Source organism: Luteococcus peritonei, assembly GCF_039526385.1.
GTDB classification, from domain to species: Bacteria; Actinomycetota; Actinomycetes; order Propionibacteriales; family Propionibacteriaceae; genus Luteococcus; species Luteococcus peritonei.
In genome coordinates this window covers 110,481-225,823 of the sequence record NZ_BAAAIX010000026.1, presented here as the reverse complement: position 1 = coordinate 225,823, position 115,343 = coordinate 110,481, and the positions used below count along the sequence as shown (strand labels likewise).

Here is a 115,343-nt window from a genome sequence, read left to right as displayed (position 1 = left end):
ACCGAGGTGGTGGGCACCACGGCGGGAAGGCTGGGCGCCGCAGCGGTGGCCGCCGGAGCAGCCGTGGTGGCCGCCGGGGCAGCGGTGGTCGCTGCCGGGGCCGACGACGGGGCCGCCTCGTCGGCGCTCTGGCTCGCGGTGGCGGTGGCGCTGGCCTGCGGAGCGCCGGGCTCGGTGGCGGGGCCGGCCGGCTGCTGGTCCGGGGCTGCCAGGGTGCGGTCCGCGCTGACGGTGGCCTGGCCCACGGGGCCGGCCGGGACGCCGCCGGAGCTGGCCGGGGCGGTGGCGGCAGGGTTGCCGGAGGGGGCCGAGGCGCGGCTGCTGGCGGTGCCGGTGCTGCCACCGACGGCGGGCCCGGTGACCACCGGGCTGTCGGCACGGTCGCTGGACGACTGGTGCACGGGCGCGACGACGTTCACGACAGTGGAGGTCGCGACGGCGGCGACGAACAGGAACGATCCTGTGCGGGCGAAGCTCATGGGTTCAACACCTCTCGGGCCCAGTGGGGGACGGCGGCAGTGGGGACCCGCCTCAGGCCTTTCGGAAATTCTATCGGAGCCTGAAGAGGGGCTGAAGGTGGGGTGAGTCCGTGGACCTCACCCGAGACCGCGTCGGCATCACCCGGTGCGGAGCTTTTCCTTGTGTACAAGGAGAAACGGACGCCAGCAGGCCGTATCTCAAGTTTGCAACTTTTCCGCCGGGAGCCCGGGGGAGGCCCTTGGCACGAGCAAATCGCTGCGGATGGCCCCCATCGGGTCGTCGCCGGGGACGGCACAGGGCCCCGGGGGATCCCCGGGGCCCTGCAGTCGTCACGCGATCAGGAGAGCGCGGCGATCGCCTCGTTGAAGGTGGTCGACGGACGCATCACCTGGCTGGTGAGCTCCTCGTCGGGGCGGTAGTAGCCGCCGATCTCCACCGGCTTGCCCTGCACGCCGAGCAGCTCCTCGCTGATCTTCTGCTCGTTCTCGGCCAGCTGCTGGGCGACACCCTGGAAGGCCTGCGCCAGCTCGGCGTCCTCGGTCTGCGCCGCCAGCTCCTGGGCCCAGTAGAGGGCCAGGTAGAAGTGCGAGCCGCGGTTGTCGATCTGGCCCACCTTGCGGGCCGGCGACTTGTTCTCGTTCAGCAGGGTCTCGGTGGCCTTGTCCAGTGCCTCGCCCAGCACGGCGGCGCGCCGGTTGTCGTCGAAGGCGGCCAGGTGGCGCAGGCTCTCGGCCAGCGCCATGAACTCGCCCAGCGAGTCCCAGCGCAGGTAGTTCTCCTCGACCAGCTGCTGCACGTGCTTGGGGGCGGAGCCGCCGGCGCCGGTCTCGAACAGGCCGCCACCGTTCATCAGCGGCACCACCGAGAGCATCTTGGCGCTGGTGCCCAGCTCCAGGATCGGGAACAGGTCGGTGTTGTAGTCACGCAGCACGTTGCCGGTGACGCTGATGGTGTCCTCGCCCTTGCGGATCCGCTCGATCGAGAAGGTGGTGGCCTCGATCGGGCTCATGATCCGGATGTCCAGGCCGTCGGTGGAGGAGACCACCTCCGGGTCGGCCAGGTAGCGCTTGACCAGCTCGATCAGGTTGCGGTCATGGGCGCGCTCCGGGTCCAGCCAGAAGACGGCCGGGGTGCTGGACAGGCGCGAGCGGTTCACGGCCAGCTTCACCCAGTCGCGGATCGGGGCGTCCTTGGTCTGGCAGGCGCGCCAGATGTCGCCGGGCTCGACGTCGTGCTCCATCAGCACCTCGCCGGCGGAGTTGACCACCTGGACCTTGCCGGCCTGGGAGATCTCGAAGGTCTTGTCGTGGGAGCCGTACTCCTCCGCCTTCTGGGCCATCAGGCCCACGTTCGGCACCGAGCCCATGGTGGTGGGGTCGTAGGCGCCGTTGGCGCGGCAGTCGTCGATCACGGCCTGGTAGACGCCGGCGTAGGAGGAGTCGGGGATCACCGCGAGGGTGTCCTGCTCCTGGCCCTCGGCATTCCACATGTGGCCAGCGGTGCGGATCATGGCCGGCATCGAGGCGTCGACGATCACGTCGCTGGGCACGTGCAGGTTGGTGATGCCCTTGTCGGAGTTGACCATGGCCAGCGCGGGGCCGGCGGCCAGCTCGTCGTCGAAGGACTTCTTGATCTCGGCGCCGTTGGGCAGCGCGTCGAGACCGGCGAAGATGCCACCCAGGCCGTTGTTGGCGCTCAGGCCGGCGGCCTCGAGGTCCTTGCCGTAGGTCTCGAAGGTCTTCGGGAAGAAGGCCTTGACCACGTGGCCGAAGATGATCGGGTCGCTGACCTTCATCATGGTGGCCTTGAGGTGGGTGGAGAAGAGCACGCCCTCGTCCTTGGCGCGCTGCACGGCCTGGGCCAGGAAGGCGTCCAGGGCCTTGGCGCGCATCACGGTGCCGTCGACGATCTCGCCGGCCAGCACGGGCAGCTTCTCCTTGAGCACGGTGGTGCTGCCGTCGGCGGCCACCAGCTGGATCGTGAGGGTGTCCTCGGCGGGGATCACCACGGACTGCTCGTTGTGGCGGAAGTCGTCGGCGTCCATGGTGGCGACATTGGTCTTGGAGTCGCTGCTCCAGGCGCCCATCGAGTGGGGGTGCTTGCGGGCATAGTTCTTGACGGCCTGGGGGGCGCGACGATCGGAGTTGCCCTCGCGCAGCACCGGGTTCACGGCGGAGCCCTTGACCGCGTCGTACTTGGCCTTGTCCTCGTCGGAGGCGGTGTCGTAGTCCGGGATGTCGACGCCCTGCGCCTGCAGCTCGGCGATGGCGGCCTTCAGCTGCGGCATCGAGGCCGAGATGTTGGGCAGCTTGATGATGTTGGCCTCGGGGGTCTTGGCCAGCTCGCCCAGCTCGGCCAGCGCGTCGTCCTGCTTGCCGAAGGCCGCGGCGATCCGGCCGGCCAGCGAGATGTCACGGGTCTCGACCTCGACGCCGGCGGTGCTCAGGTAGGCCTGGATGACCGGGAGCAGGGAGTAGGTGGCCAGCAGCGGGGCCTCGTCGGTGTGGGTGTAGATGATCTTCGCCATGGGCTCGGGCTTCCCCTCGAATCAGTGATTGGGCGGGAACTGGCAGCTTCGCCAGCCTTCGCTCGCCACCCTAGCGGACCGCCTCGCGCACCAGCAGGGGCCGTTCGGACGGAGCCAGCTCAGGGGCGACGACGGGACTTGCGGGCCTCGGGCATCGGCCGCACGGTCAGGGTGGGCTCGGGCACCAGGTTGGCCATGCCATTCCAGGCCAGGTTCACCAGGTGGGCGGCCACCACCTCCTTGGGCGGCTCCCGGGTGTCCAGCCAGCTCTGCCCGGCCAAGGCCACCAGGCCCACCAGCGCCTGGGCGTAGAGACCGGCATGGTCGGTGTTGAAGCCGTGGCGCTTCAAGGGGGCATCCAGCAGGTCCTCCACGCGGCTCACCACGTCGGACAGGATCGAGCCGAAGGAGCCCTGGGCGGCCACCACGGAGGAGTCGCGCGCCAGGATCCGGAAGCCGTCGGGATGCTCGTCGAGGTAGTCCATCAGGGCCAGCGCGCCGTACTCGATCAGCTCGCGGCTGGTTGCCCCCTGGGTGGTCAGCGCGGTGCGGATCATGCCGTGCAGCCGCATCACCTCGCGGTCCACGACGACGGCGTAGAGCCCCTCCTTGCCGCCGAAGTGCTCGTAGACCACCGGCTTGCTGACCTCGGCGCTGGCGGCGATCTCCTCCACGCTGGTGCCCTCGAAGCCCTTCTGGGCGAACAGGGTGCGCGCCACCGCGATGAGCTGCTCGCGGCGCTCCGCGCTGGTCATCCTGACGCGGCCCCGGCGGGCTCGGGGGGACTGGCGCTCCGACATGGGGTCATGCTTTCACACGTCCACCTCCGTTCGGGTGGAGCGGCGAGCAGCCCGGCCGCAGCCCGTCCCGACGCGGGCATCGAGGTGCGCCACCGGACGCGGGGTGCGTAAGATCGCAGTCGTCTGCCCCAGTGGCGGACTGTCGGTCCGGCCCGCCGGAAGACAATCCCCGGTTGGTCTGCCGGTAGGGCCCGCCTGACTTTGAATCAGGACAAGCGACGCAGGTTCGACTCCTGCCCGGGGAGCGGACAGTGCTGCGCGACCAGAAGGAGCCCCGTGAGCAGTCACGTGCAGGATTCGGACCAGACCCCGCAGGTTTCGGCCGTCGTCGTCCTCGCCGCAGGCGGTGGGACGCGGATGAAGTCGAACATCTCCAAGCTGCTGCACGAGGTGGCCGGCCACTCCATGCTGAGCTATGCGGTCAATGCCGCCGAGGAGGTGGAGCCCGAGCACCTCGTCGTGGTGGTGGGTCACAAGCGTGAGCAGGTGCTGCAGCACCTGTCCGAGATCGCCCCGAATGTCGTGACGGCGGTCCAGGAGGAGCAGAAGGGCACGGGCCACGCCGTCCAGTGCGGTCTGCAGGGCCTCGGCGAACTGCGCGGCGAGATCCTGGTCACCTACGGCGACGTGCCGATGCTGACCGGCCAGACCCTCGTCGAGCTGGTCCGGGAGCACCGCGCCCAGGACAACCACATCACCGTGCTGACGGCCAATGTCCCCGATCCCTTCGGCTATGGCCGCATCATCCGCGAGGGCGACCAGATCGCCCGGATCGTGGAGCAGAAGGATGCCACCGACCAGGAGGCCGCGGTCACCGAGATCAACTCGGGCATCTACATCTTCAACGCGGAGACCCTCTACGAGGGCCTCAAGCACCTCAAGACCGACAATGCGCAGGGCGAGCTGTACCTGACCGACGTCATCTCCACCGCCCGCGCCAACAGCGAGCGCGTCGGCGCCCACATGATCGACGACCTGTGGCAGACCGAGGGCGTCAACGACCGGGTGCAGCTGGCCCGGATGAATGCCGAGATGAACCGCCGCATCGTGGAGCAGTGGATGCGCAACGGCGTCACCGTGCAGGACCCGGCCAGCACCTGGATCCATGCCGGCGTGGACATCGCGCAGGACGTGACGATCCTGGCCAATACCCACCTGGAGGGCGCCACCAGCATCGCCACCGGCGCCGTGGTGGGCCCCGACACCACGCTCAGCGACGTCGAGGTGGGCGAGGGTGCCACCGTGATCCGCAGCCACGGCTCGCTCTCGGTGATCGGTGCCCATGCCACCGTCGGCCCGTTCAGCTTCCTGCGTCCCGGCACCGAGCTGGGCACCAAGGGCAAGATCGGCGCCTTCGTCGAGACCAAGAACGCCCAGATCGGCGACGGCTCCAAGGTGCCGCACCTCACCTACTGCGGCGATGCCCGCATCGGCGAGGGCGTCAACGTGGGCGCGGGCACGATCTTCGCCAACTACGACGGCACCAACAAGTCGGTCACCCACCTGGGCGACAACGTCTTCATCGGTTCCAACTCCGTCCTGGTGGCCCCGGTGGACATTGCCGCGGGCGCCTTCGTGGCCGCGGGTTCTGCCGTCACCGAGGACGTCCCCGCGGGCGGCCTGGCCGTCGCCCGCGGCCGTCAGCACGTCAGCCAGGGATGGGTCCCGAAGAAGCGCCCGTCCTCCGCCGCCGCAGCATCGGCCACCGCCGCCGATCCCGAGATCCACCCGGACGTGGCCGCGTCCCGGGCGAAGATGGCCGAACGCAAGCCGGAGGACTACAAGTGAGTGGTGTCAAGCGCCCCAACGACAAGCACCTGATGCTCTTCTCGGGGCGTGCCTACCCCGAGCTGGCGGAGGAGATCGCCGAGCTGACCGGTGTGGGGCTGGTGCCCACGCGCGCCCTGAACTACGCCAACTCCGAGACCTACGTCCGCTACGAGGAGTCGGTGCGCGGCGCCGACGCCTTCGTGATCCAGAGCCACTGCGCCCCGGTGAACGAGTGGATGATGGAGCAGCTGATCATGGTCGACGCGCTCAAGCGTGCCTCGGCCAAGCGGATCACCGTGGTGGCGCCCTTCTACCCCTACGCCCGCCAGGACAAGAAGCACCTGGGCCGCGAGCCCATCTCCGCGCGCCTGATGGCCGACCTGTACAAGGCCGCCGGCGCCGACCGGATCATGAGCGTGGACCTGCACGCCTCGCAGATCCAGGGCTTCTTCGACGGCCCGGTGGACCACCTGTGGGCCCTGCCCGTGCTGAGCGACTACGTGCTGGAGAAGTACGACACCTCCGAGATGGCCGTCGTCTCTCCCGACGCCGGCCGCGTGCGGCTGGCCGACATGTGGACTGACCGGCTGGGCTGCCCGCTGGCCATCATCCACAAGCGCCACGACACCAATGTCGCCAACCAGGTGAAGGTGCACGAGGTGGTCGGTGACGTGAAGGGCAAGGTCTGCCTGCTGGTGGACGACATGATCGACACCGCCGGCACCATCTGCCAGGCCGCCGACGCCCTGATGGAGCACGGCGCCAAGCAGGTCATCGCCGCCACCACCCACCCGGTGCTCTCCGGTCCGGCCAAGCAGCGCCTGGCCGACAGCGCCTTCGACGAGATCATCGTCACCAACACCCTGCCGCTGCCCGAGGGATGCCAGGACCTGGCCAAGCTGACCGTGCTCTCGATCGCCCCGCTGATCGCGAAGGCGATCCACGAGGTCTTCGAGGACGGCTCGGTGACCAGCCTGTTCGGCGGCAACGCCTGATCCAGCGCCACGCCTGATCCAGCGCCACGCCTGATCCAGCGCCGACGAGGCCCCGGTCCCCTCATGGGGGCCGGGGCCTCGTCGTGGATCGGCCGGTGCGCCGGTTCAGCCCTGGTGCGGGCCGTAGGTGGCCAGCAGGTTGCCCTTGCTGGTGCGCTGCACGTCCAGCAGCGCCAGGCGGGTGGGGGAGGCCTCGTCGAAGAGCCGACGCCCGGTGCCCGCGACGGCGGGGTGCACCACCAGGGTGAGCTCGTCCATCAGCCCGGCCATCACCAGCTGGCGCACCACGGAGAGCGATCCCTCGACGGCGATGTCGCCGCCCTCGGTCTGCTTCAGGGCGCTGATCGCCTCCACCAGGTCGCCCTCGATCAGCCGGGAGTTCTTCCAGGCCAGGTCCTCGGGGCGCAACGTGCGCGAGGCGACGTGCTTGGGGACGTGGTTGATGAAGTCGGCGAAGGAGACGTCCTCGCCCTCGGTGACGGTGGGCCAGTAGCCGGCCCACTCGGTGTAGCTGACGCGGCCCAGCACCGCGTCGTCGACCCGGTCGATGGCCTGGGTCATCCAGGCCCCCAGGTCGTCGTCGAAGGAGTCGTACTGGAACAGGTAGGGGTCGGCGGCCACGCCGTCGACGGAGGTGAACAGGCTGGCGACGAGCTTGCGGGTCATGGCATCTCCTGGGCACGGACGAAAGTGTGACGATTGTCACACGCGAGGCGTGCCGAGGACCATGACCCCCAGGTGTCACCGCGGTGACGATCAGGTGTGCCCCATGAGCCCACCTGCCGGGACGGCCGCCGGCTCAGGCCGGGCGCAGGCCGACCATCCGGCTCACCGGCAGGGTGAAGGGGCCCTCGGCCTTCTTCATCAGCCGCGCCGTCCCGCCCGACAGGGCCAGCACCCGCACCGTCACGCTCTGCGGGGCGCCGTCGCTGCCGACGAAGTCCAGCTGCCACCAGCCGGGCCTGCCGATCGACTCCTCCAGGCTCTTGAGCAGGCTGCCGGCGGCCAGGGCGTGGCGTCGTCCCTCGTCACGGGCCAACAGCTCCGCCACCACGCGTTCGGCGTCCACCCGCTGCGCGCGCGGCTCGAAGGGGGCCACGGTGGCGCGGGCCCGACGCGGTGCCGGGGTGGTGAAGCGGGCACCGGTGGCGTCCTGCGCCACGGGCGCCAGGCCCATGTCGCGCAGGAAGGAGACCAGCTCCACCGGCTCGGCGGCGGCCGCCAGCACCGTGGGGGCCAGGCGTCGCAGCCCCAGCACGGCGGCATCGGGGTGGCCCAGCACGGTGTCCACGATCACCGGGTCGTCCACGGTCACGACGCTGGCCACGGCGGAGACCTGCACCTGGCCGTGGCGGCGCGCCACGTCGTCCACCAGGTAGTCGAGGGCCTGCGGCACCGGGGTGATGGAGTGCCCGGCGATCCACTGCCGGATCTCGTCAGCGGTCCAGCCGGCGTCCAGCCCGCGACGGATGCTGTCCGCGCTGAACCGGTGCACGCCCGACGAGCCGCCGTGCTCCCGGTCGGCCAGCAGGGCCAGCGAGCGGCCCACCTCGGCCACCAGCGGGCCGGGGGTGATCGCGGTCAGGTCGGACTGGATCATGAACTCGGCCACCGGTTGCGGGAAGCCGGGGTCCTGCTCCGCCTCCACCAGGCGGGTGCGCCGCCCCAGCGCCACCAGCCCGAACCAGGTGCACTCGGCCAGCAGCTCGGTGCACAGCGGCACCAGGTCGAGCCGTGACCAGGCGGGACGCAACCAGCCGATCCGGGCAGCCAGCACCTCGGCCTCGACGGCGGCACCCGGGGCAGCGGCCTGCAGCTGGGCCACGGCGAGTCGACGCAGCGCACCGGCCCAGGCGACGTGGTTGCCGGGGGCCAGGGCCGGGCCGGCCGGATCGGGGATGGCGTCCAGCGCCAGCCAGGCGTCGCGCAGCAGCTGCCAACGGCTCCAGCCGTCGCCGGCCAGCCAGTGGTCGTAGCCGGCGGTGGGCAGCCAGGCGGTGGCACCGCCGGTGGCGACGAGCCCGGCCCGCTCGGCCACCATGAGCAGCAGCAGGGTGCGCGGCAGGCCGCCGCCCTCCTGGGCCAGGGTGGTGAGGTCGCGCTTGGCGAGCGCCCCGGTGGTCAGCGGGCGGGGCTGCATCCGGCCCAGCTGGTCCACCAGCACCTCCACCGAGGTCACCAGCTCCAGAGCCGAGCCCAGCCCGGCGCCCTCCACCATGGCGGAGTCCTCACCGGCCGGCCAGGCCGGCACCACTGGCGGCACGTCGTCGGCGAAGAGCCGGCCGCCGCGCAGCCGCAGCGCCACCTCGCGGGGCAGCACCACGGTCTCGGAGTCCAGCGGGCGCACCAGGCGGTGGAAGAGCAGCCGGTCGACGGGACGCTCGGAGTCGGCGGCGCCACGACGGTCGGCCTGCGCCACCCGCCCGGTGGGGTTCTCCCAGAGCAGTCGTTCCAGCACCGCCCGGGCGGGTTCGTCGATGCGGGAGAGCGCCTCGTCCACCTGCTGGTCGGTGAGCGGCATCGTCGACTCGCAGGCCAGCCCGGCCGGGTAGGCGCCGAAGGCCGTCCGCGCGGCCCGGGTCAGGTGCCAGCTGCGCTCGGTGCCCCAGACCAGCCGGCGACGCTGCAGCGCGGCCAGGGCGTGGCTGACGTGGCCCCGCTCGGCGCCCATCAGGGCGGCCAGGTGGCGAGTGGAGATGGCGTCGGGGCTGGCGGCCAGGGCCAGGGTGACGCGTCGCTGCCAGGCGTCGAGGCCCTCCAGCGCGATCTGGGTGGAGGCGGAACCGGTGGCGCGCTCGATCAGCTCGTCCAGGTCGGCCGGACGGGGGAGCGCCAGGTCGGGGCGCAGCCGGACCAGCTCGGTCAGTTCCTCGGCAGCCAGGCCGCGGATCACGTCCGCGATGGAGCGCGGTGCGCTCACTGCCGGGTCCCGCGGCTGTCCAGGTGGCTGGCGTAGAGATTGACGCCGATCATCACCGCGCACAGCGCCTGGCTGATCCCGTAGAAGCCGAAGTCGTAGCCACCGCTCATGCTGGCGATCCACAGGCCCACCACCACGAAGAAGACCAGGTTGTAGGCGGTGCGCAGCAGGCCGGCGCCCCGGCCGGTGCTGCGGCTCAGGAAGGAGGAGACGAAGATCATCAGGTAGGCCAGGCTCGGCACCAGCACCCCGAAGGCGAGCGCTCCCAGCGCGACGCCCTTGGTGCCGCCCAGATAGGCGGCCAGCCCCTGGGGCTGCGGGCGAACCGGCTCGGGCTGCCAGCCGGCTGCCGGCACCGGGCCGTGCGGCCTGGCGGGGGCGGCGGAGGGCTGCCCGGTGGGCGGCGGCAGCGGCACGGGCGCCCCGGTGGGCGGGGGCAGCTGCTGCAGTGCGGCCGGGGGCACGACCGGCCCGCTGGCTGCGACCGGCCCGCTGGCTGCGACCGGTCCGCTGGCTGCGACCGGTGCGCTGGCTGCGACCGGTGCGCTGGCTGCGAGCGGACCGGCGGCTGCCGTCGCACCAGGGGAGGGGACCACGGGAGGGCCCGCCGGCGGCGGGAAGGCCGGCGGCGGGAAGGTGCTGGTGGCCGACGGCGGGAAGGCCGTGGGAGCCGGCGCCGGGGCCTCGCCCAGCGGCATCGTCGGTTTCCAGGCGGCGTGCGCGGCTCCCCAGGCGCCCTCGGCGCTGCCGGCTGTCTGGAAGGGCTGCTGCGGATCGCGCTCGGGCCCGGCGGCCGGAACCAGGGCCTCGAGCTCGGGGGCCTGGTGCGGCTCCTGGTAGGCGGCCGGGGGCTGAACCGGACGACCCTCGGCCAGGTTGTCGTCGGGATCGGCGCTGGCGAGCGCGCTGGTGCGCGGCGCGGCGAAGCCCTCGGGGCGCTCCAGCGGCGCGTACTGCGAGCCATCGGTCCAGTCAGCCATGCCCTCCAGTCTAGGCGGGCGCCGGGAGCCTGGTCGGGAGGTCCGGGCCGGGCGAGCGACAGGGCGGCAGCAGCTGACCGGAGGCGTCGACGGGAAGGGATCGTCTGCTCGCTCACCCTTGCTGAGCGGATGAGCGGTCCAGCTGAGCGAATCGACCTCCGGGGGCGGTGAAATGCCTAGTCTCGTTGCCATGGAGGTCGTCATCGAGAACACGGCGGAAGATCTGGGGGAGCGCGCTGCCGAGCGGATCGCGCAACTGGTGGCAGGGCGGCCCCGGCCGGTGCTGGGCGTGGCCACCGGCTCCTCGCCGCTGAGCACCTATGCCGCGCTGGCACGTCGCGTCGACGCCGGCCTGGACCTGGGCGGGGCCTCCGTCTTCGCGCTCGACGAATACCTCGGCCTGCCGGCCGATGATCCGAACAGCTACCGCGCCACCATCCAGCGCACCGTCACCGGCCCGCTGCACCTGGACCCTGAGCGGGTCCAGGTGCTCGACGGCAGTGCGGCGGATCCGCAGGAGGCGTGCCGACGCTTCGAGGACGCGATCCGAGCAGCCGGCGGCGTCGACGTCCAGCTGCTGGGGATCGGCGGGAACGGTCACATCGGCTTCAACGAGCCGGGCAGCCCGCTGGACTCCCGCACCAGGGTGCAACCGCTCAGCGAGGCCACCCGCCAGGCGAACGCCCGCTTCTTCGACGATCCGGCGCAGGTGCCCACCCACTGCCTCACCCAGGGGCTGGGCACGATCATGGAGTCCCGCCACGTCGTACTGGTGGCCCAGGGCGAGCAGAAGGCAGCGGCCGTGGCCGCCGCCCTGACCGGGCCGGTGGGGCCCGACTGCCCGGCCTCGGTGCTGCAGCGCCACCCCTCGGTGCTCGTGGTGCTGGACCCCGCTGCCGCCGGGGGCCTGCGCCAGTCAGCTGCGATGCAGTGACGCCCTGCGCGGTGGAGGCGGGCTGACTCAGCGGGACGAGACCGCGTGCCACCACGCCCAGCCGGTGCGATCCCGGTGGTTTGTTCTTGCCGGGACGGATATCCTCGACTGGACCCGTACCCTCTGGTGCGGCCCCAACGAGCAAGCGAGGATGAAGTGCCCATCGGCAAGGTGCGTTTCTACGACGCAGAGAAGGGTTTTGGCTTCCTGAGCAAGGAGGACGGCGGCGACGTCTACGTGCGCGCCAACGTGCTGCCCGAGGGGGTCACCTCGTTGAAGCCCGGCCAGAAGGTCGAGTTCGGCATCATCGAGGGTCGTCGCGGTGAGCAGGCGCTGTCGGTGCGGCTGGTGGACGCCCCGCCGTCGCTGTCCAAGCAGCTGCGCAAGAAGCCCGACCAGATGGCCGTGATCACCGAGGACCTGATCAAGCTGCTGGACGGCATCGGCAATGGCTACCGCCACGGCCGTCACCCCGAGCCCGGCAAGGCCAAGCAGATCGCCCTGATGCTGCGCAAGGTCGCCGACGAGCTGGAGCTGTGATGGCGGCACGCACCACGCGCACCCCCAAGCCCGACGTTGTCACCGCCGCGGCGGTGGAGCGGGCCCGGGAGGCCGCCGTCGAGCACGCCAAGGACTTCGGCGTGGGCGAGCACCTCGGCGTGGTCGCCGAGGAGGAGCGCGTCGTCACGCACCTGTTCGAGTGCCCGCATCCCGGCTATGTCGGCTGGCGCTGGGCGGTCACCATGGTGCGCGCCTCGCGTGCCAAGGCGCCCACCATCAACGAGATCGTCCTGCTGCCCGGCGAGGACGCCCCGCTGGCCCCGCGCTGGGTGCCGTGGAGCGACCGGATCCAGGCCGGCGACGTGGCGCCCGGCACCCTGCTGCCCACGCCCGACAACGACCCGCGCCTGGAGCCCGGCTTCACCGGCGGCGAGCTGGCCGCCGACGCCGACCCGGCCGAGTGGACCCAGACCCGCGCCCTGGTGGGCGAGTTCGGCCTGGGCCGCGAGCGGGTGCTGAGCCAGTACGGCCGTGCCGTGGCCGCCGAGCGCTGGGTGGCCGGCGAGGCCGGCCCGGACAACCAGTCCACCCGGCTGGCCCCGGCCAACTGCATCACCTGCGGCTACTTCGTGCGGCTTCAGGGAGACCTGGGACGGCTCTTCGGCGCCTGTACCAACGAGTTCTCCCCCTTCGACGCGAACGTGGTCTCCGTCGACCACGGCTGCGGCGGCCACTCCGACGTCGTCGCCGAGGAGCGCGGCGTGGAGCTGGGCGAGCCCGTCTTCGACACCATCAGCGTCGACGACAACCTCTTCGACTGACCGCACCGCTGCCGCGACGGCCCCGGACGCCCCCAGGCTCCGGGGCCGTCGTGCGTCCGGCCAGCAGCCACCACGGCAGTGGCCTGGAGGGTGGGCCTCAGTCGGCCGGGGTGGCGGCCAGGAAAGTGGTGACGAGCAGCTTGACGCCCTCCGCATTGGGATGGTCGCCGTCATCGGCCAGCAGGCCTGACGGATCCTTGCTGCCGTCGCCGCCGCGGAAGGGGGTGAGCAGGTCCACCAGCACCATGCCGCGTCGGTCCACCACCGTGGCCATCGCGCGGTTGACCGCATCGGTGACCTCGTGGCTCCAGGCCAGCTCGGCAGCGTCCTCGACGACCCTGGCCTTGCGGCCGTCGGGCAGCACGTTCCAGTAGTCGCCCACCAGCACGGTGCCGGCGCGCCCGGGGCGCAGCTCGTCGAGCGTGGCGAGCACCTGGTCCAGCGACCTGGCCATCGTGTCCACCACCGGCTGGTAGCAGCTGGCAGGACAGCCTGTGGTGCTGCGTCGTCCGGCCAGATCCACCACGTCATTGGCTCCCACCACCAGCAGCACCACGTCGGCGGTGGCCAGTTGCTGGCGCAGCTCGGCGTCCTGGGCCAGGTTGACGGCGAGCTGCTGGGCGGACAGGCCCGCCACGGTCTCGTCCTCGGCCACCACCGGGCGACCGCTGCGCCGGGCCAGGGACTGCTGGTAGCCCAACAGCGGGGGATCGCAGTCGCAGTTGGTGCCGGCCATCACCGAGTCGCCCAGCCCCACCACGTGCAGCGGGCCGGTGGCGACGACGGGCCCGGGGCTGCTGGAGGCGTGCGGGAGGGCTGCCGGGGGTGCGGCGCAGCCACCGACCGTCGCCAGGGCGGCCAGGCACAGGGCTGCCAGGCAGCTGCGCGGTCCGCCGCGCGCCATGCTCATGCTCCGAAGCTAGCGCACCGCTGAGAGGCCGATGAGAGGAGCGCCAAGGGCCCTTCGGTCTGACCCGCCCCGGGGGCATGCTGTGCGCCTACGGAAGGGCAGTGGATGAACTTGTTGGGTGACGGCGTGCACTGGATCGCGGCCGCTCTGGTGGTGCTGGCGCTGGTGGTGGGGCCCTGGGTGAGCACGCGACGCATGGCACGCCGGTGGCTGCATGCGGCCCAGAACCTGGTGGTGATCGTGCTGTGCACCCTGTGCGCCGTGACCGCGCTCGCGCTGGAACTCAATCACGACAATGCCTGGTATCCCACCCTGGACGACCTCTACGCCGACGATGCCGAGGACGCCGCCACCAGCCAGCTGGGCGCCAAGGATCCCGCCCGCACCTTCCCCGACCAGCAGGTCACCCGGGTGGACCGACGCCAGCTGGCGGCGCTGCCGGGGACCGGCCGGGTCCGCACCGTGCAGGTGCCCACCTCCGTGGGGCATCGTTCCTGGCGAGCGACGGTGATCCTGCCCGAGGGCTACGACCTACCCCAGAATGCCCACCGCGCCTACCCGGTGCTGCTGGCTGCCCACGGGATCCCCGGCTCGCCCACGGTCTGGACCACCCGGATGTCGGTGGCGCGTCTCACCGACCAGCTGGTGGAGTCCCACCGGGTGCAGCCCTTCATCACCGTGGCGCCCGACGTGACCCCCGGCGGGATGGACACCGAGTGCGTCATGGGACCCGATGGCCCCGGCCAGATGGAGACCTGGCTCGGCCGCGACCTGCCCACCTGGGTCCGCTCCCACCTGCGGGTGGTGCCGCAGCGCACCGGCTGGGCCTGGGCGGGCTACTCGATGGGCGGCTGGTGCGCCTCCATGCTCACCCTGCGCCACCCCTCCGACTTCGCCGCCGGCATCTCGCTGGGAGGCTATGCGCGGCCTTCCTGGGCGCCCGCGCACCGGCCCCCGTGGGGCGCCGAGAGCCGTCAGGCCGCCGGGCTGGACCTTGTGCGGCTGGCCAGGAAGGCCCGTCCGCAGGTGGGGTTGTTCGTGCAGACCTCCCGCAAGGACCCGCAGTCCTGGCCCACCAGCCGCGACTTCCTGGCCGCGGTGAAGGCCCCGACGACGGTGCGCGCGCAGGTGCTGCCCCATGGCGGCCACACCTTCGACCTGTGGACCGGCGGGCTCACCGCCGGCGTGCGCTGGCTGGGCGCACCGTCCCGGGCTTCCGCCCCTGACCGGCGGCCTGCTGCGAGGTGGTGGGCAGTCGCCGTCCACGCACCCGGTGAAGATGCCGCCGTGACACTCCCCACCCGGGTCTGGCCGCCGATGCTCCGGTCTCGTCCGACGGTCCCGGCCCCGACCCTGTTTCCGTCGCCTCGACCCTGTTTCCGTCGCCTCGACCCTGTTTCCGTCGCCTCGGCCCTGTTTTCGTCGCCTCGACCCCTCAACAGCCGGGTCGGAGTGCAGGGAGCGGGGTCGGAGTGCAGGGAGCGGGGTCGGAGTCCAAGCAGGTGTCCTGGCGGGTCGGTGCCAGCGAAGAGCCCGGCCCAAGGGTTCGGCGGCCGGCAGCGTGGGCGCAGCAGGACTAGCTGGTGCGCCGTGAGCGGCGACGCAGGCACCACCACTGGCCCACCAGGCCCAGCACGGTGCCGGCCACGCCGGTCCACAGCCACCACTGCTCGCCGTCGGCGCGCAGCTCGTCGAGCCGTAGCCACATCACGAGCGTGATCACCGCGAAGAGCACGGTGCCCACGCGTGCCACCTGCACGCCGTCCTCGTCGAGGGGGCGGATCTTCGCCTGGACCAGGTGGCGGTGCTCGCTCATGGTCCGAGTCTAGGCGGGCTGGGCGGCTCCGGCACCGCGACGCCGGATCGGGACGCCCGCCGCGTCGACGCGCGGCTCGTCGTCCGGCTCGGCCTGGTGGGCGTGACCGTCGCCGCAGCCACCCTGCGAGCCGCAGCCGCCGCAGCCGGACTCCGCACCGCCCTGGCCGCAGCTGCGCACCGCCACCGACGGCGTTCCGTGCGGTCCGGCCAGCACCGTGGAGTCCACCCGGCCCTTGATCTCGAAGCCGGCGTCGCGGATCATCTCCAGGTCCGCGCCACCGGCCTGGCCCTCGCTGGTGAGGTAGTCGCCCAGGAAGATGGAATTGCACACCTCGAGGGCGAGCGGCTGCAGCGAGCGCAGGTGGTACTCGCGGCCGGCGGCGCTGCGCACCTCCACGTCGGGATGCACCAGGCGCACCATCGCCAGGATGCGCAGGCAGCGCAGCGGATTCAGCTCACGATGCGCTTCCAGCGGGGTGCCCTCGAAGGGCAGCAGGAAGTTCACCGGCACCGACTCCACGCCCAGCTCGCGCAGGCTGAAGACCACGTCCACCAACTGTTCGTCGCTCTCGCCCATGCCGGCGATCAGCCCCGAGCAGGCATCCATCCCGGCGGAACGGGCATGGGCCACGGTCTCGGCGCGGTCGGAATAGCTGTGGGTGGAGCAGATCTCGCCATAGCGGTCCTCGGCGGTGTTCAGGTTGTGGTTGTAGCGGTCCGAGCCGGCCTGCTTGAGCCGCTCGGCCTTCGGCTCGTCCAGGAAGCCCAGGCAGGTGCAGACCGTCACCTCCGGGTGCTCGGCCTTCAGCTCCTCGACGATCCCGGCCACCATCTCCACCTCGCGACGCGACGGGCCGCGCCCCGAGGCCACCAGGCAGACGGTGGAGGCACCCTGCGCCAGTCCGGCGCGCACCGCCTCCTCGATCTGTTCGCGGGGCAGCCAGCTGTAGCGCAGGATCCCGGCGGTGGAGTCCAGGGCCTGGGAGCAGTAGCTGCAGTCCTCCGGGCACATCCCGGACTTGATGTTGACCAGGTGGTTCACCAGCACCTGGTTGCCGAAGAAGTGGCGGCGCACGGTGCCGGCGGCCGCCACCACGCTCAGTGTCATCGCGTCGGGGGCCTGCAGCACCTGCAGCGCCTGCTCGCGGGTGATCGACTCGCCGCGCAGGGCGGTGTGGGTCATCAGGTCGAGGTCCATGGGTTCTCCTTGTCGGAAGCTTCTTGGGGATCAGGTTGGTCACGAGGGCCGTGGGGCCGCAGTGGCCGCAGCGGGCGGTTGGGGCAGCTGGAGCGCGGTGCGCGCCACCGCCTCAGGGTCTTCGCCGAGACCCTCGGGCAGCCAGCCCAGCACCGGGGCCAGGTGGGGCAGTTCCTCGGCATTGCAGCGTTCGGCCAGGCCGGGGCGTCGGGGCCAGGAACCCACCACCAGACCCACCGGGCCCAGGTCGCAGGAGGCCAGGGCGGACAGGCTCAGCCCGGTGTGGTTGAGGGTGCCGAGCCCGGCGCGGGTGACCAGCACGATGGAGGGTCGATGGCCCCGTCGGGTCAGCTCATGGGCGAGGTCCAGCACCGTGCGGCCCTCGTCGTCGAGGCCCACCAGCACGCCGCCCGCTCCTTCCACCAGCAGCGCCTCGCAGTCCCGCGAGAGCGCGACCAGCCGGTCGGCCAGCTCGCCGACGCCGGGCAGCGTGATGCCGGCGCGGCGAGCGGCGGTGGTGGGGGCCAACGGTTCCGGCAAGCGGGTGAACTCCACCAGGTGCTGCTCGTCAAGGCCGGTCAACCGGGCCACCTGGGCCAGGTCGCCGGGCTCGTCGGGAGAAAGGCCGGTCTGGGCGGGCTTGCAGACCGTGGTGGCGACGCCGCGGTCCATCAGCCATCGGGTCAGCACCGCGGTGGCCACCGTCTTGCCCACGTCGGTGTCGGTGCCGGTGACGATCGTGATGCCCTCGCGCAGGTCCTCCAGGCTCAACATGCTTCCTCCGTGAGGGCGTCGACGACGGCGCGCATGGCGCCGGTGATGGTGGCCAGGTCCTCGGCGGTGCAGACATAGGGCGGCATCGCGTAGACCAGGTTGCGGAAGGGACGCAGCCAGACCCCGTGCTCGATCGCCACCCGAGTGGCCAGCGGCAGGTCGACGGGCCGGGTCAGCTCGACGGCGGCGGTGCCGCCCAGCACGCGCACGTCGGTGACCCCGCGGTGGTCCTGCAGCCCCGCCAGACCGGATCGCAGCCCCTGCTCCAGGGCGGGCACCTGGTGCTGCCAGCCGTCGGCCAGCAGGTCCAGGCTGGCCGAGGAGACGGCGCAGGCCAGCGGGTTGGCCATGAAGGTGGGCCCGTGCATCAGGGCGCCACAGCCCTGGCTCACGGTGCGCGCCACCTGTTCGGTGGCCACCACCGCGGCCTGGGTGCAGTAGCCGCCGGTCATCGCCTTGCCCAGCACCAGGACGTCGGGCACCACCTCGGCCCAGTCGCAGGCCCAGAGCCGGCCGGTGCGGCCCAGGCCCGTGGCGATCTCGTCGGCCACCAGCAGCAGCTCGTAGGTGTCGGCGAGTGCGCGCAGCTCCCGCAGCGCCGCCGGTGCCCAGGGCCACATCCCGCCGGCTCCCTGCAGGACAGGCTCGACGACGATGGCCGCCAGCTCGTCGCGATGCGCGTGCACCAGCGCGCGCGCCTGCTCGGCCCACGACTGCAGCTGCGCCTCGTCTGCCGCGAAGCCGGGCGGGCGGGGCAGGAAGAGGTGCTGCTCCACGGCCCCCGCATACATCGCGTGCATCCCGCCCTCGGGATCGCACAGCGCCATCACGCCCCAGGTGTCGCCGTGGTAGGCACCGCGCAGCGCCGCGCAGCGCATCCGTCGGGTGGGCCGGCCACCGGCGCGGGCCACCTGGTACTGCCGGGCCAGCTTGAGGGCCACCTCCATGGCCACCGACCCGGAGTCGGCCAGGAAGACGCGCTGCAGCGGGTCGGGGGTCATGGCCACCAGCCGTTCGGCCAGGCCGACGGCGCCGGCATGGGTCAGGCCGCCGAACATGACATGGCTGAACCGGTCCACCTGCTCGTGCAGGGCACGGTCCAGCACCGGGTTGCGGTAGCCGTGCACCTGGCACCACCAGGAGGCCATGGCGTCCACCACCTCCACCGGGCCGGTTCCGTCGTCGAGCACCAGACGGGTGCCGTGGGCCTCGGTGACGCAGCGCAGCGGGCCGGGTTCGGCGGTGCTGGCGTAGGGGTGCCACAGGTGGCGACGGTCGGCCTCCAGCAGCGCTGCGGGGTGAGTCATGGGCGCGACGCTAGCAGCGCAATTGAACAGTGTTCAATTCGGGGGTGTGTGACATTTCTCAACCGCCCTCGACGCATCCGGCTGGGGCTGACCAGACCCCGAGACAGCGCGCGGCCGGTCGAGGGCTGCGGCAGGCTGCCCGTACGATGCCGCCATGGTCATGAACAGCCCCAAGGCGGCCCGCACCGCGCCGCCCGGCCGTCAGCACGACGACGGCTCCCTGTCCGCGATGGACCGATGGTTCGAGATCACCCGTCGTGGGTCGAGCGTCGGGCAGGAGGTGCGCGGCGGCCTGGTGACCTTCTTCACGATGGCCTACATCATCGCGCTGAACCCGATCATCATCGGCTCGGAGGCCGACCGGAACGGAAACCTGATCTCCGGCGCCCCCAAGTTCCTCGACGCCGCCCGCACCCAGGTGGACTGGGCCGCGGTGGGTGACGCCAAGATGATGGTGGCGGTGGGCACCGCCCTGGTCGCCGGCCTGGTCACCATCCTGATGGGCGTCTGGGGCCGCTACCCGCTGGGCCTGGCCACCGGCCTGGGCCTCAACGCCATGCTGGCCTATGCCATCGCCCCGCAGATGACCTGGCCGCAGGCGATGGGCCTGGTGGTCTGGGAGGGCATCCTGATCACCCTGCTGGTGCTCACTGGCGTGCGCACCGCGGTCTTCCGTGCCGTGCCGCCGGCCATGCGCACCGCGATCAGCGTCGGCATCGGCCTGTTCGTCACCTTCGTCGGCCTGATGGACGCCGGAGTGGTCCGCAAGCCGGCCGGCAGCCCGCCGGTGGAGCTGGGCGTCAACGGCTCCCTGATGGGCTGGCCGATCGCCGTCTGCATCACCGGCTTCCTGCTGCTGGTGCTGCTCTACACCCGCAAGGTGCGCGGCGCCATGCTGATCTCCATCCTCACCACTTCGGTGCTGGCCGTGGTCGTGGAGTCGATCTTCAAGATCGGCCCCACCTTCCAGGCCGACGGCAGCAAGAAGGCCACCGGGTGGGCGCTGAACGTGCCGAGCCTGCCCAGCGCCGGTGACTTCGCCAGCCCCGACTTCGGCACCCTGGGCCGGGTGGACATGCTGGGCGCCTTCACGCAGGACGGCCACTTCAGCTCCAAGCTCTTCCTGGGCCTGGTGCTGCTGGTCTTCAGCCTGCTGCTGGCCGACTTCTTCGACACCGTCGGCACCGTGGTGGCCGTCGGCCAGGAGGGCGGGCTGCTCAATGAGCAGGGCAACCCGGAGCACCTGCAGGAGATCCTGATGGTCGACTCGGTGGCCGCGATCGCCGGTGGCCTGGGCGGCGTCTCGTCCAACACCTCCTACATCGAGTCCGCGGCCGGTGTCGGCGAGGGCGCCCGCACCGGTCTGGCCTCGGTGGTCACCGGCATCGCCTTCCTGCTGAGCATCTTCCTGACGCCCATCGTCGACATGATCCCGTCCGAGGCCGCGGCCCCGGTGCTGGCCTTCGTCGGCTACCTGATGATGAGCCAGGTGGCGCACGTGGACTGGGACGACGTCGAGGACGGCATCCCCGCCTTCCTGACGATCGTGCTGATGCCCTTCGCGTACTCGATCACCACCGGCATCGGTGCGGGCTTCATCGTCTACTGCCTGATCAAGCTGATCAAGGGAAAGGCCAAGCAGGTGCACCCGCTGCTGTGGGCGGTCTCGGCGCTGTTCGTCGTGTACTTCGCCCAGGGCATCCTGATGAGCCTGGTGGACAAGATCTGAGGCCCGTCGCCGCCCCCGGTTGGAGGTACGGCCGGGCTGCGGCGTAACATTCCGGTTCGGACAGAAGTCTCCGGCCGGATGGGCCGGTACCCAAGGGCCGACACCTTCCACGGTGTCGGCCCTTTCTGCTGCTCGACAGGCTCGGGTCAGCGGGGAAGCAGCATGGTCACCGTGAGCGTGGTGGGCTCGGTGGCGCGCACCGCATGCCGCAGCATCGGGGTCAGGTGCAGCAAGGAGCCCGGCACGAGCTCGACGGTGCGGTCCGGCAGCGTGAAGTCCACCCGTCCCCGCAGCACCTGGATCAGCACCGGATGCCGGGCGGCGTGTTCCTTCAGCTCGTCGCCGGCCGCGAACTCGAAGGCGACCACCTTGGTGGTCTCGTTGTCCACCACGGCCGTGGCACCGGGCCGGCCGCCGCGCGAGGCGGACTGGTCGAAGGCGCTGGCGACGTAGGTGGCGACGCCGTCGGTCTGGCCGGCGTCATCCCCCTGGTCGACGTGACCCGCACGGGGATCCTCGGGTGCGAATTCCTCAAGCTGTTCATTTGACACGGAATGCTCCTTGGTTAATGGTTTAGGTAAACCTAACCTAAAGACTCGGCGAACGAAAGGGCCATCATGCAGCGAGGCGTGGACCAGACCGACGAGCAGGAGCTCGACCAGGCGCGTCCGGGGGGCGGTCAGCAGGGGCACTGGGTGCTGGCCTCCCTGGGCAAGCGGGTGCTGCGTCCCGGTGGTCGGGAGCTCACCGAGGCAATGCTCGCGGCGGCGGAACCGGCGGGTCGGCGGGTGGTGGAGCTGGCGCCGGGGATTGGCGTCACGGCTGCGCGGCTGCTAGACCTCCAGCCGGCCGGCTACCAGGCCGTCGAGCGTGACCCGCAGGCCGCGGACACGGTGCGCGCGGTGATCGGCTCCCGTGGCCAGGTGCACCTGGGCAGCGCCGAGCAGACCGGGCTGCCGGAAGCGAGCGCGGATCTTGTCGTAGGGGAGGCCATGCTCACGATGCAGTCCGAGCGCGGCAAGCGGGAGATCCTGGCCGAGGTCCGACGAGTGCTGGAGTCGGGCGGCCGCTATGCCATCCACGAGCTGGGCCTGCGTCCGGACGAGTTGGACGAGCAGGTCAAGGAGGACATCCGCAAGGACCTGGCGCGAGCCATCAAGGTCAATGCCCGCCCGTTGACGCTCGCCGAATGGCGGCAGCTCTTCGACGAAGAGGGCTACGACGTCGAGTGGTCGCAGACCACGGAGATGGCCCTGCTCGAGCCGCGCCGAATGCTGGCCGACGAGGGAGTCGTGGGCCTGGTGCGGATCCTGGTGAACCTGCTCCGCAGGCCCGAGGCCCGCCGACGGGTGCTGGGGATGCGACGCACCTTTGCGGCCCACCGTCAGGAACTCTGCGCCGTGGCCCTGGTTGTTCGTCGGCGCCCCTGAGGGTTTCCGTCGGAGTAGTGGCCCCCTGGCGTCCCGTGTGTCACATCGCCACTGTTCTCACCATCCGCACCCAAGGGGCCTGATCCGCATGTTCGAACATGTGGATCGGGTCCCCCAGGTGCGGATGGTGAGCCTTCGGTGGGGGCGGGGGCCTTTCGGTGCGGACGGGGTGCGGGCCCTCGGTTGAAGGGGGCACCGCGGCTGTCAAGGGGTGTCCATCAATGACCGCCGTGTGACATTGGTCACACCGCCTGGCGATAGGTTGGGTCCATGTTCACGAAAGTCCTGGTTGCCAATCGCGGCGAAATCGCCGTCCGTGCCTTCCGAGCCGCCTACGAGCTGGGCCTGAAGACCGTCGCCATCTACCCCTGGGAGGACCGCGCCTCCGAGCACCGCCTCAAGGCCGACGAGTCCTACCAGATCGGCGAGCCGGGCCACCCGGTGCGCAACTACCTGGACATCGACGAGATCATCCGCGTCGCCAAGCACGCCGGCGCCGACGCCATCTACCCCGGCTACGGCTTCCTGAGCGAGAACCCGGACCTGGCGCAGGCCTGCGTCGATGCGGGCATCACCTTCGTCGGACCGCCGCCGGAGGTGCTCGAGCTGGCCGGCAACAAGGTCCGTGCCCTGGCCGCGGCCAAGGCCGCCGGCATCCCCACGCTGCGCTCCTGCGACCCGTCCACCGACGTCGAGTGGCTCACGCAGCAGGCCGACGAGATCGGCTTCCCCATCTTCGTCAAGGCCGTCGCCGGTGGCGGTGGCCGAGGGATGCGACGGGTGAACCGTCGCGAGGACCTGGCCGAGGCGATGGGTGCCGCCATGCGCGAGGCCGAGAGCGCCTTCGGCGATGCCACGGTCTTCCTGGAGCAGGCCGTGGGCCGTCCACGCCACATCGAGGTGCAGATCCTGGCCGACCAGCACGGCAATGTGATGCACCTGTTCGAGCGGGACTGCTCCATCCAGCGTCGTCACCAGAAGGTGATCGAGATCGCCCCCGCGCCGCACCTCAGCGACGAACTGCGGGCCGCCCTCTGCTCGGATGCGGTGAACTTCGCCCAGTCCATCAACTACTCCTGCGCCGGCACCGTCGAATTCCTGGTGGAGACGGAAGGGCCGCGCGCCGGGGAACACCACTTCATCGAGATGAACCCGCGCATCCAGGTGGAGCACACCGTCACCGAGGAGATCACCGACGTCGACCTGGTGCAGTCGCAGATGCAGATCTGCGGCGGCGAGAGCCTCGCCGAGCTGGGCCTGTCGCAGGACACGCTGGAGATCCGCGGTGCCGCCCTGCAGTGCCGCATCACCACCGAGGACCCCGCCAACGGCTTCCGCCCGGACACCGGCACCATCACCGCCTACCGCTCGGCCTCCGGCGCCGGCATCCGGCTGGACGGTGGGACCGTGGCCACCGGGGTGGAGATCAGCGGCCACTTCGACTCGATGCTGGTGAAGATGACCGCCCGCGGCCGCGACTTCGAGACCGCGATCAACCGTGCCCGTCGCGCTCTGGCCGAGTTCCGGATCCGTGGCGTCAGCACCAACATGCCCTTCCTGCGGGCGGTGCTCGACGAGCCCGACTTCGCCAGCGGCGTCATCTCGACCAGCTTCATCGACGAGCGTCCCTACCTGCTCACCTCCCGCACCCCGGCCGACCGCGGCACGAAGATGCTGCGCTGGCTCGGTGACGTGACGGTCAACAAGCCCAATGGCGAGCCGCTCACCAATCTGGACCCGGCCGAGAAGCTGCCCGTCGGCGTCGACCTGACCGCTCCGGTGCCCGCCGGGCCGCGCCAGCGGCTGCTGGACCTGGGCCCCGCTGCCTTCAGCCGTCAGGTCCGCGAGCAGTCGGGCGTCGAGGTGACCGACACCACCTTCCGCGACGCCCACCAGAGCCTGTTGGCCACCCGGGTGCGCAGCCGTGACCTGCTGACGGTCGCGCCCTACTACGCCCGGATGCTGCCGGAACTGTTCAGCGTCGAGTGCTGGGGCGGGGCCACCTACGACGTCGCCCTGCGCTTCCTGGGCGAGGATCCGTGGGAGCGGCTCGCCAAGCTCCGCGAGGCCATGCCGAACACGCTGTTGCAGATGCTGTTGCGCGGCCGCAATACCGTCGGCTACACCCCGTACCCGGTGGAGGTGACCCGGGCCTTCGTGCAGGAGGCCGCGGCCGTCGGCGTCGACGTCTTCCGCATCTTCGACGCCCTGAACGACGTGGAGCAGATGCGCCCCGCGATCGAGGCGGTGCTGGAGACGAAGACGGCCATCGCCGAGGTGGCGCTGTGCTACACCGGTGACCTGAACGACCCGGCCGAGACCATCTACACCCTCGACTACTACGTGGAACTGGCCCGCAAGTGCGTCGACGCCGGTGCCCACATCCTGGCCATCAAGGACATGGCCGGCCTGCTGCGGCCCCCGGCTGCGGTGAAGCTGGTCACCGCCCTGCGCGAGGAGTTCCCGAGCGTCCCGCTGGCGCTGCACACCCACGACACGGCCGGCGGCCAGCTCGCCACACTGCTGGAGGCGATCCGGGCCGACGTCGACATCGTCGACGTCGCCAGCGCACCGATGTCGGCCACCACCAGCCAGCCGCCGATGAGCGCGCTGGTGCTGGCGCTGGCCAACACCCCGGAGCAGACCAAGCTCGACGCCCGTGCGGTCACCGAGCTGGAGCCCTACTGGGAGGCGGTGCGCAAGGTCTACCGACCCTTCGAGTCGGGACTGCCCGCCCCCACGGGCCGGGTCTACGACCACGAGATCCCCGGCGGCCAGCTGTCCAACCTGCGCCAGCAGGCGATCGCGCTGGGCCTGGGGGAGAAGTTCGAGCAGATCGAGGCGATGTATGCCGCGGCCGACAAGATCCTGGGCCGCCCCACCAAGGTGACCCCCAGCTCCAAGGTGGTGGGCGACCTCGCGCTGCACCTGGTGGCGGTGGGCGCGGACCCGGCCGACTTCGAGGCCGATCCGCAGAAGTTCGACATCCCGGACTCGGTGATCGGCTTCCTGAACGGCGAGCTGGGCCAGCCCGAGGGTGGCTGGCCGGAGCCCTTCCGCTCCCGCGCCCTGCAGGGACGCAAGTCCCCGGTGCGCATCACCGAGGTGCCCGACGAGGACCTGGCCCTGCTGGAGCAGGGTGGCCGTACCCGGCAGGAGACGCTGAACCGGCTGCTCTTCCCCGGCCCCACCCAGGACTTCGAGAGCTACCGCGAGACCTACGGCGACCTGTCCGTGATGCCCACCCTGCCCTACCTCTACGGGCTCACCCGCGGCGAGGAGACCACCGTCGCACTGGACAAGGGCGTCGAGCTGATCTTCGAGCTGGAGGCCATCAGCGAGCCGGACAAGAAGGCCAAGCGGACCGTCCACGCCCTGCTCAACGGCCAGATGCGGCCGGTGCGGGTGCGCGACACCTCGATCAAGGCCGAGGTGGCCGCGGCCGAGAAGGCCGATCCCGGCAACCCGGGCCATGTCGCTGCGCCCTTCGCCGGGGCGGTCACCGTCACTGCCGCCGAGGGGGACAGGGTGGCGGCGGGCGACACGGTGGCCACCATCGAGGCGATGAAGATGGAGGCCTCCATCACCACGCCGGTGGCGGGCACGGTGCAGCGCGTGGTGCTGCACGGCACCACCCAGTTGGAGGGCGGAGACCTGCTGCTGGTGGTGAAGCCCGACTGAGCCGACGGGTCGGGCGGACCAGCCGGCTCAGGCCGGCTGGTCGCTCTCGTCGAGGACGGCCACCAGGTCCGGTGCGCTCTGCCGGCCGGACTCGTCGGGCCGTTCCGGTCGGCTCCAGGTCTCGCAGGAGGCCAGGAAGTCGGCCAGCGGTTCCAGGCGCTCCCGGGTGGTGGGCTGCACCTGCGGCAGCACCTGCGCCAGGGCGCGGGAGGTGGCCAGCACCTGGCGGTTCTTGGCGTAGCCGACGCGCATCCCCGGCACCGGACGCAGCCCGATGCGCGGATCGCCCAGCATCAGCCGGCCCAGCGCGAAGTCGCTGGACAGGCCGGCACGGGCCAGCTCGAACTCGGTCTGCTCGAAGACGGCGCGGCTGGTGGGCAGCACCAGGTGGCCGCGGCCGTCGTGGGCCAGCCAGGCCTCCACCACCCGCCAGGCGGGGCGCAGCCGTTCGGGCTGCACATAGCGGCCGGCCAGCAGGGCGTCGACATCGCTGGGCAGCGGGTGGCCGTGCGGCAGCACCGGGGCGTCCGGGGGATGTCGCAGCAGCGGTCCCAGCTTGGCCAGCAGGCCCCTCGGCGCCGGCCTCGGCGGCTCCACGCGGAAGCCCTCGCGGGCCACGGCGCGCAGCCGCTCGGCCTCCTGCGGGACGGCGCCCACCATGTCGCGGGCCTGGTCGATGGAGATGGCATACAGTCGCAGCTCACCCATGAGCACACGCTAGCCTCCCGCGACCACCGGTGGGCTGGCGGGGCATACAGTGGGGGCCGTGAATCCGCGCTCTCGTCGCATGGTGGTCTCCGGGGTCCTGTTCGGGCTCGTGGTGCTGGTCGTCGTGGGTGCGCTGTGGCGCTGAGGCGCCGGACCAGGAGATGTCATCCGTGAGCCCCACCCGTCGTCGTGCCGCTGCCGCCGGAGCCCTGTCCGGCGTCCTCCTGCTCGCCCTCGCACCGGTGGCGCTGGCCGAGGACACTGTGCTGGACGAGCAGGCCGGTGAGGTCACCGGCCTTGCCGCGGACGCCGGCCGCAAGGTCTACTGGAGCGCCGATCGCAGCAGCGGCGTGGTGCGCGCCTTCAGTGCTGACGGCACGCTCGCCGGCCAGGTCTCCTACGGCGCCAAGGTGGTGGACGTCGAGTCGACCGTCTTCCACGACCAGCGGGTCTGGATGGGCGACGTGGGCGATGCCGACGAGAGCCGCGAGACCATCAGCGTCTACCGGATCGGTGACCTGGGCTACGGCACCACCGCCCAGCACCGCCGCTACGTGCTCGCCTACCCGGACCAGCCGCAGGACGCCAAGGCCATGGCGGTCAGCCGGCTGGGACGGATCTACGTCGCCACCCGTGGCACCCGTCCAGGCCTGTACCGCACCGGCGAGCCGGTCTCCGGCGGGCCGACGAACCGCATGGAGCGCGTGGCCGACCTGCCGGACAACACCACCGACATGGTCTTCACTGCCGACGGCACCCGGCTCGTGGTGCGCACCCTGACCTCGCTGCACGTCTACGAGGTGGACGGCTGGAAGCAGGTGGCCTCTGCCCAGCTGCCCGCCAATGCCCAAGGTCAGGCCGTCAGCCCGGCGCTGGCCGGCAGCCAGCTGGTGGTCACCGGGGGCAAGCCGACGACGCTGGCGCAGGTGGCGCTGCCGACCAGCCTCGCCTCCGTCGCGCCGGCCCCGGCGAGTCCCACCCCGACCGCTGCCAGCCCCAGCCCCTCCTCGGCCGCCGAGCAGGCCCGGGGCGGTGCCGCCGCCAACACCGGCACCAAGCTGGCGCTGGCCGCCGCGGCGCTGATCTCGCTGGCCGCGGCCGCCGTCGTGGTCGTGAAGCGCTGACCATGCGGATCGCCAGCCACAGCGTCGTGACCGGCCTGGACGACGTGCCCCGTCCCCTCACCCTCGAGCTGCACGACGGGTGGATCGTCGCCGTCCACGAGGGGATCACCGACGACGCCGAACTGCTGGATGGGAGCCTGGTGCCCGGCTTCGTGGACAGCCACTGCCACGGCGGCGCCGGCGCCGACTTCACCGATCCGGACCCGGCACGGGTGGCGGCCGCCATCGAGCACCACCGGGCCCACGGCACCACGAGCCTGTTCGCCTCCACCGTCACTGCCGCGCCCGAGCAGGCGGTGGAGCAGGTGGCCCGGCTGCGCGGGCTGGTGGAGTCCGGCGAACTGGCCGGCATCCACCTGGAGGGTCCCTTCCTGGCGCCGGAGCGCAAGGGCGCCCACCCCGAGGAGCTGCTCTGCGACCCCCGCCCCGAGCTGCTGCACGCCCTGCTGGAGGCGGGCGCCGGCACCGTGCGGATGGTGACCCTCGCTCCCGAACGGCAGGGCGGGATGTCGGCCGTCGAGCTGCTCGCCGCCGCCGGGGTGGTGCCCGCCTTCGGGCACTCCGACGCCGATGCCGCCACCACTCGCGCGGCCGTCGACGCCGGCGCCCGGGTGGCCACCCACCTGTTCAACGCCATGCGCCCCATCCACCACCGCGAACCCGGGCCGGTGCCGGTGCTGCTGGACGACGAGCGGGTGGTGGTGGAGCTGATCTGCGACGGCGTCCACCTGGCCCCCGAGGTGGCCCTGATGGCCCTGGCGGCCGCGGGGGCGAACCGCGTCGCCCTGGTCACCGACGCGATGAGCGCCACCGGCTGCGCCGACGGGCGCTACCAGCTCGGCGAGCTGCCGGTGCAGGTCAGCCGGGGCACCGCCCGCATCGTCGAGCCCGACGGCCGCCCCGGCGCGATCGCCGGGTCCACGCTCACCATGGATCGCGCCGTGCGCTTCCTGGTGGCCCACGGGGTGGCCCTGGCCACCGCCAGCCGGATGGCCAGCACGACGCCGGCCGCGGCCCACGGCCTGGACACGGTGGGCCGGCTGGCCCCCGGCTGCCGCGCGGATGTCTGCCTGCTGGGCGATGGCGCACGCCTGCTGCGCGTGATGCGCCATGGCCACTGGAAGCAGGCCGCCACAACCTGAAATAGTGTGCCGGTGGGCGGCGTTGTATCGCTGGGCAGTGCCGGTCCCGACGCCCGGACCGTCCCGCCAGGCCCGCAGACCCGAGGAGCAGCACCGTGAGTGACCTGATCGACACCACCGAGATGTACCTGCGCACCATCTACGAGCTGATGGAGGAGGGCATCGTCCCGCTGCGGGCGCGGATCGCGGAGCGGCTGCACCAGAGCGGCCCGACCGTCTCGCAGACCGTCGCCCGGATGGAGCGCGACGGGCTGCTCACCGTGCACGAGGACCGCACCATCGAGCTGTCCGAGCAGGGCGAGCGGCTGGCCGTCTCCGTGATGCGCAAGCACCGCCTGGCCGAGCGGCTGCTGGTGGACGTGATCGGGTTGGAGTGGGAGTTCGTCCACGACGAGGCCTGCCGCTGGGAGCACGTGATCAGCGAGGACGTGGAGCGTCGCCTGGTGGACATCCTCAAGGCACCGGAGCTGTCGCCCTACGGCAATCCGATCCCGGGGCTGGACCAGCTGGGTGGGCAGGCCGCCTCGCAGCGCTTCCGTGACGGCGTCGTGCCGCTCACCGTCGAGCTGGGCCCTGAGCCGGTCACCGTGGTGCTGCGCCGGATGAGCGAGCACCTGCAGACCGACCCGCAGACCATGGGCGTGCTGGCCGCCACCGGCATCGCGCCCGGCGTGCAGTTCACCGCCACCAAGGAGAAGGGTGTCGTGGCCCTGGAGGCCGACGGTCTGGCCTGCGAGATCGGGCTGGGGGTCGCCGAGGGGCTGTTCGTATCGCGCGAGCAGGGATGATCAGCGCCGAGGCACTCGTCGCCCTGTGCGAGCAGCACTGGTACGACACCGCGCTGTCCATGCTCAACGTGCGGCTGCGCGAGGGTGATGACGATCCCGCCATTGTGGAGGCGCATCGGCTGGCGGTGGTGGCCCAGCGGGTGCTCTCGCTGGACGCCGAGGACTTCGGTGAGCTGGCCGATTCCGTCGCCGACCGGCCGTGGGCCGAGCAGCTGCGCGCCTGCAGCTTCCCCAAGGGTCCTCGCGACGAGGCGCGCGGCGCGCTGGCCTCGCTGGTGCCGCTGTACCAGCTGATGCTGGAGGTGCTGAACCTGCGCGCGGAGCGCGGCGAGCCGCAGGCCCTGGTGGTCACCGCCCACCTGATCGGGGAGTACCTGTGCCAGCTGGCCTGGGAGCAGCAGCTGGGCCACGGCGGCGATCCGCTGCAGCTGGCCGGCCAGGTGGGGGAGCGCTGGGGCACCGATGACCCGGCCTGCCCGCACAACTCCGCCATGCGCGCCACCGCCCGTCGGGCCGTCAACGCCTCGGCCGGCGACCAGGTGGGCTTCACCAGCTACCTGGACAAGTTCCACTCCCGGCTGGGTGACACGCTGGCAGTCTGCGCCATGAACCACGAGACCATCGAGGCCGGTGAGCGCCCCGATGTGGGGCCCACCTGCCCCAATCCCTGCTCCTGGGCGCTGCGCTGGGACCGCGACACCCGTCGCGACCTGGACGGCCGGCTGCGGCTGGCGCTGGTCTACCTGGACAGCCCGCTGGTGGCGCTGCGCCACCACGCGCCGGTGGGCCACTTCTTCGGCGTGCCCTCGGTGGCCGAGATCAGCGAGGGATGGGTGCGCACCTGGCAGAAGCTGAGCATCCAGTGGCCCGACGGCTCCAACCCGCTGGTCGGCGCCGTGCCCACCGATCCCGACGAGGCGCTGCCGGGCCTGTCCGCGCTGATCTCCACCGTCGCCGGTCACCCGGTGGGGCAGGGCAGTCTGTTGCGGCAGATCGGCGACGACATCATCGCCGCCCTGGCCCGGGCGCAGGCCTGAGCGCTCACTAGTCTGGTCGCATGGCTGACTGGAGCGAGTACCTGGCGGAGTTCCATGCCGAGCGTCCCGGCATCACCGAGCAGGTGCTGCGGCGCTGCATCGCCGGCCACCACCCCTACCGTTGGCTGGCGCGGGCGGTGAGCTCCTCGGCTGTCACCGTGCTGGACATCGGCTGCGGCTCCGGGGCCCTGGAGCGAGAGCTGCGACGCGAGGGCCGCACCGTGGTCGGCATCGACATCTCCACCGCGGAGGTGGAGCGGGCACGCCAGTCCGGCGAGGGGCCGCTGGCGCTGGCCGACGGCCGCGCCCTGCCCTTCCGCGACGAGAGCTTCGACTGCGTGGTCACCGCCCTGGGCCTGGCGGTGATCCAGCCCACCGCCACGCTGCTCGACGAGATCGCCCGGGTGCTGCGTCCCGGCGGGGTGCTGGTGGGGCTGGTGCCCACCGTGCGGCCGCTGAGCGTGGCCGACCTGCGGGTGGCCGGCCGCCTGACCCGCCTGCTGCAGACCACCCCGCAGTTCCCGGTGCAGATCGAGCTGACCGTGGGCCAGCTGCTGGCCGAGCACGGGCTGCGCAAGGCCGAGGACGCCCGCGAGCGCTACCGTTTCGCGGTGCGCAGCCGCGAGGACGCCGAGTTGCTCACCAGCTCCTTCTACCTGCCGCACACCCGTCCGGAACGGGTGGCGGCGGCCGTCGACTGGATGGCGGCCCGAGCAGCCGCGGAGGGCCAGCTCGACGTGCCCGTGCCGATGCGTCGCGTGGTGGCCATCAAGTAGGGCTCGGAATACTGCGCCGGGCGGCATCGTTGAAACCAGTGCACGGCGTCCAGCAGGCGCCACAGACCTCGAGCAAAGGAATCACCATGGCACCCGTCGCGATCGACAAGGACACCTTCGCCAGCACCATCAACGACAACGGCATCGTGCTGGTGGACTTCTGGGCCAGCTGGTGCGGCCCCTGCATGCGCTTCGCCCCCATCTACGACGCCGCCTCCGAGCGCCACGAGGACGTCACCTTCGCCAAGGTGGACACCGAGGAGGAGCGTGACCTGGCCGCCGGCCTGGAGATCAGCTCCATCCCCACCATCATGGCCTTCCGCGACGGCATGCTGGTCTTCCGCCAGGCGGGCATGCTGAACGCCAGCCAGCTGGACCAGCTGGTGGGTCAGATCAAGGAGCTCGACATGGAGGAGCTGAAGAAGCAGGCGCAGGCCGCCAACTGAGCCACCGCCGCCGACCGGCGGCCGGGGTGGTGCATGGCGACCCTGGGATGATTCGAACATCCGACACATGGTTTAGGAAACCATTGCTCTATCCCCTGAGCTACAGGGCCGTGCCCGTCGCGTGCGACGTGCTCCCCCAAGACTAGTGGCGCCCCCGGGCGGGACCAATTCGGTCCGGCCCCGGGGGCGTCGTCCTGTGCCGGCCGCGCGCCACGGACCGGCGTGGAAGAGCCCCCGGACAGTACCCCTCCCGAGGGCTGAGGAGGGGCTGAAGCATCTGGTCAGGAGCGGTTCGCAGGGCTGGGCGCCACCTACTGTTGCACCTGAGAGCGACTCCGCACGTTGCATGTCTCCTGGGGGTGGGTAGACGGCCTTGGGCCCTTCGTGCGGGGCCGCTCTTCCCATGCCCTCGTGCGGGTCGCCTAGGATCGGACCATGAGCGACAAGGGTCTTGAACTGGCCATCCAGAAGATGCGTGAAGCCGGCGTGGCCGAGGCGGCCGTCCAGGTCTTCGGCGACTACTACCGGCAGGTGGAGTCCGGGGCCACCGGACTGATCCCGGAGGACAGCATCGAGCCGCTGACCGACCTGCCCCGGCTGGAGGACCTCGAGGTCGACGCGGAGCAGGCCCGCGAGGCCTTCGCGCAGACCGTGGTGATCAAGCTGAACGGTGGGCTGGGTACCTCGATGGGCCTGGACAAGGCGAAGAACCTGCTGGAGGTGCGGGAGGGCAAGACCTTCCTGGACATCATCGCCGGGCAGGTGCTGGCCGCCCGTCGTGAGCACGGCGTGAAGCTGCCGCTGCTGCTGATGAACTCCTTCCGCACCCAGTCCGACACCCTGGCGGCGCTGGCGAAGTACCCGGAGCTGGTCGTCGACGGCCTGCCGCTGGACTTCGTACAGAACCAGGAGCCCAAGCTGCGAGCCGACGACCTGACGCCCGTCGAGTGGCCCGCCGACCCCACCCTGGAGTGGTGCCCGCCGGGCCACGGTGACCTCTACACCGCGCTGGAGGGCTCCGGCGTGCTGGACCAGCTCGTGGAGGCCGGCTTCCGCTACGCCTCGGTGAGCAATGGCGACAACCTGGGTGCGGCGCCGGATGCGCGGATGGCGGGCTGGTTCGCCGCCAGCGGCGCTCCCTATGCCGCCGAGGTGTGCGTGCGTACCGTCAACGATCGCAAGGGCGGGCACCTGGCCGTGCGCAAGGCGGACGGCCAGCTGGTGCTGCGAGACACCGCCCAGTGCCCCCCGGAGGAGATGGACTACTTCACCGACGAGCACCGGCACCCCTTCTTCCACACCAACAACCTCTGGTTCGACCTGGTGCAGCTGCGTGACACCCTGCGCGAGCGCGGTTCGGTGCTGGGGCTGCCGCTGATCCGCAACGAGAAGACGGTGGACCCGTCCGACTCCTCCTCACCGGCCGTGGTGCAGATCGAGAGCGCCATGGGTGCGGCCATCGAGGTCTTCGCTGGCGCGACGGCCATCTGCGTGGGTCGCGAGCGCTTCCTGCCGGTGAAGACCACCAACGAGCTGCTGCTGCTGCGCTCCGACCTCTACGAGCTCGACGAGGCCAACCGCCTGGTGGCCCGGGCCAAGACCCCGGCGATCAAGCTGGACAAGCACTACAAGCTGGTGCAGGACTTCGAGCGACGCATCCCCAACCCGCCGTCCTTGGTGAAGGCCACCAGCCTGACCGTGAACGGCGACGTGACCTTCGGCCGCGACGTGGTGGTCACCGGTGATGCCGTGGTGGAGGCCGACGAGCCCACCACGATCCCCGACGGGATCGTGCTGGGTGGCTGAGCTGCTGCAGGCCGTCTCGCTCGCCCTGGTGGGGGAGCGAATCGACGGTGCCGCCGAGGACCCCCAACGGGTGGTCGAGTCGCTGGCGGCCGCTGGTTGGCCTGCAGAGCGGGTGCAGCAGCTGCGCCAGACCTGCCAGGACGAGGAGCGGGCCTGGCCGCTGGCGGTGGAGCGCGACCTGCTGGCCGCAGTGGGCTTTGCTCGTTACGGGGCGGTGCTGAAGGAGGTCCGGCGGCTGCTGGGTGTCGACGGGCTGGTGCCCACCGTGCGCCGGGGCCCGCGGCTGATCGGACCGGCCGAGCAGCGGCTCATGGCCGAGCGCCCACCGCACCACGGCAACGTCGGCTAGGCAAGGGAACCGGACACGACTCGGGCCCGGGAGCTGCGCTCCCGGGCCCGTCTGGTGTCTCGCCGTCCATCCCCGATGGGGCGAGAGCTGCATCGTGGTTCCCCGAACCCGGATGCTCGTCCGTCAGATCCCCCGATCCGGCCGGCCGTGATGATGCCGTGGCTGGTGGTTCCCCCGAACCCTGCAGCCGTTCCAGTGCTTCCCCCGAAGCCCTGGCTGTCTCGCGGAGGCTCCCCCGAGCGCCCCGTCCGACATCACTACTGTGGCCGTTCGAGGCGGTCAAGACAACCGAGGCAGCTTGGTTGAATCCTTTATCACTTCAGCGTCGATTCAGTCGCGCTGGCATTGCTGTCCCCTATCGAGGGGACATGCATGCAATGCGCAGCCGTGACGGGGGCCTCGATGTCCCCTGATCAGGGGACATGAGGTTTCTCTGTCAACTTTTTCGGTTAACTTTCCAGCGCATGGATCATCTGGGCCGCGGCGGGTCCGGGCTGTGGCTGTCTGGCGTGGCTGTGTCTCGTGCTGTGCCCCGCGCAGCCCATGCGGGCACGCGTAGGGGCCGCCCGTGCCGCTGTCGACAGCCCACGATCGTTGATGGCAGCGGGCGGTGGCGCACGCATCCGGAGATGCAGGGGCCGGAGACGCAGGAGGCACCGGAGGCAGAGGCGCGAGGGCAGGAGGCGTAGGGGGTCAGAGATGCGGGAGGCCGAAGACGCAGGAGACCCCCGGCGCCATGTGGCGTCCGGGGGTCCCGCGAAGTCCGGTTAAGGGTCACCCGACCGGTCTGGTGAGAGAGTCACCCAACCTGGTGCTTCATTCTCGATGAAGATCAGATGCGGCGAGCCTTGAGCTCGTCACGAATCTCGGCCAGCAGCGACTCGGTGGTCGCCTCCTCCTCGGCCGGAGCCATGAAGCGGGCCTTGGCGGCCTCGTAGGGCTTCACGATGAAGAAGTAGACCACGAAGGCCAGGATCAGGAAGGCGACCAGAGCGGTCAGGAAGGGCCCGACGGTGGTCAGACCGAAGACGGTCCAGTCGTCGAACTTGGGGGCGCCGCCGGCCATCGCCAGGATCTCCATGATCATCTTGGTGAAGGCGGTGACGACGGTGGCGAAGGCGCCACCGATAATGAAGGCCACGGCCAGCTCAATCAGGTTGCCGCGGAGCACGAAATCCTTGAAACCCTTCATGGGTCTCTCCTTTCAGACACAACAGGAGACCCAGGGTCGGGCCTGACGACTGCTATGCCATCCATGCTATCCAGACTTTGAACGTGCAACGAGTCCATCGGAGTGTCGCGAAGTGCGGTTGGGCAAACATTTGGTCGAAAGTTCACGGGATTAAGAGACCGTTAAGTGCGTCCCGGCTACTCAGTCGCTGATTGAGTATGGGGCACCGAAGAGGCCGGGGCTCACAGGCCGTGCTCAGTCGTTCTATCGCTTTACCAATGTGGGTCTGCGTGGCGGTCCCAGAGCCCGGGGCAGAACCACCGCGTCCTCACCCCAGGGCGATGCCGAGCGGCTGTCCGGTGCCGGCCGCGGCCAGGCGCGCGCCGGTGGCGCGATCGGTGCTCAGCAGCACCAGCGCCCGCGAGCCCGATCCGGTCACGCCGTCGTCCTCGGGTGCTGGCAGAGCGGCCACTCGGACCCGGCTGGCGAGGGTGACGGCCTGGCCGCCGTCGCCGGGTGCCACCACGCTGACCTTGTCGCCCACCTGCAGCAGGGCGAGCACCGAGGGATCGGCCACCGGGACGGGCACCAGTACCTCGCCGGGCTGCGGCGTGAGCTGGACCGAGACGGTGCTGCGCTCGGTCAGCACACTGCCCCGGGAGGTGGGTGCGGCCAGGACCCGCCCCACCAGCTGCTCGGGGGCGGATCGCGCGCCGTGCGGCACCAGGTCTGGCGGGAAGTCGGCGGGGCGGAGGTCTGCGGCGATGAGCCGGCGCCCGGCCGGCAGGTCGTCGGCCGCCACCAGGACCGTCGTGGTGGCGGCGGAGGCCGGGGCCAGCGAGGTGAGGGCCAGCAGGACGGCGCAGAAGGCGCAGACCGCGGCGAGGCCTCGTCGGTGCCATCGCACCGCACGCGTGAGAGCCGCCAGGCGGCCACCGGCCGGGCGGACCGCGGAGGCGGCGCGCCGGGTGGCATGAGTGGGGCGGGGTTGGGTGGAGCTCCTCATGCCCGTGAGCATGGACGCCGGGACCCGGCCGGCGTCAGTCATCCACAGGCGTGGGCTCGACCCGTCGCTTGTGGACAGGAGCAGGTGGGGCTACCGGCGGCAGCCCGCGGCACCACCTGGGTGCGCTCAGTCCTTGCTGGTGCTGGGCGCAGCGGCGGGAGCCGGGCTGGCGGCCGGCTTCTCGGAGCTGGTGGAGGCGGCGGGCTTGGACTCGCTGCTGGAGGAGGAGTCAGAGGTGGAGGAGGTCGCCGCGGCGGTGGAGCCCTTGGCGCGGTTGTCGGTGGCGTAGAAGCCGGAACCCTTGAAGACGATGCCCACCGCGTTGTAGACCTTGCGCAGCGTGCCGCCGCAGTCCTCGCAGGTGGTCAGGGCGGGGTCGCTGAACTTCTGGACGCGCTCGAGCTCGCGGCCGCACTCGGTGCAGCGGTACTGGTAGGTAGGCATGGGTCCCCTCAACTGCTCCCGCGCCTGCGGGAAGCCTTGCGAATGGTAACGATCGCGCGGGCCGGTCCAGAAATCGGTCCGCTGGGTGCAACGTGGCAGGCCTCCCACGTGTTCCGCCCAGCCGGGTCGGCCGGCGGTCTCAGTCGCAGGGGACGAAGCCCGACGGCAGCACGATTCCGTCCACCCGCACGTCGTGCGGCTCCAGCGGGAGCTCGTCCACCAGCTCGTCCTCGTTGAGCAGCAACCAGGCCGGGCAGCCCGGCCGCCGGTGGGCCAGGGCGCGGTCGAACCAGCCGCCGCCCACTCCCAGCCGGCCGCCCTCGCGGGTGCCGCCCAGCCCGCTGCACAGCACCAGGTCAGCCTGGCCCAGCGCCTCGGCGCCCAGCGCCGGTCCGGTGGGCTCGGGGATACCCCACAGGCCGGGGCGCAGGTCGGCCGGGCCGGTGAACCAGGCCCAGTCGGGGGCGTGGCGCGGGCCCTCGTCGGTGGGGGAGAGCACCGGCGCCAGGACGCGGTGGCCCAGCGTCCACAGCGCGGTGGCCAGCTCGATGGTGCCGGGTTCGGGGCGCTTCGCGTGCGGCTGGGTGGACAGGTAGATCGCGATCGTCGACGGCTCCACCTCGGCCAGCAGGCGCAGCACCAGGCCGGTGCGGGCGCGGTCGTCGGCCAGCCGCTGGTGCGCCGGGCGCTGCTGGCGCGCCGCGAGCACCTGGCTGCGGAAGTCCTGCTTGCTGGTGCGTCCGTCGGGGCCGGTGGGGGTCACTCGCCTATGTTAGGGACATGGCTTTGTTGCGTCGCAAGAAGAAGGTCGAACCCGTCGAGGAGGTCGTCGAGCCGACGCCCACGTTGCCCGATCCGCCCGAGCCCGACGCGCGGGGCCTGCGCTCCATGGAGGCGCACCGCGACTACCTGCTGGGCCTGGTGGAGCCGCTGCCGCCCTTCGGCATGAACCTGCTGGACGCCTGGGACCTGGCGCTGTGCGAGGACATCGCCAGCGAGGTGGACCTGCCGGGCTTCGACAACTCCCAGATGGACGGCTACGCGGTGCGTGCCGCCGACGTGGCCGGGGCCAACCAGGGCGAGCCGCTCACCCTGCCGGTGGCCGGTTCCGTCGCCGCCGGTGACGAGAGCCTGGCGCCGCTGCCCGAGGGGCAGGCCATCAAGATCATGACCGGAGCCCCGATCCCCGAGGGTGCCGACGCCGTCGTCCCCTTCGAGTTCACCGACCGTGGCTCCGAGCAGGTGAAGGTCTTCGAGCCCGTCGTCGCCGGCGAGTACGTGCGCACCAAGGGATCCGACATCACCGAGGGCACCGTGCTGATGCACCGCGGCCAGCGGATGGATGCCCGCACCATCGGCCTGCTGGCCGGTGCCGGCATCGACAAGGTGCTGGCCCGCCCGCGGCCCCGCGTCGTGGTGATCTCCACCGGCGCCGAGCTGGTGGACCCGGGCCGACGCCTGGAGCGTCCCGGCCAGATCCACGACGCCAATGGCTACATGATCGCGGCCGCCGCCAAGGCCGAGGGCTGCCAGGTCTGGCGGGTGCAGGCCGCCAGCGACGACCCCGAGGTGGTGCGCGAGCAGATCACCGACCAGCTGATCCGCGCAGACCTGGTGATCACCACCGGCGGCGTCAGCCAGGGCGAGCGAGACGTGGTCAAGCAGGTGATGCCCGAGCTGGGCCTGTGCGACTTCGCCGAGGTGGCCATGCAGCCCGGCAAGCCGCAGGGCTTCGGCCTGATCGGCGAGGACAAGGTGCCGATGGTGATGCTGCCCGGCAACCCGGTCAGCTCCTATGTCTCCTTCCAGGCCTTCGTGCGCCCGCTGCTGCGCAAGCTGATGGGCATCGAGCCGGTGAACCACGAGCCGGTGCGCGCCATCGCCGGTTCCGTGATGCGCTCCACCAAGGGCAAGCTGCAGTTCGGCCGCGCCGTCGTGCGCGATGACAACGGGCGACGCCTGGTGGACCTGGTGGGTGGGCACTCCTCCCACCTCACCGGCGACCTGGCCGCCGCCAATGCGCTGGTGCTGCTGGGCGAGGACGTCGAGGTGGTCAACCCCGGCGAGGCCGTGATGTGCTGGATGCTCGATGACTGAGCGCCCCGTCTTTCGTCCCAGCAGCGTCGACGACTTCGTGCCCGAGGTCGGCCCCCGCGCCGCGCAGGACAACGAGCACCACTTCCCGCACCTGTCCGGCAGCGGCGAGGCGCGGATGGTGGACGTCAGCGCCAAGGAGGTCACCGCCCGCAGCGCCACCGCGCAGGGCTTCGTGCAGCTCAGTGCCGAGTGCGTCGCCGCGCTGCGCGACGAGCAGCTGCCCAAGGGCGACGCCCTGGCCGTGGCGCGGATCGCCGGCGTGATGGGCGCCAAGAAGACCAGCGACCTGATCCCGCTGTGCCATCCGCTGCCGCTGACCGGCGTGGATGTGCACCTGGAGGTGCGCGACAATGGCGTGGACATCACCGCCACGGTGCGTACCACGCACCGCACCGGCGTCGAGATGGAGGCGCTCACCGCGGTGTGCACCGCCGCCCTCGGCCTGGTGGACATGGTCAAGGCAGTGGACAAGCACGCCCGGCTGACGGACGTGCGGGTCACGGCCAAGTCGGGCGGACGAAGCGGAGACTGGAGCGAATGATGCGAGCACTCGTGGTGACCGCCTCCGACCGCGCCGCCGCGGGCCTCTACGAGGACCGTTCGGGCGCGTTCGCCGAGGCAGGACTCAAGGAGATGGGCTTCGAGGTGGAGCGCACCGTGGTCCACGACGGCGCCCCCGTGGCCGGGGCCATCGCCAATGCGGTGGCGGCCGACTACGAGGTGGTCATCACCACCGGCGGCACCGGGCTCAGCGAGCGCGACCTGACACCGGAGATGACCCGCCCGCTGCTCACCCGTGAGCTGCCGCACCTGGCCGCGGAGATCGCCCAGCGCGGCGTGCAGGCCGGCATCCCCACCGCCGTGCTCTCGCGCGGCATCGCGGGCGTGGCGCAGCGCACCGTCGTGGTGAACCTGCCCGGCTCGCTGGGCGGGGTGCGCGACGGCATGGCCGTGCTCTCCGAGGTGCTGGTGCACGCGGTGAGCCAGATCCGCGGCTCGGACGACCAGGTGCACGCCTGATGGAGCCCAGCCCGGCCACCCACCGCTGGCCGGTGGAGCTGCGGGCCGGGGCCGTGGTGCTGCGGCCGCTGCGCCGTGGCGACGCGCGTCGCTGGCGCGAGGTGCGTGAGCGCAACCGTGGCTGGACCGGCCCGTGGGATGCCACCGTGCCGCCCACCAGCGAGCGCGGGGCGCCCAGCTTCGGCCAGATGGTGCGCGCGCTGTCCGCCCAGGCGCGGGAGGGGTCGTCGCTGCCCTTTGCGCTGTGCTGGGACGAGCAACTGGCCTCCGGTGGCAAGCCGACGGCACCGCGTCGGCTGCCGGTCTCCGGGCAGGTGACGGTGAGCGGCATCACCTACGGTTCGGCACGGTTCGCCCACTGCGGCTACTGGATCGACGAGGCGCTGGCCGGGCGGGGGATCATGCCGGTGGCGGTCGCCCTGGCCGTCGACCACTGCTTCACCGCGATGCGGCTGCACCGCGTGGAGATCAACATCCGCCCGGAGAACACGCCGAGCCTGCGGGTGGTGGAGAAGCTGGGGCTGCGCGAGGAGGGCTACAAGCCGCGCTACCTGCACATCGACGGGGACTGGCGCGACCACCGCTGCTTCGCGGTGGACACCGACGAGCTGCGCGATGCCGACGGGCGGCCGGTGACGCTGCTCTCGCGGCTGCTGGACGGTGCCCCGGCGCCGGGCGAGCCGGGGTGGAGCCGGGCAAAGTAGTGCCGTGGAGTAATTGCGGCAAGTAATTGCTCGACACGCGCTTGAGACTCCGGGCCCGGCGCGGCTCCGCCCCTAGCCTTGGGCACGTGGGTACGGGACTGATTTTCGGCGTGATCGCCATCGCATGGATCGCTTTTCTCGTGCCCTCGTTCGCTGCCCGGCGCAACATCGAGGCGGACGATGCCGATCCGCTGGAGCGCTTCGGCGAGACCATGAAGATCATCGCGCGCTCCACCCACACCGTCGGCTCCGACGAGGACGGCAGCGAGGTCTCCACCCCGCTCACCCGTCGCGCCGACCGCGCCGAGATCCGCATGATGGCCCGCACCGCGGCCCGTCGCCGTCGCAATGTGGTGCTGGTGCTGTCTGGCCTCACCCTGGTGACCGGCGTGCTGGTGCCGCTGACCTCGCTGCGCTGGTACGCCGCGCTGGTGCCCGGCCTGGCGCTGCTGGCCTTCCTGGTGGTGGCCCGGTTCAGCGTGGTGCGGCTCAACGCCAGCCTGGACGCGAAGCTGGCCGCGCTGGAGACCGACTGGCACGAGGACACCATCAGCTTCGAGGTGCCCGCCGACCTGCGCGAGGACTCCAGCGAGCTGAGCATCGAGATCAGCGCCCCGATCGAGGGCCTGGGCGGCAGCCTGTGGGACCCGATCCCGGTGACCGTTCCCACCTATGTCTCCAAGCCGCTGGTGCCCCGCACGGTGCGCACCATCGACCTGTCGGCCCCCGAGCCGGCCGCGGCCCCGCGCACCCCCGTGGTGGCCGAGGCCCCGCAGCCCGAGGTGGTCGAGGGTCCGGTGCTCGACGAGGACCTGGGCCGCGCCGCCAACGAGTGAGCCGGCGGCCGGTTTCCGGCCCCCGCCGCTGTGGTGCTAGTCTTCTTCCTGCTGCAGATGCAGCTCACAACTCAAGACCTGGGGCATTGGCGCAGTTGGTAGCGCGTCTCGTTCGCAATGAGAAGGTCAGGGGTTCGAATCCCCTATGCTCCACCAGCACAAACGCCGGTCCGCAAGGACCGGCATTCTGCGTTTGCGCACCCCCTACGCACCGTTGTGCCAGAAGCCCGCGCTTTGCTGTCGAAGTTCCTGCCACACCTGTGAGCGAGAGGGATGCTGCATCTTCGAGCGTCCCTTCGAGGCAACAGCTTCTGACAGCTGCTCACAGGCCTCGATGTAGTTCAGAGCGGCGCTGGTGGAGATTGAGTTCTGACCAGCAGCATGCACGAACTCGTTGCGGAGTTGGCTGAGCTCGCGAACGAGCTGATCCGAAGCATCGCCGAGGTTGAGTTCCCGGATGACATGGGCCACGGACCGCATCCTGGGGCCATCTGCCAGCGTTTGGACGGACCATGCCGCTCTGGTCGTGCTTTCAAGCCCTCTGAAGGCCATGATGACCGCCGCCTGAGGGGAGATTCCTACCAGACTCCGCGCCTCGTGAAACTCGCTCGGGGGAATGGACAGGTGATCCATCGCTTGGTCCAGCTCCGTCACCCGGCGACGAGCCTCGTACTGTTCCTGTCTCTTCTGACGGGCATTGACCGGCTTGCTCGCGCGTAACGTCCTGGGATCGTCCTTCTGTACTGCCCCAGGACGCGATGCAGACCCTGGCATGTCCTCCCGCTCACGGAGAATCTCGTTAGAGGCATGGGTAGGCAAGGGAACGACGCTCAGCGATTGAGTTTCGCCAGACCCCCATTGATGGTTGGTTGATTGCTAGTCGCGAGCCGTCAGACCGCAGGGGTGGGTTGGTTGGTTTCCCTGCGCGCTGACCGGCGCCGGGCGGTGTCACAACGTGATGGACACCGCGACCGACAGTGTGACTGCAGCAGCCACGGTCGATGCGGTCAGGCCCCAGCCCGCGTCGCGTGGAGCGACGTCATGATCCAGGCCGAACAGGAGTCCGAAGAACCCGGACGGGATCGCCAGCAGGACGAGAGCCTGCCGTTCAAGCAGAGGCGAGATGGGCAGGGCCGCGCACAGCCCCAGGCCGATGAGGGGCTGGATGAGGTTTTTGGCGATGACGATGGCGCTGGTGTTGCGGGATATCCCCAGACGTTGGGTCGACAGCACCAGGCCGGTCACGAACAGCGCCGCGCCGCCGGCGGTCTGCGCCAAGGGGGTGAGGGTGGTGTGGAGCCAGCCGGGGAACGGCACTGCGACCAAGACCCACACAGCCCCCGCGAGGGGCGCGAAACAGATCGGCTTGCGGAGGGTTGCGAGCAGCGTTGTCCCCACCTGGCGTGCCGTGACGTGGTCGTCAGGGTTCGTGCGCAGGAGCACGATCGTCGCCGGCGTGATGGTCAGGGACCCTGCGGCGACGGCGAGGGACACGGGGAGCGCCGCCGACGGGCCGAAGAGCGCACCCAGCAGCGGCAACCCCACCGCAGCCGAGTTCGGCATGGCCGCGGTGATGGCCAGCACCGCGGCGTCATGCCGCGCGACGTGATGGATTCGTCGCAGTAGCGGCCACATGCCGGCGAACGTGATCGCCATGGCCGCCATGATCACCACGAGCAGCCACGTGGCTCCCAGAAGGTCAGCGCGTGAACTGGAACCGATCGCGACGAACATGGCGCACGGCAGCGCAAAGTTCATGACGAACGAGTTCAACGCCGGGATCTGAGTCGTGTCGATGAGACGACGTGACCCGGCAAACCACCCCATCCCCGTGGTCACCATCACCGGCAGCAGGGCCGAGATGACGATCATCAGCTCATGCACCACGATGACTACATGCCTTCCCGCTCACCGTCGACCACCGAAACCTGGGAAGCGCCGTGGCCTGCAGGACTGTGGATGTGCGACCTCGTCGGACCAGCACCCGCAGGGTTCCTGCTGACAGCCGACGAACAGGCCTACCTGCGCGGAGCCGACCCCGGTCGACGGGCAGAGTTCACCGCGGTCCGTTGGTGCGCCGGTGAGGTCCTGCATCGGCTCGGCGTGGACGACCGGCCGCACCTCGTGCCAGGCCCGGGAGGAAACCCGCCATGGCCGGCCGAGGTCCTGGGCAGCATGACCCACACGCACGGCCACGTGCTGGCCGCCGCGGCACGGACCGACTCGGTGTCCCTGCTGGGAATCGACGCGGAACCCAACCGACCCCTCACCCCCTTCGGGCGGGACCATGCCTGCAGCCCAGACGAACTCGCCGCCACGCAACGATGGCCTGCCTGGGTGGCTACAGATCGCCTCATCGCATCCTGCAAGGAAGCCTTCTACAAGGCTGTGTTCCCCCGGGACGGAAAACCCCTGCAGTTCCCCGACGTCCAGGTGACGCTGCGCCCGGACGGAATCTTCACCGCCCGGGAACGGGGCACGGACACCGACCTGCCGGGACGCTGGCAGATCCGCCGCGGGAACCTGGTCACCGTCGTGGCGCTCCCGGGCGTGGCGGGGGAGGGCTGTTAGCACCACGGGTCCTGGGGGGTGGTGTGGTGGATGGGGGTGGTGGTGGCGCCGAGTGGGGCGCCGGTGCCTCGGCCGCGGTGCAGCAGCACCTCGGCCATGATCGCGACGGCTGTCTCTTCGGGGGTGTTGGCGTCCAGGTCGAGTCCGATGGGGGCGTGCAGTCGGGCGATCTCGTCGTCGGTGAGGCCCGCCTCGCGCAGTAATTGGGCCCGGTCGGCGGTGGTGCGGCGGGAGCCGAGTGCGCCCACATATCTGAATGGTTGCCGCAAGGCGATGGACAGGGCGGGGATGTCGAACTTTGGGTCGTGCGTGAGCAAGAGCACCACGGTGGAGGGGGGCAGGGCCGATGACTGCAGCTGCTGGTCGAGCCACCGGTGCGGCCACGCGGTGATGACCTCGTCGGCGTCGGGGAACCGTTCCCGCGTGGCGAAGGTGGCTCGGGCGTCGCACACGGTGACGTGGTAGCCGAGGAACTTGCCCAAGGTGGTGGCGGCCCGGCTGAAGTCGATGGCGCCGAAGATCACCAGCCTGGGCGGTGGGGACCAACGGCAGACGAGAACTTCTGTCCCGTCGGCGGTGGTGCTCAGCAGGGCGTCGTCCCGGTCATGGTTCGCGGCCGCGACGCGGCGGGCGTGTCGGGCAAGGTCTGAGACGGCATCCCCGCCTTCACCGCCGGGTCCGGTGTCGACACATTCCCACGCGGGGGCGGGGCAGGGCGTCCCGGGCTGGGTGGTGACGGCGATGGCAAGGGCGGTGGGCTGGTGGTTTCGCAGGCAGGCCACGGCAGCCTCGAGGGCGTCCCGGTGGGGTGCGTCGGTGTCGGCGAACGGGGTGATGTGGATGTCGATCTCTCCGCCGCAGGTGAGTCCCAGCCGCAGGGCGTCGTTGCCGCTGACGCCATAGTGGTGGGCGCTGCTGGTGCCGGTGCGCAGAACCTCCAACGCGGCTTCGTGGACGGCGCCTTCGATGCAGCCCCCGGACAGGCTGCCGAACGCGCGGCCGTCCTGGGTGACGAGCATGAACGTACCGGCGGGGCGGGGCGCGGACCGCCAAGTGCGGGTGATGACCGCGACGGCGAAGGGGTCCCCGGTGGCGAGGATCGTCTCGAGGTCGTCAAGCAGCTCGCGCATCGGGGTCTCCTCGAAATGATGGGGCGCTCCAGCGGTGGGGGAGCATGTCGGCCACGGACAGCAATTGTTCCTGCGACCCGGACCCAACCAAGGCATCCATCCAGGGCAGGGCGGATCGCAGGCCGCGGGTCTGGGGAGTCCATCCGGGCACGGCGGCACGTGGGTGCAGCCAGAGCAGACGGTGAGCCAGCAGGCTGGCTCGGCGGGTGGCCTCTCCCAGGGCGGAAGGATCGCCGCGTTCGAGACCGTCTGAGCACACCAGCAGCAGTGATCCGCGCAGCGGACCGCGGCGGCCCCAGTCCACCAGCTCGACCAGCCCGTCCGAGAGTCGGGTTCCCGACCCGTAGTCGGTGATGGTGGCCCGCAGCTGGGTCAGAGCGTCGCCGGGGTCGGGATGGGAGCGCAGCACATCGGTGTAGCGGTGCAGGCGGGTGGACACGGTGAACACCTCCGCGGTGGTGGCGTGGTGGGTGGCCACGGCAAAGGCTAGGTGCAGAGCCGCGTCGGCGCGCATCGAGCCGGACACGTCCACGACGATGACCACACGTCGGGGGCGTGGTCGGGTGCGGTGTCGTTCGAGGTGGCGGACGAGTCCTGCGTTGGACAGCAGCGCACGGGTGGTGGCTGCGGGGTCGATGGTGCCGCGGGGCCGGTCGTAGCGGCGGCCGGCCCGCAGGGGCGGGTTCGTCCGGATGTGGCGGATGAGGTCATCCATGAATGCCCGCTCCCCGGGAGCAAGGTAGGCCGCTGTGGGGGCTTCGCGGTGGTCGTCATGGGCGACGGCCTGGGGGAGGGAACCGGGATCGGTACCGGTGCCACCGGAGGAGGGAAGAGGGCGTTCGGCTGGTGGGGGTGCGGGGGCCAGAGTGCCGGGAGATCCGAAGAACTGGTCGAACAGCCGGTCGTGGACCTCCACCTGTTCCGGGCTGGTGCAGCACGATGCGCGGCAGGCTGCCTTCACCTGGCTGCGGGCCGCGGGGTCGACCCACGCCACCGCCTGGGTCATCGTCAGGAGCTGGTGGGTCGACACGTCCATCCCTGCGGCGCGCAGGGCGTGGGTGAACCCGGTCAGGGTCTGGGCGAGATCCATCTAGATCAACGCCGCCCGGGCCAGGGCAAGGTCGTCGGCGTGCTTGACCACCGTGGGCAGGGTCTGGGCAATGGAATGTTCGTCCAGCACAGACACATCCAGCAGCGAGAGCGCGCGGGCCCAGTCGATGGCCTCGGCCAGGCCGGGGGGTTTGACCAGGTGGGCGGAGCGCAGGGCCCCGATCCGTTCCACCACCGCCGCCAGGAGGTCGGTGGAGGCCTCCGGCACGTGGCGGCGCAGGATGGCCAGCTCTGCCGGCGGGGTGGGCAGTTCCAGGAACTGGTAGAGGCAGCGGCGCTTCAAGGCGTCGTGGACGTCGCGGGTGCGGTTCGAGGTGATCACCACCACCGGTGGGGTGGCGGCGCGGATCGTTCCGATCTCGGGGATCGTCACCGTCCACGTGTCGAGGAATTCCAGCAGGAACGCGTCGAACTCGTCGTCGGCGCGGTCGATCTCGTCGATCAGCAGCACGGCGGGGCGCCCCGGCGTCGAGGTCTGGAGGGCGTGGAGGACGGGGCGGGCCAACAGGAAGTCGGACGACCACACGTCCCCGTCGCGACCTGCCTGGATCTGGAGCACCTGGCGGGGGAAGTCCCAGTCGTAGAGCGCGTGGTGTGCCTGGATTCCCTCGTAGCACTGCAACCGGATCAGCGGCGCCCCGCCGACGGTGGCCAGCGCCTGCGCCAGGGCGGTCTTCCCGACACCCGGCTGGCCCTCGCAGAACAGCGGACGGTGCATCGACAACGACAGCCACACGGTGCACGCAAGATCCGAGTTGGCGTAGTAGCCCACCTGCTCGAGGTCGCGCTGGAGGGCCTCGACGGGGGAGGTCATGAGTGGCCTCCCTTCAGGGTCCACGTTGCCAACCCGGCGGGGTCGTCGACGTCCCAGCCGCTGGCCAGGTCACCGCACTCGACGGCCCGAACCTGCTGGCCCGCCAGCCACGGCCCGGCGCCGCGGGGCCCCCCGGTCGCGGCGCGGACCGCAGCCCAGTGCGCTCGTCCGAGGACGACGGGGTGGCCTGGGGCTCCGTTGAACCATGCCCGCGCCAGCCCGTGGTCCTGGTCGGGCAGGGTGGCGGTGAGGACGCGGGTCACCACGTCCGCGGTCACGTCGGGGGTGTCGACCAGGTGGAGGATCAGCTGCCTCGCCTCGGTGGTCTCGGCGTGGTCGAGGGCGGCGTGGAGTGACTCGCCGATCCCGAGTTCCCACGTGGGGGCGGTGACGAGGTCCACGCCCGGCGGCAGGGGCAGTGCTCGGACCTGTTCGGCTGCCGCCCCGATGACGGCCGCGACCTGGTCGCAGCCGCTGGCGCGCAGCACGCCCAGCGCCGCCGCCAGCCATGAGGTGCCGTCGGCGGTCTCGACCAGCGCCTTCGGGCGTCCCATCCGCTGCCCGGCGCCCGCCGCCAGCACTACTCCCAGGGCAAACATCGCCCCAGCCTAGGCGCTGACTGCGTCGCGGGCCAGGGCAGCGATGGCGCCGGTGAAACACTCCATGGGGGGTGACACGAGCCCCGCACCCACCTGGCCCGTCCCTGCGACAGCTCCCGCCATGCCAGTGTTGATCTGCGGCAGGACGCCGGTGCGCACGACCTGGCAGACGTCGATGCCCGACGGCACGCCGCGGAACTCCAGGACGGGGACCTGCCACATGGGGTGTTCCGAGGCGGTGATCTCGTACATGGTGCGCGTCGTCCGCAGCGCAAACGGCACGTCCCCGCCGACCAGCTTCACGATGGCCGGCGAGGTGGCCATGGCGAACCCGCCGATGCCGGCGGTTTCGGTGATGGCGGAGTCGCCGATGTCGGGGTTGGCGTCCTCGGGGCCGTAGTTGCCGAGGAACAGGCCCTCCGGAACCTGCGCGGGGCCGGTGAACCACTCCGCGCCGGTGCCGGCGGTCTGGATGCCGAAGTCGGTGCCGTTGCGGGCCATCGTGACCACGATGCTGGAGCCCGGAATGTCCTTCGCCGCCGCCATGGTCAGCTTGCAGGTGGGCATGACGATGTTCAACGCGAAGTGGTCATTGGCGCCGATGAAGCGGCACACCTCGGCCAGGTCGGCGGGGGGCGCCGTGCCGCCCACCAAGCTGGGCAGCAGGTCCCGCAGCAGCATCAGCGTGGCGGAACGGTTGCGGTTGTGTCCCTCGTCGCCCATTTGCAACATCTGCGCCACGATCGCCTTGGTGTTGATCGGGCCGTGGTCGCGAACCGCGTCGGCCAGCACCGGGCCCAGGATCTCGGCCATCCAACGCAGCCGCGTCAACACCTCGTTGTCGTAGGCGCCGTAACGCAGCACCTTGCCCAGTCCCTCGTTGAGGGAGCAGTAGGCCTTCGTCCCGTGCGCCGGATCGACCAGCTCGAACATCCACATCGACGGCGACACCACACCGGCCATCGGCCCCACCGCGTCATGGTGGTGGCACGGAGCCAGCTCCACACCGCCAGCGGCCAGGACCTTCTCCGCCTCCTCCGGGGTGGCGGCGAGGCCCTCGAACAACATCGCCCCGATCAGGGCGCCCCGCATGGGGCCCGATGCCCGATCCCACGTCAGCGGCGGCCCCGCATGCAGGAACTGCCCCTTCTGAAGGCCCAGGGCTTCACGTGCGGGGATCAGGCGCACCAGCTCCGCCCCGGCCGCATGCATCCGCGACACCGCCAACGCATTCGCCTCGGCCCGGCGGGGATCGGCCATCACCCGCACCAGGTCAGCCGTGGCCACCCCCGCAATCGGCGGCTGCCAGTCCACGTCGACCACCTCCACCTGCTGGGAGCGCAGGGCGTCGCCGAACAGGCCGGCGCCGGCGGTGACGACGGACGGGTCGGCGGTGAGAAGTCCGCTGAGGGGGGTGGTCATCGGGTGCCTCCAGTGAGCAGGGCCAGGGCGTGGCGGGTGGCGTGGGCGTTCGACACGAACACGGACGCGCCCGCTGTGTGGAGGGCCTCGGCGCATGCGCGCAGGCCCTGGGGGTCGGCGTCGGTGCCGATGAGGCTGACGACGACGGGCAGGGTGCGTCCGGCGGTGGTGGCGGCGTCGCGGGCCTCGCGGATGGCGGCGGCGAGGTCTGCGGCCGGGTCGGGATGGGCTCCGTGGCCGAGGATGAGGTCGAGCAGCAGGACGCCGCAGTCGGGGTCGGTGCCGGCGGCGGTGATGCGCTCGAGGCGCGCGGAGGGGTCGATCATCGGGTGGGGGCGGCCGCGGGTCATCTCGTCGTCGCCGAAGTCGATGATGGTGTGGCCGCTCGGGGTGGCCGTGGCCGACATGTGCCGTTCGGGGTCGGTGGTGAGGTTGGAGCGGACGGCCCCGAGGGCTGGTTCGGTGAGGAAGAGGGTCTCGTCGGCGAGGGTGCCACCGCAGAAGTAGCCGCGCAGGCTGGGGGCGGTGGCGGTGCTTGGGGTGATCCAGCTGGGCCACTGCGGGACCGGTGTGCCGCGGGAGGTGAGGACCTGTTCGACGGCGGTGGTGAGGTCCGGCAGGCCCGGGCCCAGGGTGGCCCAGTGGACGGGGGTGGTGCCGGTGTCGGCGAGCGTCTCGAGGTCGGTGACGACCTGGGGGTCGGCCGGTTTGGAGACGACGATGATGGTTTCGGTGGCCGGGTCGGACTGGAGGGCGGCGAGGGCCTGGTTGGCGGAGCGGCCCCCGACGGCGGCAGTGAGGTCACGGCCTCCCAGCCCGAGGCAGTGGCTGATGCCCACGCCGGCGATGTCGAGCAGGCACATGACCTGCTGGGCTCCGGTGCCCGAGGCTGCGATCATGCCGACAGGACCACGGCGGACGGTGTTCGCGAAACCCAGCGCCATGCCGTTGACTACGGTCGTGCCACAGTCGGGGCCCATCACGAGCACGTCGTGGCGGGCGGCGGCGTCCTTGAGGATGACCTCGTCCTCGACGGTGACGTTGTCGGAGAACAGCAGCACTGAACGGCCCTGCGCGATCGCGGCGAGGGTCTCGACGGTGGCGTGGGCGCCCGGCACCGAGATCACGCACAACCGGGACGCATCACCGGCGCGGGCCAGGGCGGTGTCCACCGTGCGGGGAGTGACGTCGCTGTCGGAGGAGGTGCTGGAGCGTCCCGCGTCGCGCAGCTCGCGCAGGGCGGCGTCGATGACGCCGATCCCGGCGGTGACGGCCTCGTCACTGTCGGCGCGCACCGCGATGAGCAGGTCATTGGGACCCGCCTCGGCGGGGATGGCGAACCCGGCGCCGGCGAGCAGGTCGATGTTGAGTTCCGTGCCCATGCCGATCTGCGCCTCCTGGACGCCGGGGGCGCGGCGGGCCTGCTGCGAGACCTGCATCAAGCTGACGGAGTCGTGGTACACGCCGTGGCGTACGTCGACGTGGTCGGTCATGGATAGTCCTCTCGCGGAGCGTGGGCGCCCGGCCCCTCCCCACCCCGACACTGGCTGGTGGTGAGGCGTGCCAGGCATGTGGGCTTCCTCTAAGGCGAGGCTAGAGTGCCTGTTACCCTCAGGTCATGGGCAAAAGTGACAAGGCGACACCCGTTTTCGGGCAGGAACTGACGGAGGGGCAGGTGTTGTTCGGCGGCGAGGACATCGCCGGCGCCCCCGCCGTCAGCATGGCCGACCTCCTCACCCTGCCCGCCCTCGAGAGCTGCACCGTCATCGGCGGAGCCACCGGCCTGGACCGGCCCGTCTCCGGGGTCAACATCATGGAAGTCCCCGACGTGTGGGAATGGGTCAGTCCCGGACAGGTCCTGCTGACCACCGGCTACCCCCTGCGCGACGCCGGCGCCGACCTCACCGACCTGCTCACCAAGGTGGCCGCCGCCGGACTCACCGGACTGGTCCTCAAACCCCACCGCTACGTCCCCGAACCCGACCAGGCCACACGCGACCTCGCCGACACCCTCCACCTGCCCCTGGTCCTGCTCGGAGACGGCACCGGCTTCGACGTCATCCTGCGGCAGGCCCACTCTCTGTTCCTCGATCGACGAGCCGAAGCCCTCGCCCGTAGCGAACGCATTCTCGCCGCCCTGATCGACCTCGTCGTCTCCGGCGGCTCCCTGGCCGACGTCTGCTCCGACCTGGTCGTCGAAGTCGCCGACGCCGCCTTCGTCACCTCCATGGACGGCCGCATCCTCGCCCACGCCACCGGCGACGGCACCGACTGGACAGAAGTCACCGCCCTGTCCTGCCTCGACCGCTCCGGCCGGTTCAAGGTCGAAGCCGAACCCGCCAGCGTCGTCGTCCCCGGACCCCTCAGCCGACTCAGCGTCCCCATCCTCGTCCGTGGCCGCCACGAAGGACGCCTCGTCGTCCTGCGCCGCGACGGCCTCGACACCTGGGACGTCCACGTCATCGGACAAGCCGCCGCCACCGCAGCCCTCGTCCTCACCAAAGAAGCCGCCGTCGCAGCCGTCGAGAACAAGTACCGCACCGACTTCCTCCGCGACGCCCTCACCGGCCGCGCCGGCGACGACCACGAAGTGATCCAGCACGCCGCCGCCCTCGGATGGAACCTCAACCGACCCGCCCACGTCATCGTCGCCCAGGTCGGATGGCAGGACCGCCACCCCCTCAGCGCCGCCGACGAACAATCCTTCCAAGAACGCTTCGCCCGCGCCTGGGAACGATCCGTCCACGCCACCGACCCCGCAGCACCCGTCGGCGGCTACTCCCACGAAGTGGTTGTCATCATCGCCGCCACTCCCGGCGGAACCCCCGAAGACATCCACCGACGCGTCACCACCATCGCCAAAGCCGTGCGCGGCGAAGGCGGCGGCGGCCGCCGCCCCTTCACCACCGGCATCTCCCGCACCATCACCACCCCCACCGACCTGCCCCGCGCCTACGCCGAAGCCACCCGCGCCGCCGCCGTCGGCAAACGCATGCAGGGCATCGGGTCCATCACCCACTTCGACACTCTCGGCGTGTTCCGCCTGCTCTCCCTGGTCGACCCCACCGAACTACGCCAATTCGCCCACGAAACCCTCGGCACCATCGCCGACGACACCCCCGACGCCGAAGACCTCCGCGAAACCCTCCGCGTCCTGCTCGAACACAACATGAACGTCGCCGAAGCCTCCCGACTCCTGCACTTCCACTACAACACCCTGCGCTACCGCATCACCAAGCTGGAACAACGCCTGGGCCCCATCACCACCGACCCCCACCGCCGCTTCCAGGTCGCCCTCGCCCTCCACGTCCTCCAGATGAAGGGCCTCGACGCGGACTCCTCCACCGCACCCGGCTGATGGCACCTTGTGCCAAGGGCGCTCCCGTTTTGCTGGCAGGGATAGCCACATCGATGGTGTGTCGTTAACGTCTAGCGTTCACACATCCAACCCCATGGCGGGGCAGGGTAAGGAGTGTCGGACATGGCATTGTGGACAGTTCACGGAGACGGCAAGACGCTCGCGCCTGGCGATGTGGTCGCGCCAAACGAACGACTGAGCTGGGGAAGGACCATCGGTCTGGGAGCCCAGCACGTGGTGGCCATGTTCGGGGCCACGTTCGTGTTCCCCATCATCATGGGCCTCAACCCGCAGCTCGCGATCATGATGAGTGGCATCGCCACCATCGTGTTCCTGCTCATCGTCCGCGGACAGATCCCCTCCTACCTGGGCACCTCGGCGGCCTTCGTCGGCGGCATCGTCAACATCAAGGCCTCCGGCGGCACCCCCCAGCAGGTCACCGGCGCCATCTTCGTCGCCGCTCTGGCCCTGATCCTCGCCGGGTTGTTCGTGCGGTTCATGGGCGCCGCGGTCCTGACCAAGATCCTGCCCCCGGTGGTGACCGGCGCGGTCGTCATGCTCATAGGTTTCAACCTCGCCCCGGTCGTGGCCACCCTCTACTGGCCCCAGGACCAGTGGACGGCGTTCGTGGTCATGGTCGCCGTCATCCTCATGAGCGTCGGTCTGCGCGGATTCATCGGCCGCATCTCGGTGTTCCTGGGCCTCATCTTCGGCTACGCCCTGTCGTGGATCTTTGACAAGGCCCTGGGCCCGATCACCTCCTACAACGCCGGCACCGGCAAGGTTGACACCCACTACCGCGTCGACTGGACCGCAGTGAAGAACGCGGACTGGATCGGTTTCCCGCCCCACACCGACAACGCAGCCGGTATCGTCGGATGGCACTTCCCCGACATCAAGCTCCACTTCGTCCTGCTCGCCCTGCCCGCCATCATCGCCCTGATCGCGGAGAACGTCGGTCACGTCAAGGCAGTGGGGGAGATGACCGGCGCCGACCTCGACGGGCGCATGGGGGACGCCATCGCCGGTGACGGTGTCGGCAGCGCCATCGCCACCTTTTTTGGCGGCTCGCCGACCACCACCTACGCCGAGAACATCGGCGTGATGGCCTCTACCCGCGTGTATTCCACGGCCACCTACATGGTCGCGGCCCTCACCGCCATCCTGTTCGGCTTCTCCCCGAAGTTCGGAGCCGTCGTGTCGGCCACCCCCGGCGGTGTCCTGGGCGGAATCACCGTCGTCCTGTACGGCATGATCGGCCTGCTGGGCGCCAAGATCTGGAAGGAGAACCGGGTTGACTTCTCCAACCCGCTCAACCTGGTTCCCGTCGCCGCCGGCATCGTCATCGCCATCGGCAACACCAGCCTCACCTTCCCCGGCGGCTTCTCCCTGGCCGGCATCAGCCTGGGCACCATCGTCACGATCGTGATGTACCACGCGGCGCGCCTCGTGGCCCCTGCTAGCTTCACCGACGACGCCGGAGGCGCCGCCATCCTCGTGGCCCGCCCCGGCGACCAGGACCTCGACTACATCGGCTTCGAACACGACCACGGCCAACGGGGACGCCGCGCCGATTTGGACCGATAGCACACCAACCCCCCCTTAGGAGGGACATCGTGAAGCCAGCACCATTCACCTACCACGCGCCACGCACCATCGACGAGACACTCACCCTGCTCGCGGAACTGCCCGAGGCCAAGGTCATGGCCGGTGGTCAGAGCTTCGTGCCCGTGCTCAACATGCGCCTTGCATCCCCCCAGCACCTCATCGACATCAACCACGTCGAGGGACTCGACACGGTGGCAGTCACCGACCAGGGCGTCACCATCGGCGCCCTGGTCCGCCACGCCGAACTGGAACACCACGACGGCGCCTACGCAGCCATCCCGCTGCTGCGGCAGGCCGTCAGCAGAGTCGCCCATCCCGCCATCCGCAACCGGGGCACCACCGTCGGATCCATCGCCCACGCCGACCCCTCGGGAGAAATGCCGGCCATCCTGGCCCTGTGCGACGGCACCCTCACCGCCCGCTCGGTACGCGGTGAGCGGACCATCAAGGCCGCTGACTTCTTCGTCGGTCCGATGGAGTCCACCCTCGAACATGACGAGCTTGTCACCCACGCCACCTTCGCCCGGTTCGCCCCCGGCACTCGCACCGCCTACGACGAACTGGCTCGCCGCAGCGGCGACTACGCCGTCGTGGGCGTCGCGGTGGCCGTCACCGTGGAGGACGACACCATCACCGCCGCCCGCGCCTCCTTCGTCTCGGTGACCGACGCCCCCGACGTCCTCGACCTGTCCGGCATGCTCACCGGCCACCCCGCGATCGCACCCGACGAGCAGACCGCCGCCCAGCTCGCCCAGGCCGTCGCCGAGCACGTCGACCCCGTCGACGACATCCACGCCAGCGCCGAGTACCGCCGCGAGGTGGCCAGCATCCTCACCCGCCGGGTCTTGACCACAGCCCTTGCCCACACCCCTGAAGGAGCCCATCGATGAGCGTCTCCGAACACCCCTCCTTTGATATCGAGACCCACACCGAAGACATCCACGAGGTGCGCCTCACCGTCAACGGCGTGCCCCGCACCATGACCGTGCCCGCCCGCCGGCTCCTGTCCGACGCCCTGCGCCACGACCTCGGACTCACCGGCACCCACGTCGGCTGCGAGCACGGGGTCTGCGGCGCCTGCACCGTCCTGCTCGACGGCCGCCCGGTTCGCTCCTGTCTGCTGTTCGCCGTCGGGGTCGCTGGCCAGGACATCACCACGGTCGAGGGGTGCGGCAACGGCCCCGACGACCTCGGCCCCGTCCAGCAGGCATTCGTCGAGTGCCACGGCCTGCAGTGCGGCTTCTGCACCCCCGGTTTCGTCACCACCATCACCGCCTTCCTCGACGAGCACCCCGACCCCACCGAGGAGCAGGCCCGCGAGGCGATCTCCGGCAACCTGTGCCGCTGCACCGGCTACCAGAACATCCAGAGAAGCGTCATGCGGGCCGCCTGCATCAAGAAGGAACGCGGCCCCCGCCAGGCCAACCCCGGCGCTGAGACCGAACAGGAGCAGCCCCGATGAGCGGCAAGTTGATGGGCGCCTCCGTCCAGCGACGTGAAGACCCGCGCCTGGTCAGCGGCAACGGCCGCTACACCGACGACCTCGGCCCCGGGGCGCTGCACGCCGCGTTCGTCCGCTCACCCCACGCCCACGCCCGCATCCGCGAGATCCACGTCGACGACGCCCTCCACGTCGAGGGGGTGATCGCGGTGTGGACCCACGACGACCTCCACGGAGCCAGCGGTGAACCGCTGCCCATGTTGTTGCCGCACCCCTCCATCGAGAACCCCGTCACGGCGCACGCCCTCGCCAACGGGGAGGTCAACCACGTCGGCGAGGCCATCGCCATGGTGGTCGCCACCGACCGGTACGTGGCCGAGGACGCCTGCCAACGCATCCTCGTCGACTACGACGTGCTGCCCCCCGTCATCGGGCTCGAACAGGCACGCGAGGCGACCCGACTCGTCCACGACACCGCACCGGGCAACATTGGCGCCCACCTCGTCCAGAGCGTCGGTGACGCTCCCGCCGCCATCGAGGACGCGCCCCACGTCCTCGAACTCGACCTGAACTTCGAACGATCCGCCTGCATGCCGATGGAGGGCAAGGCCGTCCTCGCCAGGTGGGACGAGTCCGACCAGAAGCTGCGGGTCCACTCCTCCACGCAGACCGCCACCGGCCTGCGTGCGGCACTGGCCGCCAAGCTCGAGTTGCCCCTGTCCAAGGTCGACGTCATCACCCCCGACGTGGGCGGAGGGTTCGGCGTCAAGATCAACCACCCGTGGCCAGAAGAGCTGTGCGTGGCCGCCGCCGCCCTGCGCCTCAACACCGAGGTGAAGTGGATTGAGGACCGCCGCGAACACTTCATCTCGTCGGCCCACGAACGCGGACAGATCCAGAAGGCGCGGGTCGGGTTCGACGACCAGGGCCACGTCCTCGGCCTCGACGTCACCTTCTGGCACGATCACGGCGCCTACCTGCCCTACGGCGTCATCGTCCCGCTGAACACCTCGGTGCAGCTGGTCGGGCCCTACAAGCTGCCCAACTACCGGGTCGAGTACTTCTCCCTCTACACCAACACCGTCATCGTCACCCCCTACCGGGGAGCGGGACGCCCCCAGGGCGTGTTCATCATGGAACGTTCGATGGACGCCATCGCCGACGAACTCGGCCTCGACCGCGCCGAGGTGCGGTCCCGCAACTTCATCCAGCCCGAGGAGATGCCCTGGGACGTGGGTCTGATCTTCCAGGACGGGCGGCCCACCATCTACGACTCCGGCAACTTCCCCGCCAGCCTCGACAAGCTCAAGGCCCTCGTCGGCTGGGACGACTTCGAGAACTACCGCGAACAGGCCCGCGCCGAAGGCCGCACCGTCGGACTGGGCATCGGATGCTACGTCGAAGGCACCGGCATCGGCCCTTACGAAGGTGGCCACATCCAGGTCGAGACCAGCGGCAGGGTCAACGTCGCCACCGGCGTCACCACCCAGGGCCAGGGCCACCAGACCTCCTTCGCCCAGATCGTCGCAGACGAGCTCGGCGTCCCCCTCGAGGACGTCCACGTCACCACGGGCGACACCCGCCGCTTCGGCTACTCCGTGGGAACCTTCGCTTCCCGCGCCGCGGTCACCAGCGGCTCGGCCGTGCACCTGGCCGCGAAGAAGGTCAAGGAGAAGGCACTGCGCATCGCCAGCCAGTCCCTGGAGGCCGACCCCGAAGACCTCGAGATCGTCGATGGGTTCATCCGCATCAAGGGTGACCCCGAGAACAAGATGTCGCTGGGCATGATCTCGGTACTGTCCAACCCGCTGCGCTACGCCTTCGACGAGACTGCCCGCGCAGCCACCCAGTTCTCCCCGGTCCAAGACCTGTCCAAGCCGCCGGTCCCCGACGGGGAGGAACCCGGCCTCGAGGGCAAGGACTACTATTCGCCCACCGGCGCCACCTTCGCCAACGGCATGCACGCCGCCATCGTCGAGACCGACCCCGAGACGGCCGATATCAAGATCCTGCGCTACTGCGTCATCCACGACTGCGGCCGCATGATCAACCCGCTCATCGTCGAGGGCCAGGTCCACGGAGGAGTGGCCCAGGGCGTCGGGGGAGCGCTCTACGAGCGGATGGTCTACGACGACTCCGGGCAGCTACTCAACGCGTCGTTCATGGACTTCCTCATGCCCTTCGCCACCGAAGTGCCCCACGTCGAGACCGACCACCTCGAAACCCCCAGCCCCTCCAACCCGCTGGGCATCAAGGGCGCCGGGGAGGCCGGCACCATCCCCGCTTCGGCCGTCATCGCCAGCGCCATCGAGGACGCCGAAGGCTTCCCCATCACCCGGATGCCGATCTCACCCCACGAGCTATGGGAGCTGCGCCGCCGCCACGCCCGTGGGGAACTGCCCTCCCTCAAGCGCGGAAGACCCGCCGCCGACCCGTCCGAGGCCCCCACCGACCGCACCGGGGTTCCCCTTCCCGACAAGGCGGAAACACCCCAGACCTACGACGCCGTGATCATCGGCACCCAGACCGCCGAAGAGCTCCGCTCCGAGGCGCCCAAGAAGGAGGAGTGAGAATGCAGATCACCGGAACCGCCCACATGGATGCACCCGTCGACGTGGCCTGGCAGGCCTTCCACGACCCCGGCGTGCTGTCCCGCACCATCCCCGGCCTGCAGTCGCTTGAGGCCACCGGCGTCGACGCGTACAAGGCAACCATCAGCGCCGGCGTGGCCTCCATCAAGGGCACCTACACCGGCCAGGTGGCCCTCACTGAGCAGGTGGAGCAGGAGTCGTTCCTGCTGCGTGCCTCCGGCGCGGGCGGCCCGGGCACCATCTCCGCGGACGTCCGCGTGAAGATGGCCGAGGCCACGGACGGGGGAAGCGACATCGAATGGGTCGCCGACGCCTCCGTCGGTGGCGCCGTCGGCGGGGTGGGGCAGCGCATGCTCCAGGGTGTCGCCCGCAAGATGGCCACCCAGTTCTTCGCCGCGATCGATGCGGACATCGCCGCCGGCGGCATCGGACGCGCCCCCGAAACCCCGGACACCGCCCCCGCGACGGCGGCTGCGCCGCTGGTGGGGGAGCCGCGTCTCGACCCGGCGGGCGCGGTCGCCTCGGCGCATCTGGCGCCGGTCGCCGTCCGCGGGCAGGGTGAGGATCTGCGCGCCGCCGCGTTTGGGGCGTTGATCGCGCTGGCCGGTGTCGGGATCGGGCTACTCGCCGGTCGCCGCTGATGCGCGCGTTCGCCGCCGCGGCCGTCCAACTCGCCCCCGCCCCGGGACCCCTCACCGCCGCGACGGTGACCGCGAACGCGGACAACGCCCGTGCGTGGGTCGAACGGTGTGTCGAGGCCACCGGGGCGGAGCTGGTGGTGCTGCCCGAGTCGGTGACCACCGGTTTCACCCCCGGCTGCGCCGCAGCCGAGCTGTGGGACGTGGTCAGCGAGATCCCGGGCCCCATCGCCGAGCCCTACCAGCGCCTCGCCCAGGACCTGGGGATCCACCTGTGCTTCGGCAGCTACCGGCGAGGCGACACCCGCGGTGAAGTGTTCAACAGCGCCGTGCTGGTGCTGCCCGACGGGTCAATCGGCGGGGTCTACGACAAGACCCACCCGTTCATCTCCGAATCCGTCGTCACTTGCGACGCGGGATGGGTGACCCCCGGCAACGATGTGTGTGTGGTCGACACCGACCTGGGCAGGCTGGGGATGATCATCTGCTTCGACGGTGATTACCCGGAACTGTCCCGCATCCAGGCCGTCCTGGGCGCCGAGGTCATCTGCCGGCCCTCGGCGCTGCTGCGCAGCGCCGACATCTGGGAGCTGACCAGCCGGGCCCGGGCCTACGACAACCACGTCTATGTCATCGGGGCGAATGCGACCGGCACTGACGCGGCCGGGGTCCACTACTTCGGCAACTCCCACATCATCACCCCGATCGCGCACACGCTGGCCAAGGCCGCCTCCCATGAGGGTTGGGTGAGTGCCCGCCTCGAACCCGACCAGGCCCTCGCCAGCCTCACACCGGGCAGCAACATCGCCCAGGGGTTCGATCACCTCCGCGACCGCAACCTCACCCTCATCGCCCGCCACAGCGATACGTTGATCGCCCCCGCGGCGACAACCTTCCCCCACGGGGCATAGCCGCCTCGTCGGGGGGCGGCACCCCACGCGCCAACCATGGCGCACCCTGCCAGCGCCCGCCCCTTTCTTTGGCACATGTTGCCGAGGATGGGGGCCGGGTGGGCGGATTGAATCATCCCTAAGCCCCAACCGAAAAGGACGCCCATGGCCACTCGAAGCATTCGGATCGGCATCGACACTGGCGGCACGTTCACAGACGTCGTCGCCTTCGATGAAGAATCCGGCACGCTCACGACGACGAAGACGCCGTCGACCCCCAGCAACCCCGCCGACGGCTTCATCGCCGGCGTCGAAAGGGTCCTGGAGATCCTGGGCGCAACCGGTGAGGACGTGACCGCCGTGTGCCACGGCACCACGGTTGCCACCAACCAGCTCCTCGAGGGCAAGGTCGACGAGCTCGGCTTCATCACCACCGAGGGCTACGAGTTCGTCCTCGAGATCGCCCGCCAGGCCGTGCCCGATGGCTACGGCAACTCCTACTTCTGGGTCAAGCCCGACCGCATCGTGCCCGCGCACCTGGTCAAGACCGTCGGCGGTCGACTCGACTTCGAGGGCAAGGAGGTGCGCCCCTTCGACGAGGACGGCGCCCGCGCCACGGCCCGCTGGTTCGCCGAGAAGGGCATCATGACCATCGGCGTCAACTTCCTGCACGCCTACGCCAACCCCGACCACGAGCAGCGCATGCGCCAGATCCTGCGCGAGGAACACCCCGACGCGGTGGTCTCCCTCAGCAGCGAGGTGCTGCGCGAGTACCGCGAGTACGAGCGGTCCATGACCACGCTGGTCGACGCCGCGGTGAAGCCGAAGGTGTCGCGCTACGTCACCAACATCCACGAACGCCTCGACGCGTTCACCGGCGTCGGCACCAGCGACCGGGACCGGATCCCGTTCTACATCATGAAGTCCAACGGCGGTGTCCTGTCGGCCGATGAGGTCGTCAACCAGCCCATCACCACCGTCTTGTCCGGCCCCGCCGCCGGCGCGCTGGGCGCGGGCCTCATCGCCCAGAAGGCCGGCTTCGACAAGGTCCTCACCTGCGACGGCGGCGGCACATCCACTGACGTGACCGTCGTCATGAACGGTGAACCGGCCCTCACCACCGAAGGGTCCGTCGGCGCATACCCCTCCAAGATCCCCATGATCGACGTTGTCACCGTCGGCGCGGGCGGCGGGTCGATCGCGTGGACCACCCCGGAGGGGCAGCTGAAGGTCGGCCCCCACTCCGCCGGTGCCGACCCGGGCCCCCTGTGCTACGGCAAGGGTGGCCAGCAGCCCACCATCACCGACGCCCACGTCATGCTCGGCCGCATCCCCGCGCACCTGCTCGGCGGCGAGATTCCCCTCGACGCCGACGCCGCCCGCCGCGGCATCGAGGACCTGGCCCAGCGACTCAACCTCAGCCCAGAGCAGTGTGCCATCGGCATCCTTGAGATCTCGGCCTGGAACCAGGCCAACGCCCTGCGGCAGATCTCGGTCAAGCGCGGCCTGGACGTCCGCGACTTCATGCTGGCCACCTTCGGCGGATCCGGATCCCTGCTGGCCTGTCGTCTGGTCGACATCCTCGACCTGGCCGGCGTCGTCGTCCCGCAGAACCCGGGCAACGTGTCCGCCTTCGGACTGCTCACCGTCGACGTGAAGAACGACTACGTCCAGACCCACGTGGCCCGCCACAACGGCCTCAACCTCGAGGCCGTGGCAGGCATCTTCGACGACCTGAAGCAGAGCGCCGCCGAGGCGCTCACCGGAGAAGGATTCCCCGCCGAGGCGCACCGCTTCCAGCGCACCGTCGACATGCGCTACCTCGGCCAGGCCTTCGAGGTGCGGGTCAACACCCCGGAGGGGGAGATCACCCAGGAGTGGGCTGACCAGGCCGCCGAGACGTTCCACGCCGAGCACCGCTCCCTGTACGGCTACGACTTCCGCGGGGACGAGTCCCAGCAGGTCGAGTGGGTCAACCTGCGTGTCTCCGGCATCGGCCCCATCACCCGGCCCGAGCTCAAGCCGATCGAGAGCGCCGACGGCGCCGCACCGCTGGAGGAACGGGCGCTCCGCAGCACCCGCGATGTGTCCTTCGACGCGGATGAAGGACGGGTCGCGACCCCTGTCTACTGGCGCGCCGACCTGCGCTCCGGGGACCAGATCACCGGCCCCGCGATCATCGAGGAGTTCGGCTCGACCGTGCCACTCCATCCGGGCTTCACCCTGCGGGTCGATGACCACGGAAATCTCATCATCAAGAAGGAGGGTTCGAAGTGAGCCAGACCACCACGACTGCACAGGACTCGGGCTCGATGCTGTCGATGACCCCCCTGCAGGGCGAGGCCCTCGAGGCCTACATCGCAGCCAAGCCCATCAATCCCGCCGGCCTGCCCACCTCCTACGAGCACGGCAACAGGCTGACTCCGGAGGGCACCCACGTCGACCCGATCGTCGTCGAGATCGTCCAGGGAACCCTTGCCAGCGTCGAGATGGAGGTCGAGACCGCCATCGCCCGCACCTCGCGCTCCCCGATGATCCGTGACGCCCACGACTTCCGCGCCGGCATCCACGACCGCCAGCTCCGCAAGCTGACCGGCCGTTCCTACTCCGCCCTGGTGCACCCCATCGTGAGGGACTTCCCCCTCGAGACGATGCGTGAAGGCGACGTGTTCTTCCACAACGACGTCTACGAGTCCGAGGGCGGCATCGGCCACCTCCCCGACCTGTGCGTCACGGTCCCCGTCTTCCACGAGGGCAAGGTCGTCTGCTTCGTGCAGGCCTTCGGCCACCACGACGACATCGGCGGCGCCTGCCCCGGATCCATGCCCTCGGGAGCCACCAGCGTCCACGAGGAGGGCCTGTCGGTGCCCCCCATCAAGCTGTGGGACGCCGGGGAACCGAACCGGGCCGCGCTGCGGATCATGACCCGCAACTCCCGCATGCCTGACTCGCTGGCCGCTGACCTGGACGCGGAGTGCTCCGCCTGCCTCATGGGCGCCCGCCGCCTGGCAGAACTGTTCGCCCGCTACGGACACGACACCGTCGAGGCAGCCTTCGACACGATCCTGGACAACACGACCGAGATCTACCGCCGCGAGATCCTCGCCAAGATCCCCGACGGGCAGTACGTGTGGGAGGACTACGCCGAGCACGACGGCGTCAGCGAGCCGCAGCTGCACACCCAGCGCATCACCTTGACCAAGACCTCCACCGGGGGGCCGGGCAACGGCCCGAAGTTGATCCTCGACTTCACCGGTACCGCGGCCCAGGCTGCGGGTCCGATCAACCATTGCGGCGACTACGTGGGCGGCAACTTCCTCAAGAAGTGGCTGGCGCCCATCCTGCGCAACCTGGCCGACACCCCGGAGCGCATGGCGGAGCTCGACGTGAACGAGGGGATCGTCCCCCTCATCGAAATGCGGTTCCCGGAGAAGGGCACGCTGCTCACCCCGATCTACCCCGGCCCCACCAACGCGCGCACCTTCGTGATCCTGCGCCTGCTCGGTGTGCTGTCCGGTGTGGTCGCCAAGGCCGTCGACGGGCGCATGCCCGCCGACCAGGAGACCATCCGCTACACCGGGGTCTACGGCAAGGACCGCGACGGCAACGACTACCTGATGCGTGAGGTGCTCGGCGGCGGGTCGGGTGGCCGCTACTACGCCGACGGGGAGGACACCATCCACGTCGTCCCCGACTCGCGGAACCTGCCGACCGAGTTCACCGAGGGCCGCTTCCCGTTCCTGGTGGAGCGCCTCGGCCTGGCCATGGACTCCGGCGGCGCGGGCCGCTACCGCGGCGGACTGGGCTACGAGAAGCACATCCGCATGCTGAAGGACGCGCACTTCATGTCCATCGCCGACCGCTCGATCCTGGCGTGCTGGGGTGTCAAGGGCGGCAAGGCCGGAACCCCCTTCCAGGTCACCATCGATCCCGGCGGTCCCAACGAGCGCGAGATCGACGCGCTCGCCGACGCCGAGACCATCAAGGCCGGTGAAGTGGTGCGGATCCGCACCACCGGCGGCGGCGGCTGGGGAGACCCCCTGGAGCGTCCCATCGACGAGGTGCTGCGGGACCTGTCGTGGGGGAAGGTGTCTTTCGAGGGCGCGCGCCGCGATTACGGCATCGTGGCCAGCGGCACCAAGGAGGAACCGGTCATCGACGAGGCCGCCTCGCAGGCACTGCGTGACCAGATGCGCGCGGACCGCACCGGCGGGGAGGCGTTCTTCGACCGGGGCCCCGGCTTCGCGAAGCTCGACCCCAACAACCAGGGCGCACCCGCCTGCGACTGGCTGTAACAGGTGGCGCGCGGTGGTGCACCGATCAACCAGAGCTCGGTGCACCACCCATCTGAGCATCCTCGGGAGAGTCCATGAGCGAATCCGCCGCCCCTGTCGTGGTCACCGGCGCCACCGGGCAGACCGGCCAGACGGTCAGAGCTCTTCTGGCGCGTCACCACGTGTCGGTACGCCCTCTCAGCAGAACTCCCGCAGCAGATGAGGAACTGTTCGTCGTGGACCCGCTCACCGGAGCGGGACTCGACCCAGCCCTCGACGGGGCGGCGGCGGTCTATCTGATGGCGCCGAACCTGTTCGCCCAAGAGGTGGAGTGGGTCGACCACGTCCTGTGCGCCGCCTCCCGGCACGGGGTGGGTCGCGTCGTGTACCACTCGGTGATGCACCCGCATTGCGAGGCGATGCCCCACCACCTGCGCAAGGCCACCGCGGAGGACCACGTGCGCCGCAGCGGGCTCGACTGGACCATCCTCCAACCGGCCGCCTACCACCAGAACCTGCTGCGTCACATCAGCGCACACCACCTCGAGGTCCCCTACGACCCCACCCGCACCTTCACCAATGTCGACCTCCACGACGTGGCGCAGGTCGCCGTCCAGGCACTGACCAGCAACGACCTCAGCCACGCCACCTGCGAGCTCGCCGGACCCGAACGCCACACGGTCCACGACCTCGCCACCACCGCCAGCCACGTCCTCGACCGCCCCATCACGGCGCGACAGGTTCCCGTCCCACCCCACGCCTCCCCGGAGCTGCGGGCCATGTTCGCCTACTACGACCGCCACGGCTTCTCCGGACATCCGGGCACCGTGACCCAGCTGCTGGGCAGGGCGCCGCGGACATGGGCGCAAGCCCTCACCGACTCACCACAGAAGGACACCCCGTGACCGACGAAACATCCATGCCTCTCGAGGGCGTCGTCGTCCTCGACCTCAGCCGTGCCCTCGCCGGCCCCCACGCCGCCATGATGCTCGCCGACATGGGTGCCCGCGTCATCAAGGTCGAAATGCCGGGCCGCGGCGACGACACCCGCTCCTGGGGCCCGCCGTTCGTCGGCCCCAACCAGGACATCTCCACCTACTACCTGTCCTGCAACCGCAACAAGGAATCCCTCGAGCTCGACCTGGGCAACGCCGAGGACAAGCAGCTGTTGCTGCGGCTGGTCCGTCACGCCGACGTGCTCATCGAGAACTTCCGCCCCGGATGGCTCGACGGGGCCGGACTGTCCACCGACACCCTCCACGAGGCCAACCCCCGCCTGGTAGTGCTGTCCCTGACCGGCTTCGGCCACGACGGACCCGAAGGGCTGCGCCGCGGCTACGACCAGATCGGTCAGGGCGAGGCCGGGATCATGTCCATCACTGGCCCCGACGCCGACGCACCCACCAAGGTGGGAACCCCCATCGGTGACCTGTCTGCCGGCATGTACGGAGCCTTCGGCGCGGTCACCGCCTTGTACGAGCGGGAGCGCACCGGCCGCGGCCGCGTCGTGCGGGCCTCCCTGCTGTCCGCGCTGGTCGGCATCCATGCCTTCCAGGGCGCCGACTGGCTGGTCGGTGGGGTCGTGCGTCGCGGCGCTGGGAACCACCATCCCTCCATCGCCCCCTACGGCCTGTTCCAGGCCGCCGACGGGCCGGTGCAGATCGCGTGCGGTTCCCAAGACCAGTGGCGCCGGTTGTGCGGCCTGCTGGGGATCGACCCGGCCGCCGACGGCATGGCGACCAACCTCGAGCGGGTCCAGAACCGGGACCTGGTCATCGACACGGTCAACGCCGCCTGCTCCCGCATTCCCGCACTCGATCTGCTCGTACAGCTCGAAGACGCCGGGATCGCAGCCGGGAAGGTCCGCACCATCGACGAGGTCTACTCCTGGGAACAGACCCGCTCCCAAGGTCTGGTGATCGAGGTCGCCCATCCCGAGCTCGGGGCCATTGAACTGGCCGGCCCCCCGGTCCGCTTCGACAACAACGCCCACGCCGGGGGGCGGATGACCCACACCGCCCCGCCGGCGCTGGGGCAACACAACGACACCGTCCGGGCATGGCTCGACGAGATGGAAGGGCAGTGACATGAAGTTGCTGATCGCGCTCGGCGGGAACGCCATGACCGCGCCCGACGGATCCGCCCGCCCCGAGGACCAACGCCGCGCCATCGAGCAGGCGATGGAGACCGTTGCGGATCTCATCGCACAGGGCCACGACGTCATCCTCACCCACGGCAACGGCCCCCAGGTCGGCAATCTCCTGGTCAAGAACGAGCTGGCCGCCCAGACCGTCCCCCCCGTCTCCCTGGACTGGTGCGGCGCGCAGACCCAGGGAACGATCGGGTTCACCGTCCTCAACGCCCTCGAGGGGTCGCTGCAGCGGCGCGGCATCGACCGTCCCACGGCGGCGATCGTCACCCGCACCCTCGTCGACGCCGACGACCCGGCCTTCGCCGAACCCTCCAAACCGGTCGGCCGCTTCCTGCCCGCAGACCAGGCCCAGCCGCTCATCGACCTGGGCCAGAACTGGCAGGACCGGGGGGAGAAGGGGTGGCGTCGTGTTGTCGCCTCACCCCAACCCGTTGAGGTCGCCGACTGGCGCGCCATCCGCACCTTGGTCGAGGCCGGTTTCGTCGTCGTCGCCGGCGGCGGTGGCGGGATTCCGGTCACCCGCCTCGCCGACGGCACCCTTGCCGGGGTGGAAGCGGTGATCGACAAGGACCTCACGGCGGCGATGCTCGCCCACCAGCTCGACGTTGATGCCCTGGTCATCGCCACCGACGTCTCCTATGCCGTCATCGGCTACGGAACCCAGCAGGCGCGCAACGTGGAGCGCGTGACCATCACCGAGATGGAACACCTCGCAGCCGAGGGGCACTTCGCCTCAGGGTCTATGGCCCCCAAGGTGGAAGCCGCGCTGCGCTTCGTCCGCGCCGGCGGTACCACGTCGATCATCACCGCCCTGGACACCATCGCCGATGCCCTGGCCGGCACCACCGGTACCGTCATCGTCGCCGACCCGGCCTGACCTACCTGCCCGCGGGGTGTGGCCGGCGACGGTCACGCCCCGCGGGGATGGTCCACGCCACGTACCTGCTCCACCGCGTGCCGCAGCAGCGGACCCAACACCCGCATCCCGTCCCGCGCGCCGCCCGGGGACCCGGGCAGGTTCACCACCAGCGTCGAGCCCGCCACGCCCGCCACACCACGCGACAACACCGACGACGCCACCCCGTTGCGGACGCCCTCCATCGCGATCTGCGCCGCCAGGTGAGGCAGGTGACGATCCAACAACGGCTCGGTCACCTCCGGCGTCAAGTCCTGGGGGCTCAACCCCGTCCCGCCGGTGGTGACCACCACCGCCACCCCCTGCGCGACCGCCTGCGACAACGCCGCCCCCACCGGCGCCCCGTCACCGACCACCACCCTCGACACCAGGAAACCCAGCTCCTCGAGCGCAGCCGCGACGACAGGACCGGACCGATCCTCATAGACCCCGGCAGCGGCCCGGTTTGAAGCAGTGATCACGACCGCGTCAAGCTGTTCCATGCCGCACGACCTTACCCATCTCCCTCCACCAAGACCGCCGACGACCCGGGCCATGGAGCAGGAGGCCTTCCTTGGCCTGATCGGGTTCGCGATCTCCCTCTACTCACTAACGGTGGGGCTGCTGCAGACCCGCTTCTTCGGCAGTGTCCGCGCCACGAGCGAGGTCAGAGCGATGCCCGCACCGACGGGTGCGGCCAAGGCCTGGTACTGGGCCGCCCTGGCTCTCGGTGTCGTCTTCTCGATCTGGACCTATCTGTCACTGTTCTCGTGGGCGATGCGGGTGCGGCCGCGCTGGCTCGTCCAGGCGCCCACCTTCTACATCGGGACGTGGGCCGCCGCGACGGGCCTGTTCTCGCTCGCGCTGCTGGTCATCTCATGGCTCGCGTTCGGCCGCCGCTCGGGTATTTCGTTGTCGGAGCGCGGTGTCATCATCAGCCCCGCCAAGCTCGGCAAGACGGTGCTACTCGCGCTCATCGTCGTGGTGACGAGCTTCCTGTGGGTGTTCGTCTCCACCTGGCTGTTCCACGTCGACTTCCGGCTCTGGGTCGTCACGATCAAGGCATTCGGCCCCGACAAGCTCCCGATCATGCTCACCTACTTGCCCTTCCTGCTGCTGTTCTATGTCGTGAACTTCGTAGCGATCAACAGTTTCAACTTCGTGGGTATGGGGGCTCTTCGCCGTTGCGGTGGGGAGTGAGGGGTTCGGCGGGTTGAGCGGCGGGTAGGGGTCGAGGTCCCCGAGGATCAGGAGCGACCAAGCTGCCCGATTCGTTCTCGAGGACCTCGACGTGTCTCACGCTACTGGGTGCGCCGACGCGCGCACGACCACCGATCCCTGCGCTCGCTGCGATCTTCTGTTCGGGCTCGATGGCGTTCGAGTCGAGCGGGTTGATCGCGACCCGATCACCATGCGGGTGACGGTCTCGACGCCCTGGCAGCTGGCGGGCTGCCCGGACTGCGGGGTCGTCGCGCTCAGCCGCGGCCGGCGGGTGCGGGTGCTGCGCGACGTGCCGCACGGCGACGTTAGGGTCCAGATCGTCTGGCGGCAACGACGTTGGCGCTGCGGCGAGGTCGAGTGCCCGCGGGGGACGTTCGCCGAGCAGGTCCCGACCCTGGTCGCCGCTCGCGGCGTCCTGACCCGCCGCGCGGTGAGGTGGGCGGTCGGGCAGCTGCGCCGCGAGCACGCCACGATCGCTGGGCTCACCCGCCGGTTGGGGGTCGGCTGGGCGACGCTGTGGCGCGCGGTCCAGCCCGAGCTCGAATGTCTGGCCGGTGACCCGACCAGGTTCGCCGGTGTGACGTCTCTGGGGGTCGATGAGCACATCTGGCACCACGGCGACGCGCGTGAGCGCGGCCCGAAGGAGTTGACCGGGATGGTCGACCTGACCCGTGACCAGGCCGGACGCGTGCACGCCCGGCTCCTGGACCTGGTGCCCGGCCGCTCGAAGAAGGCCTACACCGACTGGCTGCTCGACCGCGGCGTCGACTTCCGCGCGCGGATCGAGGTCGCTGCCCTGGACCCGTTCGGTGGCTACAAGTCCGCGATCGACGCCGAGCTCGCCGACGCCACAGCCGTCCTGGACGCGTTCCACGTCGTCAAGCTCGGCACGCAGGTCGTCGACGAGGTACGCCGCCGAGTCCAGCAGGACACCACCGGGCACCGCGGCCGCAAGGGCGACCCCCTGTTCGGAATCCAGACCATCCTGCGCGCCGGCGCCGAGAACCTCACCGACCGCCAGCTCGCCCGCCTCGAGACCGCGGTCTTGGCCGATCCCGCCCACGAGGAGGTCTACGTCGCCTGGCGCTGCGCCCAAGACCTCCGAGCCGCCTACCGCGCGAAGGACACGACCAAGGGCCGCCGCCGCGCCGAGAAGATCCTGGACGCGTTCCACACCTGCCCGATCCCCGAGGTCGCCCGCCTGGGACGCACCCTGCGCCGCTGGCGGCAGGCGTTCTTGGCCTACTTCGACACCGACCGCGCGAACAACGGCGGCACCGAGGCCGTCAACGGCATCATCGAGCTGCACCGGCGCCTCGCCCGCGGCTACCGAAACCGCGACAACTACCGCCTCCGCATGCTCCTCGCCGCCGGCGGACTGATCACCTGATCCCTACCGGAACGGCGAAGAGCCGGTATGGGCAGGCGGGAGTGGATCAACACCGCGGTCCTCGCGCTCTTCAACGTCCTCGGGGCGCTCATCATGGTGCTGGTGCAGTACACGTACTTCTTCACCACAGGAAAGACCTTCACCGAGAGCGTGCTCAACCCGCCGGTGTCCAACATTGTCGGCATCTGGCTGCTCCCGCTGCTGGTCTACTTCCCGGCCGCGGCGGTGCTGGATCGCATGCTGTTCCGTAGGACGCGAAACCCTTACCTTGGCGGGATCATCATGGCCCTGATAACCACGGCCATCTCCGTGGCCAACACCCTGACCCAGGTTTAGAGTTCATCCGGCGGTGCCGCGGGATCGATCCGCGGCACCGCCCTTCTACGGGCGGAAGGTGCAAGGGTGCTGCCGCGTCTCCCGTTCCGTCTCACAACCGGTCGTTGCAAGACGCGCGGCGTCACACGAACCTGACAGGGATGTGCCCAATCCGGAGATTGGCACGATGGCCGTCGAAGAGGTAACGCTGGTTGTCAAAGACACCGAGATAGTCCGCTAGCCTCCGGCAAGCGAGTATGCATGCCCGATAAGCCACCTTCTGAGGAATAGGTCCGGTTCTCGGCGCCAGGGCGTCCTCCCCCGCGGCACAGGTCGGCATCGTCACCGTGCCGCTCGCAAACACGGTGGCGGCTCAACCGGTTATCACTGGCGATTTGTTTGATTATCGTCAGTAATACAGAACGAATTGCATCGGGGGTTTTCCTGCGCCACCGTGTTGCTCCTGTCAGGATGTGGGATGGGTCGACCGGCGGTGCGCGTGTGGCAGTGAGGTGGTGCAGTTACCTGCTGCTGGGGCGGACGAGAGTTTGGATGGCGAGGACAGCGGGCCCTTGGGCCCAGTCGTCGACGGTCAGATGCGGGGTCTGCAGGTGAAGGGGCGCTGCGGCCGGGTCCCGGTCGACGGCAATCTGTTGCTGCATGGCTGCGCCGGCAGCTTCGGCGAGGCGGGCGCCTTCTCCGGTGATGATCATGCGGTAACAGGCGGTGAGGTTGGCGACGGCGGCAACGAGCCGCCCAAGCGCTCTGGCGGCTTGGTCCACCACGGCCTTGGCGGCGGGCTGACCTTGAGCTGACAAGTCGAGGGCTTCGTCGTAGGTGACGTGGCGACGCAGGGCGACGCTGGTGCGAGTGGCGACGGCTTCATCGGACAGCATGGCTTGGGCGCATCCTTGGTGGCCGAGTGGGCAGAGCGGTCCGGTGGCGTCGAGGGGGAAGTGTCCGATCAGTCCGAGGCCGCTGTCGGGGCTTTCGACAAGTTCGCCGTGGATGACCAGTCCTAGGCCTGCTCCGACGCCAAGGGTGATGACGGCGAACCGGTCCAGGCCACGGCCGTAGCCGAACCAGGACTGGGCGCGGGTGAGGGCCATCACGTCGTTGTCCACAACGGTGGGTATGCCGGTGGTCTTACGCACCATGGTGGCGAGGTCGGTGGGGCCATTCCAGGCGAAGAACGGCGACGAGCGGACTGTGGTGTGCGCCTCGACCATGCCGCCGAGACTGATTCCCAGGCGGTTCGGCACCACACCCTGCTCGGAACGGAGTCGCTCGACCAGATCGGTGATGACATTGACGACGCCGTAAGGGCTGGTGTCGTTGATCGGCGCTTGGGCTGAGGTCAAGACTTCGGCGCGTAGGTTGGTGATCACCGCATGAGCCGCGTCCGGGGTCAACCGAACGCCGAGGAAGTGACCCGCGTCCGCCACCACCTGCAAGGGACGAATGGGCCGCCCGGATGGGCCGGTACCCGCGTCGCTGGTCTCTTCCAGCAGACCACCGTCCACGAGCGGCCCGACCAGTCGGGTCAGTGACGCCGGAGACAAGCCCAGGCGTCGAGCCAACGCGCTCCGGGCCAACGGACCGTGGAGCAGCACTTCCAACGCGATGGTCTGCTCAGTATCGGTGCGCCGATCCCAGGGGGTCAGCGCACTCGTCATTCCCAGATGGTCCCACATGAGACGTGGCGAGACTTCCATCGCAATACCCCCGTGTTGCTCAAAGTTCTGTTTCAGAACCTACAGCATGCGTAGGCTCGGCGGAAGCCCCCTCTTGACAGTTATCTAGTTCTGCAATGAAACTTACGTCATCATTTTCTGCACATGGAGGTGCTGCATGTCAGCGTCACAACGTTCGAAACGGGTGCTGGCGGTGATGGGCGCGGCCGCGGTCGTCGCGTCCCTGCTCGGCCCGCCCGGCACAGCTCAGGCGAAGCCCCCGGCCGATCCCCCTGCGTCTGGCTCCGTGGTTGCCGCTGCTCCGGCGAACACAGACACACTGACCACGTGGACCCACGCGAACGCGGTCGCCACGTCGGCGCCCGTTGCTGGTGACCAGGTCCGCCGATCGCAGTTTTACGACGCCTCGGTGACCCCTGCCAAGGGCCGGAAGACCGCCTATCCGTCGTTCGTCTACATGAGCGTGCCCCGGGGCGGCAAGGACAAGATCGGCTACACCGAGGACGACGGGGCCGAGTACACCTCGAAGGCCGGCTACACGATGAGCTGGTCGAGCTTCGAGTACGCCGCCGATGTCTGGGTCAATGTCACCTTGAAGACCGGCCAGAAGATCACCTCCGTCGACCAGGTCACGGTCCGTCCCACCGACCTGGGCCTGAAGAAGCGTCTGGTCGACAGCAGCACCATCGCCGTCAAAGTGCCTTACAACAAGGACGGGTACCGCTTCTCGGTCGAGTTCGACCCGCAGCAGACCACCGCCTACAACGACCTCACCGGCGGCAGCGGCACCCTCACCACCGAGAAGGCGGGCAACCGCGCCGTCAGCACCGAGCCGAAGAACTCGATGCTGGTCTTCGCCAATCCGAAGCCCACGGCGAAGCAGGCCAAGCAGCTGATCCCCACCACGAAGTCGGGGACCATCTACCGGCCCAAGCCCGGCTTGGTGAACAACCTCAACAACATCAGCGAGGAGATCGTCTACTTCGCCCCCGGCACCTACTACATGGGTGCGGACTACCACGCCGTCCTCCCGGCGAACGTCAAGTGGGTCTATCTCGCACCCGGCGCCTATGTGAAAGGCGCCTTCCGGTTCCTCCATGACACCCAGAGCGCGTACAAGGTCACCGGCCTCGGCGTGCTGTCCGGTGAGCAGTACGTCTACGAGGCCGACACCACCAACGGCTACAACCACAACGTCAACGAGAACTGCCACGTCACCTGCGTGAAGATGCTGCAGTTCGAGTCCTCCAACAAGGGTCAGACCCTGCAGGTGGATGGCGTCACCGTCAACGAGCCGCCCTACCACTCCTTCGTCACCTACGCCCACGACGCAGCCGGCACGGAGATCGGCGTCGAGAACTTCAAGATGCAGGTCGCCAACTACAAGCAGGTCGGCAGCTGGTACTGGCAGACCGACGGCATCGAGCTCTACGACGACGGCCAGATGGAGAACACGTTCTTCCACGCCAACGACGACGTCCTGAAGATCTACCACAACCGGGTCGCCATCAAGAACACCGTGATCTGGAAGAACGAGAACGGCCCGGTCGTGCAGTGGGGCTGGGTTCCCCGGGACATCGACGGCGTGACCGTGACCAACACCGACGTCATCCACAACCGGATGTACTGGAAGGACGTCAAGTACAACACCTGCGTGTTCAACTCCTCCTCCCACTACGAAGACATGGGCGCCACCGACCGGGCCGATCCGGCCACCACGGTGAAGAACATGACCTTCACCGACACCCGGGTCGAGGGGGCGGTGAACTGCGCGATCCGCGTGTACGCGCTGTCGAACACCGAGAACATCAACATCAACGGTCTCGCGATCGATGAGTGGAACGACCTCGACCTCACCGCTCAGGCCAACAAGCTCAAGCGGTACACCGACCGCAACGGCACCAAGGTGACCATCGGCAACGAGGTCACCGACGGCAACGGCCTCCGTCTCCACAACTACACCGTGGGCGGCACCCCGATCGCCAAGGCCGAGAACAACTGGGCCAGTGACGAGCTCGGCCGGCTCGACTTCGACGGCGATACCTGGGACAGCTGGAACGCCACCTACGACGGCCAACCCACCGGCCGCGCCCCCAGCCTGACCATCAACGGACCCGCGGACGGCTCCATTGCCGCCGCCCGCACCGTCACCTTCAGCGGCATCACCGACGCCGCCAAGGTGACCATCCGGGTCAACGGCACCGAGACGAACGTGCCCGTGCGCCGGGGCGGCTTCAGCACGACCGTCACCTTGCCGAACGTGTCCAACCGCATTGTGATCACGGCGATTGGCAGGAACGGTGTCATGGCTGTCGACCGTCGCACCATCACCGCCTACGGCGACAAGGTCGGTGCGGTCAGCGACCCGGCCGGTGACGACAACGGCCCGGGCAGCTACACCTATCCCACCGATGGTGCGTTCAACGCCGGCAGCCTGGACCTGACCGGTCTGGAGGTCTACCGCGACGGGGATACCGTCCGGTTCGTCGCTTCCACCGCCGGACCGATCAACAACCCCTGGGGTGGCAACGGGATGAGCACGCAGCGTCTCAACATCTACCTCGCCAACGGACAGTCCACGATCGCCACACCGTTGCTGCCCGGTACCAATACCTCCGCCAAGGGCGCCTGGAGGTACGCCGTCGTGGCCGATGGCCGCTACGACAGCTCACGCTTCGGCAGCGGCGTGTACGGGGACGATCTGCAGAAAATCGGGAACATCACCCTCGACGTGATTCCTACCGGCAAGATCATCGCCTCCGTCCCCGCCAGCGCTCTCACCGGCCTGGACCTCAGCACCGCCGGCTACCAGATCTCCATGTTCAGCGACGCCGAAGACGGCGAAGGGATCGGCAACATTCGACCCATCTACAGCGCCGACTGCGCCCGCGGAGTCAACTGCCCCTCGTTCGTCGGGCCATACCGCGGTGGCGGTGGCGCAGGAGACTGGACCGACGCCATCGAGTCCCGTGATACCGACACTCGTGACTCCAACGCGTTCGACATCATCTCCGGCCAGGAGTCGCAGAGCGAGGTGATGGACTGGACCAAGGGCTCAGTGGTCGCCCCGTACGTGCAGCTCGCTCGCTGACCACCGTCAACGAGCACTACCGACGCCAGCCAGTGGGCCACCACCCCCTTGGCCGGCAGCCAGTCTCAGCGGCACCCGGGAGCCCCCCCCTCCCGGGTGCCGCACCCATCGGCAGCAACCACTGATGATCAAGCCACAAGAGGACCCTCCAAAGATGCCTGCCGCTCAGCCACTCACACCAACCGCCGCGTTCTGGCTCGAGGCCCTCGACACCTTCGACATCCACCAGGACGGGCCGCACTGGACATAATCGCGGCTCATAGTCTGCCTCCCGAAAGGGGTCTGCGAGGCGCTGACAGCGGCAGGTGAGTGTGGGGCGCGGCCCCATCCGAGTCAGCGCTTGAGGTCGATGCGTGTCTCGGTGCAGCGGTATCCGGCTCGCTCGGTCGCCGGTGAGCAGTGTCCCCGCCGACATGGTTTGGGCATAGGCTCGGCGCAGCCACACGAGAGGACACCATGGCCATCAGCAAGCAGCCCGCGGCCCCCACCCAGGCAGACCGTCGCATGGTGCTCGGGATGGGCTTGTTCCGGGTCGGGATGCTGGTCTTCCTGGCCGCCACCCTGTGGGCCATCACCAACAGCTCCGTCATCGCCAAGGGACTGGCCTCCGGCGGCGCTGCGGCCGCGCTGGTCGGCATGGTGCTCGCGCTCATCGCACGACGCCAGGGCCGCCGGATCCCTGAGAACCCCCGACGTCGCGTCTGACTCTCACCTGTTTGGGGTGATCCCCGTTCATCCTCGACGTGGTGTGCACAATCGTCCCCAAAACGAGGATCCGATGGGATAATCCAATCTGACCCCCATTTTGGGGACGATTTTCTCCGAGCACTACCCCCAGACGCCGGAGCTGCCGCGGCGCCAGGAGCCCAGCAGGTGGGTGTCTACGATGCCGACGGCCTCCATCAGCGCGAACATCGTGGTGGGTCCCACGTGCGCGAATCCGGTCTTCTTCAAGGCCTTCGACAGCGCCACCGACTCCGGCGAGCTGGTGGGCACCTCGGAGAAGTCGCGAGGCTGCGGCGTCGCGGCTGGCTTGAAGCCCCAGATGAAGTCCACCAGACCGCCCTTCTCGCGCAGCGCCACCGTCGCGCGGGCATTGGTGATGGTGGCATCCACCTTGCGTCGATTGCGCACGATCCTGGCATCGGTCATCAACCGCTCCACGTCGCGCTCGTCGAAGAGCGCCACCGCGTCGGGCTCGAAGTTGGAGAAGGCGGCACGGAAGTTCTCCCGCTTGCGCAGGATCGTCGCCCAACTCAGCCCCGACTGGAAGGCCTCCAGGCTCAGCCGCTCGAACAGCCCCCGCTCGTCGCGCACCGGCATGCCCCACTCGGTGTCGTAGTAGCTGCGCATCAGCTCGTCGGAGGCAGCCCACACCGGACGGGCCCGGCCGTCGTCGCCGACCGTCAGGCCAGGATTCTCTGTCATGCGCCCATCCTGCCGTGCCCGCACGGGGTGCCGCATCGAGACGGGCGTGCAGGACGATTGGAGCCTCACGACCTCACGCTCCCCAGTTCACGTTGCGCCTCGTGAGCAACGTTGCGCGCGTAATGCCAGGCGCAAGGTTGCTTTTCGTGCGCGACGTGGACGGGAGGAGCACGGGGTGGGTTCACGAGGCGCGATGTGCACAAAGCGGGCGCGAGGTGGGCGCAATGGGCGCGAGGTGCCTGGCAGCCGGACCGAGATCTGAGCCCAGCCACACCCGAAGCCACGCCCCAGCCAGTTCACCTGCGCGTCACCGGGGCTGGCTAGCGTGCGGCGGTGAGCACAGCCCAACCCACTCTCGCCCGACGGCTCGGCCTCGGCGACGCCGTGATGATCGGGCTCGGGTCCATGGTGGGCGCGGGCGTCTTCTCGGCCTTCGCGCCGGCCGCTGCGGCAGCGGGGCACTGGCTGCTGGCCGCACTGGCCATCGCGGCACTGGTGGCCTGGTGCAATGTCACCTCCTCGGCCCAGCTCGCGGCCCGCTACCCGACCAGCGGCGGCACCTACTTCTACGGACGCGAGGAACTGGGACCCTGGCCCGGCTTCGTCGCCGGCTGGTGCTTCGTGGTGGGCAAGACCGCCTCCTGCGCCGTCATGGCACTCACCTTCGCCCACTACGCTGCCCCCGAGGGCTGGCCGCGGCCGATGGCGGTGGCCGCCGTCTGGTTGCTGGCCGTGGTGAACATGTTCGGCATCACCCGCACCGCCCGGCTGGCCCGGATCCTCGCCGTGGTGGTGATCGCCGTCCTCGCCCTGGTGGTGGTCCTCGGCCTGGGCTCCCAGGCCGCCCACCCGCCGGCCCCGACGCTGGCCACCAGCCCCGGGCCGATGGGGGTGCTGCAGGGCGCCGGCCTGCTCTTCTTCGCCTTCGCCGGCTACGCCCGGATCGCCACCATGGGAGAGGAGGTGGTGGAGCCGCGTCGCACCATCCCACGCGCCATCATCACCGCCCTGGGCATCGCGCTGCTGGTCTACCTGGCTGTCGGCGCCACGCTGCTCCACCTGCTCGGCCCCGCGCGACTGGCCGCCAGCCCCGCCCCGCTGGCCGAGGCCGTCCGGCTCGCGGGGCACGCCTGCGCGCTTCCGGTGGTGCGATTCGGCGCGGCCGCGGCGGCGCTCGGCTCACTGCTCAGTCTGGTGGCAGGCATCGGTCGCACCAGCCTGGCGATGGCCCGCGAGGGCGACCTGCCCCGGGCGCTCGCCGTCATCGACCCGCGCCACCAGGTGCCGCGTCGGGCCGAGGCGGTGCTGGCCACCGTCGTCACCCTGGTGGTGCTCACCACCGACCTGCGCGGCGCAATCGGCTTCTCCAGCTTCGGCGTCCTGCTCTACTACCTGGTGGCCAACCTCAGCGCCTGGCACCAGGACCGCGACCGGCTCTACCCGCGGCTGTGGCAGGGGATCGGCGGGGTGCTCTGTCTGGTGCTGGTCTGCACCCTGCCGCTGTCCTCGGTGCTCTGGGGGACAGGAGTGGTGCTGGTGGGCGTGCTCGGTCGGCTGGCGCTGCGCCGCGGGGGAGCGTGACCCGCGCGCGGACCTGAGACCTGCCCGGGACATGAAGCCCGCCGAGACGCGGGCACCGCTGGGGCAGGAATCCCGCCCGGACATGAATCGTGCCGAGCGCATCATCCGGTGGTCCCCCGACCAACCGGTGCGCTCGGCACGTGTGGCAGGTGGCACGTCCCCTCGAAACCTGTGGTTCCGCCCCCGGGCCGTGGTCCGGGCCCCCGCCCGGTCCTCCTGCTGTCTTCAACTCTCCCGCGCCGCCGGCCCGTGGGCAAGCACCTGCGGATCGGGGCCGCTCAGCGTCCCCACAGTCAGCTCTCGCGGTGCGGCCCCTGCTCGGCGCGTGCGCCACGGTCCAGGTACTTCTCGTAGGGCTGGTCCGCCTCCTCCTCGACGTACATGCCGGGGGTGTCCAGAACCAGGTTGGCGCCACCGGCGGCGTCGGACAGGTAGCGCGGCGCGATCGCGCGGGCCACGTGCCACAGGACAACCGTCGCCAGGGTGCCGAAGGCGATGCCGCCCAGGGTGAACTCCTCGCTGAACTTCAGGCTGACGTCGCCGACGCCGATGATGATGCCCGCGGCCACCGGCACCAGGTTCACCGGGTTGCCGAAGTCCACCCGGTTCTCCTTCCAGATCTTGGCCCCGAGCAGGCCGATCATGCCGTAGAGCACCACGCAGATGCCGCCCAGCACGCCACCGGGCGTCGCGGAGATCACCGCGCCGAACTTGGGGGAGAAGCCGAAACCGATGGCCACCACGGCCGCCACCACATAGGCGGCGGTGGAGTAGACCCGGGTGGAGGCCATCACGCCGATGTTCTCGGCATAGGTGGTGGTGGGGCCGGCGCCGACGCCGGTGGCCAGCATCGAGGTCAGGCCGTCGGCGACGATGGCGCGGCCCATGGTGTCGTCCAGGTTGGTGCCGGTCATCTCCGCCACCGCCTTCACGTGGCCGGTGTTCTCGGCGATCAGCGCGATCACCACCGGCAGCGCCAGCAGGGCGAAGGCCAGGCTGAAACTGGGGGCGTGGAAGCCCAGCACATTGCTGGCGCTGCCCAGCTTCCAGTGGGCCAGGTCACTGACCGGCGGCAGGCCGAACCAGTCGGCGGTGCGCACGTTGCCCCAGTCGACGCGGTAGGCGGTGGTGGGCTGGCCGTCCACCAGCCGGGTCACCGGGCCGGCGAGACGGTCCAGCACCGCGCTCAGCGCATAGCCCACCAGCAGCGACAGGAAGATCGCGATCCGGCCCAGGAAGCCGCGCAGGCCCACCGACAGGAAGACCACCACCAGCATCACCACCAGGGCGGTCCACTGGTCCTGCGGCCAGTAGGTCTTGGCCACCACGGGCGCCAGGTTGAAGCCGATCAGCATCACCACGGCACCGGTCACCACCGGCGGCAGCACCCGGTGGATCACCCGGGCACCGGCCACGTGGATGATGATGCCCACCAGCAACAGGGCCAGGCCGACGAAGAGCAGGGCACCGCTCACGTGGGAGGGATTGCCGCCGTGGGCATAGATGGTGGTGGCCACGCCCACGAAGGAGGCCGAGCTGCCCAGGTAGGAGGGCACCCGGTTGCGGGTGATGGCCAGGAAGAGCAGGGTGGCGACGCCGCTCATCATCACGGCGAGCTGCGGGTTCAGCCCCATCAGCAGCGGGAAGACGAAGGTGGCTCCGAACATGGCCACCACGTGCTGGGCGCCCAGCCCGACGGTCTTGCCCCAGCTCAGGCGCTCGTCGGGGGCCACCACGGCCCCCGGCTCCAGCACCCCGTCGTTGTGCAGCTTCCAGATCACGCCGCTCTCCCTTCGTCGGCGTCATCCTAGGGTGCGCTCCCGGCGCTCCCGGTCAGGGGCCCTGCCGCGGGATGCGGGCCAGGTCCAGGCGCTCGGATGCGCCCCGGAACCAGTAGCTGGATCCGGCTCAGATCCAGGAGCGGAACCACATCCGGGCCAGCCAGGCCTTGCGGGTCATCATCTGGTCGGTGAGCACCGGGTAGATGAAGCAGAAGTTGGCCGCCACCAGCGCCACCGCGCCGCCCACCAGCAGGGCGCGGCGTCGCCGGTCTGGCCCGTCGGCCGGACCCAGCAGCTTGCCCAGCCACAGCGCCAGCACCGTCACGGTGAAGGGGATGATGCAGATGGCGTAGAAGAAGAACAGCGGGCGGTCGTCGTAGTTGAACCACGGCAGGTAGGTGCTCATCGCGGCGACGATGGGCAGCCCGAAGCGCCAGTCACGGCCGGCGATCCACACCACCAGGCCTGCCAGCAGGGCCGCCAGCGCCATCCACCACAGCACCGGGGTGCCGGCGCCGGAGATGACGCGCAGGCAGGTGTCGTTGACGGCCTGGCAGCCGTCGACGCCCGGCTTGATGTCGTTCACCGCGTCGATGCCGATCGGACGCGCCATCACCAGCCAACCCCAGGGATTGGCCTCGTAGACGTGGGTGGCATTCATCATCGAGTCGCCGGTGTGGAAGTTGTAGATCTCCTGGTGGTAGTGCCACAGCGAGGCCAGCGGCTTGCCCAGGAAGCGGGTGGTCCAGGCGTCGGGATTCTTGGCGCCCCAGTCGCGCGACCAGCCGCCGTGGGTCACCAGCCAGCCGGTCCAGCTGGCCAGGTAGACCGGCACGGCCACCACCACCAGCTGCACGAAGGCGGGGATGCCGTCGCGCAGCAGCGACAGGAGGCTGCGGTGCCCGGCGCCGGCCAGCCGACGCGCACCCAGGTCCCAGACCACCGACAGGATGCCCATCGCGGCCAGCACGAACATGGAATTCCACTTCACCGCGCAGGCCAGGCCGAAGCAGACGCCGGCCGCGATCCGCCAGGGGCGCAGCACCAGGCCCGGCCCGAAGCTGCCACCCAGGTCCGCCCAGCCGGCGTGCTCCAGATAGGCCGCCAGGCGGTGGCGGAACCAGTCCCGGTCGGCCGCCACGCAGGCCACGCCGCAGACCAGGAAGAGGGCCTGGAAGATGTCCAGCAGCCCGATCCGGCTCATCGTGAAGGCCAGCCCGTCCAGCGCCAGCAGCAGGCCGGCGATGCCGCCCACCAGCGTGGAGCGCGAGAGGCGACGGGCCAGCCGGATGGTGGCCATCACCAGCAGGGTGCCGGCCACCAGCGAGGAGACCCGCCAGCCGAAGGAGTTCATGCCGTAGAAGTGCTCGCCCAGCGCGATCAGCCACTTGCCCAGCGGCGGGTGCACCACGAAGGAGGGCTCGGGGGTCCAGCCGTTGGTGATCCCCTGCGCGATCGCGTCGTTGATCTTGGTCTTGGTGCCCGGCTGGGTCTCGGGCCAGGTGCCCTCGTAGCCCAGGTGCAGCATGGTCCAGGCGTCCTTGGGGTAGTAGGTCTCGTCGAAGACCAGGTTCCCGGGACGGCGCAGGTCCACCCAGCGGATCGCGAAGGCGAAGGCGGTGATCGCGAGCGTGACCAGCCATCCCACCAGCCGGTCCTGCGGCGGGGCGTCCTTCAGCTTGTCGATGGCATGGGCGCGGGTCTCGATCACGAGCACATCCTAGGTGCTGGCGCTCGCGCGCTCCCGACGCCGTCGCTGCGGCCCCGACGCCTGCCGGCAGGCCACAATGGAGCCCATGGACCAGCACAGTGAGGACAGCTCCCTCGACACCGGGGCGCAGGAGGCCACGGAGGGCACGCCGGTGCGGGCGCGCCAGCTCGAGCCCGGGGCCGACGGCCGGGGCCGTGTGGTGCTGGCCGCCACCCCGATCGGCTCCAGCCTGGACGCCTCGGACAACCTCAAGGCGGTGCTGGCCGGCGCCGAGGTGATCGCCGCCGAGGACACCCGTCGGCTCGTCACCCTGCTGCGACGCCTGGGGGTGCGCAGCCGCGGCCGGATCATCAGCTACTTCGACCAGAACGAGGCCTCCCGCACCCCCGAGCTGGTGGCCGAGCTGGAGGCCGGCAGCAATGTGGTGGTGGCCACCGATGCCGGCATGCCCTCGGTGAGCGATCCCGGCTACCGGCTGGTGCAGGCCGCCGTGGAGCAGGGCCTGGAGGTCACCTGTGTGCCCGGGCCCAGCGCCGTGCTCACCGCGCTGGCGGTCAGCGGGCTGCCGGTGGACCGCTTCTGCTTCGAGGGTTTCCTGCCCCGCCAGGGGGGCCCGCGGCGACGCCGGTTGGCGGAGCTGGCCGCCGAGCCGCGCACCATGGTCTTCTTCGAGGCGCCGCACCGGCTGGCCGACTTCCTCACCGACTGCGCCGCGGAGCTGGGTGCCGACCGCCCGGCCGCGGTCTGCCGCGAGCTCACCAAGCCGCACGAGCAGGTGGCGCGCGGCAGCCTCGCCGAGCTGGCCGAGCGTGCCGAGGAACTGGCCCGCGGCGAGATCTGCGTCGTGGTGCAGGGCCGCGAGCAGACCACCGATGCCACCGACGCCCTCGCGCTGGTGCAGCAGCGCATCGCGCAGGGTGAGAAACTGTCCGCGGCGGTGGCCGAGGTGGCCCAGCTCACCGGCGCCAACCGCAAGCAGCTCTACCAGGCTGCCCTCGACGCGAAGGGAACCCGATGACGATCGCAGAGCGGCTCGACGAGCTGCACCTGCCCGGCCTGCCCGAGCCGCTGCCCTCACCGGTGGTGGACTCCCACACCCACCTGGACTCCACCCGCGAGTACTCCGGCCTGGACGTGGAGACCAACCTGGCCGCCGCGGCCGCCGTCGGCGTGGACCGGGTGGTGGAGGTGGGCTGCGACGTCGCCTCCTCCCGGATCGCCGTCGAGCTGGCCCAGCGCTTCGAGCAGGTGGTGGCCGCCGTCGCCATGCACCCCAACGACGCCGCCCGCAGCAGCGACCTGGACGCGGACCTGGCCGCCATCGACGAGCTGGCCGCCGCCGAGGGCGTGCGCGCCATTGGTGAGACCGGCCTGGACCACTACCGCACCACCGAGCCCGATGCCCATGCCGTGCAGGAGAAGAGCTTCGTCGCCCACATCGAGATGGCACGGCGCCACGGGCTCAGCCTGGTGATCCACCACCGCGAGGCGCACGACGACCTGCTGCGCGTGCTGGCTGCCGAGCAGCTGCCCGAGCGCGTCGTGATGCACTGCTTCAGCGGCGACGCGGACTTCGCCCGCGCCTGCCTGGACCACGACGCCTGGCTCAGCTTCCCCGGCGTGGTCACCTACAAGAACGCCGGCTACCTCTCCGAGGCGCTGAAGGTCACCCCGCTGGAGAAGGTGCTGGTGGAGACCGATGCCCCCTACCTGACGCCGGTGCCGGCCCGCGGCAAGGCGAACGCGCCCTACCTGGTGCCGCACACCCTGCGCTTCATGGCCGAGGTGCTCGGGGCCGACCTGGACGAGCTGTGCCAGCAGGTGCGCCGAAACACCTTCGAGGCCTTCGGTGGCGCCTGGGGGCCGGCCGATGCCTGAGACCGGACTGCTGGATCCCCGCTCGGTCCGCTCCCTGGCCGAGCAGCTCGACCTGCGCCCCACCAAGCAGCGCGGCCAGAACTTCGTGATCGACCCCAACACGGTGCGACGCATCGTGCAGCTCTCCGGGATCGGCGCCGACGACGTGGTGCTGGAGGTGGGCCCCGGCCTGGGTTCGCTCACCCTCGGCCTGCTGGAGACCGGCGCCGCCGTCACCGCCATCGAGATCGACGAGAAGCTGGCGCCGCAGCTGGCCGCCACCGTCGCCCAGCGGATGCCCGAGGCCGCCGACCGGATGGCCGTGGTGCACTGCGACGCCCTGCAGGTCACCGAGCTCGCCGGCGAACCGGTCACCGCCCTGGTGGCCAACCTGCCCTACAACGTCTCGGTGCCGGTGCTGCTGCACCTGCTGGCCATGTTCGACTCCTGGCGCCACGGCCTGGTGATGGTGCAGCTGGAGGTCTGCGACCGGCTGGTGGCCCAGCCCGGCAGCAAGATCTACGGCGTGCCCAGCGTGAAGATGGCCTGGTACGCCGAGGCCACCCGGGTGGGCACGGTGCCGCCGAAGGTCTTCTGGCCGGTGCCCAATGTGGACTCCGGCCTGGTCAAGATCGTGCGACGCGAGCCGCCGGCCACCACCGCCACCCGCGAGCAGGTCTTCGCCGTCGTGGACGCCGCCTTCGCCCAGCGACGCAAGATGCTGCGCGCGGCCCTGGCCGGCATGTGCGGCTCCTCGGCCGCCGCCTCCGAGGTGCTCCAGGCTGCCGGGGTGGACCCGCAGGCCCGTGGTGAGGTGCTGCGGATCGAGGACTTCGCGCGGATCGCGGAGCAGCTCGTCGCGCGGCCAGTGGCCGACTGATCGACTGGTCGGCTAGGTTCTGCGACGTGATGAGCGACGACCCCTCGCGTTTGTGGAGCCCTGCAGAGGATGCCCCGGTGCGCGTCCGCGTGCCCGCGAAGGTCAACCTGGCACTGTGCGTCGGCCCGCTGGGTGCCGACGGCTACCACCCGCTGGGCACCGTCTTCCATGCGCTGAGCCTGCACGACGAGGTGCTCGCCGCTCCCGGTGAGCCCGGTGAGGTGACCCTGCAGGTCAGCGGGGAGACCTCCGCCGACGTGCCGGTGGACGAGAGCAACCTGGCGGTGCGCGCCGCCCGCCTGCTGGCCGCCGAGTTCGGCACCCCCGAGCTCGGGGTCAGGCTGCAGCTCAAGAAGCAGATCCCGGTGGCCGGCGGCATGGCCGGTGGCTCCGCCGACGCGGCCGGCGCGCTGCTGGCCTGCTCGGTGCTCTGGGACCTGGACACCGGCCCCGACGACCTGCACGCCCTGGCCGCCCGGCTGGGCGCCGACGTGCCCTTCGGCCTGGTGGGCGGCAACGCCATCGGCCGCGGCCGTGGTGACCAGCTGGTCCCGCTGCTCAGCTGTGGCATCTACCACTGGGTGCTGGCCTTCGCCCACGGCGGCCTGAGCACCCCGCAGGTCTTCGGCCGCTTCGACGAGATGCTGGAACAGGGCCGCGCGAGTTCTGGCACCGAGGTGCCGGCGGAGGTGGCCGAGGCGCTGGCCAAGGCCGACCCCTTCGCGCTGGGCAAGGCGCTGCGCAACAACCTGGAGGCCCCCGCCCTGGACCTGCGCCCCGAGCTGGCCGAGACCCTGGCCGCCGGCCGCGCCGCAGGAGCCTTGGGCGCCATCGTCTCCGGCTCCGGCCCCACCTGCGCCTTCCTGGCCGAGAGCGAGTCGCGGGCCATGGACCTGGCCACCGAGCTGGGCCGCCTGGAGCAGGTGGCGGCCACCCGTCGCGCCACCGGACCGGCGCAGGGGGCGAGGCTGCTGTGAGCACCGAACCGAGGGGCCGCAGCGAGGCCCAGGACGAGGTCGACGAGCTGGTGGGAGCCTGGCGCCGCGAGCGCCCCGACCTGCCGGTGGAGCCGATGCACGTCTGGTCGCGCATCCTGCGCCTGGCGCTGCACCTGGACGAGGCCCGACGCACCGCCTACGCCCGCCACGAGCTGGAGGGCTGGGAGTTCGACGTGCTGGCCGCGCTGCGCAAGGACGGCGAGCCCTACACGATGAGCCCCGGCGCCCTGCTCAAGCAGACCCACGTCACCTCCGGCACCATGACCAACCGCGTCGACCGGCTGGTGGCCCGCGGGCTGGTGCAGCGGCGCGCCGACCCGAACGACGGCCGCTCGGTGCGCGTGGTGCTGACTGCCGACGGCAAGCAGGTGGTGGACGCCGCGCTGACCAGCCTGCTGGAGGCCGAGGAGTCGCTGCTGGCCGGGCTCAGCGCCCAGCAGCGCGAGGCACTCGCCGGAGACCTGCGCCAGCTGCTCGTCGCCCAGGACCAGCCGCGCGGCTGATCCCTGACCCGACGACGACGGGCCGCCCCCCTCGGGGACGGCCCGTCGTGCGGTCCAGCCGCCTGTCAGACCGGGCTGCGGCTCACTGCTCGTCGACGTCGGGATCGACCATCTCCAGCAGGTCGGCCCGCAGCCAGGCCTCCGGCACGCCCAGGCCCTCCACCAGGGAGAGCGCGTGCGGGCGCAGCTCGCCGCACAGGATGTCCACACCGCCGCTGACCAGCTTGGCGCGGGCGGGGGAGAGCCGGTTGTGCTCCAGGAACCAGCCCTTGTCCTGCTCGATGGAGCTGAGTGCGAACAGGTCACAGACCTTGTTCAGCAGGGCCGCGCTGTTGGCGTCCTTGGTCTGCTCGATGCCGTTGATGAAGGCCTCCAGCGTGATCCGCTCGGTGTGCGCCCGGGCGGCGAAGAGCATGTGCTCGCCCACCAGGCTGATCGCCTCGTACTGCTCCTCCTTGGGCAGCTTGGCGGCATTGCGCATCCGACGCGCCAGCCCCTCGACGGTGTGACGCTCGCGCTCCTCGAACATCTCCAGGTGCCAGCCGCGGCTGGCCACCAGGTCCGGCTCGGAGAGCCGGGTGGCGGTGGCGGTGATCCGCTCCAGCACGGTGCGCGCCACGGTGCGCTCCAGCACCGCGCTGCCCACCATCTTGGCGGTGGCCTGGGCGGTGCCGCGCATGTCCATCTCGCCCCAGTTTCGCTTGTAGTCCAGCAGCAGGCCCTTGGCCACCAGCTGGTTCAGCACGGTGTTGTCACCCTCGAAGGTGGCGAAGATGTCGGCATCCTGACGGCTCAGCGTCATCTGGTTGGCGCTCATGTAACCGGCGCCGCCGCAGGCCTCGCGGCAGACCTGGATGGTGTCATTGGCCCACCGGGTCTGGGCCGCCTTGAGCGCCGCCGCACGAGTTTCCAGGGCCCGCGAGGAGCGGTCGTCGTGCTGGCCGGAGGCATTGGCCTCCATCACCTGCTGCAACGCCTGGGCCGCCTCGTTCATGGCGAAGCCGTAGCCATAGGCACGGGCCACGTTCGGCAGCAGCTTGCGCTGGTGGGTGAGGTAGTCCAGCAGGGTGATCTCCTCGCCCAGCCCTGGCTTGCGGAACTGGGTGCGGCGCAGGGCGTAGCGGGTGGCGATCGACAGGCTGCGACGGGTGGCCGAGGCGGCCCCGCCACCCACGCAGATCCGGCCCCGTACCAGGGTGCCCAGCATGGTGAAGAAGCGGGCGTTCTGGTTCTTGATCGGCGAGGTGTAGACACCGTTCTCGTCGACGCCGCCGTAGCGGTTCAGCAGCATCTCGCGCGGGACGCGGACGTGGTCGAAGCGGATGGTGCCGTTGTCGACGCCCAGCAGACCGCCCTTGTGGCCGTGGTCTCCCGGGGTGACGCCGGGCAGTGGCTCGCCGGCCTCGTCGCGGATCGGCACCAGGATGGTGTGCACGCCCTCGCAGCTGCCGTCCACCCAGAGCTGGCCGAAGACGGCCGCCATTCGGCCGTGCTGCGCCGCATTGCCGATGTAGGCCTTGGTGGCGCCCGGTGTGGGGGAGTGCACCTCGAACTCCCCGCTCTCCGGAAGCCAGGTGATCGTGGTCTCGATCGAGCTCACGTCGGAGCCGTGGCCCAGCTCGGTCATGGCGAAGCAGCCCGGCAGCTCGCAGCTGATCGCCCCGGGCAGGAAACGCTCGTGGTGCCAGTCGGTGCCCAGGTTGGTGATGGCGCCGCCGAACAGGCCGTGCTGGACGCCGGACTTGATGGTGAGCGAGAGGTCTCCCATGGCCATCATCTCGAAGTTGGCGACGCTCTCGGCATGGCTGCCGGTGCCGCCGACGCTGCTGGGGAAGCCCGCGGTGATGAAGGACTTCTCGGACAGGTTGCGCATCGCCTCGAAGGCCCACTGCCGCGCCTCGTCCATGCCCATGCCCGGGTCGCGCAGGATCTCCTCGGCCTGCACCTCGTCGCGCCAGCGCTGCTTGATGGCGTGGAAGGGGCCGTCCAGCGCCTCGGCGAGGCTGGCTCCGTCGACCGGGGCCAGCAGGGTGTACTTCGGGCGGGTGGAGCTGTCCTTGCCGCGCGGCTCGGCCGGTGCTGCGGAGGTCAGGCTGTCGGTGCTCTTGGCAGTGCTGGTCTCGGTGCTCAGGGTCATCATTGGCTCCTGCGGTTCGGACGCATGGCGTCAGGGTTGGTGCGGTGCCCCAGCGGTGCTGAAGGCGGGGGTGAACAAGGCGTCGACGTAGGCGACGATCTCGGGGCGGGGGCGGACCATGCCGGTGGACAGCCACTTGTCGGCCACGGCCCAGACGAAGCCGACCACGCCGTGGCCCCAGGTCAGCGAGGCCTGCGGGTCCTGCCCGGAACGGACCAGGTGCTCGGCCATCGCCTCGGCGACCCGGTCCCCCAGCCGCGTGGTGAAGGAGCCCACTGGGTCGGCGACGGGCACGTCGGCCAGCGGGCGGGAGACCACGAAGCGGTAGATCTCCGGGTCTCGCTGCACCAGGCCCAGGTAGGTGTCGGTCAGCTCGGCCACCAGCCGTGCCGGCTCGGTCTTGGCCTGGCGCAGCGGCACCTCGAGGTTGGTGAGGATGTAGTCGTGCACCCACTCCACGACGGCGGTGTAGAGACCGGTGCGGTCCCCGAAGTGGCGGTAGATGACGGTCTTGGAGGTGCCCGCGGCGGCGGCGATCTCGTCCATGCCGACGCCAGCGCCGTGGCGGCGAATGGCGCGCAGCGTGGCGGCCACCAGCTCGCGCCGACGCTCGACGCGGTGGCGCTCCCAGCGCGCGGTGCGCCCGTCGACCGGGGTCTCCAGCGTCACCTCCTGGGCTGGCCAGACCAGGTCCACTCGCTCTTCCATGGCGCCAATGTACCTGCTACCGTCGGTATCGGCTACCCCCAGTTTCGACTACACAATGCAAGAACTTCTTGGCCGTCAAGACATCCAGCCACGCCTCATCGACGAGCGGGCCCCATCCGGAGGAAGCAATGAACCAACAGTCCCTGCGCACCGCGGTCGTGGTGGGCGGCAACCGCATCCCCTTCGCCAAGAGCGGCGGCGCCTACGCCTCCGCCTCCAACCAGGACATGCTCACCGCCGCGATCGACGGCCTGGTGGCACGTTTCGGCCTGGCCGGCCAGCAGCTCGGCGAGGTGGCCGGCGGCGCCGTGCTCAAGCACTCGCGTGACTTCAACCTCACCCGCGAGTCGGTGCTGGGCTCGGCGCTGGACCCGCACACCCCGGCCGTCGACATCCAGCAGGCCTGCGGCACCGGCCTGGAGACCGTGGTCTACATCGCGAACAAGATCGCCGTGGGCCAGGTGAGCACCGGCATCGCCGGCGGCGTCGACTCCGCCTCGGATGCCCCGATCGTGGTCAGCGAGCCGCTGCGCCGCGCCCTGCTCAAGCTCAGCCGGGCCCGTACCCCGCAGCAGAAGCTGGCCGCGCTGGCCGCCATCCGCCCGCAGCACCTCGCCCCGGTGCCGCCCGCCGTCAACGAGGCCCGTACCGGCCTGTCGATGGGCGAGAGCCAGGCCATCACCACCCGTCGCTGGGAGATCAGCCGCGAGGCGCAGGACGAGCTGGCCGCCGCCAGCCACCACAACCTGGCCCGCGCCTGGCAGGAGGGCTTCTTCGACGACCTGGTGACGCCCTACCGTCGCGTCACCCGCGACACCCCGCTGCGTCCCGACACCACCGTCGAGAAGCTGGCCGCCCTCAAGCCGGTCTTCGGCAAGGGGGAGGGGGCCACCATGACCGCCGGCAACTCCACCCCGCTCACCGACGGTGCCGCCGTGGTGCTGCTGGCCGAGCAGGAGGAGGCCCGACGCCGCAACTGGCCGGTGCTGGCCCGCTTCGTCGACGCCGAGGTAGGTGCCAGCGACTACGTCACCGGCAGCGAGGACCTGCTGCTGGCCCCCACCCATGCCGTGCCGCGCCTGCTGGAGCGCAACGGCCTGCGGCTGGAGGACTTCGACCTGGTGGAGGTGCACGAGGCCTTCGCGGCCACGGTGCTGGCCACCCTGAAGGCCTGGGAGCAGTCCGGCCTGGGCACCGTCGACCGCAGCCGGCTCAATGTGAACGGCTCCTCGCTGGCCGCCGGTCATCCCTTCGCCGCCACCGGCGGGCGGATCGTGGCCAGCCTGGCCAAGATGCTCGCCGCCAAGGGCCCCGGTTCCAAGGGGCTCATCTCCATCTGCGCCGCCGGTGGCCAGGGCGTCACCGCAATCCTGGAGGCCTCCTGACATGCCGAAGAAGTCCGTGCTCGAGACCATCTACAAGACCCCGGTGGGCCACGCGCTGGCCACCCGAGCCGGCCTGGCCGACCCGCCGCGGCTGCGACGCGGCCGCACCGCCGCCGAGGGCCAGGTGCTGCTGCAGCAGCTCGACGGGGGCGGCATCGTCGCCCAGACCCTGGACCTGCTGGGCATCGCCCACGGCACCCCACTGCTGGACCTGCCCGAGAACCGCACCGAGACCACCGACGACAAGGGCCGGACCCGGACCAACCCGCCGGCCTACAACGCCCGCCCGGGAGCGGTGCTGGTGGACGCCACCGGCATCACCCGGCTGGAACAGCTGGAGGGAGTGCGCCAGGCGCTGCGCCCGGCCATGAAGGGCCTGGAGCGCTCCGGCCGGGTGGTGATCGTGGGCCGCGCCGCCAGCGCGGTCACCGACATCGAGGCCAAGGCCGTCGCCCAGGCGCTGGACGGCATCAACCGCACCGTCGGCAAGGAGCTGCGCGGCGGGTCCACCAGCAACCTTGTCTGGCTCGCCGAGGGCGCCGGTACCGAGGACTTCGCCAGCTCGCTGCACTTCCTGCTGCAGGGGCGCTCCGCCTTCGTCAGCGGCCAGACCTGGACGGTCGCGCCGCGCAAGCAGGGCGACGCCGTGGGCGAGGACTTCGACCGCGAGCGTCCGCTGGCCGGCCGCGTCGTGGTGGTCACCGGCTCCGCCCGGGGCATCGGCGCTGCCATCAGCCGCACCTTCGCCCGCGACGGGGCGCACGTGGTCTGCGTCGACATGCCGCAGGCCGGCGACGCCCTGGCGGCGGTGGCCAACGAGATCGGCGGCAGCGCGCTGCAGCTGGACATCACCAGCGACGGCGCCGGGCAGCGGATCGCGCGTCACGTCGCCCAGCTCTTCGGCGACGACGCCCGGATCTGGGCCATCGTGCACAATGCCGGCATCACCCGCGACAAGATGCTCGCCAACCTCGACGAGAAGCAGTGGGCGCAGGTGATCGAGGTCAACCTGGCCGCCGAGATGCGGATCAACCAGGAACTGCTCGACCCGACGCTGGCCGGTGGCCTGGCCGAGAGCGCACGGATCGTGGGCATCGCCTCCACCTCCGGCGTGGCCGGCAACAAGGGCCAGACCAACTACGCCGCCTCCAAGGCCGGCGTGATGGGCTATGTCTGGGCCATGAAGGAACTGCTCGCGGACCGCCCGGTGACCATCAATGCGGTGGCCCCCGGCTTCATCGAGACCGACATGACCGCCGCCATCCCCTTCGTCTCCCGCGAGATCTTCCGGCGCACCAACTCGCTGGGCCAGGGTGGCCAGCCGGTCGACGTCGCCGAGACCATCGCCTGGCTGTGCGATCCCGCCAACGGTGGTGTCGACGGCCAGGTGGTGCGGGTCTGCGGCCAGAACCTGGTGGGTGCCTGATGGCCGCCGACCAGCTGGGCCGCGTCGTCCTGCCCACCCTGCCCGGGGTGGGGCCGCTGATCGGCCGGGCGGCCGCCACCTCCTTCGGGCGCCCCGGCCCGGACCGGGGCATCCCGCAGCGCAGCGTGGCGGTGGAGGACCACCACTGCGACCCGGAACGGCTGGCCGCCTATGCCCGGGTCTGCGGCTTCGGGCTGCGCGACCAGCTGCCAGCCACCTGGCTGCACGTGCTCACCTTCCCGCTGCAGGCCTGGCTGATGAGCCGGCGCGACTTCCCCTTCGCGCTGGCGGGGATCCTGCACGTCAGCAATGACATGACGCTGCACCGGGCCGTGGGCGCCGACGAGCCGCTCACCCTGGAGGTGGAGGCCCGCAACCTGCGCCCCCACCGCAAGGGCGTCACCTTCGACATGTGCGGCACCGCCCACGTCGGGGAGGAACTGGTGTGGGAGGGAACGTCGGTCTACCTGGCCGGCGGCAAGAAGCTGCCCGGGGAGCCTGTGCCCGGCCTGCGCCTGGACGCCCCCGAGGTGGTGCCCAGCCAGCGCTGGACGCTGCCGGGGGACCTGGGGCGGCGGTACGCGGCCGTCTCGGGCGACGTGAACCCGATCCACCTGCACCCGCTGGGCTCGCGCCTGTTCGGCTTGAAGCGCCCCATCATCCACGGCATGTGGACCCATGCCCGCGCGATGGCCGCGCTGCAGGCCCGGATCCCGGAGGCGCACCGGATCCAGGTGCAGTTCACCAAGCCGCTCTCGCTGCCCGGTCGGGCCAACTTCGGCGTGGTCGAGAGCGACGGCCTGGCCCGCTTCGCGGTGGTCAATTCCGACGGCTCCAAGCCCTACCTGATCGGTGAGGTGAGCTGGCCGGTCGCGTGACCTCTTGGTCGGTGAGGGACTGGGCGTCCGCTGAGCGCGGCGGGCCCCGGTCCCGGCCGGCTTGTTAGCGTTGAAGCGTCAACAAACCTCCGACGACAGGTTCATCGTGCTTGTAGACGCCCACACCGCCGTATCGCTGCCGACGCTGCTGTCGACCGATGTCGTGGGGACGGTGATGGACTGGCTGATGCGCCTGATGACGGCCATCGGCGCCCCCGGCGCCGCGCTCGCCGTGGCGCTGGAGAACATCTTCCCGCCGATCCCCAGCGAGGTCATCCTGCCGCTGGCCGGTTTCGCCGCCGCCGAGGGGCACTTCTCACTGGCCGCCGCCATCGCCTGGACCACCCTCGGCTCGGTGGTCGGTGCCTGGTTGCTCTACTGGCTGGGCCAGGTGCTCGGCGAGGCCCGGCTGCGCCACATCGTCGACAAGCTGCCGCTCACCCGGCAGAGCGACATCGACACGGCGATGGCCTGGTTCGACCGCCATGGTGACAAGGCCGTCTTCTTCGGCCGGATGGTGCCCGGAGTGCGTTCGCTGATCTCGGTGCCCGCCGGCCTGCACGGCATGCGGGCCGTCCCCTTCACCCTGTGCACCACGCTGGGATCCCTGCTGTGGAACAGCCTGCTGATCTTCGCCGGCTACGAGCTGGGCGCCAACTGGACCGTGGTGGAGGGCTGGGTCGGCCAGGTGCAGAACGTGGTCGTGGCGCTCGTGCTGGCGGCCGCCGCCTGGTTCGTGGTCAGCCGGCTGCGCCAGCGCTCCGGCGGCCCTGCCTCCGGCGAGGACGCCTCCCAGGAGGATGCCAGCCAGGACGACGTTACCCGTGCCGCCGATGAGCAGCTCGACGAGCGCGAGCCGGTGCGCGTCGGCTGAGGCCGCGGACCGCGCCCGCACCACGCCGCGGCCCCGCTAGGCTCAGCCGCGTGACCAAGCCCCTCACCGTCCTCGTCATCGGAACCGGTGGCCGCGAGCACGCCCTCGCCCTGGCCATCAGCAAGGACCCGGCCGTCGAGGCCGTCCACGTCGCCCCCGGCAATCCCGGCACCGCCGGCTTCGCCACCAACCACCCGGTGGAGGCCACCGACGGCGAGGCCGTCGCGGCGCTGGCCGCCGAGCTGGACGCAGACCTGGTGGTGGTCGGCCCCGAGGCGCCGCTGGTGGCCGGCGTGGCCGACGCCGTGCGCGAGGCCGGCATCGCCTGCTTCGGGCCCGGCCGCGAGGCCGCCCGGCTGGAGGGCTCCAAGGCCTTCGCCAAGGAGGTGATGGCCGCCGCCGGCGTCCCCACCGCCGCCGCCCGGGTCTGCACCACCCAGGAGGAGATCGAGGCCGCGCTCGACGAGTTCGGACCCACCTACGTGGTCAAGGATGACGGCCTGGCTGCCGGCAAGGGCGTCGTCGTCACCGATGATCGTGCCGAGGCGCTGGAGCACGCGCTGGCCTGCGAGCAGGTGGTGATCGAGGAATTCCTCGACGGCCCCGAGGTCAGCCTGTTCGCCATCACCGACGGCACCACCAGCCGCCCGATGCAGCCGGCGCAGGACTTCAAGCGCGTCGGCGACGGCGACACCGGGCCCAACACCGGCGGCATGGGCGCCTACACCCCGCTGCCCTGGGCGCCGGCCGACATCGTCGATCAGGTGGACGCCACCGTGATCCAGCCCACCCTGGCCGAGATGCGGCGCCGCGGCACCCCCTTCAGCGGCCTGCTCTACGCCGGCCTGGCGCTGACCAGCAAGGGGCTGCGCGTGGTGGAGTTCAACGCCCGCTTCGGCGACCCGGAGACCCAGGCCCTGCTGGCCCGCCTCGACACCCCGCTGGGCCAGTTGCTGCACGCGGCCGCCACCGGCACCCTGGCCGAGACCCCGCCGCTGGCCTGGGGGCAGGGAGCCGCCGTCGTCGTGGTGATGGCCGCCAACGGCTACCCGGCCGCTGCGGAGGTGGGCGGTGCGATCGAGCTGGCCCCCGACACCGACCGGGCCCACACCATCCAGGCGGGTACCACCCTGTTCGAGGACGGCACCCTGGCCGCCGACGGTGGCCGGGTGCTGGGCATCGTCGGCACCGGGGCGGACCTCGTTGAGGCACGCGAGGCGGCCTATGCCCAGGTGGCGGCCACCGATTTCGCCTCCGGCTTCAACCGCACCGACATCGCCCTGCTGGCCAGCCAGAACAAGATCAACACGACGGAGAAGTGAGCACAGTGAGCGTTCCCAATGTCCTGGCCACCCGCTACGCCTCGCAGGCGATGCGCGCGATCTGGTCGCCCGAGAACAAGATCATCGCCGAACGCGAGCTGTGGATCGCCGTGCTCGAGGCGCAGCGCGACCTCGGCGTCGACTTCGGTGGCGACGACCCGGATGCCGTGATCGCCGACTACCGCGCCCACCTCACCGAGGTGGATCTGGCCTCCATCGACGCCCGCGAGCGGATCACCCGTCACGACGTGAAGGCGCGCATCGAGGAGTTCAACGCGCTGGCCGGCCACGAGCACATCCACAAGGGCATGACCTCGCGCGACCTGACCGAGAACGTCGAGCAGCAGCAGGTGCTGGCCTCGCTCACGCTGCTGCGTGAGCGCCTGGTCGCCGCCCTGGCGATGACCTCCGACCTGGCCGTGCAGTACACCGAGCGCGCCGTCACCGGCCGCAGCCACAACGTGGCCGCCCAGGTCACCACCCTGGGCAAACGCTTCGCCTCCGCCGCCGATGAGATGCTGATCGCGGAGCGTCGGATCGCCGAGCTGGTGCAGCGCTACCCGGCGCGCGGCATCAAGGGCCCGATGGGCACCTCCCAGGACATGCTGGACCTGCTGGGCGGCGACACCGCCAAGCTCGCCGAGCTGGAGCGACGGGTGGCCGAGAAGCTCGGCTTCGCCACCGTGCTCGACTCGGTGGGCCAGGTCTACCCGCGCAGCCTCGACTTCGACGCGGTCAGCGCCCTCTACCAGGCCTCGGCCGGCCCCTCCAGCCTGTGCACCACGCTGCGCCTGATGGCCGGCAACGAGCTGGTCACCGAGGGCTTCAAGCCCGGCCAGGTGGGCTCCTCGGCCATGCCGCACAAGATGAACGCCCGCTCCTGCGAGCGTGTCAACGGCTTCAACGTGATCCTGCGCGGCTATGTCGCCATGACCGAGGGCCTGTCCGGCGTGCAGTGGAACGAGGGTGACGTGAGCTGCTCGGTGGTGCGTCGTATCGCCCTGCCCGACGCCTGCTTCGCACTGGACGGCATGTTCGAGACCTTCCTCACCGTGCTGGCCGACTTCGGCGCCTTCGGGGCCGTGATCGACGCCGAGCTGGAGCGCTACCTGCCTTTCCTCACCACCACCAAGGTGATGATGGCTGCGGTGCGCAAGGGCGTGGGCCGCGAGGAGGCCCACGAGGCGATCAAGACCAATGCGGTGGCCGCCGCACTCGAGATGCGCGAGACCGGGCGGCGTGACAATGACCTGTTCGACCGGCTGGCTGCCGAGCCGGGCCTGCGGCTGTCCCGCGAGGAGCTGGCCGCCCTGGTCAGCGAGCCGCTGCAGCTCACCGGTGATGCCGGCGCGCAGGTGCAGCGCGTGGCCGAGCGGGTGGCCGGCCTGGTGGCCGCGCACCCCGAGGCGGCGGCCTACCGCCCCGGCCAGGTGCTCTGAGCCGCCGTGGCCGGCGCGCGGGCGGTCTTCCTGGGGCTGACCACCCTCGACGTGGTGCAGCGGGTGTCCGCGCGCCCGGCCTGGGGCGCGAAGTCCGTGGTGGAGTCCACCGAGCTGACCGCCGGGGGACCGGCGGCCAATGCCGCCGTGACCGCCGCGGCCCTGCTGGGCGAGGCCACCCTGGTCACCGGCCTGGGCGGATCACCCATCGCGGAGCTGTGCCGCTCCGACCTGGTGGCCCACGGCGTGCGCATCGTGGACCTGGCGCCGCAGGGCTTCCAGGTGCCCACCAGCACCTGTTTGGTGGAGCCCGACGGCACCCGCACCGTCTTCTCCACCAGCGCCCTGACCAGCCGGCTGCCGCTCACCGAGCCGGCCCGGCAGGCGGTGCTGCGCGCCGATGCCCTGCTGCTCGACGGCCACCATCCCGTCGCCGCCGGGATGGCCCTGGGCCAGGTGGCCGACACCGACTGCCTGCTGGTGCTCGACGCCGGCAGCGTGAAGCCCGCCGCGGAGAGCTGGTTGAGCTGGATCGACGTGGTGGCCGGCTCCGCCGACTACGCCGCGGGGCTGGGCACCGACCTCGCGGGTGCGGTGGAGCACGTGCTGCGCGCGGGCGCCACTGCCGCGGTGATGACCGACGGTGCCGGCGAGGTGCTCCACCAGGACCCGGTGGGTGCCGGCCGTCACCGACCGCCCACCGTCGAGGCCGTCGACACCCTCGGTGCCGGCGACGCCTTCCACGGAGCGCTGGTGGCGGCGCTGCTCAGCAACGGGGGAGATCTCGGGTCAGCGGTGCGACAGGCCTGTGACACCGCCTAGGAGAGGGTCAGGCACCCCGGCGCTCGCCGTTGGCTGAACTTCCTGTGATGGGCTGGGACCCTGACACCGGTGCGTGACAGGATCTCGCCATGACCAAGACCTCCCTGACCTCCATCGTGCGCCTCCCCGTTGTCGCCGTCGGCATCGCGGCCCTGGCCCTGACCGGCTGCGGCGGCTCCGACAAGACCGAGAGCAGCTCCACCAGCACCAGCACCTCCACGAGCAGCCCGAGCATGGCCGCCAGCAGCGAGGCCAGCAGCACCTCCTCGTCCACCGAGAGCGCCTCGCCCGCCGCTTCGGACAGCGCCTCCGCCGTTGCCTCGGACAGCGCCTCCGCCGTCGCCACCACCCCGGCCGCCAGCAGCTCTGCCGCCGCCGGCGGCAAGAATGTCTGGGCCACCACCCCGGCCACCGGCACCACCATCAAGGGCAGCGGCTACACCTACGTCGTGCCCAAGGGCTGGAAGGACGCCCGCAAGCAGGCCGGCGCCAATGCCGCCAAGATGGACACCGTGGTGGCCAACTTCGGTGACACCGACGGCTTCGCCGCCAACATCAATGTCATCAAGACCGGCATCGCGGACCTGGCCAAGGATCCTGAGGCCTTCGACAAGATGAGGGAGCAGCTGGAGGCCCAGGGCGGCACCGGCATCAAGGAGCTGCCCGCCACCACCCTGCAGGGCGCCCCGGCCGTGCGCTACAAGGTCACCATGCAGGGCAACTCCGCCGAGCAGTGGCTGGTCAGCCAGGGCAAGGAGACCTACGTGCTCACCTTCTCCGACGGCAAGAACAGCACCGATCCGCTGATGACCAAGACCTTCGGCCCGATCGTGTCCAGCTGGAAGTGGACCGCCTGATCCAGCCAGCACGTTCCCGTGCCACGGGGCCCGGTGGGAGATCCTCCCGCCGGGCCCCTAGCATGTGGCCATGAGCCATCCTCGCCTGCTGCTGCCCGCCGTCCTGCTGCTGGGCGGATGCCTCACCCTGTCGGCCTGCAGCCAGGACAGTGCTCAGCAGGGCAGCTCCCCGGCCGCGACGCCGAGCGCCCAGGCCGTGAGCTCCGGCCCGGTGCAGCCCAACATCTGGCTCACCACCCCGGCCACCGGCAGCCCGGTCACCGGCAAGGGCTATGGCTTCAAGCTGCCCGCCGGCTGGGCCGACATCACCCAGCAGATCCGCAGCTCGCAACCCGAGGCGGGCTTCGACGTGGCGGTGCAGGACGCCACCGACTCCGACGGCTTCGCCAGCTACTTCACCGTGCTCTCCAGCGGTGTGGCGGACATGGTGGGCCGTACCGGCTTCGCCGACTTTCTCAAGGAGGAGCTGGAGGGCAGCGGGGCCACCGGCGTGGTGGTGCTGCCCGAGACCTCCCTGGACGGCTCGCGCACCCTGCGGCTGCGCGGTGAGATGACCCAGGGCAAGCTCACCTGGCACACCGAGCAGTGGGTGGTGAGCCACGGCCAGGACACCTACGTGATCACCTTCGCCGCGAACCAGAAGACCACCGACGCGAAGATGGCTGAGATCTTCGGGCCGGTGGTCTCCTCGTGGAAGTGGAGCGCCTGACTCAGCCCTTCCAGCTGTAGACCAGCATGGAGTAGGGGGCGATGTTCAGGGTGCCGGAGTGGTCGAAGCCGTCCTGGCCCTGCTCCTCGGCGCCGATGTCGTAGGCCTCCGCCGAACCGAAGTCGGGCGAGTAGAGCGGGGCGTCGGAGTTGAACTTCAGCTCCCACAGGCCACCGGCCGGCAGGCCGATGCGGTAGTTGCCACGGGTCTCGCCGGAGGCGTTGACCACCACCACGACGTCGTCACCGGTGCCGTGGGCATCCCAGCGGTGCCAGGCCATCACCTTGAAGTCGTCATTGCCGTGGAAGACATTGAGGCCCTGCCCGCGCAGGCCACGGGTGTCGTCGTCGAAGTTGCGCCGCAGCCGCATCACGTCGCGGTGCAGCGCCACGATGCCCTGGTAGGTCTCGTTGAGGTTCCAGTCCAGCGGCATCTCGTCGGAGAAGTAGCCGCCCTGCAGGAATTCCTGTCCCTGGAAGATCATCGGGATGCCCGGCGTGGTGAGAGCGATCATGGTGCCCAGGGTGGCGCGCTTGGTGGCATACCAGCCCTGCTGGTCGTAGGGGTTCACCTCCGCGACGGTGCGGGCCTTGCCGTTGGCCACCTCGTCATGGCTCTCGGTGTAGACCACGCGGCTGAAGGCATGTCCGTCGTAGTTGTGCTCGATGGCGCCGCGCAGCTCGGGCAGCGAGCGCTCGGAGTCGTTGTAGGCGGCCAGCAGACGGCGCACCGGGTGCACGAAGGCGGCATCCCACTGGGCGTGGAAGTTGGCCTGTCCCTCGCCCTCGCCCACCATGTTGGGGTCGTTGAGCATGTCCTCGGCGATCAGGATCTCGCTGGGGAACTCCTTGCGCAGCTCGCTGTTGATCCAGGCCATCAGCGCCATCCCCTCGGGGATGTCGTTGGCGCCGACGTCCTTGCTGCGGATGTAGGCGGTCATGTCGTAGCGCAGGCCGTCGGCGTGGTAGTCGCGCAGCCACATGAAGGCGTTGTCGCGGATGAACTGGCGCACCTCGCCGCGGCCGTAGTCCGGGCGGGCGTCGCCCCAGGGGGTGGAGGAGCGCCAGTCGTTGTAGAAGTAGATGCCGCCCTTGTCGTTCTCGCTCCAGCCGTCGAACTGCCACAGGTCCAGGTCGCTGGGGCCGAAGTGGTTGTAGACCACGTCGACGATGACCGCCAGGCCGCGCTTGTGGGCCTCACGGATGAAGGTCTTGAGCCCGTCCGGGCCGCCGTAGGCGCTCTCGACGGCGAAGACGTGGGCGGGGTTGTAGCCCCAGGAGCGGTCGCCGGCGAACTCCATCACCGGCATCAGCTCGATGGCATTGATGCCCAGGTCCACCAGGTGGTCCAGCTTCTCGGTGAGCGAGGAGAAGGTTCCCAGGCCGCCGTCGGGGGAGGTGAAGGAGCCGACGTGGAGCTCGTAGATCACCAGCTCGTTGTGCGGCAGGCAGTGGAAGTCGTCGCCCTGCCAGTCGAAGGCGGAGTGGTCGTAGACGATGCCATTGCCGATCGAGTTGGTCACCTGGTGGGCGTAGGGGTCGATCTTGTCCAGCTGCATCTCGCCGTTGACCAGGTGGAACTTGTACTCGTCGCCCACCTTCGCGCCGGCCACGAAGCCGTACCAGTAGCCGCTGTCCTCGGCGGTGAGCAGGTCGGCGTCGTTGTGCCACTCGTTGAAGCTGCCCATCACCGACACGCTGCTGGCGTGCGGGGCCCAGACGCGGAAGGCGACGCCCTCCTGGGTGGCAATGGCGCCCATTCCGGCGACGTGCTCCTGGTTCGACATGCAGTGTCCTTCGTGGATTGTGCGCGGCGCCGCGCGCGTGGCGCTGATCTGAGATGGTGCGGGGTGCTGAGATGTTGATCGTGCAACAGGGTACGTGACGCCGGGCCCTGCCGACCCGGGTTCGGCCCACAGCGCCTCGGCGCGTCCGCTGTGAAGAGTTAACGGTGGCTCCATCTGGGACGGCCCCGGTGCTGGTCGGCCGCGTGCCATATTCGTTGCTGGCAGAGCAAAGCCGGTACCCGGCCGCGTCGGGGAGTGCTCGGCCGGTCCTCGGGCAACCCGATCGGGACCGGCGCGATGGGAGCTTCCCGGAAGGATTTGTGGGCAGGCACCGACGGCGGGAACATGGTTGCAGCTGACAAACGATTGGGGGGGATCGCATGCAGGACGACGAGTCCTCCGCCGACTTCGCCTCCGTGCTGGGGCAGGCGATCCGTGAGCGCGGGCTGACGCTGGACAGCATCCGACGGCGCCTGGAGCAGCACGGCGTCACGGTCAGCGTCGCCACCCTGAGCTACTGGCAGAACGGCCGCAGCCACCCCACGCGGGCGCACTCGCAGCGCACCCTGAGCGCCCTGGAGCGGGTGCTCAACATGCCGCCGGGCGCCCTGGTGCAGGTGGCGCCGGCCAACCCGGTGAAGCGGCGCGCCTCCTCGGTGGGTGGCCCCACACCCCTGCCGCAGCCGGTCTCCGAGCTGCTGGCCCGCGCCGGGCAGAGCTCGCAGTACCTGCGCAAGCACTCGAGCCACATCGTGATGGGCATGGCGCCTGACCGCAGCCCCAGCTCCGAGCTGGTGCGCCAGGTGGTGCAGTGCACCAAGGCCGGCACCGCCTCCTTCCCGGTGGTCTCCACCATGGAGCCGGGCGTCCAGCAGGAGGTGCACGGGCTGTCGAACTGCGTCGCGGGTGCCGTCACCGAGGTGCCCGAGAAGGAGCTGGTGCTCACCGAGATGCACCTGACCCGGCCCCTGCGGCTGGGCGAGTACCTGATGCTGGAGTACATGACCACGCTGGCGCCCGACCCCTCCGGCACCACCTCCTTCGGCGTCATGATGGACAAGTTGTCCGAGCTGGTGCTGGAGGTGCAGTTCCCCCTCGATGACCCGCCGGCGCGCGTGGTGAGCTACACCTCGGCCAGCGGCGGTGGGCCGGAGACCGCGGACGAGGAGGCCCTGGAGGTCACGCTGAGCGAGGGCGCCGCCCAGGTGGTGAAGGTGGACTGCCCCGCCGCGGTGCACATGATGAGCTGGGAGTGGGCGAGCGTCCCGCCCGAGACCGAGCCCGCCCCGGCCTGATCCGACCCGGCGACCGCCCGAACCATCGTCGCTGTGTGGGCGCGCCGAACCGCACGCCCGCGCGCCCCTAGAGTGTCTGCGTGAGCCAGTACTCCTCCCTGCAGCTGCCCCTGATCCATGCCGGCAAGGTCCGCGAGCTCTACGCGCTGGAGCGCCCGGACGCCATGCTGATGGTGGCCACCGACAACATCTCGGCCTACGACTTCGTGCTCGAGCCCGGCATCGACGACAAGGGCGTCGTGCTCACCCAGCTCTCGCTGTGGTGGTTCGACCAGCTGCGCGAGGTGGCCGACAACCACGTCCTGTCCGCGGATCCCGCCACCGAGCTGCCCGCCGCGGCCGCCGAACAGGTGCGCGGCCGGGCGCTGGTCTGCGAGAAGCTCGACATGATCCCGGTGGAGTGCGTGGCCCGCGGCTACCTGACCGGCTCCGGCTGGGTCGAGTACCAGGCCAGCGGCACGGTCTGTGGCATCCCGCTGCCCGCGGGGCTGCAGGACGGCTCCCGGCTGCCCGAGCCGATCTTCACCCCCGCCACCAAGGCGCCGATGGGTGAGCACGACGAGAACGTGGACTTCGAGACCATGTGCGCCACCACCGGCGTCGAGCTGGGGGAGCAGATCCGCGACCTCACCCTGGCGGTCTACGCCCGCGCCGAGCAGATCGCCCGCGAGCGCGGCATCATCCTGGCCGACACCAAGCTGGAGTTCGGCCGGCGCGCGGACGGCACCATCGTGCTGGCCGACGAGGTGCTCACCCCCGACTCCTCCCGCTTCTGGGATGCCACCACCTGGCAGCCCGGCGGAACGCTGGACAGCTTCGACAAGCAGTACGTGCGTGACTGGCTGACCCGCTCCTCGGGCTGGGACCGCCACGGCGACCAGGCCCCGCCGGCGCTCCCGGCCGAGGTGGTGCGCGCCACCCGCGAGCGCTACCTGGACGCCTACCGACGCCTCACCGGCACCGAGCTGCAGCTTCCCGCCTGACGGCCGGGGCCGTCCGGACTGCCCGGGGTGCCGGGCTCAGGCCCGGCTGAGCAGGCCGAGCCCCGCCAGCACCAGCAGCACGCCCAGGCCCATCACCACGGTGAAGGGCTCGTGCAGCACCAGGACCGCCAGCAGGTTGGCCACCATCGGCTCGGCCAGCGCGACGGTGGAGGCGGTCGCGGCGTCGATGCTGCGCAGCCCCTGCTGGTAGAGCAGATAGGCCACCGCCGTCGCCACGACGCCGAGCCAGCCCAGCACCAGCAGGTTGCGCGGCTCGCTCACGAAGGCCAGGTCCTGACGCAGCAGCGGGACGGCCAGTACCAGTGAGGCCACGGCGAAGATGCCTGAGGTGAGCGACACCTGGTCGGCGCCGCTGCCGGACAGTTCCCGGCCGGCCACCGAGTAGAGCGCGAAGGCCGCCCCTGCGGCCACGGCCAGTGCCAGGCCCCACCAGTCGAGCCGACGCGAGCCACCCGAACCCAGCACCAGCAGCGCCGCCCCCGCCAGCCCGACCAGCGTGGCCACTGCCCACAGTCGCGAGGGTCGCAGCCCGTGGAGCAGCCAGCCCACCAGTCCGGCGACGCCCGGCGCGGTGGCCAGCATCACCAGGGTTCCCACGGCCACGCCGGTGCGGTCCACGGCGGCGAAGAAGGTGAGCTGGTAGGCGGCCACCGAGAGACCGGCCGCCATCAGCCAGGCGGGACGTGCGGTGCGCAGGGTGCGCAGCCAGCGGACGGGGCCGCGCAGCAGTGCCAGGGCCAGCAGGGCGATGGCGGCCACCAGGGCGCGCAGGCCGCCCACCGCGACGGGCGAGTGCTCGCCCACCAGCAGGGCCTGGGAGGTGCCGGTGGTGCCCCACAGACAGGCGCCGGACAGGGCCAGGGCGACGCCGGCGGCCCGGCGGGGCGAGTGGGGATGGCTCGTCACGCGCCACAGCCTAGGCAGCGTCGGCGCGGACACGGGCGGACGTCCACCGGCGCGGACACTCCGATAGGATCGGGGCCATGGCCCTTGTTGTCGTCGACGTGATGCCCAAGCCCGAGATCCTTGACCCGCAGGGCAAGGCCGTCACCGGTGCACTCAACCGCCTTGGCTACACCGGCTTCACGGTGCGCCAGGGCAAGCGCTTCGAGATCGAGGTGGACGGCGAGCTGACCGAGGCCCGTCTCGACCAGGTCCGCGATGCCGCCGAGAAGCTGCTCGCCAACACCGTCATCGAGCAGTTCGACGTCTCCGTGCGGGGGCAGTGATGGCGCGCATCGGCGTCGTCACCTTCCCCGGTTCGCTCGACGACCAGGACGCCGCCCGTGCGGTGGAGCTGTGCGGTGCCGAGGCGGTGCCGCTGTGGCACGGCTCGGACTCGCTGCAGGCCGTCGATGCCGTCATCCTGCCCGGTGGCTTCAGCTACGGCGACTACCTGCGCTGCGGCGCCATCGCCCGCTTCAGCCCGGTGATGGACCAGGTGGTGCGCGCCGCGAACGGTGGCATGCCGGTGCTGGGCATCTGCAACGGCTTCCAGGTGCTCTGCGAGAGCCACCTGCTGCCCGGCGCCATGATCCGCAACGAGCAGCGCCACTTCGTCTGCACCGACCAGCGGCTGCGGGTGGAGACCAATGACACCACCTGGACCCGGGACTTCGGCGTCGGCGACGAGATCAGCATCGTGCTGAAGAACGGCGAGGGCAACTACCAGGCCGATCCCGAGACGCTGCAGCGGCTCGAGGAGAACAACCAGGTGGTCTTCCGCTACATCGACGGCAATCCCAACGGCTCCAACCACGACATCGCCGGCATCACCAACGAGCGCGGCAACGTGGTGGGCCTGATGCCGCACCCCGAGCACAATGTGGAGGAGCTCACCGGCCCCAGCCTGGACGGTCGCACCTTCTTCAGCTCGGTGCTCGGCTTCCTGGCCGCACGCGTCTGAGCACAGCTCCCTCGACGCAGGCCCCGGGTCCCACCGGCGCCGCACGAGGCACAGGAATGCAGCAGGACCCCGCCGGAATCCGGCGGGGTCCTGCTGGTTCAGCGGGGCTCAGCTGTTGCGGCCACGCCCGCGGTCACGACCGCGACCGGCGGCGTAGACCTGCACCACGGTGGGACGCGGCACGGTGTTGTTGTAGTCGGGGAACTGGGAGACCTGCTTCTCCCAGGTGCCGTCCTCGCCCGGGTGCTGCACCGAGACGAAGACGGTGCGGTCCTGGTCGCGCACGATCGGGCCGCAGGTCTCGGCGTCGACGGGCACCGACAGGAACTGCTCCACCCGGCCACGCTCGCGGCCGCTCAGGGTGACCTTGAACAGACCGTCGTTGTAGCCGATGCCGTCCGGGGCGCCGTCGGTGGAGATCCACAGGTTGCCCACCGAGTCGAAGGCCAGGTTGTCGGGGCAGGAGATCGGCGAGACCCGCTCGCGCGGGAAGCCCGCGAAGTAGGTGTTCGCATCGGTCTTGGGATCGCCGCAGACCAGCAGCAGGTTCCAGGAGAAGCCCACCGAGGTCTGGTCACCCATCTCGAAGATCTCGACGACGTGGCCGTCGCGGTTCTCCACGCGGGGGTTGGCCTCGTCGGCACCCGCCTTGCCGGCCTTGCCGCGGTCGGAGTTGTTGGTGCAGGCGACGTAGACGCGACGCGAGAGCAGCGAGGGCTCGACGTCCTCGCAGCGGTCCATCTTGGTGGGCTGCAGCTTGTCGGCGGCGGTGCGGGTGTAGACCAGCACCTCGTCGACGCTCATGCCCTCCACCATGGACTTGCCGTCCTTGACCAGCGGCAGCCACTCGCCGGTGCCGTCGAAGCGGCCGTCGGAGGGCAGGGCGCCGGTGCCGTCGATCTCGGCGGCCGGGGAGTCGCCCTTGAAGCGGGCCACGTACAGGTCGCCCTCCTCCAGCAGGGTCATGTTGTGGCGACGGTCACCCTTGCGGAACTTCTTGCGGGAGACGAACTTGTACAGGTACTCGAACTTCTCGTCGTCGCCGGAGTAGGCCACCACGTGGCCGTCCTCGGCCACGATCACGTTGGCGCCCTCGTGCTTGAAGCGGCCCAGCGCGGTGTGCTTGCGGGGGGTCGACTTCGGGTCGAAGGGATCCACCTCGACGATCCAGCCGAAGCGGTTGGTCTCGTTCTCGAAGCCGGGGTTGCGGGTGTCGAAGCGGGGATCGCTGTGCTCCCAGCCGCGCACGGTCTCCTTGTTGGTGATGCCGTAGCGCTTGTCGCCGGCCGAGGTACCGCCGCCCACGAAGTAGGAGTGGAAGTTCTCCTCGCCGGAGAGCAGGGTGCCCCAGGGGGTCAGGCCGCCCGAGCAGTTGCCCAAGGTGCCCAGCACCTTGGTGCCCGAGGGATCGGCCTTGGTCTTGAGCAGGTCGGAGCCGGCGGCGGGGCCGGTCATCTTGTAGGCGTCGTCGATCAGGATGCGACGGTTCAGCTTGGCGCCCTTGACGTAGCTGTAGGGGCTGGAGCTGTTCTTGCGCTCCAGCTCCACCACGCTCAGGCCGTGGTTGATCATGCCCAGCTCGCGCTTCTGCTCCACCGGCATGTTGGTGGGGAACATGATGTTCTCGTTGGTGTACTCGTGGTTGACGAACATCACCGCGCGGCGACCCCTGCTGCCGGGGATCTCCTGGATCTCGGTGTAGTCGTTGTTGTAGCCGAACTGGCGACGCGCGGCGGCGGCGGTCTGGCGGTTGGGGTCGAAGGCCGGTGCGTCGGCGAACAGCGGGTCGCCCCAGCGGATCACCGGCTTCCAGGTGTAGCCCCGCGGCACCGTGAACTCGTCGACGTGGTAGTCGACGGGGCGGATGGCGTCGAAGTTCAGCGGGCTGCCCTTGGCGCCACGGCCCTCGGACAGGTGCTCGGCCAGGGGCGCGGCGGCCGCCGGGGCGTCGAAGCGGGAGGCGCCGAACAGCGCCACCGCACCGGCGGAGCCCGCCAGCACGCTGCGGCGGGAGACCGCCGAGGCGGCGATGTCACGGAAGTAGTCGTTGCCCGTGGTGTTGCAGGTCTCGCCCATGCACTGGCTGTCGCACTTCAGGGCGCAGGTCACTGCGGACCGCTTGCCACGCACGTGGTCGATCATGGGGAGGAAGCGCTTGTCCATCGTCAAACCTTTCGACAGCCCTGTCGGGCCGGTTGGTGGGTTGTGATGGAGTCAAGCAGCGAGCGGTTGACCATTCCTGACCGTCAGCTGAACGCAGTGTGAACTGGGCCACAGGAAGCCGGTTCTTAACGGCAATTTTTCCTTGGCTATATGGAGCGTCATGCCCCGGGGGCGAGGGGACGGATCACGTCCCGCTCCGGAACCGGCCGCATGTCGTGGTCGATGCCCCAGATGACCGCCTGCGAACGGCTGTTGACGCCGATCTTCTGGTAGGCGGCCCGGATGTAGGACTTGACCGAATTGGGCGACAGGTAGAGCCGCTCGGCGATCTGCTCGTTGGACAGGCCCTGGCAGATCAGGGTGATCATCTCCGCCTCGCGCATGCTCAGCCCCTCGGAGCGCCCCGGCCAGTCGTGGCCGCTGGCCGCCTTCTGCGGGGCGACGTCCTCCTCGACGCCCTCCACCACGCCCGGCAGGACGACGGTCTCACCGCTCATCATCCGGCGCAGCGCATCGGCCAGCTCGCGCGAGGAGACGGTCTTGGAGATGACGCCGGTGGCGCCGGCGGCCAGGGCGTCGTCCACCATGGTCTCGTCCACGGTCCACGAGTAGGCCGCCACCCGGGTGATCTGGGGGTCCAGCGAGCGGCGTCGGATCTCCTCGGCCACGTCCACCGACTGGCCGTGGGTGTCGATCAGGGCGAGGTCCACCTTCTGGGCGACGTCGGTCAGCACGTCCATTTCGATCACCTCGACCTGGGGGAAGGGGCGCAGCAGGGCGCGCAGCCCCTCGAGCACGATGGGGTGGTCGTTGACCAGGGCGATGCGGACGGGAACCATGCGTCAGGCCTTTCGTGCGGTACGGATGCGCCCGGCGAGGGCGGAGGAGGGATGGACCCGGGGGAGCAGGGCGGCCCCGTCGAGGCCGCTGCTGTGCGCCGCGACCACCTGCGGGGTGCCGAGCTGCTCGCGCAGCTCCTGCTGGAAGGAGGCGTTGACCGCCTCGGAGCCGAAGACCTTGCCCAAGGTGGCCACCGGGGCATCGGCCGGCAGCCCCACCATACGCATCCCGGCCAGCACCGAGCCGGCCAGCTCACGGCCGGCGGCGTGCAGCACCTCGCGGCAGACGGCGTCGCCGGCCTCGGCGTGCTCGTTGACCCGTCGCGCCCAGGCGGCGATCCGGCTCACCTTGTGCTCGTCGGCCTGCAGCTCGATGTAGGCGCCCTCCAGGTCACCGAACTCGGCCACGGCCGGCTCGGTCAGGCTGGTGGCGGGGCCGCGTCCGTCATGGGCCCGCATCACGGCGTCCAGGCCGGCGCGGCCGATCCAGTAGCCCGAGCCGGCGTCGCCGATCAGGAAGCCCCAGCCGTCCACGCGGGCCACCCGTTCGAGGCCCACGGCCAGGGTGACCACGCCCGTGCCCGCCGCCACCACGACGCCGGGGACGTCGCCCAGGGCACCCAGGTAGCTGGTGGTCGAGTCGTGCGCCAGGTGCACCGCGGTCACCGGGCCGTCGGCCAGCAGTTCCAGCAGGGCCTCGGCCGTCATGTCATCGGTGAGGCCGGAGGAGCCGATCGCCACCTCCACGTCGGTGGCCGCGGTGGTGGCCAGCGAACGGCGCACCACCTCGGCCAGCTGGGGCAGCACCGGACGGTCGGTGAGCACGCCGTCGAACTCCTGCACGGCACCGGCCGTGCCGTCGAGCAGCAGCTGGGTGCGCACGCCGGTCTGTCCGGCATCCAGGGCGAGCACAGTGGTCATGGCGCAACGATAGACCGTCCTGCGATGCCACAGGCACTGTGGGGACTGGTGGGCCGGGGGTCTGAGAACGTGCGCGTGGCCCGCCCACGAGGGGCAATCGATCGGCTGTGAACAGCCGGAGCGCAGCACCTCCCGTCCTCGCACCCCGCTCTGGCTAGGCTTGCCGCCGTGAGCACCAACATCACCCGGGACGAGGCAGCCCGACGCAGCGCAGGCCTGCGGCTCGAGGCCTACCACACCACCGTCGACCTGCGACGGGCCGACGAGGCCGGGCGCACCCGCTTCGGCGTGCACTGCGTCGTCGAGCTGGACAGCACGCTGGAGGAGACCTTCCTGGACTTCCTCGACGGGCTGGTGCACCGGGTGGTGGTCAACGGCGAGCGGCAGCGCCCCGCCTACGACGGCGCCCGCATCCCGCTGCGGCTGCAGAGCGGCCGCAACGTCGTGGAGGCGGAGGCCGAGGGCACCTTCTCCACCTCCGGGCAGGGCCTGCACCGCTTCTTCGACCCGGTGGACGGCCGCTGCTACCTCTACACCCACTTCGAGCCCGCCGATGCCCGGCGCGTCTTCCCGTGCTTCGAGCAGCCCGACCTCAAGGCCCGCCACCACGTCACCGTGCTGGCCCCCGAGGGCTGGACCGTGCGCTCCAACCAGCCGCGCACCGCCGGCGGGCCGGTCAAGCCCGACGGCGAGATGCCGGCCGGGGTGCGCCACGCCTTCGCAGCCACCCCGCCGTTGTCCACCTACCTCACCTGCCTGATCGCGGGGGAGTACCACGAGGTCACCGGCCACTGGAGCCGCTCCGGGGACGAGCCGCTCGAGGTGGAGCTGGCGGCCTACTGCCGCCAGAGCCTGGTGCCGCACTTCGACGCCGAGCAGATCCTGACGATCACCCGCCAGGGCCTGGACCACTTCCACCGCGACTTCGGCCACCCCTATCCCTGGGGCAAGTACGACCAGGTCTTCGTCCCGGAGTACAACCTGGGCGCCATGGAGAACCCCGGCCTGGTGACCTTCACCGAGGCCTACCTGCCACGCTCGGCGGCCACCCGCGCGCAGTACCAGGCCCGGGCCAACACGATCCTGCACGAGATGGCCCACATGTGGTTCGGCGACCTGGTGACCCCGGCCTGGTGGGACGACCTGTGGCTCAAGGAGAGCTTCGCGGAGTTCATGGGCGCCCACGCCAGCGTCCAGGCCACCGAGTTCACCGACGCCTGGGTGGCCTTCGCCGGCCGTCGCAAGGCCTGGGCCTACAAGCAGGACCAGCTGCCCACCACGCACCCGATCGTGGCGGACATCGGCGACATCGAGGCCGCCAAGCAGAACTTCGACGGCATCACCTATGCCAAGGGCGCCGCCGTGCTCAAGCAGCTGGTGGCCTATGTGGGCCTGGAGGCCTTCCTGGCCGGCTCGCGCGCCTACTTCGAGCGTCATGCCTTCGGGGTGGCGCGTCTGGCCGACCTGCTGGAGGCCCTGGAACAGGCCTCCGGACGAGACCTGGAGGCCTGGTCCCGGGCCTGGCTGCAGACCGCCGGACCGGATGCTCTGGGCAGCCGTCTGGAACTCGACGGGGACCGGATCGCGCGGCTGGCCGTGACGCAGCATTCCGTCGACGCCCGCGACGGCTCGCCGGTGGGGCGCCCCCACGTGCTCAAGGTCGGCCTCTACGGCCGTCGCCAGGACCGGCTGGAGCGGACCGCACTGCTCGACGTGGAGCTGGACGGCCGCGAGCTGACCGAGGTGCCCGGCGCGGCTGGCCTGCCGGCTCCCGATCTGGTGCTGGTCAACGACAGCGACCTCAGTTATGCCACCGTGCTGCTCGACGAGCGTTCACGCGCCACGGTCCTGGACGCCCTGGGCGGCCTGGCGGACCCGCTCGCCCGGGCGCTGTGCTGGTCCTCGCTGTGGAACATGACCCGCGACGCCGAGCTGGCCGTCGACGACTACCTCGGCGCCGTGGCCCGCCACGGCCTGGGGGAGGGCGACGTCGCCACCCTGGTGGACCTGCTGGCCAATGCAGCCGAGGCGATCGACCACTTCCTGCCGGCCGAGCGCCGCCAGGAGGCCGCGGCCACGCACGCCGCGGCGCTGCAGCAGGCCCTGGCCGGGGCCGAGCCCGGCTCCGACCGCCAGTTGACGCTGAGCCGGGCCCTGCTGCGCAGCATCGCGCGGCTGCCCGAGCTGTCCGGCACGGCGCTCGGGCTGCTGAGCGGTGAGCAGGTGCCCGCGGGGCTGGAGACCGGTCCGGAACTGCGCTGGATCGCCGCCCAGTCGCTGGCCGCCAATGGCACCTGGCAGCAGCCGGAGCTGGACGCCGAGCTGGAGCGCGACCGCGCCGCCAGCAGCGTCACCGACCACCTGCACGCGCTCGCCGCGCGCCCCGTGCCCCAGGTCAAGGAAGAGGTCTGGGAGCGGCTGCACACCCCGCTCGCCCTGGCCAACGACCACGTCGACGCCCTGGTGGCCGGCTTCACCACCCCCGGCCAGGAGGAGCTGGCAGCGCCCTTCACCGAGCGCTACTTCGACGGCCTGCTGGAGGTCTGGCAGCAGCACGCCATCGTGATCGCGAGCCGACTGGTGGCCGGGCTCTTCCCGGCCACGCCGGATGCCGCCGAGCGCGCCGAGCAGTGGCTGGACGGCCATGGCGAGGCCCCCGGGGCGCTGCGCCGGCTGGTGCTGGAGGGGGCCGACCAAGCCCGTCGGGCCAGTCGGGCGCAGCAGCGCAACGCCGGCTGACCGTCGGTGGGGGTCGGGGTCGGCTGCGCTGGTCCGGCCCCCCGCACAATGGTCCGACCGATGGGGCTAGAGTTCCTGCCGGACGGCCAACGGCGGTCGTCCTGCCGCAAGGAAGGCGGCACCCGACGTCAGTGAGGCGAGACCCATGAGCCATCACGTGGCCTTCGCGCCAGAGTCCATCCCCGACGACCTGCCCCCGGTGGCCGTCGACGAGTCCACCCTCGAGGCCGAACGCCGGCTCAACCCGAAGAAGATCGCGCTGTGGGTGGCCATCGCCCTGCTCGGCGGCCTGGGCTGGGTGATGATCGCGCTGGCCCGCGGCGAGGCCGTCAACGGCATCTGGTTCGTCTTCGCGGCGGTCTGCAGCTATCTGGTGGCCTACCGCTTCTACTCCACCTTCCTGGAGAAGGTGCTGGTCAAACCCGACGACCGGCGCGCCACCCCGGCCGAGTACGCCTACAACGGCCACGACTTCGCGCCCACCGACCGTCGGATCCTCTACGGCCACCACTTCGCCGCCATCGCCGGCGCCGGCCCGCTGGTGGGCCCGATCTTGGCCGCCCAGATGGGCTACCTTCCCGGCACCATCTGGATCATCGTCGGCGTGATCGTCGCCGGCGCGGTGCAGGACTACCTGGTGCTGTTCATCTCGATGCGACGCGGCGGCCGCTCCCTGGGCCAGATGGCCAAGGACGAGCTCGGCGTGATCGGTGGCACCGCCGCCCTGCTGGCCACCCTGTCCATCATGCTGATGATCGTCGCCATCCTGGCGCTCGTCGTGGTCAACGCCCTCGGCGAGAGCCCCTGGGGCGTCTTCAGCGTCGGCATGACCATCCCGATCGCCCTGTTCATGGGCGTCTACCTGCGCTTCCTGCGTCCCGGCAAGGTGATGGAGGTCTCGCTGATCGGCTGCGCCATGCTGCTGGCCGCCATCATCGGCGGTGGCTCGGTGGCCGCCACCTCCTGGGGCCAGGCCTGGTTCCATCTGGACCGTCCGGTGCTGGCCTGGGCCATCATCATCTACGGCTTCATCGCCGCTGTGCTGCCGGTCTGGCTGCTGCTGGCCCCGCGCGACTACCTGAGCACCTTCATGAAGGTGGGCACCATCGCCATGCTGGCGCTGGCCATCATCGTGGTGCGTCCCTCGATCACCACCCCCGCCATCAGCGAGTACGCCAGCCGCACCGACGGGCCGGTCTTCACCGGCGGGCTGTTCCCCTTCTTGTTCGTCACCATCGCCTGCGGCGCCCTGTCCGGCTTCCACGCCATGATCTCCTCGGGCACCACCCCGAAGATGGTCGAGAAGGAGCGCCAGACCCGCCTGATCGGCTACGGCGGCATGCTGATGGAGTCCTTCGTCGCGATCATGGCCCTGGTGGCCGCCGTCTCCATCGACCGCGGCATCTACTTGGCCATGAACTCCCCGGTGGGTGCCACCCAGGGCACCGTCGAGGGCGCGGTGCAGTTCGTGAACTCGCTGGGCCTCACCGGTGTCCACCTGGAGCCCGGCACCCTCACCCAGACCGCCAACGACGTGGGCGAGCACTCCGTGGTCTCGCGCACCGGCGGCGCCCCGACGCTGGCCGTCGGCCTGGCGCACATCATGCACCAGGTCTTCGGCGGCAAGGCCATGATGAGCTTCTGGTACCACTTCGCCATCATGTTCGAGGCGCTGTTCATCCTGACCAGCGTGGACGCCGGCACCCGCGTGGCCCGCTTCATGCTGCAGGACGCGCTGGGCAACTTCCACGCCCGCTTCCGCGACCCGCGCTGGACCGTCGGCGCCTGGCTCACCACCGCCCTGATGGTGGCCGGCTGGGGATCGATCCTGATCATGGGCGTCACCGACCCGCTGGGCGGCATCAACACCCTGTTCCCGCTCTTCGGCATCGCCAACCAGCTGCTCGCGGCGCTGGCGCTGAGCATCTGCCTGGTGGTCTTCGCCCGCAAGGGCCACACCTGGTCGCTGCTGATGATCCTGGTGCCGCTGCTCTTCACCGCGGTGGTGACGGTCTACGGCTCCTGGCTCAAGATCTTCTCCTCCGACCCCAAGGTGGGCTACTTCGCCAACCACCGCCTCTACGCCGATGCGATCGCGGCCGGCAAGACCTCGTTGGGCGCGGCCAAGACGCCGCAGGCGATGGAGGCGGTGAGCCGCAACACGATGATCCAGGGCAGCCTGTCGGTGCTCTTCGTCACCTGCACCCTGGTGGTCTTCTTCTTCGCGGCGCTGCGCACCGTCCAGGCGCTGATGGCCCACGGCGGACCGAACACCGAGGATCCGGCGCTCCCGGCCCAGCTCTACGCCCCCTCGGGGATGGGCACCCTGCCCTCGGAGAAGGCGCTGGAGGAGCAGTGGCAGCGCTGGTACGCCGAGCACCCGGATGCGCACGTGGTGCGGACGGGCCACTGATGTCCGGGCTCGTCGCCGACGGTTCCCGGCTGGCCTCGCTGCGGCAGCGGTGGGCGAAGTTCTCCCGCTTCTGCAACGGCGTGCTGGGCGCCGACCGCTACGAGCGCTACCTGCAGTGGCACCGCAGCACCGGCCAGCCCGGAGAGCCGATGGACCGTCGCGCCTTCTGGCGCCACGAGTACGAGCGCCAGGAGAAGAACCCCGGTTCGCGCTGCTGCTGAGACACGACGAAGGCCCGGCCATCCGGCCGGGCCTTCGTCGTGTCCCCGGGGGCCTTCCGGCCTCAGGCGGGATCCACCTCGTCGGCGGTGACCGTCATCTGCTGCATCCAGGGGCCGCCGTAGGTGGTGACCAGGGCGGCGTCGGCGGCGTCGCGGCCGGTGCCCACCAGGATGCGGCCCTTGCGGCGGAAGTTGTGGCGCGGGTCGAAGTCGTACCAGCGCCCGCCCACCCAGACCTGGACCCAGGCGTGGAAGTCCATCGGGACCGCCGGCGGGTCGAAGTCCATGTGCGGCATGTAGCCGAAGGCGTAGCGGGCCGGGATGTTCATGGCCCGGCACATCGCGATCATCAGGTGCGCGAAGTCTCGGCAGACGCCGCGGCCGGTGGTGTAGACGTCGAGCGCGGAGGTCACCGAGGTGGTGGAACCGGTGGTGTAGATCAGGTGCGTGTGGACGAAGTCCATGATCGCCATCACCCGGGTGGCGTCGGCGGGCAGCTGGCCGAAGCGGCGCCAGGCCTGGTCGGAGAGCTTGTCGGACTCGCAGAAGCGGCTCGGCAAGGTGAATGCCAGCACCTCGTCGGGCAGGTCGGCGGGCAGCGCCAGCCGCGCCGTCTCGTCGTACTCGTCCAGTTCGTCGGGGACGGCCGCCAGCGCGCTCCAGGTGAGCTGGGAGATGCCGGCCGGCAGGGTGACGCGCAGGCAGCGGTTGCCCTGGGAGTCGGTATAGGTGTGCGGCTCGTCGGGGCCGTCCCATTCCAGTCGCTCGTCGGAGATCCGGGCGCGGTCGGTGTCCTGCGCCTGGATCTGGAAGACCGCGGCGGTGGGCATCGTGGAGGAGTAGCGGTAGTAGGCGCCGATCCTGACGTGGCGGGTGTTCATGCGGGTCCCAACTGGGTGGAGGGGTGGATGGCTGCCACCGATGATGGCCCGCCCATGTTACGGGCCGGTTCCACATGATCGCTCCGAGGCGGCTGTCAGGTCGACTCTGTCAGGCGTCATGGTCACCGGTCCGGTCGGCCGCCACCGTCGGGCGCGCAACCGGTAGATTGGCCCCGTGGCCGACACCGTTGACAATGCCAGGAACACCCCCGACGTCTCCCAGCCGTGGTCCGAACTCGGGCTGAAGCAGGACGAGTACGACTCGATCCGCCAGATCCTGGGCCGCCGGCCCACCGGCGCCGAGCTCGCCATGTACTCGGTGATGTGGAGCGAGCATTGCTCCTACAAGTCCTCCAAGGTGCACCTCAAGCGCTTCGGCGTGCTGGAGCAGACCACCCCGCGCGGCCCGCTGCTGGCCGGCATCGGCGACAATGCCGGTGCCGTGGACATCGGCCAGGGCTATGCCGTCACCTTCAAGGCGGAGAGCCACAACCACCCCTCCTACGTGGAGCCGCACCAGGGCGCGGCCACCGGCATCGGCGGCATCGTGCGCGACATCCTGGCCATGGGTGCCCGCCCGATCGGCGTGATGGACCCGCTGCGCTTCGGCCCGCTGGACGCCCCTGACACCCAGCGCGTGCTGCCCGGCATCGTGGGCGGCATCTCCGCCTACGGCAACTGCCTGGGCCTGCCCAACATCGGCGGCGAGGTGGTCTTCGACAAGACCTACTACGGCAACCCGCTGGTCAACGCCCTGTGCGTCGGCCTGATGAAGCACGAGGACCTGAAGCGTGCCCAGGCCACCGGCGTCGGCAACAAGGTCATCATGTACGGCGCGGCCACCGGCGGCGACGGCATCGGCGGCGCCTCCATCCTGGCCTCCGAGACCTTCGAGGCCGACGGTCCGGTGAAGCGGCCCAGTGTCCAGGTGGGCGACCCCTTCATGGAGAAGCTGCTCATCGAGTGCACCCTGGAGCTCTTTGCGGAGGACCTGATCGGCGGCCTGCAGGACTTCGGCGCAGCGGGCATCTCCTGCGCCACCAGCGAGCTGGCCAGCGCCGGCGACGGCGGCATGCGCGTCGAGCTCGACGTGGTCCCGCTGCGCGACTCCACGCTCTCCCCGGAGGAGATCCTGATGAGCGAGTCGCAGGAGCGCATGATGGCCGTGGTCGAACCCGGCAAGGTGGACCGCTTCCTGGAGATCTGCGCCAAGTGGGACGTGCTGGCCACCGTGGTGGGCGAGGTCACCGACGGCGACCGGCTGGTCATCACCTGGCACGGTGAGACCATCGTCGACGTCGACCCGAAGACCGTCGCCCACGAGGGGCCCACCTACAACCGTCCGCTGGCTCGTCCGGACTGGATCGACCGGGTCAACGCCGACGACGGCAACGCCCTGCGCCGGCCCACCTCGGGCCCCGAACTGGCGCTCACCCTGCTGGCCATGGTGGGCTCGCCCAACCTGTGCGACAAGTGCTGGATCACCAGCCAGTACGACCGCTACGTGCGCGGCAACTCGGTGCTGGCCCAGCCCGAGGACGCCGGCATGCTGCGGATCGACGAGAAGACCAACCTCGGCATCGCCCTGTCCACCGACTGCAACGGCCGCTTCGCCTACCTGAACCCCTATCTGGGCGCCCAGCTGG

At 70.5% G+C, this 115,343-nt stretch carries 98 protein-coding genes, 3 tRNA genes and 2 pseudogenes (2 of these 103 cut by a window edge); 65 read left to right on the top strand and 38 right to left on the bottom strand.

Features of this window, described 5'->3' with window-relative positions:
- From ABD073_RS10900 to ABD073_RS10890, 3 genes are all read right to left on the bottom strand, one after another.
- Positions 1–479, bottom strand: partial view of a hypothetical protein gene (locus ABD073_RS10900; RefSeq protein WP_343874526.1) — the 5' portion only. 355 nt of this gene lie to the left of the window's left edge; only the first 479 of its 834 coding nucleotides appear in the window; its start codon is at positions 477–479; its stop codon lies beyond the left edge, outside the window.
- 338 nt (positions 480–817) lie between these two features.
- Complete coding sequence (locus ABD073_RS10895) at positions 818–3,007, bottom strand: NADP-dependent isocitrate dehydrogenase (protein ID WP_343874523.1); 2,190 nt, start codon at positions 3,005–3,007, stop codon at positions 818–820.
- 119 nt (positions 3,008–3,126) lie between these two features.
- Positions 3,127–3,762 carry a TetR/AcrR family transcriptional regulator gene (locus tag ABD073_RS10890; protein WP_343874591.1) on the bottom strand — a complete coding sequence of 212 codons (636 nt, stop codon included), beginning with the start codon at positions 3,760–3,762 and terminating at the stop codon, positions 3,127–3,129.
- Positions 3,763–3,973: 211 nt separating this feature from the next.
- On the opposite strand from ABD073_RS10890, the gene ABD073_RS10885 reads away from it, so the two are divergent.
- The 3 genes from ABD073_RS10885 (at position 3,974) to ABD073_RS10875 (ending at position 6,572) form a co-directional block, all read left to right on the top strand.
- Positions 3,974–4,052 (top strand) — tRNA-Gln (locus ABD073_RS10885).
- Positions 4,053–4,083: 31 nt separating this feature from the next.
- Positions 4,084–5,595: a bifunctional UDP-N-acetylglucosamine diphosphorylase/glucosamine-1-phosphate N-acetyltransferase GlmU gene (glmU, locus tag ABD073_RS10880; RefSeq protein WP_343874520.1), complete on the top strand. Its 1,512-nt coding sequence runs from the start codon at positions 4,084–4,086 to the stop codon at positions 5,593–5,595.
- On the top strand, positions 5,592–6,572 hold the full coding sequence (locus ABD073_RS10875) for a ribose-phosphate diphosphokinase (protein WP_343874518.1): 981 nt from the start codon (positions 5,592–5,594) through the stop codon (positions 6,570–6,572). Before glmU ends, ABD073_RS10875 begins: the two co-directional genes overlap by 4 nt.
- 105 nt (positions 6,573–6,677) lie before the next feature.
- Here ABD073_RS10875 and ABD073_RS10870 read toward each other — a convergent pair whose 3' ends face one another.
- The 3 genes from ABD073_RS10870 to ABD073_RS10860 form a co-directional block, all read right to left on the bottom strand.
- Positions 6,678–7,238 carry a dihydrofolate reductase family protein gene (locus tag ABD073_RS10870; RefSeq protein WP_343874516.1) on the bottom strand — a complete coding sequence of 187 codons (561 nt, stop codon included), beginning with the start codon at positions 7,236–7,238 and terminating at the stop codon, positions 6,678–6,680.
- A 133-nt stretch (positions 7,239–7,371) separates the two neighbouring features.
- The gene (locus ABD073_RS10865) at positions 7,372–9,492 is read right to left on the bottom strand and encodes a helicase-associated domain-containing protein (protein WP_343874514.1); all 2,121 of its coding nucleotides are present in this window, start codon (positions 9,490–9,492) and stop codon (positions 7,372–7,374) included.
- Positions 9,489–10,472, bottom strand: a complete 984-nt coding sequence (locus tag ABD073_RS10860) for a hypothetical protein (RefSeq protein ID WP_343874512.1) — start codon at positions 10,470–10,472, stop codon at positions 9,489–9,491. Before ABD073_RS10860 ends, ABD073_RS10865 begins: the two co-directional genes overlap by 4 nt.
- 190 nt (positions 10,473–10,662) lie before the next feature.
- Here ABD073_RS10860 and ABD073_RS10855 point away from each other — a divergent pair, with 190 nt between their 5' ends.
- From ABD073_RS10855 to ABD073_RS10845, 3 genes are all read left to right on the top strand, one after another.
- Positions 10,663–11,406 (top strand): glucosamine-6-phosphate deaminase, encoded by a 744-nt coding sequence (locus ABD073_RS10855; RefSeq protein WP_343874511.1) that lies wholly within the window; start codon positions 10,663–10,665, stop codon positions 11,404–11,406.
- A gap of 156 nt (positions 11,407–11,562) precedes the next feature.
- Positions 11,563–11,946, top strand: coding sequence for a cold-shock protein (locus ABD073_RS10850; protein ID WP_343874509.1), 384 nt, complete (start codon positions 11,563–11,565; stop codon positions 11,944–11,946).
- On the top strand, positions 11,946–12,728 hold the full coding sequence (locus ABD073_RS10845) for a DUF3027 domain-containing protein (protein ID WP_343874508.1): 783 nt from the start codon (positions 11,946–11,948) through the stop codon (positions 12,726–12,728). Before ABD073_RS10850 ends, ABD073_RS10845 begins: the two co-directional genes overlap by 1 nt.
- Positions 12,729–12,825: 97 nt before the next feature.
- Here the strand turns inward: ABD073_RS10845 and ABD073_RS10840 are convergent, their stop codons facing one another.
- A complete protein-coding gene (locus ABD073_RS10840) occupies positions 12,826–13,638 on the bottom strand; it encodes an SGNH/GDSL hydrolase family protein (protein WP_343874507.1) in 813 nt (270 codons plus the stop codon).
- Positions 13,639–13,743: 105 nt separating this feature from the next.
- Between ABD073_RS10840 and ABD073_RS10835 the strand changes: the two genes are divergently transcribed.
- A complete protein-coding gene (locus ABD073_RS10835) occupies positions 13,744–15,357 on the top strand; it encodes an alpha/beta hydrolase (protein WP_386751664.1) in 1,614 nt (537 codons plus the stop codon).
- Positions 15,358–15,463: 106 nt separating this feature from the next.
- On the opposite strand, the gene bioB is transcribed toward ABD073_RS10835, so the two are convergent.
- The 3 genes from bioB to bioA are packed head-to-tail and all read right to left on the bottom strand — an operon-like array spanning position 15,464 to position 18,735.
- Positions 15,464–16,654 (bottom strand): biotin synthase BioB, encoded by a 1,191-nt coding sequence (gene bioB, locus ABD073_RS10825; RefSeq protein ID WP_343874503.1) that lies wholly within the window; start codon positions 16,652–16,654, stop codon positions 15,464–15,466.
- Between the two features lie 39 nt (positions 16,655–16,693).
- Positions 16,694–17,425 carry a dethiobiotin synthase gene (bioD, locus tag ABD073_RS10820; RefSeq protein WP_343874589.1) on the bottom strand — a complete coding sequence of 244 codons (732 nt, stop codon included), beginning with the start codon at positions 17,423–17,425 and terminating at the stop codon, positions 16,694–16,696.
- Entirely contained in the window at positions 17,422–18,735 is a 1,314-nt protein-coding gene (gene bioA, locus ABD073_RS10815; RefSeq protein WP_343874501.1) for an adenosylmethionine--8-amino-7-oxononanoate transaminase, read from the bottom strand. The genes bioD and bioA overlap by 4 nt, the downstream gene beginning before the upstream one ends.
- A gap of 229 nt (positions 18,736–18,964) precedes the next feature.
- On the opposite strand from bioA, the gene ABD073_RS10810 reads away from it, so the two are divergent.
- Complete coding sequence (locus tag ABD073_RS10810) at positions 18,965–20,464, top strand: NCS2 family permease (RefSeq protein ID WP_343874587.1); 1,500 nt, start codon at positions 18,965–18,967, stop codon at positions 20,462–20,464.
- A gap of 146 nt (positions 20,465–20,610) precedes the next feature.
- Here ABD073_RS10810 and ABD073_RS10805 read toward each other — a convergent pair whose 3' ends face one another.
- A complete protein-coding gene (locus ABD073_RS10805; RefSeq protein ID WP_343874499.1) occupies positions 20,611–21,015 on the bottom strand; it encodes a cupin domain-containing protein in 405 nt (134 codons plus the stop codon).
- A 78-nt stretch (positions 21,016–21,093) separates the two neighbouring features.
- On the opposite strand from ABD073_RS10805, the gene ABD073_RS10800 reads away from it, so the two are divergent.
- Entirely contained in the window at positions 21,094–21,894 is an 801-nt protein-coding gene (locus tag ABD073_RS10800) for a class I SAM-dependent methyltransferase (protein WP_343874497.1), read from the top strand.
- A gap of 270 nt (positions 21,895–22,164) precedes the next feature.
- Entirely contained in the window at positions 22,165–25,575 is a 3,411-nt protein-coding gene (locus ABD073_RS10795) for a pyruvate carboxylase (protein WP_343874495.1), read from the top strand.
- 27 nt (positions 25,576–25,602) lie between these two features.
- Here ABD073_RS10795 and ABD073_RS10790 read toward each other — a convergent pair whose 3' ends face one another.
- Complete coding sequence (locus ABD073_RS10790; RefSeq protein WP_343874493.1) at positions 25,603–26,283, bottom strand: DUF7691 family protein; 681 nt, start codon at positions 26,281–26,283, stop codon at positions 25,603–25,605.
- A gap of 170 nt (positions 26,284–26,453) precedes the next feature.
- Here ABD073_RS10790 and ABD073_RS10785 point away from each other — a divergent pair, with 170 nt between their 5' ends.
- The 6 genes from ABD073_RS10785 (at position 26,454) to trxA (ending at position 31,596) form a co-directional block, all read left to right on the top strand.
- The gene (locus ABD073_RS10785) at positions 26,454–27,407 is read left to right on the top strand and encodes a hypothetical protein (RefSeq protein ID WP_343874490.1); all 954 of its coding nucleotides are present in this window, start codon (positions 26,454–26,456) and stop codon (positions 27,405–27,407) included.
- Positions 27,404–28,549 (top strand): N-acetylglucosamine-6-phosphate deacetylase, encoded by a 1,146-nt coding sequence (nagA, locus tag ABD073_RS10780; RefSeq protein WP_386751668.1) that lies wholly within the window; start codon positions 27,404–27,406, stop codon positions 28,547–28,549. The genes ABD073_RS10785 and nagA overlap by 4 nt, the downstream gene beginning before the upstream one ends.
- Before the next feature lie 95 nt (positions 28,550–28,644).
- The gene (locus tag ABD073_RS10775) at positions 28,645–29,337 is read left to right on the top strand and encodes an iron-dependent transcriptional repressor DtxR (RefSeq protein ID WP_343874485.1); all 693 of its coding nucleotides are present in this window, start codon (positions 28,645–28,647) and stop codon (positions 29,335–29,337) included.
- Positions 29,334–30,374: a hypothetical protein gene (locus ABD073_RS10770; RefSeq protein WP_343874483.1), complete on the top strand. Its 1,041-nt coding sequence runs from the start codon at positions 29,334–29,336 to the stop codon at positions 30,372–30,374. The genes ABD073_RS10775 and ABD073_RS10770 overlap by 4 nt, the downstream gene beginning before the upstream one ends.
- Positions 30,375–30,394: 20 nt before the next feature.
- Complete coding sequence (locus ABD073_RS10765) at positions 30,395–31,150, top strand: class I SAM-dependent methyltransferase (protein ID WP_343874481.1); 756 nt, start codon at positions 30,395–30,397, stop codon at positions 31,148–31,150.
- An 86-nt stretch (positions 31,151–31,236) separates the two neighbouring features.
- Positions 31,237–31,596 carry a thioredoxin gene (gene trxA / locus ABD073_RS10760; RefSeq protein WP_343874478.1) on the top strand — a complete coding sequence of 120 codons (360 nt, stop codon included), beginning with the start codon at positions 31,237–31,239 and terminating at the stop codon, positions 31,594–31,596.
- Between the two features lie 34 nt (positions 31,597–31,630).
- Here the strand turns inward: trxA and ABD073_RS10755 are convergent.
- Positions 31,631–31,706: transfer RNA gene (locus ABD073_RS10755), tRNA-Arg, on the bottom strand.
- A 325-nt stretch (positions 31,707–32,031) separates the two neighbouring features.
- Here ABD073_RS10755 and ABD073_RS10750 point away from each other — a divergent pair.
- On the top strand, positions 32,032–33,402 hold the full coding sequence (locus ABD073_RS10750; protein WP_343874476.1) for a UTP--glucose-1-phosphate uridylyltransferase: 1,371 nt from the start codon (positions 32,032–32,034) through the stop codon (positions 33,400–33,402).
- Positions 33,395–33,751, top strand: a complete 357-nt coding sequence (locus ABD073_RS10745; RefSeq protein ID WP_343874474.1) for a hypothetical protein — start codon at positions 33,395–33,397, stop codon at positions 33,749–33,751. The genes ABD073_RS10750 and ABD073_RS10745 overlap by 8 nt, the downstream gene beginning before the upstream one ends.
- A gap of 832 nt (positions 33,752–34,583) precedes the next feature.
- On the opposite strand, the gene ABD073_RS10740 is transcribed toward ABD073_RS10745, so the two are convergent.
- From ABD073_RS10740 to ABD073_RS10725, 4 genes are all read right to left on the bottom strand, one after another.
- A complete protein-coding gene (locus tag ABD073_RS10740) occupies positions 34,584–34,943 on the bottom strand; it encodes an MscL family protein (RefSeq protein WP_343874472.1) in 360 nt (119 codons plus the stop codon).
- A 307-nt stretch (positions 34,944–35,250) separates the two neighbouring features.
- A complete protein-coding gene (locus tag ABD073_RS10735) occupies positions 35,251–35,928 on the bottom strand; it encodes an SAF domain-containing protein (protein ID WP_343874470.1) in 678 nt (225 codons plus the stop codon).
- 126 nt (positions 35,929–36,054) lie between these two features.
- On the bottom strand, positions 36,055–36,372 hold the full coding sequence (locus ABD073_RS10730) for an FmdB family zinc ribbon protein (RefSeq protein WP_343874468.1): 318 nt from the start codon (positions 36,370–36,372) through the stop codon (positions 36,055–36,057).
- Positions 36,373–36,511: 139 nt separating this feature from the next.
- Entirely contained in the window at positions 36,512–37,135 is a 624-nt protein-coding gene (locus ABD073_RS10725) for a 5-formyltetrahydrofolate cyclo-ligase (protein ID WP_343874465.1), read from the bottom strand.
- Between the two features lie 17 nt (positions 37,136–37,152).
- Here ABD073_RS10725 and glp point away from each other — a divergent pair, with 17 nt between their 5' ends.
- The 6 genes from glp to ABD073_RS10695 all read left to right on the top strand — a co-directional run bounded on the left by glp (position 37,153) and on the right by ABD073_RS10695 (position 41,185).
- Positions 37,153–38,469, top strand: coding sequence for a molybdotransferase-like divisome protein Glp (gene glp / locus ABD073_RS10720; protein ID WP_343874463.1), 1,317 nt, complete (start codon positions 37,153–37,155; stop codon positions 38,467–38,469).
- A gap of 115 nt (positions 38,470–38,584) precedes the next feature.
- Entirely contained in the window at positions 38,585–39,010 is a 426-nt protein-coding gene (gene moaC, locus ABD073_RS10715) for a cyclic pyranopterin monophosphate synthase MoaC (RefSeq protein WP_386751669.1), read from the top strand.
- Complete coding sequence (locus tag ABD073_RS10710) at positions 39,007–39,489, top strand: MogA/MoaB family molybdenum cofactor biosynthesis protein (protein ID WP_343874458.1); 483 nt, start codon at positions 39,007–39,009, stop codon at positions 39,487–39,489. The genes moaC and ABD073_RS10710 overlap by 4 nt, the downstream gene beginning before the upstream one ends.
- Positions 39,489–40,193: a GNAT family N-acetyltransferase gene (locus ABD073_RS10705; RefSeq protein ID WP_343874456.1), complete on the top strand. Its 705-nt coding sequence runs from the start codon at positions 39,489–39,491 to the stop codon at positions 40,191–40,193. Before ABD073_RS10710 ends, ABD073_RS10705 begins: the two co-directional genes overlap by 1 nt.
- 140 nt (positions 40,194–40,333) lie before the next feature.
- On the top strand, positions 40,334–41,029 hold the full coding sequence (locus ABD073_RS10700; RefSeq protein ID WP_343874455.1) for a hypothetical protein: 696 nt from the start codon (positions 40,334–40,336) through the stop codon (positions 41,027–41,029).
- An 80-nt stretch (positions 41,030–41,109) separates the two neighbouring features.
- Positions 41,110–41,185 (top strand) — tRNA-Ala (locus tag ABD073_RS10695).
- A gap of 48 nt (positions 41,186–41,233) precedes the next feature.
- Here the strand turns inward: ABD073_RS10695 and ABD073_RS10690 are convergent.
- Entirely contained in the window at positions 41,234–41,500 is a 267-nt protein-coding gene (locus ABD073_RS10690) for a hypothetical protein (RefSeq protein WP_343874453.1), read from the bottom strand.
- A gap of 477 nt (positions 41,501–41,977) precedes the next feature.
- Complete coding sequence (locus tag ABD073_RS10685; RefSeq protein ID WP_343874451.1) at positions 41,978–42,913, bottom strand: AEC family transporter; 936 nt, start codon at positions 42,911–42,913, stop codon at positions 41,978–41,980.
- Here ABD073_RS10685 and ABD073_RS10680 point away from each other — a divergent pair.
- Positions 42,908–43,600, top strand: coding sequence for a 4'-phosphopantetheinyl transferase family protein (locus ABD073_RS10680; protein ID WP_343874449.1), 693 nt, complete (start codon positions 42,908–42,910; stop codon positions 43,598–43,600). The two genes, ABD073_RS10685 and ABD073_RS10680, sit on opposite strands and share 6 nt — an antisense overlap.
- Here the strand turns inward: ABD073_RS10680 and ABD073_RS10675 are convergent.
- The 6 genes from ABD073_RS10675 to ABD073_RS10650 are packed head-to-tail and all read right to left on the bottom strand — an operon-like array spanning position 43,597 to position 50,168.
- Entirely contained in the window at positions 43,597–44,730 is a 1,134-nt protein-coding gene (locus tag ABD073_RS10675; RefSeq protein WP_343874447.1) for an XdhC family protein, read from the bottom strand. The genes ABD073_RS10680 and ABD073_RS10675 overlap by 4 nt on opposite strands.
- Complete coding sequence (locus ABD073_RS10670; protein ID WP_343874445.1) at positions 44,714–45,820, bottom strand: VWA domain-containing protein; 1,107 nt, start codon at positions 45,818–45,820, stop codon at positions 44,714–44,716. The genes ABD073_RS10675 and ABD073_RS10670 overlap by 17 nt, the downstream gene beginning before the upstream one ends.
- On the bottom strand, positions 45,821–46,654 hold the full coding sequence (locus tag ABD073_RS10665; RefSeq protein WP_343874442.1) for an AAA family ATPase: 834 nt from the start codon (positions 46,652–46,654) through the stop codon (positions 45,821–45,823).
- Positions 46,651–47,253 carry a nucleotidyltransferase family protein gene (locus tag ABD073_RS10660; protein WP_343874441.1) on the bottom strand — a complete coding sequence of 201 codons (603 nt, stop codon included), beginning with the start codon at positions 47,251–47,253 and terminating at the stop codon, positions 46,651–46,653. Before ABD073_RS10660 ends, ABD073_RS10665 begins: the two co-directional genes overlap by 4 nt.
- A 9-nt stretch (positions 47,254–47,262) precedes the next feature.
- Positions 47,263–48,675: a YlbE family protein gene (locus tag ABD073_RS10655; RefSeq protein WP_343874439.1), complete on the bottom strand. Its 1,413-nt coding sequence runs from the start codon at positions 48,673–48,675 to the stop codon at positions 47,263–47,265.
- On the bottom strand, positions 48,672–50,168 hold the full coding sequence (locus ABD073_RS10650; protein ID WP_343874438.1) for an AllF/FdrA family protein: 1,497 nt from the start codon (positions 50,166–50,168) through the stop codon (positions 48,672–48,674). The genes ABD073_RS10655 and ABD073_RS10650 overlap by 4 nt, the downstream gene beginning before the upstream one ends.
- Positions 50,169–50,293: 125 nt before the next feature.
- Here ABD073_RS10650 and ABD073_RS10645 point away from each other — a divergent pair, with 125 nt between their 5' ends.
- The 12 genes from ABD073_RS10645 to ABD073_RS10590 all read left to right on the top strand — a co-directional run bounded on the left by ABD073_RS10645 (position 50,294) and on the right by ABD073_RS10590 (position 66,504).
- A complete protein-coding gene (locus tag ABD073_RS10645) occupies positions 50,294–52,033 on the top strand; it encodes a PucR family transcriptional regulator (RefSeq protein ID WP_343874435.1) in 1,740 nt (579 codons plus the stop codon).
- Positions 52,034–52,156: 123 nt separating this feature from the next.
- Complete coding sequence (locus tag ABD073_RS10640; protein ID WP_343874434.1) at positions 52,157–53,620, top strand: uracil-xanthine permease family protein; 1,464 nt, start codon at positions 52,157–52,159, stop codon at positions 53,618–53,620.
- Between the two features lie 29 nt (positions 53,621–53,649).
- On the top strand, positions 53,650–54,531 hold the full coding sequence (locus tag ABD073_RS10635; protein WP_343874432.1) for an FAD binding domain-containing protein: 882 nt from the start codon (positions 53,650–53,652) through the stop codon (positions 54,529–54,531).
- A complete protein-coding gene (locus ABD073_RS10630) occupies positions 54,528–55,103 on the top strand; it encodes a (2Fe-2S)-binding protein (protein WP_343874430.1) in 576 nt (191 codons plus the stop codon). The genes ABD073_RS10635 and ABD073_RS10630 overlap by 4 nt, the downstream gene beginning before the upstream one ends.
- Complete coding sequence (cutA, locus tag ABD073_RS10625; protein ID WP_343874429.1) at positions 55,100–57,652, top strand: aerobic carbon-monoxide dehydrogenase large subunit; 2,553 nt, start codon at positions 55,100–55,102, stop codon at positions 57,650–57,652. The genes ABD073_RS10630 and cutA overlap by 4 nt, the downstream gene beginning before the upstream one ends.
- A 2-nt stretch (positions 57,653–57,654) precedes the next feature.
- The gene (locus tag ABD073_RS10620) at positions 57,655–58,314 is read left to right on the top strand and encodes an SRPBCC family protein (RefSeq protein WP_343874428.1); all 660 of its coding nucleotides are present in this window, start codon (positions 57,655–57,657) and stop codon (positions 58,312–58,314) included.
- The gene (locus ABD073_RS10615; RefSeq protein ID WP_343874426.1) at positions 58,314–59,222 is read left to right on the top strand and encodes a carbon-nitrogen hydrolase family protein; all 909 of its coding nucleotides are present in this window, start codon (positions 58,314–58,316) and stop codon (positions 59,220–59,222) included. Before ABD073_RS10620 ends, ABD073_RS10615 begins: the two co-directional genes overlap by 1 nt.
- Before the next feature lie 144 nt (positions 59,223–59,366).
- Positions 59,367–61,478 carry a hydantoinase/oxoprolinase family protein gene (locus ABD073_RS10610; RefSeq protein WP_343874424.1) on the top strand — a complete coding sequence of 704 codons (2,112 nt, stop codon included), beginning with the start codon at positions 59,367–59,369 and terminating at the stop codon, positions 61,476–61,478.
- On the top strand, positions 61,475–63,496 hold the full coding sequence (locus ABD073_RS10605; protein ID WP_343874422.1) for a hydantoinase B/oxoprolinase family protein: 2,022 nt from the start codon (positions 61,475–61,477) through the stop codon (positions 63,494–63,496). Before ABD073_RS10610 ends, ABD073_RS10605 begins: the two co-directional genes overlap by 4 nt.
- A gap of 74 nt (positions 63,497–63,570) precedes the next feature.
- Positions 63,571–64,380, top strand: coding sequence for an SDR family oxidoreductase (locus ABD073_RS10600; protein ID WP_343874421.1), 810 nt, complete (start codon positions 63,571–63,573; stop codon positions 64,378–64,380).
- Positions 64,377–65,561, top strand: coding sequence for a CaiB/BaiF CoA transferase family protein (locus ABD073_RS10595; protein WP_343874420.1), 1,185 nt, complete (start codon positions 64,377–64,379; stop codon positions 65,559–65,561). The genes ABD073_RS10600 and ABD073_RS10595 overlap by 4 nt, the downstream gene beginning before the upstream one ends.
- A 1-nt stretch (position 65,562) precedes the next feature.
- Positions 65,563–66,504 (top strand): carbamate kinase, encoded by a 942-nt coding sequence (locus ABD073_RS10590; protein ID WP_343874417.1) that lies wholly within the window; start codon positions 65,563–65,565, stop codon positions 66,502–66,504.
- Positions 66,505–66,536: 32 nt separating this feature from the next.
- On the opposite strand, the gene ABD073_RS10585 is transcribed toward ABD073_RS10590, so the two are convergent.
- Complete coding sequence (locus tag ABD073_RS10585; protein ID WP_343874415.1) at positions 66,537–67,025, bottom strand: MogA/MoaB family molybdenum cofactor biosynthesis protein; 489 nt, start codon at positions 67,023–67,025, stop codon at positions 66,537–66,539.
- 52 nt (positions 67,026–67,077) lie between these two features.
- On the opposite strand from ABD073_RS10585, the gene ABD073_RS10580 reads away from it, so the two are divergent.
- From ABD073_RS10580 to ABD073_RS10570, 3 genes are all read left to right on the top strand, one after another.
- Positions 67,078–67,722 carry a hypothetical protein gene (locus ABD073_RS10580; RefSeq protein ID WP_343874413.1) on the top strand — a complete coding sequence of 215 codons (645 nt, stop codon included), beginning with the start codon at positions 67,078–67,080 and terminating at the stop codon, positions 67,720–67,722.
- A gap of 91 nt (positions 67,723–67,813) precedes the next feature.
- Positions 67,814–69,133: an ISL3 family transposase gene (locus tag ABD073_RS10575; protein WP_343874411.1), complete on the top strand. Its 1,320-nt coding sequence runs from the start codon at positions 67,814–67,816 to the stop codon at positions 69,131–69,133.
- A gap of 27 nt (positions 69,134–69,160) precedes the next feature.
- Positions 69,161–69,469, top strand: coding sequence for a hypothetical protein (locus ABD073_RS10570; RefSeq protein ID WP_343874409.1), 309 nt, complete (start codon positions 69,161–69,163; stop codon positions 69,467–69,469).
- Between the two features lie 500 nt (positions 69,470–69,969).
- On the opposite strand, the gene ABD073_RS10565 is transcribed toward ABD073_RS10570, so the two are convergent.
- Positions 69,970–71,124 (bottom strand): ROK family transcriptional regulator, encoded by a 1,155-nt coding sequence (locus tag ABD073_RS10565; protein WP_343874408.1) that lies wholly within the window; start codon positions 71,122–71,124, stop codon positions 69,970–69,972.
- A 202-nt stretch (positions 71,125–71,326) separates the two neighbouring features.
- Here ABD073_RS10565 and ABD073_RS10560 point away from each other — a divergent pair, with 202 nt between their 5' ends.
- Entirely contained in the window at positions 71,327–74,233 is a 2,907-nt protein-coding gene (locus tag ABD073_RS10560) for a family 49 glycosyl hydrolase (protein WP_343874406.1), read from the top strand.
- Between the two features lie 456 nt (positions 74,234–74,689).
- Positions 74,690–74,938 carry a hypothetical protein gene (locus ABD073_RS10555; RefSeq protein WP_343874405.1) on the top strand — a complete coding sequence of 83 codons (249 nt, stop codon included), beginning with the start codon at positions 74,690–74,692 and terminating at the stop codon, positions 74,936–74,938.
- Between the two features lie 123 nt (positions 74,939–75,061).
- On the opposite strand, the gene ABD073_RS10550 is transcribed toward ABD073_RS10555, so the two are convergent.
- Entirely contained in the window at positions 75,062–75,661 is a 600-nt protein-coding gene (locus tag ABD073_RS10550) for a DNA-3-methyladenine glycosylase I (protein ID WP_343874404.1), read from the bottom strand.
- A 333-nt stretch (positions 75,662–75,994) separates the two neighbouring features.
- Between ABD073_RS10550 and ABD073_RS10545 the strand changes: the two genes are divergently transcribed.
- Positions 75,995–77,242, top strand: a complete 1,248-nt coding sequence (locus ABD073_RS10545; RefSeq protein WP_343874403.1) for an APC family permease — start codon at positions 75,995–75,997, stop codon at positions 77,240–77,242.
- A gap of 293 nt (positions 77,243–77,535) precedes the next feature.
- Here ABD073_RS10545 and ABD073_RS10540 read toward each other — a convergent pair whose 3' ends face one another.
- Entirely contained in the window at positions 77,536–79,023 is a 1,488-nt protein-coding gene (locus ABD073_RS10540) for a uracil-xanthine permease family protein (RefSeq protein WP_343874401.1), read from the bottom strand.
- 127 nt (positions 79,024–79,150) lie between these two features.
- Positions 79,151–80,734, bottom strand: coding sequence for a dolichyl-phosphate-mannose--protein mannosyltransferase (locus tag ABD073_RS10535; RefSeq protein ID WP_386751665.1), 1,584 nt, complete (start codon positions 80,732–80,734; stop codon positions 79,151–79,153).
- Positions 80,735–80,819: 85 nt separating this feature from the next.
- Between ABD073_RS10535 and rsmI the strand changes: the two genes are divergently transcribed.
- The 5 genes from rsmI to ABD073_RS10510 are packed head-to-tail and all read left to right on the top strand — an operon-like array spanning position 80,820 to position 84,972.
- Positions 80,820–81,752 carry a 16S rRNA (cytidine(1402)-2'-O)-methyltransferase gene (rsmI, locus tag ABD073_RS10530; RefSeq protein WP_343874399.1) on the top strand — a complete coding sequence of 311 codons (933 nt, stop codon included), beginning with the start codon at positions 80,820–80,822 and terminating at the stop codon, positions 81,750–81,752.
- Positions 81,749–82,612: a TatD family hydrolase gene (locus tag ABD073_RS10525; RefSeq protein ID WP_343874397.1), complete on the top strand. Its 864-nt coding sequence runs from the start codon at positions 81,749–81,751 to the stop codon at positions 82,610–82,612. Before rsmI ends, ABD073_RS10525 begins: the two co-directional genes overlap by 4 nt.
- Entirely contained in the window at positions 82,605–83,471 is an 867-nt protein-coding gene (gene rsmA, locus ABD073_RS10520; protein WP_343874395.1) for a 16S rRNA (adenine(1518)-N(6)/adenine(1519)-N(6))-dimethyltransferase RsmA, read from the top strand. The genes ABD073_RS10525 and rsmA overlap by 8 nt, the downstream gene beginning before the upstream one ends.
- 29 nt (positions 83,472–83,500) lie before the next feature.
- Positions 83,501–84,448, top strand: a complete 948-nt coding sequence (locus ABD073_RS10515) for a 4-(cytidine 5'-diphospho)-2-C-methyl-D-erythritol kinase (RefSeq protein WP_343874393.1) — start codon at positions 83,501–83,503, stop codon at positions 84,446–84,448.
- Positions 84,445–84,972, top strand: a complete 528-nt coding sequence (locus ABD073_RS10510; RefSeq protein ID WP_343874391.1) for a MarR family winged helix-turn-helix transcriptional regulator — start codon at positions 84,445–84,447, stop codon at positions 84,970–84,972. The genes ABD073_RS10515 and ABD073_RS10510 overlap by 4 nt, the downstream gene beginning before the upstream one ends.
- An 82-nt stretch (positions 84,973–85,054) precedes the next feature.
- On the opposite strand, the gene ABD073_RS10505 is transcribed toward ABD073_RS10510, so the two are convergent.
- The gene (locus tag ABD073_RS10505; RefSeq protein WP_343874389.1) at positions 85,055–87,109 is read right to left on the bottom strand and encodes an acyl-CoA dehydrogenase family protein; all 2,055 of its coding nucleotides are present in this window, start codon (positions 87,107–87,109) and stop codon (positions 85,055–85,057) included.
- Between the two features lie 30 nt (positions 87,110–87,139).
- Positions 87,140–87,817 carry a TetR/AcrR family transcriptional regulator gene (locus ABD073_RS10500; protein WP_343874387.1) on the bottom strand — a complete coding sequence of 226 codons (678 nt, stop codon included), beginning with the start codon at positions 87,815–87,817 and terminating at the stop codon, positions 87,140–87,142.
- A 128-nt stretch (positions 87,818–87,945) separates the two neighbouring features.
- Between ABD073_RS10500 and ABD073_RS10495 the strand changes: the two genes are divergently transcribed.
- The 9 genes from ABD073_RS10495 (at position 87,946) to ABD073_RS10455 (ending at position 97,529) form a co-directional block, all read left to right on the top strand.
- On the top strand, positions 87,946–89,202 hold the full coding sequence (locus tag ABD073_RS10495) for an acetyl-CoA C-acetyltransferase (RefSeq protein ID WP_343874386.1): 1,257 nt from the start codon (positions 87,946–87,948) through the stop codon (positions 89,200–89,202).
- 1 nt (position 89,203) lies between these two features.
- The gene (locus tag ABD073_RS10490; RefSeq protein WP_343874385.1) at positions 89,204–90,628 is read left to right on the top strand and encodes a 3-oxoacyl-ACP reductase; all 1,425 of its coding nucleotides are present in this window, start codon (positions 89,204–89,206) and stop codon (positions 90,626–90,628) included.
- Complete coding sequence (locus ABD073_RS10485) at positions 90,628–91,506, top strand: MaoC family dehydratase (RefSeq protein WP_343874384.1); 879 nt, start codon at positions 90,628–90,630, stop codon at positions 91,504–91,506. The genes ABD073_RS10490 and ABD073_RS10485 overlap by 1 nt, the downstream gene beginning before the upstream one ends.
- Positions 91,507–91,612: 106 nt before the next feature.
- A complete protein-coding gene (locus tag ABD073_RS10480; RefSeq protein WP_343874383.1) occupies positions 91,613–92,380 on the top strand; it encodes a DedA family protein in 768 nt (255 codons plus the stop codon).
- A 50-nt stretch (positions 92,381–92,430) separates the two neighbouring features.
- The gene (purD, locus tag ABD073_RS10475; RefSeq protein ID WP_343874380.1) at positions 92,431–93,702 is read left to right on the top strand and encodes a phosphoribosylamine--glycine ligase; all 1,272 of its coding nucleotides are present in this window, start codon (positions 92,431–92,433) and stop codon (positions 93,700–93,702) included.
- 5 nt (positions 93,703–93,707) lie between these two features.
- Positions 93,708–95,141, top strand: a complete 1,434-nt coding sequence (purB, locus tag ABD073_RS10470; protein ID WP_343874378.1) for an adenylosuccinate lyase — start codon at positions 93,708–93,710, stop codon at positions 95,139–95,141.
- Between the two features lie 6 nt (positions 95,142–95,147).
- Complete coding sequence (locus ABD073_RS10465) at positions 95,148–95,963, top strand: carbohydrate kinase family protein (protein ID WP_343874375.1); 816 nt, start codon at positions 95,148–95,150, stop codon at positions 95,961–95,963.
- Between the two features lie 89 nt (positions 95,964–96,052).
- Positions 96,053–96,820, top strand: coding sequence for a hypothetical protein (locus tag ABD073_RS10460; RefSeq protein ID WP_343874372.1), 768 nt, complete (start codon positions 96,053–96,055; stop codon positions 96,818–96,820).
- A gap of 70 nt (positions 96,821–96,890) precedes the next feature.
- Positions 96,891–97,529, top strand: coding sequence for a hypothetical protein (locus tag ABD073_RS10455; protein WP_343874369.1), 639 nt, complete (start codon positions 96,891–96,893; stop codon positions 97,527–97,529).
- Between the two features lies 1 nt (position 97,530).
- Here ABD073_RS10455 and ABD073_RS10450 read toward each other — a convergent pair whose 3' ends face one another.
- Positions 97,531–99,315, bottom strand: coding sequence for an alpha-amylase family glycosyl hydrolase (locus tag ABD073_RS10450; protein ID WP_343874367.1), 1,785 nt, complete (start codon positions 99,313–99,315; stop codon positions 97,531–97,533).
- Positions 99,316–99,695: 380 nt separating this feature from the next.
- Here ABD073_RS10450 and ABD073_RS10445 point away from each other — a divergent pair, with 380 nt between their 5' ends.
- Positions 99,696–100,610, top strand: coding sequence for a helix-turn-helix domain-containing protein (locus tag ABD073_RS10445; RefSeq protein ID WP_343874364.1), 915 nt, complete (start codon positions 99,696–99,698; stop codon positions 100,608–100,610).
- An 80-nt stretch (positions 100,611–100,690) separates the two neighbouring features.
- A pseudogene (locus tag ABD073_RS10440) lies at positions 100,691–101,569 on the top strand (phosphoribosylaminoimidazolesuccinocarboxamide synthase); the annotation flags it as partial.
- Positions 101,570–101,629: 60 nt separating this feature from the next.
- On the opposite strand, the gene ABD073_RS10435 reads toward ABD073_RS10440, so the two are convergent.
- On the bottom strand, positions 101,630–102,520 hold the full coding sequence (locus ABD073_RS10435; protein ID WP_343874361.1) for a DMT family transporter: 891 nt from the start codon (positions 102,518–102,520) through the stop codon (positions 101,630–101,632).
- A gap of 59 nt (positions 102,521–102,579) precedes the next feature.
- Here ABD073_RS10435 and purS point away from each other — a divergent pair.
- Both purS and purQ read left to right on the top strand, forming a co-directional pair.
- Positions 102,580–102,843, top strand: a pseudogene (purS, locus tag ABD073_RS10430) (phosphoribosylformylglycinamidine synthase subunit PurS); the annotation flags it as partial.
- A complete protein-coding gene (purQ, locus tag ABD073_RS10425) occupies positions 102,843–103,520 on the top strand; it encodes a phosphoribosylformylglycinamidine synthase subunit PurQ (protein WP_343874358.1) in 678 nt (225 codons plus the stop codon). The pseudogene purS and the gene purQ, both read left to right, overlap by 1 nt.
- Before the next feature lie 108 nt (positions 103,521–103,628).
- Here the strand turns inward: purQ and ABD073_RS10420 are convergent, their stop codons facing one another.
- From ABD073_RS10420 to ABD073_RS10410, 3 genes are all read right to left on the bottom strand, one after another.
- A complete protein-coding gene (locus ABD073_RS10420; RefSeq protein WP_343874357.1) occupies positions 103,629–105,683 on the bottom strand; it encodes a PhoX family protein in 2,055 nt (684 codons plus the stop codon).
- Positions 105,684–105,841: 158 nt separating this feature from the next.
- Positions 105,842–106,522, bottom strand: a complete 681-nt coding sequence (locus ABD073_RS10415) for a LuxR C-terminal-related transcriptional regulator (protein ID WP_343874355.1) — start codon at positions 106,520–106,522, stop codon at positions 105,842–105,844.
- A 3-nt stretch (positions 106,523–106,525) separates the two neighbouring features.
- A complete protein-coding gene (locus ABD073_RS10410; protein ID WP_343874353.1) occupies positions 106,526–107,443 on the bottom strand; it encodes an N-acetylglucosamine kinase in 918 nt (305 codons plus the stop codon).
- 168 nt (positions 107,444–107,611) lie between these two features.
- On the opposite strand from ABD073_RS10410, the gene pepN reads away from it, so the two are divergent.
- The 3 genes from pepN to ABD073_RS10395 all read left to right on the top strand — a co-directional run bounded on the left by pepN (position 107,612) and on the right by ABD073_RS10395 (position 112,816).
- Positions 107,612–110,182: an aminopeptidase N gene (pepN, locus tag ABD073_RS10405; protein WP_343874350.1), complete on the top strand. Its 2,571-nt coding sequence runs from the start codon at positions 107,612–107,614 to the stop codon at positions 110,180–110,182.
- A gap of 145 nt (positions 110,183–110,327) precedes the next feature.
- Entirely contained in the window at positions 110,328–112,595 is a 2,268-nt protein-coding gene (locus ABD073_RS10400) for a carbon starvation CstA family protein (RefSeq protein WP_343874347.1), read from the top strand.
- Positions 112,595–112,816: a YbdD/YjiX family protein gene (locus ABD073_RS10395; protein WP_343874345.1), complete on the top strand. Its 222-nt coding sequence runs from the start codon at positions 112,595–112,597 to the stop codon at positions 112,814–112,816. Before ABD073_RS10400 ends, ABD073_RS10395 begins: the two co-directional genes overlap by 1 nt.
- A gap of 62 nt (positions 112,817–112,878) precedes the next feature.
- Here ABD073_RS10395 and ABD073_RS10390 read toward each other — a convergent pair whose 3' ends face one another.
- On the bottom strand, positions 112,879–113,697 hold the full coding sequence (locus ABD073_RS10390) for a transglutaminase-like domain-containing protein (RefSeq protein ID WP_343874343.1): 819 nt from the start codon (positions 113,695–113,697) through the stop codon (positions 112,879–112,881).
- A 175-nt stretch (positions 113,698–113,872) separates the two neighbouring features.
- On the opposite strand from ABD073_RS10390, the gene purL reads away from it, so the two are divergent.
- Positions 113,873–115,343: the 5' portion of a phosphoribosylformylglycinamidine synthase subunit PurL gene (gene purL, locus ABD073_RS10385; RefSeq protein ID WP_343874341.1), read on the top strand. It continues 818 nt past the right edge of the window; 1,471 of the gene's 2,289 nt are visible here — the first part of the coding sequence; its start codon is at positions 113,873–113,875; its stop codon lies beyond the right edge, outside the window.

Coding starts and splice junctions, on each gene's coding strand:
- ABD073_RS10500 (WP_343874387.1), bottom strand. CDS start 87,817: ATGGAAGAGCGAGTGGACCTGGTCTGGCCAGCCCAGGAGGTGACGCTG.
- ABD073_RS10600 (WP_343874421.1), top strand. CDS start 63,571: ATGAGCGAATCCGCCGCCCCTGTCGTGGTCACCGGCGCCACCGGGCAG.
- ABD073_RS10455 (WP_343874369.1), top strand. CDS start 96,891: ATGAGCCATCCTCGCCTGCTGCTGCCCGCCGTCCTGCTGCTGGGCGGA.
- ABD073_RS10420 (WP_343874357.1), bottom strand. CDS start 105,683: ATGGACAAGCGCTTCCTCCCCATGATCGACCACGTGCGTGGCAAGCGG.
- ABD073_RS10590 (WP_343874417.1), top strand. CDS start 65,563: ATGAAGTTGCTGATCGCGCTCGGCGGGAACGCCATGACCGCGCCCGAC.
- ABD073_RS10570 (WP_343874409.1), top strand. CDS start 69,161: ATGGGCAGGCGGGAGTGGATCAACACCGCGGTCCTCGCGCTCTTCAAC.
- trxA (WP_343874478.1), top strand. CDS start 31,237: ATGGCACCCGTCGCGATCGACAAGGACACCTTCGCCAGCACCATCAAC.
- ABD073_RS10485 (WP_343874384.1), top strand. CDS start 90,628: ATGGCCGCCGACCAGCTGGGCCGCGTCGTCCTGCCCACCCTGCCCGGG.
- ABD073_RS10610 (WP_343874424.1), top strand. CDS start 59,367: ATGGCCACTCGAAGCATTCGGATCGGCATCGACACTGGCGGCACGTTC.
- ABD073_RS10400 (WP_343874347.1), top strand. CDS start 110,328: ATGAGCCATCACGTGGCCTTCGCGCCAGAGTCCATCCCCGACGACCTG.
- ABD073_RS10585 (WP_343874415.1), bottom strand. CDS start 67,025: ATGGAACAGCTTGACGCGGTCGTGATCACTGCTTCAAACCGGGCCGCT.
- ABD073_RS10565 (WP_343874408.1), bottom strand. CDS start 71,124: ATGACGAGTGCGCTGACCCCCTGGGATCGGCGCACCGATACTGAGCAG.
- ABD073_RS10845 (WP_343874508.1), top strand. CDS start 11,946: ATGGCGGCACGCACCACGCGCACCCCCAAGCCCGACGTTGTCACCGCC.
- purQ (WP_343874358.1), top strand. CDS start 102,843: ATGGCGCGCATCGGCGTCGTCACCTTCCCCGGTTCGCTCGACGACCAG.
- ABD073_RS10630 (WP_343874430.1), top strand. CDS start 54,528: ATGAGCGTCTCCGAACACCCCTCCTTTGATATCGAGACCCACACCGAA.
- ABD073_RS10415 (WP_343874355.1), bottom strand. CDS start 106,522: ATGGTTCCCGTCCGCATCGCCCTGGTCAACGACCACCCCATCGTGCTC.
- ABD073_RS10675 (WP_343874447.1), bottom strand. CDS start 44,730: ATGCGCGAGCTGCTTGACGACCTCGAGACGATCCTCGCCACCGGGGAC.
- ABD073_RS10810 (WP_343874587.1), top strand. CDS start 18,965: ATGGACCGATGGTTCGAGATCACCCGTCGTGGGTCGAGCGTCGGGCAG.
- glp (WP_343874463.1), top strand. CDS start 37,153: ATGGCTTTGTTGCGTCGCAAGAAGAAGGTCGAACCCGTCGAGGAGGTC.
- ABD073_RS10730 (WP_343874468.1), bottom strand. CDS start 36,372: ATGCCTACCTACCAGTACCGCTGCACCGAGTGCGGCCGCGAGCTCGAG.
- ABD073_RS10765 (WP_343874481.1), top strand. CDS start 30,395: ATGGCTGACTGGAGCGAGTACCTGGCGGAGTTCCATGCCGAGCGTCCC.
- ABD073_RS10550 (WP_343874404.1), bottom strand. CDS start 75,661: ATGACAGAGAATCCTGGCCTGACGGTCGGCGACGACGGCCGGGCCCGT.
- ABD073_RS10890 (WP_343874591.1), bottom strand. CDS start 3,762: ATGACCAGCGCGGAGCGCCGCGAGCAGCTCATCGCGGTGGCGCGCACC.
- ABD073_RS10740 (WP_343874472.1), bottom strand. CDS start 34,943: ATGAAGGGTTTCAAGGATTTCGTGCTCCGCGGCAACCTGATTGAGCTG.
- ABD073_RS10410 (WP_343874353.1), bottom strand. CDS start 107,443: ATGACCACTGTGCTCGCCCTGGATGCCGGACAGACCGGCGTGCGCACC.
- ABD073_RS10750 (WP_343874476.1), top strand. CDS start 32,032: ATGAGCGACAAGGGTCTTGAACTGGCCATCCAGAAGATGCGTGAAGCC.
- ABD073_RS10490 (WP_343874385.1), top strand. CDS start 89,204: ATGCCGAAGAAGTCCGTGCTCGAGACCATCTACAAGACCCCGGTGGGC.
- ABD073_RS10895 (WP_343874523.1), bottom strand. CDS start 3,007: ATGGCGAAGATCATCTACACCCACACCGACGAGGCCCCGCTGCTGGCC.
- moaC (WP_386751669.1), top strand. CDS start 38,585: ATGGTGGACGTCAGCGCCAAGGAGGTCACCGCCCGCAGCGCCACCGCG.
- ABD073_RS10870 (WP_343874516.1), bottom strand. CDS start 7,238: ATGACCCGCAAGCTCGTCGCCAGCCTGTTCACCTCCGTCGACGGCGTG.
- bioA (WP_343874501.1), bottom strand. CDS start 18,735: ATGACTCACCCCGCAGCGCTGCTGGAGGCCGACCGTCGCCACCTGTGG.
- ABD073_RS10735 (WP_343874470.1), bottom strand. CDS start 35,928: ATGAGGAGCTCCACCCAACCCCGCCCCACTCATGCCACCCGGCGCGCC.
- ABD073_RS10670 (WP_343874445.1), bottom strand. CDS start 45,820: ATGGATCTCGCCCAGACCCTGACCGGGTTCACCCACGCCCTGCGCGCC.
- ABD073_RS10495 (WP_343874386.1), top strand. CDS start 87,946: ATGAACCAACAGTCCCTGCGCACCGCGGTCGTGGTGGGCGGCAACCGC.
- ABD073_RS10860 (WP_343874512.1), bottom strand. CDS start 10,472: ATGGCTGACTGGACCGATGGCTCGCAGTACGCGCCGCTGGAGCGCCCC.
- bioB (WP_343874503.1), bottom strand. CDS start 16,654: ATGGACCTCGACCTGATGACCCACACCGCCCTGCGCGGCGAGTCGATC.
- ABD073_RS10525 (WP_343874397.1), top strand. CDS start 81,749: ATGACGATCGCAGAGCGGCTCGACGAGCTGCACCTGCCCGGCCTGCCC.
- rsmI (WP_343874399.1), top strand. CDS start 80,820: ATGGACCAGCACAGTGAGGACAGCTCCCTCGACACCGGGGCGCAGGAG.
- cutA (WP_343874429.1), top strand. CDS start 55,100: ATGAGCGGCAAGTTGATGGGCGCCTCCGTCCAGCGACGTGAAGACCCG.
- ABD073_RS10660 (WP_343874441.1), bottom strand. CDS start 47,253: ATGTTTGCCCTGGGAGTAGTGCTGGCGGCGGGCGCCGGGCAGCGGATG.
- ABD073_RS10840 (WP_343874507.1), bottom strand. CDS start 13,638: ATGAGCATGGCGCGCGGCGGACCGCGCAGCTGCCTGGCAGCCCTGTGC.
- ABD073_RS10645 (WP_343874435.1), top strand. CDS start 50,294: ATGGGCAAAAGTGACAAGGCGACACCCGTTTTCGGGCAGGAACTGACG.
- ABD073_RS10515 (WP_343874393.1), top strand. CDS start 83,501: ATGAGCGACGACCCCTCGCGTTTGTGGAGCCCTGCAGAGGATGCCCCG.
- ABD073_RS10855 (WP_343874511.1), top strand. CDS start 10,663: ATGGAGGTCGTCATCGAGAACACGGCGGAAGATCTGGGGGAGCGCGCT.
- ABD073_RS10705 (WP_343874456.1), top strand. CDS start 39,489: ATGGAGCCCAGCCCGGCCACCCACCGCTGGCCGGTGGAGCTGCGGGCC.
- ABD073_RS10650 (WP_343874438.1), bottom strand. CDS start 50,168: ATGACCGACCACGTCGACGTACGCCACGGCGTGTACCACGACTCCGTC.
- ABD073_RS10770 (WP_343874483.1), top strand. CDS start 29,334: ATGATCAGCGCCGAGGCACTCGTCGCCCTGTGCGAGCAGCACTGGTAC.
- ABD073_RS10580 (WP_343874413.1), top strand. CDS start 67,078: ATGGAGCAGGAGGCCTTCCTTGGCCTGATCGGGTTCGCGATCTCCCTC.
- ABD073_RS10460 (WP_343874372.1), top strand. CDS start 96,053: ATGACCAAGACCTCCCTGACCTCCATCGTGCGCCTCCCCGTTGTCGCC.
- ABD073_RS10640 (WP_343874434.1), top strand. CDS start 52,157: ATGGCATTGTGGACAGTTCACGGAGACGGCAAGACGCTCGCGCCTGGC.
- ABD073_RS10615 (WP_343874426.1), top strand. CDS start 58,314: ATGCGCGCGTTCGCCGCCGCGGCCGTCCAACTCGCCCCCGCCCCGGGA.
- ABD073_RS10835 (WP_386751664.1), top strand. CDS start 13,744: ATGAACTTGTTGGGTGACGGCGTGCACTGGATCGCGGCCGCTCTGGTG.
- ABD073_RS10710 (WP_343874458.1), top strand. CDS start 39,007: ATGATGCGAGCACTCGTGGTGACCGCCTCCGACCGCGCCGCCGCGGGC.
- ABD073_RS10665 (WP_343874442.1), bottom strand. CDS start 46,654: ATGACCTCCCCCGTCGAGGCCCTCCAGCGCGACCTCGAGCAGGTGGGC.
- ABD073_RS10445 (WP_343874364.1), top strand. CDS start 99,696: ATGCAGGACGACGAGTCCTCCGCCGACTTCGCCTCCGTGCTGGGGCAG.
- rsmA (WP_343874395.1), top strand. CDS start 82,605: ATGCCTGAGACCGGACTGCTGGATCCCCGCTCGGTCCGCTCCCTGGCC.
- ABD073_RS10620 (WP_343874428.1), top strand. CDS start 57,655: ATGCAGATCACCGGAACCGCCCACATGGATGCACCCGTCGACGTGGCC.
- ABD073_RS10655 (WP_343874439.1), bottom strand. CDS start 48,675: ATGACCACCCCCCTCAGCGGACTTCTCACCGCCGACCCGTCCGTCGTC.
- ABD073_RS10555 (WP_343874405.1), top strand. CDS start 74,690: ATGGCCATCAGCAAGCAGCCCGCGGCCCCCACCCAGGCAGACCGTCGC.
- ABD073_RS10505 (WP_343874389.1), bottom strand. CDS start 87,109: ATGACCCTGAGCACCGAGACCAGCACTGCCAAGAGCACCGACAGCCTG.
- ABD073_RS10390 (WP_343874343.1), bottom strand. CDS start 113,697: ATGAACACCCGCCACGTCAGGATCGGCGCCTACTACCGCTACTCCTCC.
- ABD073_RS10790 (WP_343874493.1), bottom strand. CDS start 26,283: ATGGGTGAGCTGCGACTGTATGCCATCTCCATCGACCAGGCCCGCGAC.
- ABD073_RS10795 (WP_343874495.1), top strand. CDS start 22,165: ATGTTCACGAAAGTCCTGGTTGCCAATCGCGGCGAAATCGCCGTCCGT.
- ABD073_RS10450 (WP_343874367.1), bottom strand. CDS start 99,315: ATGTCGAACCAGGAGCACGTCGCCGGAATGGGCGCCATTGCCACCCAG.
- ABD073_RS10680 (WP_343874449.1), top strand. CDS start 42,908: ATGCACCACGATGACTACATGCCTTCCCGCTCACCGTCGACCACCGAA.
- ABD073_RS10395 (WP_343874345.1), top strand. CDS start 112,595: ATGTCCGGGCTCGTCGCCGACGGTTCCCGGCTGGCCTCGCTGCGGCAG.